The organism is Pseudomonas sp. TWR2-1-1 (assembly GCF_049897045.1).
Lineage (GTDB): Bacteria > Pseudomonadota > Gammaproteobacteria > Pseudomonadales > Pseudomonadaceae > Aquipseudomonas > Aquipseudomonas versuta.
This window is the reverse complement of record NZ_JAFCVM010000008.1, coordinates 110,252-224,331: the sequence shown is the minus strand read 5'-3', so window position 1 is coordinate 224,331 and position 114,080 is coordinate 110,252. Positions and strand designations below refer to the sequence as shown.

Genomic DNA, 114,080 nt, shown 5'->3' with positions numbered 1-114,080 from the left:
CCCAACTCGCGCAATTCGCTCAAGGCTTGCCGGGCCTCTGGCTTGACGCTGTCTGCGAGTAACAACCACCCCAGGAACCGGCCGTCCATCGACAAGCCGGCAATCGGCCCGTCGTGCTCGGGTATCGGGGTCGTGGGGATATCCAATTGGGTGAATAACTCGGGACGCCCCAACGCTGCCTCACCCTGCTCCGTCTGGGCGACAACGCCCAACCCCTGACGCTCACGAACGTCCGTCAGGGCAAGCATCTGCTCGTGACCCACCAGCCCGGCCAGGGCACGGCTCACCGGATGACTGCTGGCCGCTCCCAGACTGGCGGCCAGTTGCAGAAGAGGCTGGTGCTCTGTGGATTCAGATTCAACGGCTTGCAAGCGCAAGGTGCCATACGTCAGGGTTCCGGTTTTATCCACAACCAGCGACGTGAGATCGGCCAGCTCTTCCAGAAATGCCGAGCTGCGGATCAGGATGCCGTGACGCGCCGCCACCGCAATCCCGGCAATTGCCGTTGCCGGTGCCGACAACACCAAGGCGCAGGGGCAGGCCGCGACCAACACGGCGAGCATCGCTTGCGCATCGTTGGTGATAAACCAGGTGACCGCGGCGATCATCAACACCAGCACCATGTAGCCGCCCGCATAGCGTTCCAGCAACCGGGTGATGGGCGGTTTGGCGCGTTCGGCGTTTTGCATCAGGGCTATCACTTTACCCAGCGTCGACTCATCGCCAGTGCGCGTGACCTCAACCCGCAGCAAACCATCCAGGTTGATCGCGCCACCAAAAATCGGCATGCCGACACTCACCTCCAGCGGGACTGATTCACCGGTAATCGAGGCCGTGTCGAGGCTGGCCTGGCCTGACAGGACTACCCCGTCGGCGGGTACCCGATCGCCGGCCCGAACTTCAACTTGATCGCCGCGCTTGAGGGTGGCGTTGTCGACTTCCAGCAAACTGCCGTCCGCCTGAAACAGACGCGCCTGGCTGCGGGTCAGTTGGCCCAATGCATGAATCGCTTCTTGCGAGCCGATCACGCTGCGCTCTTCGAGCACATGGCCAAAAATCATGATGATCGGCAACAGCGCCGCAGTCAGCAAATCGCCGGTGGCCCATGCACCGAGCATCGCCAGTGCAATCAGCTGATCGGTGATCCCGTGCAGACTCGGATAGCGCAGGCTGTACCACGCCGAGCGCATGACCGGCACCGCAACCAGCAGCGATGCAAACCCCAGCAGCAACTGACTGGTGCCCACTTGCAATGGCATGAACCAGCGCCAGACCAGACCCAGGCCCAACAACCCCAGCGCCAGCATGGCCAGGGTGAGCTGGCGGGCGGCGCTGCGTTGTTCAGCGCTGGTCAGCATACCGACGGCAGGCTGTGTGGCAGAGGTAGTCATTGTCCGGCTCCCTGAATAATCAGACGGGCATCATCTTTCGGGTCAACGCTGGTGACAGAACCCGCCTGCCCCAGAATTTTCGGCAAGCGTTCGCGGTACAGGCGTAACAGCAAACCCGGATCACTCCCGGCCTGTTGCACCTTGGCCAGACTGGCAATGGTCGACGTGTCGGCCTGCGCCTTGGCCAAACGCTCACTGGCTTGAGCCTGGGCTTGCTCGACAGTGCGGTCGGCTTGTTGGGTCGCGGCCTGGGTGAGTTTCGCAGCATCGTTGTGTGCATTGGCCACGGCCTTTTCAGCTTGTTGGCTGGCCGTCAGCACTGCGTTGAATGCATTCACCGCGGGGCCCGGCAAACTGGATTGCACATCAACGCGCACCACTTCGAGCCCCAGCCCCTGCCCGGTTGCACTCAATGCCGCGAGCTGTTGATTGATGCCCTGGACCAGATCACCGCGCAAACGCTCGCGTCTTTCTGCGGCCTGGCTGTCACTGCCGATCAGCTCGGGACGCGCTACCAGAATGGTGTCCAGATCTCGCGCCGCCGTAAGGGCGACCGCGCTGCGTGTCACCAATCGATCCAGCGCCGGCAAAACGTGTTCGCCCTGCAGCACGAACGCATAGGGTTGCGTGACGTTGTAAAACACCCGCACATCCAGTTGCACAACACCTGCGTCACCGGTCAATAAATAGCCGGAACCGGCCAGTGCATCATTAATCGGCGTGGCAAACGAGGCCACGCGATCGGCCTGCAGCGCCACATCCGAGCGCAGCAGATTTTCAATGCGGCGCTCGCTCACCCGATCAGCCGCAGGCACGATGACTACCTGCTCGAATGGCCTTGGCCACGCCAGCAGCAACCCGGCATTTTGAATCCGGTCCAGCGCGCCCATGCGTAAGACCACCGCGCGGTTTTGCGGATCAATCTGGCGGATGTTGGAGGTGCCCCACGCTATCGCCGCAAAAATGGTCACTGCGTACAGCCCTAAAAAAGCCAGGCGCCCGGCCTGCTGCCACGGGCTACTGACACCTTTGATCTCATCAGGCACCTGGCTCATGGCGTGGATCCAGCCTTGGCATCCAGGGTTGGCGGGCCATCCACCAGCACCCGGAAGGGAGCGGCGTCGGTACGTAAAATTATTTTCGTGCCCGGATTAACCATGGTTCCCAGGGTATCGAGCGAGCGCAGCAGGTTGTAGAGCTGCGGCGAGCTGGCGTAAGCCTGGCCATAAATCTGTGCAGCTTCGACCCGCGACTGCGCCTCGATGCCTGCAGCTTTGACGCTGGCATCCGCTTGCAGAATGCGTGCATCACGCTCGGCGGCGGAACGAATTTGCGCCGCTTCACGTTTACCAACCGCGGTGCGTTCAGTGGCAATGGTTTCGCGTTCAGCGCGCATCCGGTCAACTGTGGCGGTAAGCGTGACCGAAGGCAACGTCAGTCGCTCAACGCCCACCTGGAGCACACGAACCCCGTAGGTACTGAGCAATTGCTGTTCGATTTGCTGGCGCAACTGAGCTTCAAAATCAGCGATTTTGACTTTGCCGGCATCGGTGTTTACCAGGCTTGAGAGATCAAAACTGGCGGCTGTGGTTTCCAGTGCCGAGCCTACAAACGTGCGGATTTGCCGGGCAGCTTCGTCCGGCTGATTCTGCACCGCACGCATAAAGCGCTGCACGTTCTCGGTGTCGGGTTGCACCTGCCAGGCCACATAGGCCTGCACAATAATGCGCAGGCCATCGCGGGTGCCGACATCTTGTAAGCCGCTGGAGGTAGTGCGCAGACGCAAATCCACCGGCACGCTGATTTCAAACGGCGCCGGCCAGCGCCAGCCGAGTCCGGGTTCCAGCAGCACTCGCGCCGGGTTACCAAAGCGGGTAATAACGGTCGCCTCGCCAGAACGCACTTGCACCAGGCTCGCCGCAGCAATGGCAAACAGCACCAGCAAGGTCGCCCAGCCCATGCGCCGCCATGGGAACGGACCCGCCTCATGGGCGTCGCCATGATGGTGATGGCCGTGGTGTGAGCAGCCGTGATGATGGCCGCTGTGATCGTGTTGCTCGGGGGTATGTGACTGACTCAAAAGAGGGCTCCTTACTGAACAGCTTTACGCGGCGCGACGGGATCGGCCGGCAGCGTGAAAGAACGCAGATCGAGGGTCGGCGCGCTGCTGCCCCCAAGGCGATGGTCGAGGATCAGCAACTTGGCGTTGTTCATGCCCATGCTCAGCTGGCTCAAATACTGCTCAAGGACAAATGCATGTCCGGCATGGGCGTAGGCTTTTTGTTCGGCGCCAAAGCGCAGCTCGGCAGTCTGCGCGGCGCCGTTCACTTCCCGGGCTGTGGCATGGGCCTGATCCAGAGCTGCGCTGGCGAGCATTTGCGCCACGTTGCTTTGCTCGCTGGCCGCCCCGCGCTCGCGGGCAATCAGAGCCTGCGCGCTGATCTGCGCTGCCTGTACGGCGTGATAGGCGTTGGCGGCACCGGCCGGGGGGTGAATGGCTTCAACCACGGTGGCAAGAATTTCCACCCCGCTGTCCAGGCTATCCAGGTCCTTTTGCACGGCGTGTCCGATGTCATCGGCCAGCCCTGTACGTTGCTCGCCGAGCACGCCATCCAGGGTGCGCGAGGCAAAGTCATGCACCAGAATTCGACTGGCAGTACTGCGTATCAAGGTCGGCACATCGTTGCTGTGATAGGTCGCAGCAATCGCCGCCTGATCGCTCAAGCCGATGCGATAGACAAAGCGCACATCCATGTTGACGATCTGAAAGCCTTGCTTATCGCCGCTGTCGCTGGCGATGACCTGAGACTTGTCATTGATATGGGTGGCGTCCCACAAGCGGTTGGCCGTGATTGGCGGCGAACCGTCTGCGGGGGTCAGCACAGGCTCGGCACCCGATTCGGTACCGGTGGCCAGTTCATGCACCACCCCGTTTTCCACCGCCAGCACCCGGCCCAGTGGCCAGGGCAGACCGGCATGCAGGCCCGGCCCCAGTACTTCAACCGGCTTACCGAAACGTTCATAGATGCCGCGCCCCTGCAGGGGGATTTCATTAACGCCGCTAAGCACCCAGCCGACGGCAACCACAACAGCCAGCACAGGAAAGAATGCTTTGCGCATGTAGGTAAACGCCCAGATCTGGCGCAGATCGATGCCAAACCGGTTGTGCAATTCATGCTGCAAGGCCAGCAATGGCTGTGGCGGCCAGCGCAGCATGCCCGCAATGAAGCTTTGCGCAATCATGCGTGGTTCAAGCTTGTCGCGTCGTGGGCTGAACAACGCTGCAATTGCCCGCAACATCAGTTCAATCGCCACCGCCGCAGGCAGCAGACCGATCAACGCCGCGAGTCGGGCCGGCCACAGGGCATCTGCACTGCTGAACACCAGACACAACGCACTGAGTAACAAAGTGATGATCGGCACACGCACCAGCGGCGCCAAAGACTGGGCTTCGGGCCATTGCGCGGCTTGTTGCTGTGCCAGGTAGCGTTCCAGCACCAACAGTGCAAATGCCAACAGCACCGCACAGCCCGCCGCGATGCTGCCCCAAGTCCCCAACGCAACACCCGGCAACGCCAGGTTCCAGGTGTGTAGCACACTCCACCATGCCAACCCGCCAACGCCTGCCAGCCACAGTGCGGGCGCGCCGATGCTGACTATCAAGCGATACGACTCGGTACTCAGGCGCCGGCAAAAGCGCTCATACGCACTCAACTGTTCGTCGGGTTGAGCCTCAATTGCCACGGGTGGCGATGGGTTTAGCGCTGCATTACGCCAACTGGCGACCCAGTACGCGGACTGCGCACCTGCCGCCAGTACCAGCAACGCTGCCGCATTGTTATTGAGCAATACCGGCCATATAGACTCGGAAGAGAATAGGCTGATAAAGAAGGCCAAGGCCCACGCCATCAGCGCTAAAGCCGCCAGTGCGACCCCTGACTGGAAAAGCTGGCGGGCCTGAGTACGAGCGCTTTGAAAACGCGACAAAGACTCAAGGCCGCCCTCCTCGGCATCTAAATCGACACGCATGGAAGCTCCATTATTTGAAATATCTAGTTACGATATAACAAAATAAGTGAAACTTCTGTCGGTGGAGCGCGATCTTCATCTTTCTATAAAGACCGCGCGTTCCTTCACTGCGGGTGTGCGATCAACTGCCTGGCCAGTGCCTCAAACGCCGGGATGGTGACCGGATCGTTCGCCGCATTGCTGGCAACCGGATTGGAGGCATAGCGCACGATCACCATCTCGGCTTTGGGATCGATATAAATCCGCTGGCCGTAAACGCCACGCGCCATAAAGGCGCCGTCCTGGTTGTGCGTAACCCACCACATGTTGCGATAACTGCCGCCCTTGAGCAGGTCATAACCGCCCTTGGCAAAGGCGGCCTTGTCGCCACCAGCACGGATATCATCGACAACGGCTTTAGGCACAATCTGCTGGCCCAGGTACTGGCCATCATTGCGGATCATCTCGCCAAATCGCGCCAGATCACGCAGGCCGGTGTTCAACCCGCCACCAGCGAAAGGGGTCCCGATGGAGTCAACGGTGAAGTAGGCATCCTGTTCAGCACCTATACGCTGCCAGATTCTTTCCGACAGCAGTTGCGCAACATTACGCCCAGTAACCCGGGCAATCACCCAACCCAACACATCGGTATTCACGGTTTTATAAGCAAAGGCTTCGCCGTGTTCACCCAGTGGTTTGACGGTCAGCAAATACTCCATGTAAGTGCGCGGACCGGTGTAGTCCTTGGGTTTTGGCAACGGGCTGCCCGCTGCCGAGTGTTGCCAGACTTCGGCATTCGGGTCGGCATAGTCTTCGCTGTATTTGAGCCCGGTGGTCATGTCCAGCACCTGGCGCAAAGTGGCGTTGCCAAAGGCAGATGAGGCCAGTTCGGGCACATAGTCGGCGACTTTTTTATTGGCATCCAGAGTGCCCTCGGCCACCAGCATGGCGCCCATGGTCCCGACGACGGACTTGGTGACCGACATTGCACCGTGCTGGCCTTGCGGGTCGAGCACCCCGAAGTAACGCTCATAGACCACTTGCCCACGATGCAGTACCACGATGCCATCGGTATAATTCGCGGCCAGGGATTGTTCCCAGGTCATCGGCTGCTTGCTGCCCAGAGGCACAAAGGTCAGCTGGTCGATATCGCTTCGTAACGCACGCGCCAGCGGCACGGGCGCACCCAGTCCACGGGATACGTTGGTGGTAGGCATCAATTGGCGGAAGTTGGAAACACTCCAGCGCATGGCCGGAAACTTGAAATAACTGCCGTCGGCAAAACGCACAATGCGATCGGGCGGTGGGGGTGCGCCGACCATCCAGCCCATGGTCTTAGGGTCGCTGGCGGCAGCATCGGGGTAGGTCGTTTTATCGGCTGCACAGGCAACGGAAGCTGCCAGGCACGAGAGTAAAAAAACCGCACCGGTGCGGGCAGGTTTCAGAAGATGTTTAAACATACATACGCCTCAGTAAAGGAACGAGACTCGGGCCAACAACAAAATTGAATGTTCCTTTTCAATTCCTGGCCACGCATCACCTTGCGTCATACCGGCTACTTTTCATAGTTTGAATCTAATGCCATCGCTGGCAAACCAGCACCGCTGATCCCGTGCGCCGCGGGCGATTTATATTTTTATTTTCCCGATCAGCGCTTCCAGTTGATGAAAGTCGCTACGAATAGTTCTTTCTTTGCACCAGATCATATCCAGGGTGAACGTCGGAAAACCTGCAGGCGGTGTCAGGACTTTTATCTGTGACGGTATATGCAACGTCGGCAATATTTTTTTCGGAATCGCGATCAATGACGGGACCGACAATAGAATGTGGACCCCGGCGTGATAAGAAGTGGCACGGGTAAATATTTTTCTGCTGCGTGACTGCTTGTGCAGCCAGTCATCCACCATGTTTTTTTCCGACAACCAAGGGGTTGGGAATACCTGCGGCGTTTCGCAAAACTCATCAATGTTCAGCGTCGTCTTCGGCTGGTGTTTTTGCACACTGGACAGACACACAAAAGAATCTTCACTGATGCTTCGATAGTCCAGAAGCGGATGTCGCCGGTGATACCCCGCACCGAATCCAAAACAAACATCCGTGTCGCCTGCCAGAACATCACTGATCGGTAAATCCTTACCCAACCGGCTCACGCTAAAGGACCAGTTAAGGCCGCACGAACGCACTAACTGCAAGAGCGCTGGCAGCATCAATATCTCGAAATACTCAGGGGCGGTGATGTTCCACTGACGGGTGGCGGTTGTCTGCGAAACGCCCTCCTTTGCGCACTGGTTGATGCACTGCACAATATTCTGCAGGTAAGGCTGCATGGCCAATACCCGTGCTGTGGGTTGCATAGAGCCTTCGCTGCTTTCAAACAACTTATCGTCGAAACAGCTGCGCAGTTTTTTCAGGCTGTAACTGATGCTCGACTGACTGACGTTGAGGATTTGCGAAACACGCTTGGCGCTACGGTTTTCAATCAACAACAAAACAATCGAAATATCCTGCATATCCAATTGTTTCAGTGCGTTGGTAAAAAGCATGTCGACTCCCTGACTGCGTTAACCACGGGCCAAAAACAACTCGACCCGCAATGCGGGTCGAGTGGGTGCTACTTATTGTCGCAGTGAAATTTATTCCACGGTGACCGATTTAGCCAGGTTACGCGGTTGATCCACGTCGGTGCCTTTGAGCACGGCGACATAGTAAGACAGCAATTGCAGCGGAATGGTGTAGAGGATCGGCGCCAGCACATCATGGATATGCGGCATGTTGATCACATGGGTGCCTTCGCCGTTGCTCATGCCAGCCTGCTCATCCGCGAACACAATCAGTTCACCGCCACGGGCGCGAACTTCTTGCAGGTTGGACTTCAGTTTTTCCAGCAGTTCGTTGTTTGGCGCAACAGTGACCACTGGCATGTCGTTATCCACAAGCGCCAGCGGGCCGTGTTTCAACTCGCCAGCTGGATAAGCTTCAGCGTGGATGTACGAAATTTCTTTCAGCTTGAGTGCACCTTCCATCGCTACCGGGAACTGAGCGCCACGGCCAAGGAACAGGGTGTGATGCTTGTCGGCAAACAGTTCTGCGACTTTTTCAATGGTCGCGTCCATCGCCAGCGCTTCACCCAAACGCGCAGGCAAGCGGCGCAGTTCTTCAACCAATTGCGCTTCGACACCGGCTTCGAGGGTGCCGCGCACCTGGCCCAAGGACAAGGTCAGCAACAACAAACCAACCAGCTGGGTGGTGAAGGCTTTGGTCGATGCCACGCCAATTTCGCGGCCAGCCTGGGTCAGCAGGGTCAGGTCAGATTCACGTACCAGCGAGCTGATGCCTACGTTACAAATTGCCAGGCTGCCGAGGAAACCCAGTTCTTTGGCATTACGCAGCGCCGCCAGGGTGTCAGCGGTTTCGCCCGATTGCGAGATCGAAACAAACAGGGTGTCCGGCTGGACCACCACTTTGCGATAACGGAACTCGCTGGCCACTTCTACCTGGCATGGAATGCCGGCCAGACTTTCGAGCCAGTAACGGGCAACCATCCCCGCGTGATAGCTGGTACCGCAGGCAACGATCTGAACATTGCGCACTTTGGCGAACAGTTCAGCGGCCTGTGGACCGAATGCCTGAACCAGTACGTGGTCCTGACCCAGGCGGTTTTCCAGGGTGCGTTGCACCACCGCTGGTTGCTCGTGAATTTCCTTGAGCATGTAGTGACGGTATTCACCTTTGTCCGCCGCTTCAGCACCATCACGGTACTGTACGGTTTCACGCTGCACGCTTTTACCGTTCACGTCCCAGATATGCACGCTGTCACGACGGATTTCGGCGATATCACCTTCTTCCAGGTACATGAAACGGTCAGTTACCTGGCGCAAAGCCAACTGATCGGAAGCCAGGAAGTTCTCGCCCAGGCCCAAACCAATCACCAATGGGCTGCCACTGCGTGCGGCAACCAGACGATCCGGCTGTTTGGCACTGATAACGGCCAGACCGTAGGCACCGTGCAGCTCTTTAACCGTAGCTTTCAAGGCTTCGGTCAGGTCGCTTTGTTCTTTGAGTTTGTGATTGAGCAGGTGGACGATCACTTCGGTGTCGGTGTCCGAGGTGAAGACGTAACCCAAACCTTTAAGCTGTTCGCGCAAGGCCTCGTGGTTTTCGATGATGCCGTTGTGGACAACGGCAAGGTCGGAACCCGAAAAATGCGGGTGAGCGTTACGCTCGCTGGGTGCACCGTGGGTGGCCCAACGGGTGTGGGCAATGCCCAGACGCCCTGCCAAGGGCTCACCGGCCAGGGCTTGTTCAAGCTCGGCCACTTTGCCGTTGCGACGCATGCGTTCCAGCGTGCCGTTGTGGGTAAAGACTGCAACACCGGCGCTGTCGTAGCCCCGGTATTCAAGACGTTTCAGGCCTTCAAGCAGAATGGCCGTGATATTGCGTTCAGCGACTGCGCCAACGATTCCACACATAAAATTCTCCTAGCTTAGGGCGGCGCATAACAGTGTTATGCCCCGGGCCTGAATCTGTTCGCGTGCCTCCATGGGCAAGCGATCATCTGTAATAAGGGTATGGACGCTGCTCCAGGGCAGTTCCAGGTTGGGTATCTTGCGGCCAATCTTGTCGGACTCGACCATCACAATCACTTCACGCGCGACCTCAGCCATGACCCGGCTCAAGCCCAACAACTCGTTAAAGGTTGTGGTTCCACGCAACAGGTCGATGCCATCAGCGCCAATAAACAATTGATCGAAATCGTATGAACGCAGCACCTGCTCAGCCACCTGGCCCTGGAAGGACTCGGAGTGAGGGTCCCAGGTGCCACCAGTCATCAGCAACACAGGTTCATGTTCGAGTTCGCTCAGGGCTCTGGCGACGTGCAACGAGTTGGTCATTACCACCAGGCCAGGTTGCTGGCCCAATTGTGGAATCATCGACGCCGTGGTGGTGCCGCTGTCGATGATGATGCGTGCGTGTTCCCGAATCAGGCCAACTGCCGCACGGGCAATGGCTTGCTTATAAAGCGAAACAGGCTGGGCAGGATCACTCACCAACTCTTGCGGCATGGTGATGGCACCGCCGTAACGACGCAGCAACAGACCGTTACTTTCGAGTGCAGCCAGATCCTTGCGAATCGTCACTTCGGAAGTTTCGAAGCGCTTGGCGAGCTCATCCACACTGACTTCACCTTGCTGCGTGAGCAAAGCCAGGATGTTGTGTCTGCGTTGAGGCGTATTGCGTTTCGACATGACGGCCTAAGTTTCGTTTCGAAAGATAACGAAAGCAATGAGACCCGATCCCGTAATCATCGTCAACAATTTTTTGCAACTTGTGGGCAGTGAATAACTCATTGAACTGGCGCATGCCGGGGCGATTGACTGACATGGACGCCGATAAAACAAAGCCTTATCCACAGGCAGTGGATAAGGCTTTTGCTAACTTGCTGATTTTAAACAGTTATACGACAACTTGTTTTACCCACAAAACACCTGCTTTGCCTTGTGGATAACTTTAAGTCAAGGCTTTGGCAGCTTTACCGGACGCTTCCAGCCATCGATATTGCGCTGGCGGGCCCGGCCAACGGCCAGTTGTTCAGCCGCGACGTTTTGATTAATGGTCGATCCGGCTGCCGTGGTTGCACCGTTCAAGATATCCACAGGTGCAACCAGCGAGTTGTTCGAACCAATAAATACGTCGGCTCCCAACACGGTCTTCCATTTGTTGGCGCCATCGTAATTGCAGGTGATGGTGCCCGCGCCAATGTTGGTGCGTGGGCCGACTTCGGCATCACCCAGGTAAGTCAGGTGACCGCACTTGGCATCTTCGCCGAGGTGGGCGTTTTTCAATTCTACAAAGTTACCCACATGGGCGCGGGCATCGAGCACGCTACCCGGACGCAAACGGGCAAAAGGACCGGCATCGCTGCCCTCACCCATCACGGCACCGTCGATATGGCTGTTGGCCTTGACCACGACCCCTTTGCGCAGGGTGCTGTCTTTGATCACACAGTTGGGACCAATCACCACATCATCTTCAATAACGACGCGACCTTCGAGAATCACGTTGATATCAATCATGACATCGCGCCCGACCGTGACTTCGCCACGCACATCAAAGCGCGCCGGATCACGCAGGGTCACACCCAACGCCATCAGGCGACGGGCTTCGCGCAGCTGGTAATGACGCTCAAGCTCCGCAAGTTGTTTGCGGTCGTTGGCGCCCTGCACTTCCATCGGGTCGTGGGCGTTTTCGGTGGCCACCACCAAACCATCAGTAACTGCCATCGCGATTACATCGGTCAGGTAGTACTCGCCCTGTGCATTGTTATTCGACAGCCGGCTCATCCAGTCAGCCAGACGCGCGGTTGGCAATGCCAGGATGCCAGTGTTGCCTTCAGTGATAGCACGTTCAGCCTCGGTGGCGTCCTTGTGCTCGACGATGGCGCAGACCTTGCCTTCGGCGTCACGCACGATGCGGCCATAGCCGGTCGGGTCAGCCAAGTTAACGGTCAGCAGACCCAGTTGCTGCGAGCCAACCTGCGTAAGCAGACGTTCCAGGGTCGGGACTTCGATCAACGGTACATCGCCGTACAGAATCAGCACGTTCTGCGCGGTCAGAAATGGCAGCGCCTGGGCTACGGCATGTCCTGTGCCCAGTTGCTTGTCCTGCAATACGAAGTTCAGATCATCAGCCGCCAGACGTTCGCGGACCAGTTCGGCACCGTGCCCGATAACAACGTGGATGCCTGTCGGCTTAAGTTGCCGGGCACTGTGGATAACATGCCCGAGCATTGAGTTGCCGGCTACGGGGTGAAGAACCTTGGGCAGGGCCGAACGCATGCGGGTGCCCTGACCTGCAGCGAGAATAACGATATCGAGAGACATGACTGGCTACCAATCCTGGGTGGTCAGCGGTTGCGACCAAAAGTAATTCGCGGAAAAAGAAAAAGGGTAGCCGAGGCTACCCTTTTTAATCAATCACACAATGAAGCAGGAGGCTTAGCCGCCGAACTTTTTGCGGATTTGCTGGACGGTGCGCAGCTGAGCTGCGGCCTCGGCCAGACGTGCAGCAGCAGATCCGTAATCGAAATCTGCGCCCTTCTCGTTCAGTGCCTTCTCGGCTGCCTTGACGGCTGCCTGAGCGGAGGCTTCATCCAGGTCGGCAGCACGTTGCACGGTGTCGGCAAGAACCTTGACCATGTTCGGCTGAACCTCGAGGTAACCACCAGAGATGTAAAACACCTCGGCTTCTCCACCCAGTTTGATCAGGCGGATCGGACCTGGCTTGAGTTCAGTGATCAGCGGAGCGTGACCCAGGGCGATACCAAGATCACCCAGGCTGCCGTGCGCAATCACCATCTCGACCTGACCGGAAAAGATTTCTCCTTCCGCACTGACGATATCGCAATGGACTGTCATCATATTAGCCATCTGATTGCCTCAACCTGATTAGCGCCCGTTACCGGGCGCCGGAATTACAGTTTCTTGGCTTTCTCGATCGCTTCTTCGATGCCGCCGACCATGTAGAACGCTTGTTCTGGCAGGTGGTCGTAGTCACCGTTGAGGATGCCTTTGAAGCCAGCAATGGTGTCTTTCAGGGAAACGTATTTACCCGAAGCGCCAGTGAAGACTTCTGCCACGAAGAACGGCTGAGACAAGAAACGCTGGATCTTACGAGCGCGGGATACCAACTGCTTGTCGACTTCCGACAGCTCGTCCATACCCAGGATCGCAATGATGTCCTTCAGTTCTTTGTAACGCTGCAACACGTACTGAACGCCGCGAGCGGTGTCGTAGTGTTCCTGGCCGATTACCATCGGGTCCAGCTGGCGCGAAGTCGAGTCGAGTGGATCGACCGCCGGGTAGATACCCAGGGATGCGATGTCACGGGACAGTACGACGGTGGCGTCCAAGTGGGCGAAGGTGGTCGCAGGCGACGGGTCAGTCAAGTCATCCGCAGGTACGTATACCGCCTGGATCGAAGTGATCGAACCGTTCTTGGTCGAAGTGATGCGCTCTTGCAGAGTACCCATCTCTTCAGCCAGAGTCGGCTGGTAACCTACTGCGGAAGGCATACGGCCCAGCAGTGCGGATACTTCAGTACCGGCCAAGGTGTAACGGTAGATGTTGTCAACGAACAACAGTACGTCGTTACCTTCGTCACGGAACTTCTCGGCCATGGTCAGGCCGGTCAGTGCTACGCGCAGACGGTTACCCGGCGGCTCGTTCATCTGACCGTAAACCAGTGCCACTTTGTCCAGAACGTTGGAGTCCTTCATCTCGTGGTAGAAGTCGTTACCCTCACGGGTACGTTCGCCCACACCAGCAAACACAGAGTAACCGCTGTGTTCCATGGCGATGTTACGGATCAGTTCCATCATGTTTACGGTTTTGCCTACACCGGCACCACCGAACAGACCAACCTTACCGCCTTTTGCAAACGGGCAGATCAGGTCGATAACCTTGATGCCGGTTTCCAGAAGGTCGTTGCCGCCGGCTTGATCAGCGAAGGACGGTGCAGGACGGTGAATGCCCCAGCGCTCTTCGGTATCAATCGGACCAGCTTCGTCGATCGGGTTGCCCAGAACGTCCATGATCCGGCCCAGAGTCGCTTTACCGACCGGTACGGAGATGGCTGCGCCAGTGTCGGTGACTTCCAGACCGCGCTTCAAGCCCTCGGTGGAACCCATCGCAATGGTACGAACCACGCCGTCGCCCAGCTGCTGCTGAACTTCCAGAGTGGTTCCGGCCGCGCTTTGTACTTTCAGCGCGTTGTAGATGCTCGGTACGTTTTCGCGTGGAAATTCCACGTCGATCACGGCGCCGATGATTTGAACGATACGTCCGCTACTCATAGCTGGATCCTCTGAATATTTGAACCGTTAAACCGCGGCAGCGCCGCCGACGATTTCCGAGATCTCTTGGGTGATCGCAGCCTGACGCGCCTTGTTGTAGATCAGCTGCAAATCGCTGATCAAATCACCGGCGTTATCAGTGGCGTTCTTCATCGCGATCATCCGCGCAGCTTGTTCAGCTGCACTGTTCTCGACCACCGCCTGGTACACCTGCGACTCCACGTAACGAACCATCAAGCCGTCTAGCAGCTCTTTGGCGTCCGGTTCGTAGAGATAGTCCCAGTGGTGCTTGAGTTCTTGATCCGGGGTCGCCACCAGTGGAATCAATTGCTCCACAGTCGGCTGTTGCGTCATGGTATTGATGAACTTGTTGGACACCACGGACAGGCGATCAATACGGCCTTCCAGGTAAGCATCCAGCATCACCTTAACGCTGCCGATCAAGTCATTGATCGACGGTTCTTCACCCAGATGGCTGATTGCAGCGACGACGTTACCGCCGAAGTTACGGAAAAAAGCCGCACCTTTGCTGCCGACCACGCACAGATCAATCTCGACGCCGTTTTCACGGTTTACCGCCATGTCCTTGACCAAAGCCTTGAACAGGTTGGTATTCAAACCACCGCACAAACCACGGTCACTGCTCACAACCACATAACCTACACGCTTAACTTCGCGGTCGATCATGAAAGGGTGGCGGTATTCCGGGTTGGCGTTGGCCAAATGCCCAATAACCTGGCGGATGCGCTCCGCATAAGGACGGCTAGCAGCCATGCGCATTTGTGCCTTGCGCATTTTGCTGACCGCCACTTTTTCCATGGCGCTGGTAATCTTTTGCGTGCTTTTGATGCTCGCAATCTTACTGCGAATCTCTTTTGCGCCTGCCATGTAACACCTATCAGGTTAGCAAGCGGGAGCCTTGCGGCTCCCGCTGCGGCTTACCAGGTTTGGGTGGCCTTGAACTTCTCGATACCGGCTTTGATGCCAGAATCGATTTCGTCATTGAAGTCACCTTTAACGTTGATCTTCGCCATAAGCTCGGCGTGATCGCGGTTGAAGTAAGCAATCAGCGCTTGTTCAAAGCTACCGATCTTGGTGATTTCGACGTCAGTCAGGAACCCACGCTCAGCGGCATACAGCGACAGCGCCATGTCAGCGATCGACATAGGTGCGTATTGCTTCTGCTTCATCAGCTCGGTAACGCGCTGACCATGCTCAAGTTGCTTACGGGTCGCTTCGTCCAGGTCAGATGCGAACTGGGCGAATGCCGCCAGTTCACGGTACTGAGCCAGAGCGGTACGGATACCACCGGACAGCTTCTTGATGATCTTGGTCTGAGCGGCACCACCCACACGGGATACCGAAACACCGGCGTTCACTGCAGGACGGATCCCGGAGTTGAACATGGCCGATTCCAGGAAGATCTGACCGTCAGTGATGGAAATCACGTTGGTCGGAACGAACGCGGAAACGTCGCCAGCCTGAGTTTCGATGATCGGCAGTGCGGTCAGGGAACCGGTTTTGCCGGTCACTGCGCCGTTGGTGAACTTCTCTACGTACTCTTCGGATACGCGGGATGCGCGCTCCAGAAGACGGGAGTGGAGATAGAACACGTCGCCCGGGTAAGCTTCACGGCCTGGTGGACGGCGCAGCAGCAGGGAAATCTGGCGGTAAGCCACTGCTTGCTTGGACAGATCGTCATAAACGATCAGTGCGTCTTCACCGCGGTCGCGGAAGTATTCGCCCATGGTGCAACCGGAGTACGGTGCCAGGAACTGCAGCGCTGCGGATTCGGAAGCACTGGCAGCAACGACGATGGTGTTAGCCAACGCGCCGTTTTCTTCCAGCTTGCGAACCACGTTGGCGATAGTCGATTGTTTCTGACCGATCGCTACGTATACACAGAAAATGCCGCTGTTCTTCTGGTTGATGATCGCGTCGATCGCCAGAGCGGTTTTACCGATCTGACGGTCACCGATGATCAGCTCACGCTGGCCACGGCCGACAGGGATCATGGCATCGACAGCCTTGTAGCCAGTCTGTACAGGCTGGTCTACCGACTTACGCCAGATCACGCCTGGAGCAACTTTCTCGACTGCATCAGTCTCGGTGTTGTTCAGCGGACCTTTGCCATCAACTGGGTTACCCAGTGCGTCGACAACGCGACCCAGCAGTTCCTTACCAACCGGAACTTCCAGGATACGGCCAGTGCACTTGGCGCTCATGCCTTCAGCCAGAGTCGTGTATGCGCCCAATACAACAGCACCTACAGAGTCTTGCTCCAGGTTGAGGGCCATGCCGAAGACGCTGCCCGGAAACTCGATCATCTCGCCGTACATTACGTCGGCCAGACCGTGAATCCGCACAATACCGTCAGATACGCTGACGATGGTGCCTTCGTTACGGGCTTGGGAGGTCACATCGAGTTTTTCGATGCGGCCCTTGATAATTTCACTTATTTCGGAAGGATTGAGTTGCTGCATTGCTCTGCTGCCCCTTCAAACTCAAGATTTCAATGCTTCGGCAAGGCTTGCGAGTTTTCCGCGAACCGAGCCATCGATAACCAGGTCGCCGGCGCGGATGATGACACCACCTATAAGGCTGGCATCCTCCGCAACTTGCAGGCGCACTTCCCGGTTGAGTCGTGCACTGAGAACCTTGGCGAGTTTGTCTTGCTGTTCTTGGTCCAATGTAAAAGCACTGGTCACTTCAACGTCTACCGACTTCTCTTGTTCGGCCTTGTACAGGTCAAACAGAGCGGCGATCTCCGGCAATAGCGGGAGACGGTCGTTTTCGGCAACGACGTGGATGAAGTTCTGCATTTTTACATCGAACTTGTCGCCGCACACGTCAATAAACGTGGCGGCCTTTTCTGCGCTCGTCAGTCGCGGGGCCTTGAGCACGCGCTGCATAGTGTCGTCTTGCGACACTGCTGCAGCCAGGCCGAGCATGGCTGACCAAGAGGCCAGTTGCTGGTGGGCCTGGGCGTGCTCGAAGGCTGCCTTAGCGTAAGGTCGGGCCAACGTGGTCAATTCTGCCATGATCGCCCTCGCTTAAATTTCAGCAGCCAGTTTATTAACCAGCTCCGCGTGCGCGTTTTGATCGATTGTGGCACCCAGGATCTTTTCAGCACCTTCAACGGCCAGGCTACCCAATTGGGCACGCAGCGCGTCTTTGACACTGTTGATTTCCTGTTCGATCTCGGCCTGAGCCTGAGCCTTCACACGGTCAGCTTCAACGCGAGCCTGTTCACGGGCTTCGTCTACGATCTGAGTACCGCGTTTCTTGGCTTGCTCAATGATTTCAGCTGCTTGAGCCTTAGCTTCGCGCAGTTGTTGACCCGCTTTATCTTGGGCCAACTCCAGGTCGCGAGCTGCTCGGTTAGCAGCGTCCAGTCCAGCCGCAATCTTCTTCTGACGTTCTTGCAATGCCGCGATGACCGGAGGCCACACGAACTTCATGCAAAACAGTACAAAAATGAAGAACGCAACGGACTGGCCAATCAGGGTTGCATTAATGTTCACGCCAACACCTCGCTCGTTCGTTGTCCATCACTCTAATCAACTCGAAAATTCGAGTGATTAGCCAGCGAGTTGACCAACGAAGGGGTTCGCGAAGGTGAAGAACAGTGCAATACCAACACCGATCATGGTTACGGCGTCGAGCAGACCGGCAACGATGAACATTTTAACTTGCAGCATTGGAACCATTTCTGGCTGACGCGCTGCGCCTTCCAGGAACTTGCCGCCCAACAGGCCGAAACCAATTGCGGTACCCAGTGCGCCCAGGCCGATCAACAGTGCAACAGCGATAGCGGTTAGACCAACTACAGTTTCCATCTTTCCTCCCGACTTTTACGTCGTATGGTTTAGGTTTTTTAGATTAAAGCGGTAAAACAAAATCATTTTGCGACGCCCACATGCCGGAACAGGAGGGCGCCAGACTCGTCGAGACGGGTCTTAGTGGTTATCTTCGTGTGCCATCGACAAGTAAACGATGGTCAACATCATGAAGATGAACGCTTGCAAGGTGATGATCAGGATGTGGAATACAGCCCACGCCCATTGCAGCACCACGCCCAGACCGCTAAGCCAAAGCAGGCCGCTGCCGAACATTACGGCGATCAGGATAAATACCAGTTCGCCAGCATACATATTGCCGAACAGACGCAGTGCCAGCGAGATTGGCTTGGCAATCAGCGTCACGAATTCGAGCAGGAAGTTCACCGGAATCAGCAGCGCTTGAATAAAGATATTCTTGCTGCCAAAAGGGTGCAGGGTCAGTTCACCGATGAAGCCGCCGATGCCCTTGATTTTGATGCTGTAGAAGATGATCAGCGCGAATACCGACAGGGCCATGCCCATGGTTGCGTTCGGATCAGTCGTCGGTACGGCACGGAACGGGAAGTGCTCATCGCCCGTGATCAAAATCGCCAACTGAGGAATCCAGTCAACCGGGATCAGGTCGATGGCGTTCATCAGGAACACCCAGACGAAAATTGTCAGTGCCAGTGGAGCGATAACTGCACTGCGACCGTGGAAACTGTCTTTCACACTGCCATCAACGAACTCTACCAGTACTTCTACGAAGTTCTGCAGAGCGCCTGGCTGACCGGAAGTTGCCTTCTTGGCCGCCATGCGGAATACGAGGATGAAGATCAGACCGACAAACAGCGACCAGCCGAGAGTATCGACATGGAACGCCCAAAAGCCCATTGATTTAGCTTCTGCAACGGTGTGAGCAAAGCCCCAGCCACCATCAGGTAGCTGCCCGAAGGTCAGGTTCTGTAAGTGGTGCTGGATATAGCCCGAAGCGGTTGTTTCTGCCATGGTTGCCTCAAACGCCCTAAGGTCTCGAAAGTGTTGTTCTCATTAGCAGGGGAGCGAACCAGCTGACCAGTTGGGTCAGCACGAAGACACCGAAAACAGCTAGCGGCGCCAATGGCTTCACACCTGCAAACGTCAGCGCGAACAGCACTGCCGTCAAAATTAATTTGCCTGCCTCACCGGCGTAAAACGACCGGACGATGGCTTGCGCTGCTCGAGCGCCGGAAAACCGGAAAGCTCTGTGAGCAAAATACACATTGGGTAGCAAAGCAATCAGGCCTCCGCAGAGTCCTGAATATCCGGCTACGACTCCATGCCATTGCCAGAGCCCCAGAGCAGCCAGCAATAAAACGACAAATTGAGCCAGTAAAACTGGAAATACCGCCAAGCGATGGAACGGCAAGCGGTTTGGCGTGCGGGTTTCCATCACAACTGCTCCTCAAAGGTCGGCTGCCAAAAGAAAAAACTTGGCATAATTTGTGCCGACAAAATGCGCGCAGAGTATAGGGGCGCTTAAGCCCCTATTCAACTGTCAGGTAGTGATTTCCGACTGCGCGCTACATAAGGAAATGTTTCAGCGGATGTGAGCAAGCACCCCTTGAAGCTCGTCAAGAGAGTTGTAACCAATTACTAACTGGCCCTTTCCCTTCTTTCCGTGGCGGATCTGCACCGCAGAGCCTAGGCGCTCGGCCAGACGCTGCTCGAGCCGGGTAATATCCGGATCAGCTTTGACCGGTTCAGCAGGCTCTTGCTTGCCACTCAACCACTGGCGAACCAGAGCTTCGGTCTGACGCACTGTCAGGCCACGTGCGACAACGTGTCGCGCCCCTTCAACCTGTTGATTTTCAGGCAAACCGAGCAATGCCCGAGCATGACCCATTTCCAGGTCGCCATGGGACAGCATGGTTTTGATCACTTCCGGCAATGAAATCAACCGTAACAAGTTAGCCACAGACACTCGGGACTTACCCACAGCGTCGGCCACTTGTTGCTGAGTCAGCTGGAACTCTTGCTGCAAACGTTGCAAGGCCACAGCTTCCTCAATCGGATTGAGGTCTTCACGCTGGATGTTTTCGATCAATGCCATCGCGATGGCAGTTTCATCCGGCACATCTTTGACCATCGCCGGGATAGTGTCTTTACCCGCTTGCTGGCTTGCGCGCCAGCGGCGCTCACCGGCAATGATCTCAAAACGCCCGCCAGCGATCGGACGCACCACGATCGGCTGCATCACGCCCTGAGACTTGATCGAACTCGCCAGTTCTTCAAGTGCCTGGGGGTCCATGTCTCGACGAGGCTGGTATTTACCGCGCTGGATCAAATCCAGAGGCAAATGTTGCAGTTCGCTTTGATCGACCTTGACCGCTTGCTCTTCCAGCGAGCTGACCGTAGGACCACTCAGGAGAGCATCCAGTCCGCGTCCGAGACCTCGTTTCTTGACGGCCATGGGATTTCCTTAAGTTGGCTGAGCAGTGCGGGAGGTACGACGTTGACGACGAACCAGCTCGCCCGCCAGGGCAAGGTAAGCAATCGCGCCACGGGAGTTCTTGTCATAGGCCAGAGCAGGCATGCCGTAGCTTGGCGCTTCTGCAAGACGAATGTTGCGCGGAATCACGGTGTCATAAAGTTGCTCACCGAAGTGTTCCTTGAGCTGGGCCGAAACATCGTTCATCAGACTCAGACGCGGATCGTACATGGTCCGCAGCAAACCTTCGATTTTCAGGTTCGGGTTTAACAGCTCAGCGATACGCTTGATGTTATCCACAAGATCGCTCAAGCCTTCGAGTGCGAAATACTCGCACTGCATGGGGATAATTACCCCATCGGCAGCAACCAGGGCGTTCAAGGTCAGCATCGACAGCGACGGCGGGCAATCAATCAGGATGTAGTCGTAGCTCTCACGAACCGGCGCTAACGCAGTACGCAGACGGCTTTCTTTCATCTGCATTTCGAGCAGCACGACCTCTGCCGCAGTCAGATCGCGGTTAGCCGGCAACAGCTGGTAACCACCGTGCTCGGAGTAGTGCATGGCTTCGGCCAGATCACACTCACCGATCAACAGGTCGTAAACCGAATTCTCGAGACCATGTTTATCCACACCGCTACCCATGGTGGCGTTGCCCTGTGGATCGAGGTCGATCAGCAGCACGCGGCGCTTGGTCGCGACCAGCGATGCTGCGAGGTTGATACAGGTGGTGGTTTTACCCACACCACCCTTTTGGTTCGCTATTGCGAATACCTTAGCCATTCTTGCTTGCGTTCCCAATCATGCCGTGCGGCGCAGTATCAGCAGATGGCGTTGGCCTTGGCAACCCGGAACGGTCAAGGCGTGTTCGCCATCGAGACGAAAATCAGACGGCAATGCTACCAGCTCATCAGCCGGATGAACGCCCTTCATTGCCAACCAGCGCGTTTCGCTGTCACCAAGGTGACGCGTCCAGTTGCTGAAGTTTTCCATACTGCTGAAAGCCCTGGACACAATTCCAGTGAACGGCTGGGCAGGCTGGAACTCTTCGACACGACTGTGGATAACTTGCAGGTTATCCAGCTTGAGCTCGAGTTTGACCTGAGTCAGGAAGCGGGTTTTTTTGCCGTTGCTGTCCAGGCAGGTCACTTGAGACCCGGGAAACAGGATTGCCAAGGGAATCCCCGGCATGCCGCCGCCACTACCAACGTCCAGCCAGCGGCCGTCTTCGATGAAAGGCATCACGCTCAGACTGTCGAGCAAATGGCGTGAAACCATTTCGTCCGGGTTACGCACAGCCGTAAGGTTGTAGGCCTTGTTCCATTTGATCAACAGGGCGAGATAAGCCAGCAACTGCTGGTGCTGGCCCTCGGTCAGCGTGACGCCCAGCTGGCGTGCGCCTGTGGATAACTCTTCAGCGTGTTGTGCGGTAACCAGCGAACTCAAGCGTTTTGCTCCAACTTGCGGCCAGCGCCGCGTTTTTTCAGGTGAATCATCAACAGGGAAATCGCTGCGGGTGTCACACCGGGAATGCGCGAAGCCTGGCCCAGCGTCTCGGGACGCGTAGCACCCAGCTTGCTCTGGATCTCTTTCGACAGCCCGGAAATGTTCGTGTAATCGATATCCACAGGCAGCTTGGTATTTTCACTGGCCCGCAGACGGGCAATCTCATCCTGCTGACGATCGATGTAACCGGCGTACTTGGTCTTGATTTCAACCTGCTCGGCGACCAGGGGATCGGTTGCGCCCTGCCCGGTCACTTCGATCAGGCCGACGTAGTCAATTTCAGGACGGGTCAGCAGGTTCAGCAAATTGTATTCATGGGTCAAAGGCGTACCAAACCGGGCTGCAATGGCATCACCCTGCTCAGTACCCGGGCGAACCCAGGTGCTTTTCAAGCGTTGTTCTTCCTGCTCGATGCTTTCGCGCTTGGTGCAAAACGCCGCCCAGCGAGCGTCATCAACCAGTCCAAGCTCGCGCCCTTTTTCGGTCAGACGCATATCGGCGTTGTCTTCGCGCAGGATCAGGCGGTATTCGGCACGGGAGGTAAACATCCGGTACGGTTCTTGAGTTCCCAATGTAATCAGGTCGTCAACCAGCACTCCGATGTAGGCCTCGTCGCGACGCGGGCACCAGCTGTCTTTGCCCTGTGCAAGCAATGCGGCGTTGGCACCAGCGAGCAAACCTTGCGCCCCGGCTTCTTCGTAACCCGTTGTGCCGTTGATTTGTCCTGCAAAGAACAAACCGCCGATCACCTTGGTTTCGAGGCTGTACTTCAGGTCGCGCGGATCGAAATAGTCATATTCGATGGCATAGCCCGGACGCACGATGTGGGCGTTTTCCATGCCACGGATCGACTGCACGATCTGGATCTGTACATCGAATGGCAAGGAAGTGGAAATCCCGTTCGGATACAACTCGTGAGTCGTCAAACCTTCCGGTTCGATAAAGACCTGATGGCTTTCCTTGTCGGCAAAGCGATGGATCTTGTCTTCGATGGATGGGCAGTAGCGCGGACCAATGCCTTCAATCACACCCGAATACATGGGTGAGCGATCAAGGTTGGCCGCAATGATTTCGTGGGTGCGGGCGTTGGTATGGGTAATCCAGCAACTGACTTGTGCCGGATGCTGTTGTTTGTTCCCCATGAACGACATCACTGGAATCGGGGTATCACCCGGTTGTTCGGTCATTACCGAAAAATCTACCGAGCGGCCATCGATACGTGGAGGAGTGCCGGTTTTCAGGCGACCTACCCGTAGCGGCAGTTCACGCAGGCGCTGTGCCAGGGCGATCGAAGGGGGATCACCGGCCCGGCCGCCTGAATAGTTCTGCATTCCGATGTGGATAAGTCCACCGAGGAAAGTACCTGTGGTCAAAACCACGGCATCGGCCATGAAACGCAGGCCCATCTGGGTCACTACGCCACGTACCTGATCCTGTTCAACGATCAGGTCATCAGCCGCTTGTTGAAATATCCACAGGTTGGGCTGGTTTTCCAGAATTTCACGTACTGCAGCCTTGTAGAGGATGCGGTCAGCCTGTGCACGGGTTGCGCGCACTGCCGGGCCTTTGCGGCCATTGAGTACGCGGAACTGGATACCGCCTTTATCGGTGGCAATAGCCATCGCGCCGCCCAGGGCATCGATCTCTTTGACCAGATGGCTTTTACCAATCCCGCCAATTGCAGGATTGCAGCTCATTTGCCCGAGGGTTTCCACGTTGTGGGTCAACAGCAGGGTTTTTACGCCCATGCGTGCTGAAGCAAGTGCAGCCTCGGTTCCGGCGTGACCGCCGCCGATGACGATCACTGCAAAACGGGAAGGGAAATTCACCACGCACCTCGTGCCTGTTTCTAGGGGATTTTGGATAGACCGCAAAGTATAGGGACTTCGCCCTTCTTAAAGAACCCTTTGCACAAAATTTAACCAGCTGTGGATAAGGCAAGATAGATAAATAAATAGAGAAGAAATTTATAAAGCTTTGTTTTTATGTTTATTACTACTGAGCGAACTATCTGTGGATAGAATGCTACAGACCTTTAAAACCGTACTGTACAGAGATTCAAAAATCTGTGGTTAGGTGCCAATGAGGGGTTTGGATAAGTGCTTTAAGCTTGTGGATAAAGGTGTGCCTTATCCACAGGGGTAGTTATATCCAGTTTTAAGGACTACTTACCCACTGAGCTAAGGGGTAGTTATGCACAAGGCTTATTCCGTTGATTCAGCAGTTTTGAACCAATAAACAGGCAGCCGAAAGGCGCTTGAATGACTATTTCAGCAAGCGGCCTGACGATCGGTAGGTATGAAAAGCGAAAAAGACTGAAATCAAATACATCAGACAGAGGTGTTCAGCCAGCCTGAGGCCGAGGCCTCGAGCCTGTGGGTAATTCTAATTGCGTGTAAAAAAGCTTCGTCGTGGGAAGTGACGATTAACGTCCCACGGTACTGCTTCAGCATCGACTCAAGCGCCTCTATGGAAGGCAGGTCGAGATGATTGGCCGGTTCATCAAGCAATAAAAGCTGTGGGGGCCGCTGTGCATAAAACACGCAGGCCATCGCAGCCTTCAACCGTTCACCGCCGCTGAGTTGTGCACAAGGCTGGTTAATCCGTTCAGCGTTCAGACCTAATTGCGCCAGCCGGGTGCGTAACTCACCGTCGGCAAGCTCCCGGTTCAGAGCGCGCAACTGTTCAAGCACTGACATCCCTGGCTGTAAAAATGTCAGATGCTGGTCGAGATAAGCCGCCGTCACGCAGGTACGAGCCACGCCTGATATCACTGGAAGCTGACCAGCCAATACTTTGAGCAAGGTTGACTTGCCGCAACCGTTTGGCCCCACAAGTGCGATTCGCTGGCCACGCATCAGGTTGAGATTGACCAACCGCAGATGCTTAGCACCTTGTGGCAAGCGAGCATCTACCAACTCCGCTATTTGCACCGGAGCGCTCAGGCTGGCCGCAGGTGGATACACAAAAACGGCTTGCTGTTGCTCCACCTGACGCGCAGCCAGGCGAATCTGCGTTGACAATGCCTGGCGTGCAGCGTCTTGCTGTAGTCGTAACTTGCCACTGCTGCTCTGGCTGCGTTCCTTTTGCCGATCCAGCAGGATCTTCGCCTGGTTGCTGCCACTGGCCTGTTGCTTGCCCCGGGCTTGCCTGCGCTCAAGGCGCTCCCTTTGCTCACGCAGGGCATGCTCTTCGCGCTTACGCTCAACCTTGGCCGATGCCAGTTGCTGCAGTGCAGACTGTTGTTGCTGGTCTTTGGCCTGTGCATAAAACGAAAAATTGCCGCCATAACTGGTCAGTCCCAGGGAGGACAGTTCAACGATGCGCTCCATATGCTCCAGCAATTCGCGGTCATGGCTGATCACCAGCAACCCGTTGGGCCACTGCTGCAGTTGTTCATGCAATACAAGTCGGTGCTGGCGATCCAGGTGATTGGAGGGCTCGTCCAGTATCAGCAAATCGGCTGCGGACAAAAAAGCGCCCATCAAGGCAACGCGCATCGCTTCGCCACCACTGAGCGCCGAAGCGGGTGTTGAAGGGGTCAGATGCGCGAGGTCGTTTTGGGCTAGCTGGTCGAGCAATTGCTGACGGATGTTCCACTGATCGCCTACACAGTCGAAGTCCGATTGCGTAGTACTGCCCTGCTCGATGCGCTCAAGGGCGCAAAGAATGGGTCGCACGCCTGCCAGGTCGGCAACTGTCAGCTCAGGCTCAAGACTGATTTGCTGCGCCAGGTAATACACGGATCCATTGCGCTGACAGCGACCTGAGGAAGGCAGTATGTTCCCGGCGATCAGACGCGCCAGAACACTTTTTCCTGCCCCATTGCGCCCGATCAGGCCTGTGCGGCGCTGGTCGAGAAGCAAGTCAAGGTCAGAAAACAGCGGGCTACCGTCGGGTAGCTGATAAGAAACGCTTTCAAGCGTCACATAGGTAACGTGAGTCATATGCACTCCAAAGATGCCCAGAACTGCCCCTGCTGTGAGGGGAATAAGAACTGGCCGCAAGAATCGCGGCGGCATCAATGACGCATTGGACTAATACCTCTGTGGGAATGTGGTGGGTGAAACTATACCGAAAACTGTAGGAGCGAGCTCTTAACTGCTCGTGAGCAAGCTCGATCCTACAGAAATCTGGGCTATTTGCCGATGCAGAAACTGGAGAAAATCCGCCCCAACAAGTCATCCGAGCTGAATGCCCCGGTAATCTCACCGAGCGAATGCTGAGCCTGGCGCAAATCTTCCGCAAGCAATTCCCCGGCCCCCGCCAGGGTCAGCTGTGCCCTGCCGTGCTCAAGGGCATCACTTGCATGGCGCAACGCTTCCAGGTGACGACGGCGCGCGCTGAAGCTGCTCTCAGAGGTCTGCTCGTAGCCCATGCAGGCCTTGAGATGATCGCGCAGCAACTCAAGACCATCACCTGCATCCGTGGATCGTGCGCTCAAGCTGATGGTCACGTGGCCATCTGCACTGACCTCCAGGCGAATATCTTCTCCGGTGAGGTCTGCCTTGTTGCGGATCAAGGTCACTTTGGCCGGGTCCGGACGCTGCTCCAAAAACTCGGGCCATAAAGCAAACGGGTCATCGGCCTCAGGCGCAGTCGCATCCACAACCAGCAAAACCCGGTCAGCTTCGCCAATGGCCTTCAGCGCTCGTTGTACACCGATTTTTTCGACCTGATCGTCGGTGTCGCGCAGACCTGCAGTGTCTACCACGTGCAACGGCATGCCATCGATGTGGATATGTTCACGCAATACGTCACGGGTGGTGCCGGCGATTTCGGTCACAATGGCGGCTTCGCGTCCGGCGAGCGCGTTAAGCAAGCTTGATTTCCCCGCATTGGGCCGGCCGGCAATTACCACGGTCATGCCATCTCGCAGCAGTGCGCCCTGACCTGCTTCACGCATCACGGTGGATAACTCTTCACGAACCTTGTCGAGCATCCCCAGCACGTGGCCATCGGCCAGAAAGTCGATTTCCTCTTCCGGAAAATCGATGGCTGCTTCGACGTAGATACGCAAACCGATCAGTTGTTCGGTCAAGTTATGCACACGTTGCGAGAAAGCGCCCTGCAAAGAACGCAAAGCATTGCGCGCAGCCTGTGCAGAACTGGCTTCGATAAGGTCGGCAATGGCTTCGGCCTGGGCCAGATCGAGCTTGTCATTCAAAAATGCGCGCTCGCTGAACTCGCCCGGGCGTGCCAGGCGGCATCCCAGTTGAATACAGCGTTGCAGCAACATATCGAGAACGATGGGCCCGCCGTGACCTTGCAGTTCCAGTACGTCTTCGCCGGTAAAAGAGTTAGGGCCCGGGAAGTACAGGGCGATGCCTTCATCGAGCACCTCACGGTTTTCCCCGTAAAACGGGCCGTAGTGGGCGTAGCGCGGCTTCAATTCGCGCTCGCTGAATGCTTTGGCTGCGAGGCTTGCGAGCGGGCCGGAGATACGCACGATCCCCACACCACCTCGGCCTTGGGCTGTTGCCACAGCGGCAATGGTTTCAGCAGGAATACTCATAAAACTGGCCTCAAAACAAAAGTGATGGATAGCAAAACGCCCCACTAGGGGGCGTTTTGAGTGGTGCTCACCAGAGTAAGTTACTCGGCTGCTTTTTTGGTAGCAGCTTCAACCTTACGCGTGATGTACCACTGCTGAGCGATGGACAGGCAGTTGTTCACAACCCAGTACAGCACCAGACCAGCCGGGAACCACAGGAAGAAGAAGGTGAAGATGATTGGCATCAGCTTCATCACCTTGGCCTGCATCGGATCCGGAGGAGTCGGGTTCAGACGCTGCTGGATGAACATGGTTGCGCCCATGATGATCGGCAGAATAAAGAACGGGTCCTTGATCGACAGGTCGGTAATCCAGAGCATGAACGGCGCCTGGCGCATTTCAACACTTTCCAGAAGTACCCAGTACAAGGACAGGAAGACCGGCATCTGCACCAGGATCGGCAAGCAGCCGCCCAGTGGATTGATCTTCTCTTTCTTGTACAGCTCCATCATGGCTTGCGACATTTTCTGGCGATCATCACCGAACTGCTCTTTCAGAGCGGCCAGTTTTGGTGCCACAGCGCGCATGCGAGCCATCGACTTGTAGCTGGCGGCCGACAGAGGGAAGAAGATCCCTTTGATCAGCATGGTCAGGAAAATGATCGACCAGCCCCAGTTACCTACCAGGCTGTGGATATGTTGCAGCAGCCAGAAGATAGGCTGGGCAATGAACCACAGGATGCCGTAGTCGACAGTCAGTTCCAGGCCTGGGGATAACTCTTTGAGTACACCCTGGCTTTTCGGACCGGCGTACAACGTAGCGCTGGTTTCAGCAGTTTTGCCCGGCTCAACGGTCAACGTTGGGCCAGTGAAACCGATGATGTAGTTGCCCTGGCTGTCTTTGCGGGTTTGAACAACGTTGGAATCGCCTTTCTGAGGGATCCACGCAGTTACAAAGTAGTGTTGCAGCCATGCAACCCAGCCACCTTGAACGGTTTCTTTCAGCTGGCCCTTGTCGATATCTTTCATCGACACTTTTTTGTACGGCTCAGAACTTGTCCACAGGGCGGCGCCCAGGTAAGTCGCAGTGCCGGTGGCGGTGCTGGAAGAAGGATCGGAGCTGTTGTCGCGTTTCAATTGCGCGAACAGGTTGCCGTTCCACGGCTTGGCGCTCTCGTTATCAATCAAATAGCTGACTTGAACATCGTACAGGCCACGCTTGAGCGTGAAGCGTTTGATGTAGTTGATCCCGTTTTCGCTGAATTTCAGGTCAACGACCAACTGATCCTGGCCTGGAGCCAGTTCATAAGTCTTTTTATCTGTGCTGAAAACCGGGCGACCAGCAGCGCGGGCATCCGGTCCATCAACACCAGTCAGGCCGCTTTGGGCCAAATAGGTGCGTTCGTTGCCGTTATCGAACAGCTGGAACGGAACATCCGGGTGGTCCTGGCGACGTGGATAAAGCGGCAGACGCAACTGGGCAATGTCGCCACCCTGTGGATCAATCGCAATGTCCAGAACATCCGTTTTTATGTGGATGAGGTCTTTGCTTGCAGCCACCGGTGTTTCAGCCACAGTGCTGGTTTCGCCATTGGCGGTTGGTACATCGGCACTATTGGAAGCGTTGTTACCTGAAGCCGTGTCGGGCAAAGCCGGCGCGGTTGTGCTGCTGGCGGCAACATTCTGAGTCGGCAGTGCAGCTTGACCGTAGTCCTGGTTCCATTTCAGGACCATAACGTAGGACACGACTGCTAGAGCGACGATCAGGATCGTGCGTTTAATATCCATGATTACTCGGCCATCGAAGAAGAACGGGAGGTAGGGATAGGTGGAACCGGGTCGTAACCACCGGGATTCCACGGGTGACAGCGACCTAAACGACGAAAGGTCAGCCAGCCGCCGCGAAGAACGCCATGATTTTCGATGGCTTCCAACGCGTAGCAGGAACAACTGGGGTAGAAACGGCAGTGGCTGGCCATCAAAGGACTAATGGCATAACGATAAAACTGGATCGGAACGAGCACCAGTTTACGCATCAGGACTGCCTACCCCTACAGTTTCGGTTTTAACCGCTGGAACTGGCGCGTTACGGGCCAGACGCTTCCAGAGTTTGCCGAAATGCTGAATCAATTCGGGGTTCTCTACGTCACCCAAACCTTTGCGCGCGACGATAACGATATCCCAACCAACCAGTAAATCCTGGTGGAGACGAAACGATTCACGCATCAAACGCTTAAGGCGATTGCGCTCAACGGAGAGCTTTACGCTCTTTTTACCGATCACTAACCCCAAACGGGGGTGATCGAGATCGTTGCTACGCGCAAGGAGCAGGAGATTTTTCCCCGGAACCTTGCCGGTGGGGGAGTCAAAGACTGCCTTGAAATGTCGGGGAGTGAGTAACCGCTTTTCCCGACTGAAGTCCTGACTCACCACCATTGTCTGATTATCAAACTGCCAGACGTGCACGGCCTTTGGCGCGGCGACGCGACAGGACTGCACGGCCGTTTTTGGTTGCCATGCGAGCACGGAAACCGTGAGTGCGGGCGCGTTTGATAGTGCTTGGTTGGAAAGTACGTTTCATGTCGTGCTACCTGGTTCGTCCACAACGGGCCGGAATGGCCCCCGTTTTAAGAGACCGGCGATTCTAGAGAAAGCAAGCCGATAGGTCAATTTCCAACCAACGTTTACTGCTAAATAGATGTTTGCCCTTTTGCACAGCCGTTTCATCAGCCAACTATAAAAATAAAGAAACGAAGTATTTAAAGCTCTTTTATAAAGCTTATTAAACTTAGGGAAGCCATCTTCTGTGGATAACTCATTGCAGCCCAGATAGATCAATGCTTTCAGAGGATGACAACACTGTCGAGAAGCCGTGCTCTGCCTGTGCTGCACCCTCGGATAAGCTGTGTACGAAAGGGCTATTTATCCACAGGCCAGTTATGCACAGAGTTTAGCCCCCACTTGTGCAACGAGCTTAGGCCCGCTTATCCACAGACCTTATGCACATACCATTTGTCGCTTTGTTCACAGCAAAAAGACGAATCTCTCCTTATAGGCAGGCAACCTACATGTGGATAAGTGGACGAGTGCTCGCTACAATGGCGCCTGTTTTTGCCTCACCGGCTTTCAACTTAGGGGATATCCGTGTCAGTGGAACTTTGGCAGCAGTGCGTAGAACTTTTGCGCGATGAGCTGCCTGCCCAGCAATTCAACACCTGGATCCGTCCACTACAGGTCGAAGCCGAAGGCGACGAGTTGCGCGTGTATGCACCCAACCGCTTTGTTCTCGACTGGGTCAACGAGAAGTATCTGAGCCGTTTGCTCGAACTGTTGAATGAGCACAGCAATGGCATGGCGCCAGCGCTGTCCTTATTAATAGGCAGCAAACGCAGTTCAGCACCTCGTGCTGCACCCAATGCGCCACTGGCGGCCTCGGCTTCGCAACAAGCCTCGGCCCCGGCAAGCGCACCGGCTGCTTCTGCTCCTGTACAGGCGCCCAACCCCAAGCAGGCGGCTCAAGCAAGCGAAGAGCCTTCGCGTGCCAGTTTCGACCCGATGGCAGGCGCGAGTTCGCAACAGGCACCTGTACGAGCCGAGCAGCGTACGGTTCAGGTTGAAGGCGCGCTCAAGCACACCAGCTACCTGAACCGCACCTTTACCTTCGAAAACTTCGTAGAAGGCAAGTCCAACCAACTGGCCCGCGCTGCTGCGTGGCAAGTAGCGGATAATCCCAAGCACGGTTACAACCCGCTCTTCCTTTATGGCGGTGTTGGTCTGGGTAAGACTCACTTGATGCACGCGGTGGGTAACCACCTATTAAAGAAGAACCCGAATGCCAAGGTCGTGTACCTGCATTCCGAGCGTTTTGTAGCCGACATGGTCAAGGCCTTGCAGCTCAACGCAATCAACGAGTTCAAGCGCTTCTACCGTTCGGTAGACGCCTTGCTGATCGATGATATTCAGTTCTTCGCGCGCAAGGAGCGGTCTCAGGAAGAGTTCTTCCACACCTTCAACGCCCTGCTTGAAGGCGGTCAGCAAGTCATCCTGACCAGTGACCGTTATCCGAAAGAAATTGAAGGTCTTGAAGAGCGTCTCAAATCACGCTTCGGCTGGGGCCTGACCGTTGCTGTCGAACCGCCGGAGCTTGAGACCCGGGTCGCGATCCTGATGAAGAAGGCTGATCAGGCCAAGGTCGATCTGCCTCACGATGCTGCGTTCTTCATTGCCCAGCGTATCCGCTCCAACGTGCGTGAGCTCGAAGGTGCGCTCAAGCGTGTCATCGCTCACTCGCACTTTATGGGACGTGACATCACCATCGAGCTGATTCGCGAATCCCTTAAAGACTTGCTGGCGCTACAGGACAAACTCGTCTCTGTGGATAACATCCAGCGCACAGTGGCCGAGTACTACAAGATCAAAATTTCGGACCTGCTGTCCAAGCGCCGTTCGCGCTCGGTGGCACGACCACGCCAGGTCGCCATGGCACTGTCCAAAGAACTGACCAACCACAGCCTGCCGGAAATCGGCGACGTGTTTGGTGGTCGCGACCACACCACGGTCTTGCACGCATGCCGCAAGATCAACGAACTCAAGGAATCCGACGCGGACATCCGCGAGGACTACAAGAACCTGCTGCGAACTCTGACAACCTGATGACACCAGCGCAGCTTATTAAGGCAAGGGACTAGACCATGCATTTCACCATTCAACGCGAAGCCCTGTTGAAACCCCTGCAACTGGTCGCAGGCGTTGTTGAACGCCGCCAGACCTTGCCGGTATTGTCCAACGTGCTGTTGGTTGTCGATGGCCAGCAACTGTCGCTGACCGGTACCGACCTTGAAGTCGAACTGGTAGGTCGGGTACAGCTTGAAGAGCCGGCTGAGCCAGGCGAAATCACCGTACCTGCGCGCAAGCTGATGGATATCTGCAAAAGCTTGCCTAACGATGCCCTGATCGACATCAAGCTTGACGATAACAAGCTGGTGGTCAAGGCCGGACGCAGCCGCTTTACCCTGTCCACTTTGCCTGCCAACGACTTCCCGACAGTGGAAGAGGGCCCGGGTTCGCTGACCTGCAACTTGCAGCAAAGCAAACTTCGCCGCCTGATCGAGCGCACCAGCTTCGCCATGGCCCAGCAGGACGTGCGTTACTACCTCAATGGCATGCTGCTGGAAGTATCGGCCGGAATCATCCGTGCCGTGGCTACTGACGGTCACCGTCTGGCCATGTGCTCGATGAAAGCCGATATCGGCCAGCCGGACCGCCACCAGGTCATCGTACCGCGCAAGGGTATTCTTGAACTGGCGCGTCTGCTGACTGAGCCAGAGGGTGAAGTCAGCATCGTTCTGGGTGCTCACCACATTCGTGCCACCACCGGCGAATTCACCTTCACTTCCAAGCTGGTAGACGGCAAGTTCCCGGACTACGAGCGTGTTCTGCCTAAAGGCGGCGACAAGTTCGTGATTGGTGATCGTCAGGCCTTGCGTGAAGCGTTCAGTCGTACTGCGATTCTGTCCAACGAGAAGTACCGTGGTATCCGTCTGCAACTGGCCAATGGCCAGCTTAAAATCCAGGCCAACAACCCGGAGCAGGAAGAAGCGGAAGAAGAAGTGGGTGTTGAATACAACGGCGGCTCGCTCGAAATCGGCTTTAACGTGAGCTATCTGCTGGACGTACTGGGTGTGATGACCACTGAACAAGTGCGTCTGATCCTCTCCGACTCCAACAGCAGCGCCCTGGTGCAAGAGTCGGACAACGATGACTCTGCCTACGTTGTTATGCCGATGCGTCTGTAACTTATGCACAGCCCAAGCTAGATGTCCCTCAGTCGTGTCACAGTCACCGCGGTGCGTAACCTGCATCCGGTGACCTTCTCCCCTTCCCCCCGCATCAATATCCTGTACGGCGCCAACGGCAGCGGAAAAACCAGCGTGCTTGAAGCCATCCACTTGCTGGGGCTGGCGCGTTCGTTTCGAAGCGTGCGGCTCAACCCGGTGATTGCGCATGAGCAGCAGAGCTGTACAGTTTTTGGTCAGGTCGAACTGGCTGAGGGCGGACACAGTGCGCTGGGCATCTCGCGGGACCGGCAAGGGGAGTTCCAAATTCGGATCGACGGCCAGAATGCGCGCAGTGCCGCGCAGCTGGCTGAAATCCTGCCGTTGCAATTGATCAACCCGGATAGCTTCCGCTTGCTGGAAGGCGCCCCAAAGATCCGCAGGCAGTTCCTCGATTGGGGCGTGTTCCATGTGGAACCGCGCTTCATGTCGACCTGGCAGCGGCTACAGAAGGCCCTGCGGCAGCGGAACTCATGGCTGCGGCATGGTACACTCGACGCCGTTTCACAAGCGGCCTGGGACCGGGAGCTGTGCCTGGCCAGTGCCGAAATTGATGAATACCGCCGCGCCTATATCAAAGCCTTGAAACCAGTCTTTGAGCAGACCTTGAGCGAGTTGCTGCAACTCGAAGGGTTAACGCTGAGCTATTACCGTGGTTGGGACAAAGACCGTGAGCTGAGTAGCGTACTCGCCGCATCTGTCCACCGGGACCAGCAAATGGGTCATACCCAGGCCGGACCACAACGTGCTGACTTGCGCCTTAAGCTGGGCTCAAACAACGCGGCAGAGATCCTGTCGCGGGGGCAGCAGAAGTTAGTGGTCTGCGCATTGCGCATTGCTCAGGGGCACTTGGTTAGTCAGGCCCGACGCGGCCAATGTATTTATCTGGTGGATGATTTGCCGTCCGAACTGGACGAGCAGCATCGCAACGCACTGTGTCGCTTGCTGGAAGACTTACGCTGCCAGGTGTTTATCACCTGTGTAGATCACGAATTATTGAGGGAAGGCTGGCAGACGGAAACGCCAGTTGCCCTGTTCCACGTGGAACAGGGCTGTATCACCCAGACCCACGACCATCGGGAGTGAAGGCATTGAGCGAAGAAAACACGTACGACTCAACGAGCATTAAAGTGCTGAAAGGCCTTGATGCCGTACGCAAACGTCCCGGTATGTACATTGGTGACACCGACGATGGCAGCGGTCTGCACCACATGGTGTTCGAAGTAGTCGACAACTCCATCGACGAAGCGCTGGCTGGCCATTGCGACGACATCACCATCACTATCCACCCGGATGAATCGATCACCGTGCGCGATAACGGCCGCGGCATTCCGGTGGACGTGCATAAAGAAGAAGGCGTTTCCGCAGCAGAGGTCATCATGACCGTGCTGCACGCTGGTGGTAAGTTCGATGACAACTCCTACAAAGTATCCGGCGGACTGCACGGTGTAGGTGTTTCTGTTGTGAACGCCCTTTCCGAGTTGCTGGTGCTGACCGTGCGTCGCAGCGGCAAGATCTGGGAACAGACCTACGTTCACGGCGTTCCTCAAGCTCCGATGGCTATCGTCGGCGAGAGCGAAACCACCGGTACCCAGATCCATTTCAAACCGTCTGATCAAACCTTCAAGAATATCCACTTCAGCTGGGACATCCTGGCCAAGCGGATTCGTGAGCTGTCCTTCCTGAACTCCGGTGTCGGCATCGTCCTTAAGGATGAGCGCAGCGGTAAAGAAGAGCTGTTCAAATATGAAGGCGGTCTGCGTGCATTCGTTGACTACCTGAACACCAACAAGACTCCGGTCAACCAGGTGTTCCACTTCAATGTTCAACGTGAAGACGGCATCGGCGTAGAAATTGCCCTGCAGTGGAACGACAGCTTCAACGAGAACCTGTTGTGCTTCACCAACAACATTCCGCAGCGTGATGGCGGTACGCACCTGGTGGGCTTCCGCTCTGCCCTGACGCGTAACCTCAACACCTACATCGAAGCTGAAGGCCTGGCCAAAAAGCACAAAGTCGCCACCACCGGTGATGACGCACGTGAAGGCCTGACCGCGATCATCTCGGTGAAAGTGCCGGATCCGAAGTTCAGCTCCCAGACCAAAGACAAGCTGGTTTCTTCCGAAGTGAAGACCGCTGTTGAACAGGAAATGGGCCGCTTCTTCTCTGACTTCCTGCTGGAAAACCCGAACGAAGCCAAGTTGATTGTCGGCAAGATGATCGACGCGGCACGTGCTCGTGAAGCGGCGCGTAAAGCCCGTGAAATGACCCGCCGTAAAGGCGCGCTGGATATCGCAGGCTTGCCGGGCAAACTGGCCGACTGCCAGGAAAAAGACCCGGCGCTGTCCGAACTGTACCTCGTGGAAGGTGACTCTGCTGGCGGCTCCGCCAAGCAGGGACGTAACCGCCGTACCCAAGCGATCCTGCCGTTGAAGGGCAAGATCCTTAACGTTGAGAAAGCGCGCTTCGACAAGATGATCTCTTCGCAAGAAGTGGGCACCTTGATCACTGCTCTGGGTTGCGGCATTGGTCGCGACGAGTACAACATCGAAAAGCTGCGTTATCACAACATCATCATCATGACCGATGCTGACGTCGACGGTTCTCACATCCGCACCCTGCTGCTGACCTTCTTCTTCCGTCAGCTGCCTGAACTGATCGAACGTGGCTATATCTACATCGCTCAGCCGCCTTTGTACAAAGTGAAAAAGGGCAAGCAAGAGCAATACATCAAAGACGACGATGCCATGGAAGAGTACATGACACAGTCGGCTCTTGAAGACGCAAGCCTGCACCTGAACGAAGAGGCCCCGGGGATCTCCGGTGAGGCCCTGGAGCGTCTGGTACACGACTTCCGTATGGTAATGAAGACGCTCAAGCGTTTGTCGCGCCTGTACCCACAGGAGCTGACCGAGCACTTCATCTACCTGCCGGCCGTTACCCTTGAGCAGTTGGGCGACCACGCTGCCATGCAAGAGTGGATGGCCAAATACGAAGCCCGCCTGCGTCTGGTAGAGAAGTCGGGTCTGGTCTACAAGGCCAGCCTGCGCGAAGACCGTGAACGTAATGTCTGGTTGCCGGAGATCGAACTGATCTCCCACGGCCACTCGACCTTCATCACCTTCAACCGTGACTTCTTCGGCAGCAACGATTACAAAACCGTTGTGACCCTGGGCGCTCAATTGAGCACCTTGCTGGACGAAGGTGCGTACATCCAGCGTGGCGAGCGCAAAAAAGCCGTGACCGAGTTCAAGGAAGCACTGGACTGGTTGATGGCTGAAAGCACCAAGCGTCACACCATCCAGCGCTACAAAGGTCTGGGTGAAATGAACCCGGATCAGCTCTGGGAAACCACGATGGACCCAAGCGTGCGCCGCATGCTGAAAGTCACCATCGAAGACGCGGTCGGCGCCGACCAGATCTTCAATACCTTGATGGGCGACGCCGTTGAACCGCGCCGTGAATTCATCGAGAGCAACGCTCTGGCAGTGTCCAACCTGGACTTCTGATGGTGTAGTGAGCAGCACAAAAAAAAGCCAACGCTTAGCGTTGGCTTTTTTTATGGGCAAAACATCCTGTGGCGCCAATAACAGTCCATGCTCAGTGACACACAATTGCAGCAAACATACCCACTACCCGCTTCCTTACAGAGTTGTGCACCGTGTACCGGGTGCTGATCCAGTAGCTGCGTTGCACCGACTTTTACGGGTCATGCAGTTGGGGGCGCGCAATACCCGCCCCGGCACTTTTGAGGGGACTGTGCAAAAACGCACAAGCCATGGGCGAAATCACGCGTTTCAAACTCGGCATTAATCAATACGATGGGGCAGGACAAGAACAATAAAAAGGTGATGCATGACATCAGCCAGCAAGGTGTACGACTTTATCGTTGTGGGCGCCGGACCTGCGGGTTCAGTGCTGGCGAATAGGCTGTCTGCCGACCCCCGTCACAGCGTGCTCCTGCTCGAAGCGGGTGGGCAGGATAACTATCCATGGATCCACATCCCCGTGGGCTACCTCTATTGCATTGGTAACCCGCGTACCGACTGGTGCTTCAAAACCGAGGCTCAGGCCGGTTTGCAAGGCCGCAGCCTGAGTTATCCCCGGGGCAAGGTGCTGGGGGGCAGTTCGTCGATCAACGGCATGATCTATATGCGTGGCCAGGCCGGTGATTACGACAGTTGGGCCGAGCTGGGTAATCCGGGCTGGGCCTGGAAAGACGTATTGCCTCTGTTCAAACGCAGTGAAAAACACTTTGCCGGCAACTCGGATTTGCACGGTGCTGACGGAGAGTGGCGGGTCGAACAACAGCGTTATTCATGGCCGATTCTGGATGCGTTCCGTGAAGCGGCAGCCCAAAGCGGTATTGCCACGGTTGGCGATTTCAACAGCGGCGATAATCAGGGCTGTGGATACTTTCAGGTCAACCAGCGGGCCGGTGTGCGCTGGAATGCTTCCAAGGCTTTTTTACGTCCAGTGCTCAAACGCCCTAATTTGACCGTATTGACCGATGTTCAGGTCGACAAGGTACTGCTCGATAATGGCCGCGCCACTCAGGTCATCGCCCGCAGGCAAGGAATCGAACAGGCCTTTGCCGCGCGCCGCGAGATTATCCTGTGTGCTGGCTCCATTGGCTCTCCAGGCATCTTGCAGCGCTCGGGCATCGGCCCTCGCCCGCTGCTGGAAAGCCTGGGGATAACTGTGCAGCACGAGCTGCCCGGGGTGGGCGGTAACCTGCAAGATCATCTGCAATTGCGCCTGATCTTCAAACTGACCAAGGCACGCACCCTAAACCAGGTGGCCAATAGCCTGTGGGGCAAGCTCGGCATGGGCCTGCGATACGCTTACGACCGCAGTGGTCCATTGGCCATGGCGCCGAGCCAGTTGGGAGCTTTCGTCAAATCCGATCCGGCTCAACCTTCGGCCAACCTGCAATACCACGTGCAGCCGCTCTCCCTAGAACGCTTTGGCGAGCCATTGCACACCTTCCCTGCTTTCACCGCCTCGGTCTGCAATCTGCGCCCCAAAAGCCGTGGCCGGGTCGATATTCGCTCGGCTAACCCGGACGACGCGCCGCTGATCGACCCCAACTATCTGAGCCACCCCGATGATTTAAAAGTCGCGGCAGATGCCATTCGCATGACCCGCAGCATCGTGGCCAGCCCTGCCCTGCAGGTTTTTTCACCAGAGGAATACCTCCCGGGCAAGGCGTTGCAAACTGAGCAAGAGCTGTATGAGGCTGCCGCGCGCATCGGTACCACGATCTTTCACCCGGTAGGTACCTGCCGTATGGGGCAGGACTCGGACGCTGTGGTCGATGCCCAATTGCGAGTACATGGGGTGTCTGGATTAAGGGTGGCAGATGCGTCGATCATGCCTCGTATCGTTTCAGGTAATACCTGCTCGCCAACCTTGATGATTGGTGAAAAGGCCGCGCAGTTGATTCTTGCAGGGCCTGTTCACACACGAGAAACAGAAAACAACCGCACACAAGCAGCACCGGTCGCCTGAATGCGATCGTGGTTTCGGACGCAGTCATCCGTAACCGACAGTGGACAACAACAATAATCACTGTGGCCCACCCATAGGGCCGAGGACATTGCACATGTCAGACTCAATTGCACAACAGGCTGTTTCTGCCAAGGGAACAACCGGCCGTGAAGAACGAAAGATCATTTTTGCGTCATCCCTCGGGACGGTTTTCGAGTGGTATGACTTTTTCTTGTATGGCGCTTTGGCGACCGTTCTCAGCAAGCAGTTCTTTGCCGGAGTCAACGACACCACCGCGTTCATCTTTGCCTTGATGGCCTTCGCTGCCGGTTTTTTGGTGAGACCATTCGGAGCACTGGTATTTGGCCGGTTGGGCGACATGATCGGGCGTAAATACACCTTCCTCATGACCATCATTCTGATGGGTTTATCAACCTTTGCCGTGGGGCTGCTACCCACTTACACCAGCATCGGGATTGCCGCGCCGATCATGCTCGTGCTGTTACGCATGCTCCAGGGGCTGGCGCTGGGCGGTGAATACGGTGGCGCGGCGACCTATGTGGCGGAGCACGCCGCGCCCGGCAAGCGCGGTTTCAACACCAGCTGGATTCAATCCACGGCCACGTTGGGGTTGTTGCTGTCGTTGGTGGTGGTACTGAGCTGCCGCTATCTGACCGGTGACCAGTTTGAAGTCTGGGGCTGGCGCCTGCCGTTCCTGCTGTCCATCGTGCTGCTGGGCATCTCGACCTGGATTCGCATGAGCATGCATGAGTCGCCGGCGTTCGTGAAAATGAAGGCCGAAGGCAAAACCAGTAAATCGCCGATCCGTGAGTCGTTCGGTAAGTGGGAAAACCTCAAGATCGTGCTGATTGCGCTGTTCGGTATCAACGCCGGCCAGGCCGTGACCTTCTATACAGCGCAGTTCTATGTCCTGTTCTTCCTGACCCAGATGCTCAAGATGGACCCGGCCCAGGCCAACATGTTGCTCATCATCAGTGTGGTGATTGGCGCTCCGTTCTTTATCTTCTTCGGCTGGCTCTCGGACCGTGTAGGCCGCAAGCCAATCCTGATGCTCGGGTTGTTGCTGGCTACGGTGCTGTACTTCCCGCTGTTCAAGGGCCTGAGCCACTATGCCAACCCGCAAATCGATGCCGCCAGCCGTCAGTCGCCAATTGTGGTAATGGCTGACCCTGCGACCTGTACCTTCCAGTTCGACCCTGTGGGCAAAGCGCGGTTTGACAGCCCGTGTGACAAGGTCAAGACCTTCCTGGTCAAGCAAGGCTTGCCTTACAGCTCGCAGGCCGCTGCGCCCGGCACTGATGTGCAGGTGTCGGTAGGTGACAAACAGATCAAAGGCTTTGATGAAGCGGCCATGCGCGGCGCTATCAGCGAAGCGGGTTACCCCGCCAAGGCTGACCCGAGTGCGGTCAACCAGCCGATGGTGGTGCTGATGATGGTCCTGCTGACACTCATCGCAACCATGACCTACGGCCCACTGGCTGCGGTGATGGTTGAACTGTTTCCGACCCGGATCCGCTACACCTCCATGTCTCTGCCGTATCACATTGGCAATGGCTGGTTCGGCGGGTTTTTGCCCACCGTATCCTTTGCGCTGGTGGTCTACACCGGGGATATCTTCTACGGGCTGTGGTATCCGGTCGTGATCACCGGGGTCAGCCTGGTGGTAGGCATGCTCTGCCTGAAGGAAACCCGAAACGTGGATATCGACAAGATATAAACGGCGATTACCCTGTAGGAGCAGCCGGTCGACGCCCGATTGCTCCTACACAGGACAGGTATTTTTCAGGCACAAAAAAACCGGCTAATCAGCCGGTTTTTTTAGTGCCTTGAAAAACTTATGCACGTTTTTCATAAAAAAGTCATACCTTGAAATAAGCATATAAATCATCAAGTTACGGCTGTTTTATGAAAGAAATACAAAACTTGTGCACAAGTTATCCACAATTTGACTGGTCTGCTGCGGCTTCAATCGGCGCTGCCACAGGTGGCAGTGAACCCATTTCACGCTGAGTCTTCTCGTTCCAGGCCTGTACCCGGTCATTGAGCTCTGCAATCGCCCGTGGACCCGTGCCATTGGCGTACATCGGTTCGCCAATCACCAGCTCAATGGTGCCGGCTTTTTTCGCCCAGCCCGTCTTGGGCCAGTATTTGCCGGCATTGTGGGCAATCGGTAATACCGGCAAATCGGCGTTTACGGCCAGCGCGGTACCGCCTCGGGAAAACTTGCCCACCTGGCCGAATGGCACGCGGGTGCCTTCCGGAAAGATCAGCACCCAAATGTTGTCCTTGAGCAGCTCATCACCCTTCTTGGCGATGTGCTTGAGCGCAGCCTTGGGGTTGTCGCGGTCAATGGCGATCGGGCGCAGCATGGCCATGGCCCAGCCAAAGAACGGTACATACAGCAGCTCGCGCTTGAGTACCTGACTCAACGGCTGAAAGTAGGCCGAGAGAAAAAACGTTTCCCAGGTACTTTGATGGTTGGCCAGGATCACACAAGGTCGTTGCGGGATGTTTTCAGCACCCTTCACGTCCACGTGGATGTTAAGAAACACCCGGGTCAGCCACAGCGCACAGCGGCACCAGTACACGTTAATGAACCGGTAGCGCGCGCGGAACGGCAGGAACGGGGCGACAAAAAAGCTCAGTGAGCACCACAGCAGAGCGCTGGTGCCCAGCAGCAGGTAAAAGAAGAAGGTTCTGATGGCCTGCAGTATCGACATAGCGACTTTTACCATTGCGGATAAAGCACCGCTTAACCGGCCTGCACTCAAGTGCAGACGAATGTTTGAGGGGGCTTTATTTGTGGATAAGTTCTGCGGCAACTGCCGCCAGATCGTCAAATATTAGGGTATTGACCGGTAACTGTTTGGCCAAAGTAAGCAGGCCTTTTCCGGTCTTTACCAAAACTGGCTGAGAATCGACGGCTTGCGCGGCCTGCAAGTCACCCAAACTGTCGCCGACAAACCAACATTCGGCCAAATCAGCACCGTAATGCCCGGCAATGGTGTGCAACATGCCCGGTTTTGGCTTGCGGCAAGCGCAACCTTCGTCGGGGCCGTGAGGGCAATAAACAATGATGCCGACCTCACCACCCTGCTCGGTCACAAGCGCCCGTAAACGCTCATGCATGGCCTCCAGAGTAGCCACATCGTAGTAGCCGCGGGCAATGCCGGACTGGTTGGTCGCGACTGCGACGGTCCAGCCGGCCTTGCTCAACTGCGCAATGGCCTCGATCGCGCCGGGGAGCGGAATCCACTCCTCGACAGACTTGATGTAAGCGTCGGAGTCGTAATTGATCACTCCGTCCCGATCGAGAATCAGCAGTTTCAACAGCAAACCCCTTAGCCCAGCAGCGAAATATCGGCAACGCCGAGGAACAGACCGCGCAAGCGCGCCAGCAGTGCATAGCGGTTAGCCCGCACGCTCGGGTCTTCAGCGTTGACCATCACCGCTTCAAAGAACGCATCCACAGGCTCACGCAACGATGCCAGACGTGTCAGCGCTTCGTTGTACTGGCGAGCAGCAGCCATTGGCTGAACGGCTTCGTCTGCCTTCTGGATGGCCGAGAACAGCGAGAACTCATTGGCATTATCGAAATAACGGGCTTCGACATGGGTCGACACCGTGCCTTCAATTTTGCTCAGCAAGTTGGATACGCGCTTGTTCACTGCGGCGAGGGCGGCGGCTTCCGGCAATTGACGGAAGGCCTGAACGGCTTGCACACGCTGGTCGAAATCCAGCGCCGAGGTCGGGTTTAGCGCACGCACCGACAGGTACGTGGCGACATCCACGCCTTCGTCTTCATAACGCGCACGCAGGCGGTCGAAGATGAATTCCAGCACTTGATCTGCCAGACCGGCCGGCTTGATCTTGGCGCCGAAGGCGCTGACAGCGAAGCTCACGGCTTCGGTCAGGTCGAGGTCGAGTTTCTTGTCGATCAGGATCCGCAAGATACCCAGCGCTGCGCGACGCAGTGCATACGGGTCTTTGCTGCCGGTAGGGAGCATTCCGATGCCGAAAATACCCACCAGGGTGTCGAGCTTGTCAGCGATGGCCACTGCAGCGCCGGTCAGGGTACCCGGCAACTCTGCGCCAGCACCGCGTGGCATGTACTGTTCGTTCAATGCCAGGGCGACATCTTGCGGCTCGCCATCGTTGAGGGCGTAGTAGTAACCGGCAATGCCTTGCATCTCCGGGAACTCGCCGACCATTTCAGTGGCCAGGTCGCACTTGGACAGCAGGCCGGCACGGGCGGCACGCTGGGCATCGCCACCAATGCGTGGAGCAATGAACGCTGCCAGCTTGGAAACCCGTACAGCTTTGTCGTAAACGCTGCCCAGTTGCGCCTGGAACACCACGTTTTGCAGACGCAGGTTGAAGCTTTCCAGGGTCTGCTTCTTGTCTTGCTTGAAGAAAAACTCAGCGTCGGTCAGGCGTGGGCGAACCACTTTCTCGTTACCCGAGACGATCTGCTGTGGGTCTTTGCTCTCGATGTTGGCCACAGTAATGAAACGCGGCAGCAACTTGCCATCAACGTCCAGCAGGCAGAAATACTTCTGGTTGTCCTGCATGGTGGTGATCAGGGCTTCTTGCGGCACATCCAGGAAGCGCTCTTCGAAGGAGCACACCAGCGGCACCGGCCATTCAACCAGCGCGGTCACTTCGTCGAGCAGGGATGGCGGCACGATTGCAGTGCCTTCCTGCATGGTTGCCAGCTCGGCCACACGCTTGGAAATCAGCTCGCGACGCTCGTTGAAGTCTGCCAGCACGTAGGCTTTGCGCAAGTCTTCGAGGTAGTTGGCCGGAGCGCTGATGCGCACATTTTCCGGGTGGTGGAAGCGGTGACCACGGGAGTCGCGACCTGATTTCTGAGCCAGGATGGTGCAGTCGATGACTTCATCGCCCAGCAACATCACCAGCCATTGGGTCGGACGCACGAACTCGACCTTGCGGGCACCCCAGCGCATGCGCTTGGGGATTGGCAGGTCGTTCAGCGAGTCTTCAACGATGGTCGGCAGCAGGCTGGCAGTCGGTTTGCCGACGATCACCTGGCTGAAACGCAGTTTTGGACCGCTCTGATCGATTTCGCTCAGCTCAACGCCACATTTCTTGGCAAAACCAAGGGCTGCCTGAGTCGGGTTGCCTTCAGCATCGAAGGCGGCCTGGCGCGGCGGGCCATCGATGTTGATGCTGCGATCCGGTTGCTGGGTTTCGAGCTGGGTCAGCAGGACGGCCAGACGACGCGGCGCGGCGTAAACTTTTTTTGCGCTGAATTTCAAACCTGCGGTTTGCAGGCCTTTTTCAATCCCGGCCAGAAATGCTTCGGCCAGGGTATTCAGGGCTTTTGGCGGCAGTTCTTCAGTGCCCAGTTCAACCAGAAAATCTTGAGCACTCATTGTGCAGCCTCCAACTTAGCCAACACTTCATCACGCAAATCAGGGGGTGCCATCGGGAAGCCCAGCTTGGCGCGAGCTTCGAGATACGCCTGAGCCACCGAGCGGGCCAGGGTCCGCACACGCAAGATGTACTGCTGCCGTGCAGTCACCGAAATGGCCCGGCGCGCATCCAGCAGGTTGAACGTGTGAGATGCCTTGAGCACCATCTCGTAGCTTGGCAGCGGCAGCGGTTGATCGAGTTCGATCAGGCGCTTGGCTTCGCTTTCATAGAAATCGAACAGCTCGAACAGTTTGTCGACGTTGGCGTGTTCGAAGTTGTAAGTCGATTGTTCGACTTCGTTCTGGTGGAACACGTCGCCGTAGGTCACCTTGCCGAACGGACCGTCAGTCCATACCAGGTCGTAGACCGAATCCACGCCCTGCAGGTACATCGCCAGACGCTCAAGGCCGTAGGTGATTTCGCCGGTTACCGGGTAGCACTCAATGCCGCCTACTTGCTGGAAGTAGGTGAACTGCGTGACTTCCATACCGTTGAGCCAGATTTCCCAGCCCAGACCCCAGGCGCCCAGTGTCGGCGATTCCCAGTTGTCTTCCACGAAACGGATGTCGTGCACCAGCGGATCCAGGCCGATGTGCTTCAGCGAGCCCAGGTACAGCTCCTGAAAGTTAGGCGGATTGGGCTTGAGAACTACCTGGAACTGGTAGTAATGCTGCAGACGGTTCGGGTTTTCGCCGTAGCGGCCGTCAGTCGGGCGACGACTGGGCTGCACATAAGCGGCGTTCCAGGTTTCCGGGCCCAGAGAGCGCAGAAACGTGGCGGTATGGAATGTGCCGGCGCCCACTTCCATATCGTAGGGCTGAAGCACCACACAACCTTGCTCGGCCCAGTATTGCTGGAGGGCGAGGATCAAGTCTTGGAAGGTACGCACTGCTGGCGTAGGCTGGCTCACAAATTCACCTGTTTCTTGGGCTGCGATTTAAAGAGCGGGAGTATACCCGATTCGGTCGCGCCTCCACCCCTTGGAGCCTATATGCCACGTTGTTTCTGGTGTCCAGAAGACCCGCTGTATGCGGCGTACCACGATCAAGAGTGGGGCGTGCCGTTGCGCGATGCGCATGGGCTGTTCGAGTTGTTATTGCTCGAAGGGTTCCAGGCCGGTTTGTCCTGGATCACTGTTCTGCGTAAACGCGAGCATTATCGCAAGGTCATGTTCGGCTTTGATGTGCAGCGGCTGGCAGCCATGACTGACGCCGAAATCGAGACGTTGATGCTCGATCCGGGGATCATCCGCAACCGCCTGAAGATCACCGGGGCAAGGCGTAATGCCCGGGCCTGGCTGGCGCTGGATAACCCGGTCGAATATTTGTGGTCGTTTGTGGGGGGCAAACCCAGGATCAACCACTTCACTGAACGCCACGAGTTTCCGGCCGTTACTCCGCAGGCAGAAGCCATGAGCAAAGGCTTGAAAAAAGCCGGCTTCACGTTCGTCGGACCGACCATTTGTTATGCCTTCATGCAGGCCAGTGGCATGGTGATGGATCACGCCACCCATTGCGACCGCTACGCTGAGCTGGCGAACGCCGGTTAGAATGCTGCCCGATACAGACCTGTAGGAGCGAGCTTGCTCGCGAGCCTTTGAAACCGCTCGCGAGCAAGCTCGCTCCTACAGAAAACGTTTTTTTAAAGAGAAAGCCCTGTGGAAAAGTTTAAAGGCGCCTTGCTGGTCGGGGCTCTACGGTTATTCGCCATGCTCCCGTGGAGCGCGGTTCAACGTGTCGGTTCTGCCATCGGCTGGCTGATGTGGAAACTGCCCAATCGCTCGCGCGACGTGGTGCGCATCAATCTGGCCAAATGCTTCCCCGAGATGGACCCGGTGGCCCGGGAGCAACTGGTGGGCCAAAGCCTCAAGGACATCGGTAAAAGCCTGACCGAGAGTGCCTGTGCATGGATTTGGCCGGCCCAGCGCTCGATTGATCTGGTACGTGAAGTCGAGGGTCTGGACGTGCTCAAGGAGGCCCTTGCCTCAGGTAAAGGCGTGGTCGGCATCACCAGTCACCTGGGCAACTGGGAAGTGCTCAACCACTTCTATTGCAGCCAGTGCAAACCGATCATTTTTTACCGCCCGCCCAAGCTCAAGGCGGTTGACGAACTGTTGCGCAAACAGCGCGTACAGCTGGGCAACCGCGTGGCGGCGTCGACCAAAGAAGGCATTTTGAGTGTCATCAAGGAAGTGCGCAAAGGTGGCCAGGTAGGCATTCCGGCCGACCCGGAGCCAGCCGAGTCGGCGGGTATTTTTGTGCCGTTTCTGGGCACCATGGCCCTGACCAGCAAGTTCGTGCCGAACATGCTGGCGGGTGGCAAGGCGGTGGGCGTATTCCTGCATGCATTGCGCCTGCCGGACGGTTCGGGCTTCAAGGTGATTCTGGAAGCGGCCCCCGAGGCCATGTACAGCACCGACACTGAAACGTCATGCGCAGCTATGAGCAAGGTAGTGGAAAAGTATGTGCGGGCTTATCCGAGCCAGTACATGTGGAGCATGAAACGCTTCAAAAAGCGTCCGCCAGGCGAGGCGCGCTGGTACTAGGGCGTTAGACCGCTGTATCTGTAGGAGCGAGCTTGCTCGCGAGCTGTGCGAAGGGCTCGCGAGCAAGCTCGCTCCTACGCAGATCAGTGGTGTTAAAGCTGTTTATCCAGCTTCTTCACAAACACGGTCATTTCTTTCTCGGCCTGTTTGTCACCATGGCCCCGGGCTGCCGCAAGCCCCTGTTCCCACGCCGTGCGCGCAGCATCGCGATCCCCCGCCGCCAGATGCGCCTTGCCCAGTAACTTCCAGGCTGCGGAATACTTGGGGTCGAACGCTACACAGCGCTGCAAATGCTCCGCCGCCCTGAGGTTATCCCCAAGGTCCAGATACCCCTTGCCCAGGCCGAAGCGCAGCAGAGAGTTATCCACACCCTTGGCCAGCATTTTTTCCAGTGATTCGAGCATCTCTGACTCCTTAGAAAAAACTCAGGCCCACGTGGAACAGTTTCTCCACGTCGCGGATATGCTTTTTATCCACAAGGAACAAAATCACGTGGTCCCCGGCGTTGATCACAGTGGCGTCGTGGGCAATCAGCACTTCTTCGTCGCGAATGATCGCGCCAATGGTGGTGCCCGGCGGCAGATGGATTTCTCCGATCCGGCGACCGATCACTTTGCTCGACTTCGAATCGCCGTGGGCAATCGCTTCGATGGCTTCCGCCGCACCCCGGCGCAATGAATGCACGCTGACAATGTCGCCCCGACGCACGTGGGCCAGCAAGGTACCGATGGTCGCCAGCTGCGGGCTGATGGCGATGTCGATTTCGCCCCCCTGGATCAAGTCCACATAGGCCGGGTTGTTGATGATGGTCATCACCTTCTTCGCGCCCAGGCGCTTGGCCAGCAGCGAGGACATGATGTTGGCCTCGTCATCGTTGGTCAGGGCCAGGAACAGGTCGGCATCCGCGATGTTCTCTTCAAGCATCAAGTCGCGGTCCGAGGCACTGCCCTGCAGGACCACGGTGCTGTCCAGGTTGTCCGACAGATAGCGGCAGCGTGCCGGATTCATTTCGATGATCTTGACCTGATAACGGCTTTCAATGGCCTCGGCCAGGCGCTCGCCGATCTGCCCGCCACCGGCGATGACAATGCGTTTATAGCTTTCATCGAGGCGGCGCATTTCGCTCATCACTGCCCGAATGTTGGCCTTGGCGGCGATGAAAAACACTTCATCGTCAGCTTCAATCACCGTATCGCCACGCGGAGTAATCGGCCTGTCACGTCGGAAAATGGCGGCTACCCGCGTATCCACATTCGGCATGTGCTCGCGTAGCTGGCGCAACTGCTGACCGATCAGAGGGCCGCCGTAGTAGGCCTTGACCGCCACCAGCTGGGCTTTGCCTTCGGCAAAATCGATAACCTGCAAAGCGCCGGGGTGTTCGATCAGACGCTTGATGTAGTTGGTGACCACTTGTTCGGGGCTGATCAACACGTCTACCGGGATCGCATCGTTATCGAACAGCTCGCCGCCGCGTGTCAGATAAGCCGCTTCACGCACGCGGGCTATTTTGGTCGGGGTGTGAAACAGGGTGTAGGCCACCTGGCACGCCACCATGTTGGTTTCGTCACTGTTGGTCACCGCCACCAGCATGTCAGCATCATCGGCACCGGCCTGACGTAGCACATTGGGCAGCGAGGCGCGGCCTTGCACAGTGCGAATGTCGAGACGATCGCCCAGGTCGCGCAGGCGGTCGCCGTCGGTGTCGACCACGGTAATGTCGTTGGCTTCGCTGGCCAGGTGCTCGGCCAGCGAGCCGCCGACCTGACCTGCGCCGAGGATGATGATTTTCATGCCGTCAGTCCCTTGTCGATTAGCCGCGGGCGGCTGCGATCTTGATCAATTTGGCGTAATAGAAGCCATCGTGTCCGCCTTCCTGGGCCAGTAACTGGCGCCCGTGGGGCTGCTTGATGCCGAACTGGCCGGCGATATCCAGCTCGCGGGCACCCGGTGTACGGGCGAGGAACGCCTCGATCACTTCGGTATTCTCGGTCGGCAACGTCGAGCAGGTGGCGTAGAGCAAGATGCCACCGACTTCCAGGGTTGGCCACATCGCGTCCAGCAATTCGCCTTGCAGCGTGGCGAGTGCGCCAATGTCGTCCGGCTGGCGGGTCAGCTTGATGTCCGGGTGACGACGAATCACCCCGGTCGCCGAGCACGGCGCATCGAGCAGAATGCGCTGGAAAGGCTTGCCGTCCCACCACGTGGCGGTGTCACGGCCATCGGCTGCAATCAGTTCGGCGCTCAGGCCCAGGCGCTCAAGGTTTTCGCGTACCCGTACCAGGCGTTTGGCTTCCAGATCGACCGCCACCACGCCGGCCAGTTTCGGCTCGACCTCAAGAATGTGGCAGGTCTTGCCGCCCGGGGCGCAACAGGCATCGAGCACCCGTTGGCCCGGCGCCAGGTCCAGCAGGTCGGCGGCCAGTTGCGCGGCTTCGTCCTGCACGCTGATCCAGCCTTCGGCAAAGCCCGGAAGATTGCGCACATCGCAGGGTTCAGCCAGCACGATGCCGTCCTGGCTGAATACGCAGGGCCGGGCTTCGATACCGCTCTCGACCAGCAGTTGCAGGTAGGCATCGCGGGTTTTATGGCGACGGTTGACCCGCAGAATCATCGGCGGATGAGCATTGTTGGCGGCGCAGATGGCTTCCCATTGTTCTGGCCAGAACGCTTTCAGGGATTTTTGCAGCCAGCGCGGGTGCGCGGTGCGCACTACCGGGTCGTGTTCCAGCTCGACCAGCAAGGCTTCGCTCTCGCGCTGTGCATTACGCAGCACCGCGTTGAGCAGGGCTTTGGCCCAGGGTTTTTTCAGCTTGTCAGCGCAGCCCACGGTTTCGCCAATGGCGGCGTGGGCCGGAATGCGGGTGTACAGCAGCTGATACAGACCCACCAGCAGCAACGCCTCGACATCAGCGTCGGCGGCCTTGAACGGTTTTTGCAGCAGCTTGTTGGCCAGCGCCGACAAACGTGGCTGCCAACGGGCGGTACCGAATGCCAGATCCTGGGTCAGGCCGCGATCACGTGCCTCAACCTTGTCCAGTTGCAGAGGCAACGAGCTGTTGAGCGATGCTTTGCCGTTCAGGACTGCAGTCAGTGCCTTGGCGGCGGCCAGACGAGGATTCATTGCGCGTTTTCCGTTTGACCGAGGGTGATGCCGACGGCGAATTTCTCACGGCGACTGTTGAAAAAATCGCTGAAGTTCAGCGCTTTGCCGCCGGGCAATTGCAGACGTGTCAGACACAACGCGCCCTCCCCGCAACCGACAATCAGGCCGTCTTTGCTGGCCGCAAGGATCTGCCCCGGGGCGCCTTGTGCGTCAGCAACAGTAGCGGCCAGCACTTTGAGTGCTTCGCCATTGAGGGTGCTGTGGCAAATCGGCCAGGGGTTGAAGGCACGAACCAGACGCTCAAGCTCAACCGCCGGGCGGTTCCAGTCGATGCGCGCTTCATCTTTATTCAGCTTGTGGGCGTAGGTGGCCAGGCTGTCGTCCTGCACTTCACCTTGTAGCGTGCCTGCCGCCAGGCCTGCAATCGCTTCAATTACCGCTGGCGGGCCGAGCTCGGCCAGACGGTCGTGCAGGCTGCCACCGGTGTCTTCGCCGGTGATCGGGGTCACGGCCTTGAGCAGCATCGGGCCGGTATCCAGACCCGCCTCCATGCGCATCACGGTCACGCCGCTTTCGCTATCGCCCGCCTCGATGGCGCGTTGAATCGGCGCGGCGCCGCGCCAGCGTGGCAACAAGGAAGCATGGCTGTTGATGCAACCCAGACGAGGAATATCCAGCACCACTTGCGGCAGGATCAGGCCGTATGCGACCACCACCAGCAAGTCGGGTTTGAGTGCAGCGAGATCGGCTTGTGCCTCGGGAGCACGCAGCGTGGGCGGCTGCATGACGACGATATTGTGTTCCAGCGCCAGCTGCTTGACCGGGCTTGGCATCAGCTTTTGCCCGCGCCCGGCCGGGCGATCCGGCTGGGTGTAGACCGCGACGATCTCGTAAGGGCTGTCGAGCAGCGCCTTAAGGTGTTCCGCGGCGAATTCCGGGGTGCCGGCAAAGACGATGCGCAGTGGCTCAGTCATGAATTACTCACTTGGAATGGGGGGGCAGGCAATTGCTACATTGCGTAGCAGCGGTCGAGTGACGCGAGGCAGCGTCCGGCTGCGCAGCAGTCGCAAACCATGGCACTCGGTGCTTCAGATTAACCGCGAGGGCCGTTTTACGAGGACTGCGTCCTCGAACGCAGCCTCGCGGAGCTCGACAGCTGCTACGCAGTAATAACGCCCTTAAAAATTGATCAAGCGTTCTGGCGGTGCAGTTTTTCCAGCTTCTTCTTGATCCGGTCACGCTTGAGCGTAGACAGATAATCGACGAACAGCTTGCCATTGAGGTGGTCGCATTCGTGCTGGATACACACGGCCAACAGGCCTTCGGCGATCATTTCGAAAGGTTTGCCGTCACGGTCCAGCGCCTTGATTTTTACGCGCTGGGGACGGTCAACGTTTTCGTAGTAGCCCGGTACCGAGAGGCAGCCTTCCTGATACTGGCCCATCTCATCGGTGAGCATTTCAATCTCGGGGTTGATCAACACCAGAGGTTCGCTGCGGTCTTCGCTCAGGTCCATGACGACGATGCGTTTATGCACGTTGACCTGAGTCGCGGCCAGACCAATGCCCGGCGCCTCGTACATGGTTTCAAACATGTCATCGATCAACTGACGGACTTCGTCGTCCACAACCGCCACGGGTTTGGCGATGGTGCGCAGACGCGAGTCTGGGAATTCGAGGATGTTTAAAATAGCCATAAGTTTGATTGATGCACTGTGTGAAAGATTCAAAAACGGTTGTCAGGTGGTCCTGAGGACTTCGGGCAACCTGTGCAAAACGTCTCCTTCAGAGAGAGCCCGCTCGGGCTCTGGCGTTTCACGCGAACGCACATAATAAAGGGATTCAGCAACGGATGAAACGACTAGCTGCCGGGCTGCCCGTGACAAGTCCGGGTCGCGGGGTGTCGCAGTTTGAAACCTATGTCCGCAGCCTCGGCCAGGCACTTGGCTAAGATTGGGTTTGTACACGTAATTTCAAGGGCCAAGCAGCCGCTCAGTCCGGCCTTTTGCAGGATTCTCCCAACAACTTGTCAACAGACTTATCCACAGGTTGTGCCCTTCTTGAAGGCGCTGAAACAGATCAAGGATGATCCCATGCCGCTGTCTGAAATATCCCCTGCAGAACTGGAAGCCCGCCTGCGTCTGCATCTATTGCCCGAGGTCGGGCCCCGGCGTTATTACACCCTGCTCAGTGCGTTCGGTTCGGCCAGCTCGGCGCTTGCTGCTCCCGCCAGTGCATGGTGCGCACTGGGGCTGCCGGCAGCCTGCGCCCAGGCCAGGCGCAGCCCGCCAGTCCGTGAGGGTGCCAGCGCTGCATTGCGCTGGCTTGAGGGCTCCAGCCACCATGTGTTGCTACATGGCCAGCCGGATTACCCGGCGTTATTGGCTGAGCTGGGCGATGCCCCGCCCTTGCTATTCGTGGCGGGAGACCCCTCCATTCTGGAAAAGCCGCAGTTGGCGATGGTCGGCAGCCGACGGGCCTCAAGGCCGGCTCTGGACACCGCCGCTGCCTTTTCCCGTTGCCTGGCCGGGGCCGGATTTGTGATAACCAGCGGGCTGGCAGTGGGTATCGATGGCGCGGCACATGAGGCGGCGCTGGGCATTGGCGGGCAGACCGTGGGTGTGCTTGGCACCGGTCTGCAAAAACTTTATCCACAGCGCCATCGTGCTCTGGCCGAGGCAATGATCGCCAGCGGCAGTGCAGTGGTTTCGGAGTTTCCTCTGGACGCCGGGCCGCAACCGGCCAACTTCCCGCGGCGCAACAGAATCATCAGCGGATTGTCACTGGGCGTCCTGGTGGTCGAGGCCAGCGTTGCCAGCGGTTCGCTGATCACCGCCCGGCTGGCTGCCGAACAGGGGCGCGAGGTCTACGCGATACCGGGCTCCATTCACCATCCGGGCTCACGAGGGTGTCATCAACTGATTCGTGATGGCGCCACGCTGGTTGAAACCGTCGAGCACATTCTTGAAGGTCTGCGTGGCTGGCGCTCGATGCCGGTATCCACAGCAGAACTGTTTACGCCAAGTTGTCATCCGTTAGTGCAATTGTTGCAGGCAGCGCCTCATACCAGCGAAGCCCTGGTCAGCGCCAGCGGTTGGGACCTGCCCCGACTATTGGCCGCGCTGACCGAACTGGAGCTGGAGGGGCATGTGGTGCTGGAGGGGGGGCGTTGGTTTGCTCGCGCCAGCTAAGTACACTGCGCACAGCACATATACGGAGACATTCAATGATCAGCACCTGGCGCGTCCAGCAAGCGGCAAGAGCCATTCGCGCAGGCGCGGTGATTGCCTATCCAACCGAAGCTGTATGGGGTTTGGGGTGTGACCCGTGGGACGAAGAAGCGGTAGAGCGTTTGCTGGCGATCAAGTCGCGACCTGTGGATAAAGGCCTGATTCTGGTGGCCGACAATATTCATCAGTTCGACTTTCTGTTCGAAGACTTCCCGCAGACATGGCTCGACCGCATGGCAAGTACCTGGCCGGGGCCCAATACCTGGCTGGTACCGCATCAAGGCTTGTTGCCGCAATGGATCACCGGTGTTCATGACACTGTGGCCCTGCGTGTGAGCGATCATCCGCAGGTGCGCGAATTGTGTTCGCTGGTGGGCCCGATTGTTTCGACATCGGCCAACCCGGCAGGATTGCCTGCAGCGCGCACGCGGCTGAAGGTTGAGCAGTACTTTCGCGGGCAGATCGACTACGTACTGGGCGGCAATCTGGGCGGGCGGAAAAATCCGAGCCTGATCCGTGATTTGGCGACCGGCAAGGTAGTACGCCCGTCCTGATAAACCTGTATCTGTACCTTTATCTGTACCTGTAGGAGCGAGCTTGCTCGCGAGCTCTGGGCGATTTCAAGGAGAAGCTCGCTCCTACAAAGGGGGGCTCGCTCCTACAGGAGTTGGGGGGGTATCAAGGCACCAGAATCGTTGATCCGGTCGTGCGGCGTGCCGACAACTCGGTCTGTGCTTTGGCCGCGTCACTCAGCGCAATACGCTGGCTGATGTCGATCCTGATTTTGCCGCTGCGGATCATCTCGAACAGCTCATCGGCCATCGCTTGCAGTTTTTCAGGGCTGTTGGCGTAGCTCGCCAGGGTTGGACGGGTCACGTAGAGCGAGCCCTTCTGCGACAAGATCCCCAGGTTCACCCCGGTCACCGCGCCCGACGCATTGCCAAAACTGACCATCAGGCCGCGTGGCGCCAGGCAATCGAGTGAGGTAAGCCAGGTGTCTTTGCCTACACCGTCGTACACCACTGGGCACTTTTTGCCGTCGGTCAGTTCCAGTACCCGGCTGGCCACGTCTTCATGGCTGTAGTCGATGGTTTCCCATGCGCCCAGGGCTTTGGCGTGAGCGGCTTTTTGCGCCGAGCTGACCGTGCCGATCAGCTTCACACCCAGTGCTTTTGCCCATTGGCAGGCAATTGAGCCAACGCCACCGGCGGCTGCGTGGAACAAAATGGTTTCACCGCTTTTGAGTTCGTACGTCTGGCGCAGCAAGTACTGGGTCGTCAGCCCTTTGAGCATTACCCCCGCGGCTTGCTCAAACGAAATGTCGTCGGGCAGCTTCACCACATTCGCAGCAGGCAATACATGCAAGTCGCTGTACGCGCCCAACGGGCCGGTGCCGTATGCCACACGATCGCCGACTTTAACGTTGCGCACTTCACTGCCGACCGCATCGACAATGCCTGCACCTTCATTGCCCAGCCCGGATGGCAGTTCAGGCAGCGGGTACAAGCCGCTTCTGTAGTAGGTATCAATGAACTTCAGGCCGATGGCATGGTTGTGCACGCGCACTTGCTGCGGGCCCGGCTCGGCGGGCTGGTAGTCGACATACTCAAGTACTTCCGGTCCGCCGTGGTTCCGAAACTGGATACGCTTAGCCATCTGCACTGTCCTTGCTCAATTGACGAGGCCACTATCCAACGCTTAAGCGTGACCTTCGTCAACTGCGGTGAAGCAGGGTGCGGTGTTATGCTAGCGGCCCTTTGCCGCCGGCCCCGCTCTGAACGAAGTGCCGCGTCGCTTTGCCCGATTTAAGGTGATGTCATGACTACTCGCACCGAGGCTGTAAAAGCCTATCTGCTCGACCTTCAAGACCGCATTTGCAACGCACTGCAAACTGAAGACGGCGCCAGCCAGTTCGTCGAAGACGCCTGGGAGCGCCCGGCAGGCGGCGGTGGTCGCACCCGTGTGATAGAAAACGGCAGCCTGATTGAAAAAGGCGGGGTTAACTTTTCCCACGTGTTCGGCAGCGGCTTGCCACCGTCTGCCAGCGCCCATCGCCCGGAGCTGGCAGGGCGTGGCTTTGAAGCGCTTGGCGTGTCGCTGGTGATCCATCCGCACAATCCGCATGTGCCGACCTCCCACGCCAACGTGCGCTTTTTCATTGCGGAAAAAGACGGCGAAGAGCCGGTGTGGTGGTTTGGCGGCGGCTTCGACCTCACCCCTTACTACGCCGTTGAAGAAGACTGCGTGCACTGGCACCGGGTGGCGGAGCAGGCCTGCGCACCGTTTGGCGCAGACGTGTACCCGCGCTATAAAGCCTGGTGCGACACCTACTTTCACATCAAGCATCGCAACGAGCCCCGGGGTATTGGCGGCCTGTTTTTTGATGACCTGAACCAGTGGGATTTCGACACCTGCTTCGCCTTTATCCGTGCCATCGGCGACGCCTACATCGATGCCTACCTGCCGATTGTCCAGCGCCGTAAAGCCGACGAATACACCGCCAAACAGCGTGAATTTCAGGAATTTCGCCGTGGTCGCTACGTCGAGTTCAACCTGGTCTATGACCGTGGCACCCTGTTCGGCCTGCAATCAGGCGGCCGTACCGAGTCGATCCTGATGTCGCTGCCGCCGCAAGTGCGCTGGGGTTACGACTGGAAAGCCGAGCCGGGCAGCGAAGAAGCACGCCTGACAGAGTACTTTCTGCAAGATCGTGACTGGCTGGCACTACCCGAGGAACGTATCTGATGGACCGTTATGTCGTTATCGGTAACCCGATTGCCCACAGCAAATCTCCGGTACTGCACCGTCTGTTTGCCGAGCAGACTGCCCAGTCCATGCAGTACGACACCCTGCTGGCGCCGCTGGATGATTTTGCTGGCTGCGCTTCGGCGTTTTTCCAGCAGGGACGCGGTGCCAACGTCACAGTGCCCTTCAAGGAAGACGCCTATCGTCTGGCCAACAGCCTTACGCCGCGAGCGCAAAGGGCTGGCGCGGTAAACACCTTGAGCAAACTGGCTGATGGTACGTTGCTGGGTGACAACACTGACGGCGCGGGCCTGGTCCGTGATTTGACCGTAAATGCGGGTTTCAGCCTCAAGGGCAAGCGCATCCTGGTGCTGGGTGCGGGCGGCGCAGTACGCGGTGCCCTGGAACCGTTACTGGCCGAAAAGCCGGCATCGGTCACCATTGCCAATCGCACGGTAGAAAAAGCAGAAGTACTGGCCGAACTGTTCAGCGATCTGGGGCCGGTGGCCGCCAGCGGTTTTGACTGGTTGCGCGAGCCGGTCGACCTGATCATCAACGCCACCTCGGCCAGTCTGGCCGGTGAGTTGCCGCCCATTGCCAGCAGCCTGATCGAGCCGGGCAAAACCCTGTGTTACGACATGATGTACGGCAAGCAGCAGACGCCGTTTTGCGCGTGGGCGATCGAACACGGTGCGGGTCAGGTCATGGACGGTCTGGGGATGCTGGCCGAGCAGGCCGGCGAAGCGTTCTTCCTGTGGCGCGGTGTGCGCCCGGATACGGCGCCGGCACTGGCTGAACTGCGCCGGTTACTGGCGCTGTAACCGGCGCCCAATCCTGTAGGAGCGAGCTTGCTCGCGAGCTCTTCGCTGCGGGTTCAAAAGCTCGCTCCTACAGGGGTACAGGTTTATCCCTCAAAAGAAATCGGGCAGTGGTCCGGCCCTTCGAGTTTTTTCAGTTCCTCCACCACCTGCGGCCTCGCCCGACGCAAGGTCAGGCTACGGCCCAGGCCGCGCAAGCGCCGCGCTTCCTGGTGGAGCATTTCCACCCCCGAGTAATCGATGAAGTTGATGTGCTGCGCATCGATCACCACCCGCGTGCCCTGGGTGCGTTGCAGGCGCACTTGCAGGTAATGGCTGGCGCCGAAAAAAATCGAGCCGCCGACCCGCAAGATCTCCTCGTCGCCATCGCGCCACTGTTGAATGCGCGGACGTGAGGTGCGTTTGAGGTAGAAAAACAGTGAGGCCAGGACCCCTGCATAAATTGCCGTTTGCAGCTCCAGCAGCAGGGTTGCGACGCATGTCAGCGCCATCACCACGAACTCGGCACGACTGACCCGCCACAGCGCGCGAATGCCTCGCGTGTCTACCAGCCCCCAGCAGATCAGCAAGATGCTGCCGGCCATCGCCGGGATCGGAATGTGCGCGATCAGCCTGGAACCCGCTACCGCAAACAACGTCACCCACAGCGCCGAAAACACCCCGGCCAGTGGCGAACTGGCGCCGCCTTCATAGCTCAGGCCCGAGCGGGTGAAGGACCCTGACGACAGGTAACCCGAGAACAACGAACCCACCACGTTGGACAAACCTTGTGCCCGGCTTTCCTGATTGGCGTCGAGCATTTGCTGCGAACGTGTCGCCAGCGAACGGGCGATCGACAAGCTGGTGACCAGCCCCAGCATGCCCACCGCCACGGCACTCGGCAGCAGGCGCAGGATCGTATCGACATCCAGGGGCAAGGGGCTCAAAGGCGGTAGACGGCCGACGAACGATTGCACCAGTTCGACGTGACCAAATACCTGCGGCAGCAGCCAGACCGCCAGGCTGGCGATCACCAGCGTCAGGAGCAAGGTCGGCCAGCGCGGCACCCACAGCTTGAGCACGATGCCCAGCACCAGGGTGGCCAAACCCAGCCCCAGTGAAGCGGGATCAAATTGGCGAACATGGGCGATCAGGGTTAACAGGCTATCCAGGGCCGTGGCCTTGCTCGATAAATGCAGGCCCAGCACGTTTGGCAGCTGGCCCAGTGCAATCACGATGGCCGCGCCCAGGGTGAAGCCCACCACCACTGAGTGCGAGACAAAATTGGCCAGCGCGCCAAATTTCAACATTCCCAGCAGCCACTGAAAAATCCCTGCCAGAAACGTCAGCAACAGAATCAGGCTGATGTAGTCCTGCGTGCCGGGTACCGCCAGCGGGCTGACGCTGGCATACAGCACAATGGAAATAGCCGCCGTCGGGCCGCAGATCAAATGCCACGAAGAGCCCCACAGGCACGCGATGATCACCGGCACAATCGCGGCATAGAGCCCGTATTCCGGCGGCAGGCCTGCGATCAGTGCGTAGGCGATGGATTGCGGTAACGCGAGAATGGCCCCGCTCAGGCCCACCAGTGCATCGCGGCTGACGCTGGCGCGGGTTTGCTTGGGCAGCCAGCTTAGAAATGGCAGCAGGTGGGTGTACTTTGGCCAGGCCATGGGGCTCTCGTCGGGTTAAACAGATTCTTTGCAGGAGCGAGCTTGCCTCGCGATGGTTGTTAACGATAACGCATTGTTTGATAACGAGGCGTCCTCAAGGCTATCGCGAGGCAAGCTCGCTCCTGCGGATCAAGGTTCGGATCGCGCGTCGTTTTAGCTGCCGACCTGTGGATAACGTGCCTTGCGCTCAAGGTCATCGAGGTCGATGTGGTTGCGCATGTATTGTTGGCTGGCGTCGACCCAGGGCTGATGATCCCAGCTGGTCCGCTTGCCGGTGGCCAGTGACTGGGTCACCAGGCGGCGCCGGCGCTGGCTGGCAAGCACTTGCTGGTGAATCGTCGGGATGTCCCATTTGGCCCGGGCCTGGGCTAAAAAGTCATTGAACAGTGCCTGATGATCGGGGGACTGGCTCAGCTCTTCGCGTTCACGCGGGTCGTTGTGCAAATTAAACAGCAGGCACGGGTCGTCTTCGCTGTAGATAAATTTGTAGGCGCCCCGGCGAATCATCATCAGCGGGCTGATCGTGCCTTCGGCCATGTACTCGCCAAACACTTCGTCATGCCCGCCTTCGCCCCGCAGGTGCGAGACCAGCGAGCGTCCGTCCAGGTCCAGCCCGGCCTCTAACGTGCCGCCCGCCAGTTCGACAAACGTCGGCAGCAGATCGGCAGTGGAGACCGCCGCGCCAACCCGGGCCGGTTCGAACTGCCCCGGTGCGTACACCAGCAACGGCACCCGGGCGGCCATGTCGAACCAGTGCATTTTGTACCAAAGCCCGCGCTCGCCCAGCATGTCGCCGTGATCGCCGGAAAACACAATCACGGTGTCATCGGCCAGCCCGGTGTCTTCGAGGGTTTGCAGCAGTTTGCCGATATTGTCGTCGATGTAGCTGCAGGCGCCGAAATAGGCATGCCGAGCGTCGCGAATCTTATCCACAGGCAGCGGTTTGTCCCACAGGTCATAAGCCTTGAGCAGACGTTGCGAATGCGGGTCGAGGCTGTCCTGGGGCGGGGTCTCGGGCAGCGGGATATCCTCGTCGCAGTACATGTCCCAATACGGTTTGGGGATGGTGTACGGGTCGTGCGGGTGGGTCATGGAGACTGTCAGGCAAAACGGCCGGTCACCGTCTTCGCGAATATGGTCGAACAAGTATTGTTGGGCCTTGAACACCACCTCTTCGTCGAAATCCAGTTGATTGGTGCGCACGCAGGGCCCGGCTTGCAGCACCGAGGCCATGTTGTGATACCAGCTGGGGCGAGCATCGGGCTCATCCCAATTGACCGACCAGCCGTAGTCGGCGGGGTAAATATCACTGGTCAGGCGTTCTTCAAAGCCATGCAGCTGGTCGGGCCCGCAAAAGTGCATCTTGCCTGCCAGCGCGGTGCGATACCCCATGCGGCGCAGGTAGTGCGCATAAGTCGGCACATCACCGGGCAAATCAGCCGCATTGTCGTAGGCGCCGATCTTGCTCGGGAGCTGGCCGCTGACCAGGGTAAAGCGCGATGGCGCACACAGCGGGCTATTGCAGTACGCGGCGTCAAACACGACGCCCTGCGCTGCCAGGCGGCTCAGGTTCGGCAGTTTTATCGGGGACGGGCCGTAGATCGGCAACAGCGGGGCGGCCATTTGATCGGCCATGATGAACAGAATATTTTTACGTGACATGAGGGCGGCCTTTCATGATGAAAATTTATGCGAAAGTACTGGCTGTCAGCATGAAGACCTTGAAACACGTGGTAAAACCCATGCACCGCAATGACTAGGATAAGCACAGCTAATGTATAAAGCGTTGGGCGATATATCCCTGGACCTGTTGCGCACCTTTGAGGCGGCCGCCCGCCACCGCAGTTTCACCGCGGCGGCGCTGGAGCTGGGGACGACCCAGCCTGCCATCAGCCAGCAACTTAAACGGCTTGAGTCGCGTCTGGGGATACGCCTGTTTGACCGTATTTATCGCGGCATCGCACTGACCGAGGCCGGGCTTGGCCTGTTCTTGCAAGTACAAGCGGGTTTGCAGCAAATAGACGCCGGTTTGCAGGCGTTAAGCGCACAACCGGCCCGTGAAGTGCTGCAAGTTGCCACCGATTTTGCCTTTGCCGCCTACTGGTTGATGCCTCGCCTGCCGCGATTTCATGCGGCGTATCCGCAAATCGATGTAAGCCTGCTAACCCGTGAGCGCAGCCACGATGCCCTGCAGGGCGATATCGATGTGGGGGTCCTGTTTGGTCAAGGGCGTTTCAGCCAGGGTGAATCCCAATGGCTATTCAACGAAGAAGTGTTCCCGGTATGTAGCCCGCACTTGCTGGCCGGGCAGACGTTGCCTTTATCGGCCCGGGCCCTGGGTGACTTTGCGTTGCTGCAGTTACGTGGCGAACATGCCCGCCAGTGGTTTGACTGGTACCGACTGTTTGACGCTCTCAAGCTCGGCCCGCCCCCGGCGCCCGGCCAGCTGCGATTCGACAACTACACCTTGCTGATCCAGGCCGCGATTGCCGGGCAAGGCATGGCCATAGGCTGGAAGCACCTTGTGGATAACTTGCTGGAGCAAGGGGTGCTGTGCCGGCCTTTTGCCGAATCCGCGCAATCGACCTGGGGCTATTACGCAGTCATGCCTCAGCGCAAACGCCGTAACCGGCTGGCCCGGGTCTTCGTCGACTGGATGCTGTCCGAGCAGAATGCAGAGCGATAACCCCATTCATTTCCTGCAGGAGAATCTTTATGCAACGCATCAAGGGTTATCACGCCCACGTATATTTCGACGCTACGACCCTCGTGCAGGCGCGGGCCCTGTGCGAAGAGGCCGCGCAGCTGTTCGGCGTGACCATGGGCCGGGTTCACGAGCGCCCCGTCGGCCCGCACCCGGACTGGAGTTGCCAGCTGGCGTTCGGGCCCGAGCTGATCGGCGTCGTGCTGCCCTGGTTAGCATTGAACCGGCACGGCCTGGTGGTTTTTTTGCATCCCGATACCGGTCATGACTTGCTGGACCACACCGATCATGCGATCTGGATGGGGGCGATAAGGCCACTGAATCTGGCTGTTTTTTGATCAATTGCAAGGCTGTGAAAAAAAACTTCGGGTTTTTTTCACTCCGGCCAATACCTGCCATTCCTGATGACCGGCAAACCCCTGATAGCCCCACGCTATAACGGCTGAACGATGGTCATGGCCATGTGTCATACCTGTCCATGAGCTAACGTATGACACGTAAAGCCGAGGGTAGCGATTAGTTCTAAAAGACCATCCATGTTTAACTTGAACGGTTATTCAAGTTAAACCGGTGGTCCGCTGCCCGCTCACAACAGGAGGCTTACCTTTGCCGAACGCGCTCTTTTTGCTCTCGTTTTACCTCTACAAGGTGCACATCCAATGAGTGCTCCAGTGACGTCAGAGACGTCTCAAATCCGCATGAACCCGCCGGTGTTTTACTTCGCTGCCGCGTTTATTCTGATCTTCGGCCTAGTAGTCATTGCCATGCCCCAGGCCGCCGGTGAATGGCTGCTGGCGGCGCAAAACTGGGCGGCCAATACGGTCGGCTGGTACTACATGCTCGCCATGACCCTGTACCTGATCTTTGTGGTCACCACCGCGCTGTCCGGCTACGGCAAGATCAAGCTCGGTGCCGATCATGACGAGCCCGAGTTCAGTTACCTGTCCTGGGCGGGCATGCTCTTCGCCGCCGGGATCAGCATCACGCTATTTTTCTTCTGTGTGTCCGAACCCCTGACCCATATGCTGGCTCCGCCCCAAGGCCCGGCCGGTGGTGAAGAGGCTGCGCGTCAGGCCATGCAGTTACTGTTTTTGCACTGGGGCCTGCATGGCTGGGGTGTTTTCGCCTTTGTCGGCATGGCGCTGGCGTACTTTGCCTATCGTCACAACCTGCCGCTGGCGCTGCGTTCGGCGCTGTACCCGCTGATCGGTAAACGTATCAACGGGCCCATCGGCTACGCCGTGGATGGCTTCGGCATTATCGCCACCGTGTTTGGCCTGGGGGCCGACATGGGGTTTGGGGTGTTGCACCTCAACAGTGGCCTCGACTACCTGTTTGGCTTGCCGCACACCCAGTGGGTGCAGGTAGGCTTGATCACCCTGATGATGGGGGCCGCGATTCTGGTGGCCATTGCCGGCGTCGACAAGGGTGTGCGGGTGATGTCCGACATCAACATGCTGCTGGCCTGTGCGCTGCTGCTGTTTGTATTGTTCGCCGGCCCTACCCAGCATTTGCTCAACACTCTGGTGCAGAACATCGGTGACTATCTGGGGGCTCTGCCGACCAAGAGTTTCGACGTCTATGCCTATGACAAGCCGAGCGACTGGCTGGGCGGCTGGACCGTGTTCTATTGGGCCTGGTGGATCGCATGGTCGCCGTTTGTGGGCCTGTTCATTGCGCGTATTTCCCGTGGCCGTACCATTCGCGAGTTCGTGTTCGGCGTGCTGCTGATCCCGTTGGGCTTTACCCTGGCGTGGATGTCGATCTTCGGTAACAGCGCCATCGACCAGGTGCTCAATCACGGCATGGTTGCCCTTGGCCAGTCGGCCATCGACGATCCGTCGCGCACGCTGTACCTGCTGCTTGAGACTTACCCCTGGAGCAAAACCGTGATCGCCGTGACGGTGTTCATCAGTTTTGTGTTCTTCGTGACCTCGGCCGACTCCGGCACCGTGGTGCTCTCTACCCTGTCGGCGCGTGGCAACAACGCCGACGAAGACGGCCCGAAATGGCTGCGGGTGTTCTGGGGTGCGATGACGGCCCTGGTGACCAGCGCGCTGTTGTTCTCGGGCAGTATTGACGCGCTGAAGTCCGCGGTGGTGCTCACCTCGTTACCGTTCTCGCTGATTCTGCTGCTGATGATGTGGGGCCTGCACAAGGCGTTCTACCTCGAGTCGCAGAAGCAAATCGCGCAGATGCATTCCCTGGCGCCGGTGTCGCACGGGCGTCGTGGCGGCTGGCGTCAACGCCTGAGCCAGGCTGTGCACTTCCCGTCCCGTGACGAGGTGTACCGCTTTATGGACACCACCGTGCGCCCGGCGATTGAAGAAGTGAGTGCGGTGTTCCGGGAAAAAGGCCTTAACGTCGTGACCCAGCCGGACCCGGCCAATGACAACGTGAGCCTTGAAATCGGCCATGGTGAGGAACACCCGTTCATCTACCAGGTGCAGATGCGTGGCTACTTCACACCGTCATTCGCCCGGGGTGGTTTTGGCAAGAAAGAGCAGCTGCGCAACCGCCGCTACTACCGTGCCGAAGTGCACCTGAGTGAAGGCAGCCAGGACTATGACCTGACCGGCTACACCAAGGAGCAAATCATCAACGACATCCTCGACCAGTACGAGCGCCATATGCAGTTCTTGCACCTGGTGCGCTGATTCGGGCAACGGTTTGATGCCATCGCGAGCAAGCTCGCTCCTGCAGGGTTGCACAATCCCTGCAGGAGCGAGCTTGCTCGTAATGTGCCTTTAAACCAGGCCGCCATTGGCCCGCAGTACTTGCCCGTTTACCCACTCCGCCGCCGGACTCACCAGAAACGAGATGATTCTGGCGATGTCTTCGGGTTGCCCCAATCGTTCTAGGGGCGGCATTTTGGCGAAGCTCTGGATCTGCTCTTCAGTCTTGCCCTGCATGAACAATTGCGTCGCCACCGGCCCCGGTGCCACGGCGTTCACGGTGATTTGCCGACCCCGCAACTCTTTGGCAAACACTTGGGTCAGCGATTCAACTGCTGCCTTGCTGGCGATATAGATCGCATACCCCGGCAAATTCATGCCTACCGTGCTGCTGGAAAAATTGATGATGCGCCCGCCGCTGTTCAGCCGGGTGGCCGCTTCGCGCAGGGTGTTGAAGGTGCCCCGGGTGTTGATGTTGAAGGTCTGCTCGTACAGCTCATCGCTGTGTTGCGCCAGCGGCAACACCTTGAGCACGCCAGCGTTGTTGATCAGTACGTCGATTTTGCCCAGCTGTTCTTCAGCTTCATCGAACAGCCGCGCGACGTCCGCGGCACTGGCCACATCGGCCTGTACGGCAATCGCCTGATGCCCCGCCCTGTGCAGTTCATCAACCAACGCTGAGGCTTCATCGGCACTGTTGGCGTAATTGATCACGACAGCAAATCCTTCGCCGGCCAGTTGTCTGGCAATCACGGCTCCGATGCCCCGGGATGCGCCCGTGATCAGGGCGACTTTTGGCAGAGAAGTACTCATGGCAACACTCCATATGGCTAGCTGCACATCTGTGTTTATGCAGATAAAGGGGGGTGAATTCGATACCGGTATTCGGAAATTCCCGACAATCTTCCAGGCCTCTTGTAGGAGCGAGCTCTTCGTTGCTGCGTTGAAAAGCTCGCGAGCAAGCTCGCTCCTACAGGGGGTGTGCGATCTCCACATCAACAGGCGAAGCAGCCGATGCCTGTCCACAAGGGACATCGCCCTAAGAGGGCATCAGGCATGGGCTGGCGGCGCGTCCTTGCTTTCCTTGATCTTGTACCAGGCCACGTACAGCGCGGGCAGGAACAACAGCGTGAGCAAGGTGGCGGAGATGATGCCGCCGATCATGGCGTAGGCCATGGGGCCCCAGAACACATCACGTGCAATCGGAATCATGCCCAGGCTGGCCGCTGCCGCCGTCAGCAGAATCGGCCGTCGCCGGTGTTGAGTGGCTTGCATGACCGCGTGCCAGGGGTCGAAGCCATCGCGTTCGTACTGGTCGATCTGGGTCACCAGAATCACCGAGTTACGCACGATGATGCCCACCAGGGCGAGAATCCCCAGGATCGCCACAAAGCCCATTGGCGTGCCGGTCGGCACCAGCGCCAGCACCACACCGATCAGCCCCAGTGGCGCCACACTCACCACCAGGAACATCTTCTGCACGCTTTGCAGCTGGATCATCAGGAAGGTGGCCATCAAAAACAGCATCAACGGCACCACTTTGGCGATCGGGCCCTGGGCCTTGGCGCTTTGTTCAACCGTGCCGCCGGTTTGCAGGGTGTAGCCCTGCGGCAGGCTGTCAGCGAACTTGTCGACTTGCGGTTTGAGCTTGGCCACCAGATCGGTCGGCTGCATCGAACCGCGTACCGAGGCCTTGAGGGTCAGGGTGGGGATCCGGTCGCGGCTCCAGATCAGCGGTTGTTCCAGCTCGTAGCGCACAGTGGCAAAGGCCAGTAACGGAATCGAGGTGCCGCTGGGGGTGGTGATTTGCAGGTTCAGCAGGGTCTCCGGGCTGCCACGCTCGCTGCCGACGGCACGGCCGACGATGTTGATCAGGTAGATGTCGTCCTTGACCTGGCTGACGGCTGCACCGCTGACGATGCTGTTCATCACCTTGGCCACGTCTTCGGATGACAGCCCGAACTGGCGGGCCTTGTCCTGGGCGATGTCGATGCGCAGTACCTTGCCCGGTTCGTTCCAGTTGAAGATGGTTTCGCCGACGTTGGGGTTGGCATCCAGTACCGAGGCCAGATCCAGTGAGTATTTGCGCACCAGATCGATGTTCTTGCCACTGACCCGATATTGCAGCGGCTGGCCCACCGGCGGCCCCAGTTCCAGGGTGTGCACAAAGCTGCCGACCCCTACGTACTCTTCACGCAGACGTTTGTTGAGGCGTTCCATCAAGGCATCCCGGCTCTCAAGCCCGGCGCTGACGATCACCAGCTGGGCGTAGAACGGGTTTTGCAGTTGCTGGTCCAGCGGCAGGTAGAAACGAATCGCGCCTTCGCCGATGTATGAACTCCAGCGCACGATATCCGGGTCGCCCTTGAGCGACTCTTCAAAACGTTGGGTGACCTTGAGGGTTTCCTGAATCGAAGCGTTTTGCGGCAGGTTCAGGTCCACCAGGATTTCGGGGCGGTCGGATGCCGGGAAGAACTGGTTCTGCACCAGCCCCATGCCGAAAATCGCCAGCACAAACATCAGCACGGTGACGCCGATGGTCATCCAGCGATGGCGCATGCACCACAGCAGGCCGTTATCGAAGGTCCGGGCCAGACGTCCGGGCTCCTCGGACTTGGGTTTGACCTTGGCGCTGAGGATATGCACCCCCAGCACCGGCGCAAACAGCACCGCCACCACCCACGACACCAGCATCGCCACGGCAATCACCGCGAACAGGGTGAAGGTGTATTCCCCTGCCGAGCTGTTGTTGAGGCCGATGGGCACGAAGCCTGCCACCGTCACCAGAGTACCGGTGAGCATCGGGAAGGCCGTGGAGTGGTAGGCAAAGGTCGCGGCCTGCTCCTTGGTCTCCCCCAGCTCGAGCCGCGTGATCATCATTTCCACCGTGATCATCGCGTCGTCCACCAGCAGGCCCAGGGCGATAATCAGCGCACCCAGGGATACCCGCTGCATGGCAATGCCGGTGAATTCCATGAACACAAAGACCAGCGCCAGCACCAGCGGGATCGAGATCGCCACCACCAGGCCCGCACGCAGCCCCAGGCTGAGGAAACTCACCGCCAGCACGATCACCACTGCCTCAAACAGCGCGCTGGTGAAACCGCCCACGGCCACCTCGACCACCTGCGCCTGGTCGGACACCATGTGTACGCCCACACCCACCGGCAGTTCGGCCGTGAGGTCGTCGATGCGTTGCTGCAGCTGTTTGCCGAACTCTTGAATGTTGCCGCCGTCGATCATGGCAATCGCCAGGCCGATGGCAGGCTTGCCGTTGTAATGGAACATGGGCGCGGACGGGTCGACGTAACCGCGGCTGATTTCGGCGATATCGGCCAGCCGGTAGAAGCGGTCGTTGACCCGCAGGTTCACCGCTTCCAGGTCTTCGACACTGTGGAACTGCCCCGAAGTACGAACCGACATGCGCTCGGGCCCGGCTTCAATGACCCCGGCCGGGGTCACGGCGTTTTGCGCCTGCAGGCTTTCCAGCACGTGCTGTTGGTCGAGGCCCAGGGCCGCCAGTTTGCGGGTCGAAAAGTTCAGGTAGAAGGTTTCATCCTGCTCGCCGATGGTCATGACCTTGCCGCGGTTGGGCACATCGCGAATCCCGGTGCGGACCTGCTCCACGTAGTCGCGCAGCTGGCGCATGGTGAAGCCGTCGCCGGTAAAGGCGAAAATGGTGCCGTACACATCCCCGAACTCGTCGTCGAACCCGGGGCCTTGAATGCCCTGGGGGAAATCGCCGCGAATGTCGCCGATCTTTTTGCGCACTTCATACCAGATATGGGGAATGGCATCGGCCTTGGTGGTGTCCTTGAGGAACACAAAGACCGTGGACTCGCCGGGTCGGGTATAGCTTTGCACGTAGTCCAGCGAGTCCAGCTCTTCGAGCTTTTTCTCGATGCGGTCAGTGATTTGCAGCCGGGTTTCATCGACGGTGGCGCCGGGCCACCGGGTCTGGATGACCATGGTTTTGATCGCGAAGGACGGATCTTCCGCGCGGCCCAGGTTCATGTACGAAAAGATTCCGGCGACCACCGCCATAAACATCAAATACCAGACAAATGACTGATGCTTCAGAGCCCACTCGGACAGGTTGAACTTCCCATTCATTGCGAGCTTTCCTTATCAAGTCTGACTTTTTGCCCGGGGGTGAGGCTGTTGACGCCGGCGCTGACCACGTAATCGCCGCCCTTCAACCCGCCGGCGAGCAACACCGTTTGCCCATCACGGCGCAGCACGTTGACGTCGTGCGGGCTTACGGTTTTGGCGTGCGGGTCGATGATCCAGACGCGGCTGTGGCCGTCGGTTTCCTGCAAGGCGGTAAGCGGTAATTCGAAGTGCTCGGCAATTGGGCTGCTGACGGTCACGCTGACAGAGCTGCCGAGGCGAAAGGCTGCCGGGGTCTGGTCCAGGGTCAGCCGGGTGCGCCGGGTACGGGTGGCGCTGTCGGCCTGGGGCGCGATTTCGCGAATGTGGGCGGTGGTGTTGACGTTCGGGTCGAGCTGGCCGGCGACGAGAAACTCAATGCCTTTGGGCAGCGCCTCGGCCAGAGGCCCGGGCAGATCGATCACCGCCTCTTTGATTTCAGGACGCGCCAGGGTAACCACCTCCTCGCCGATGCTCACCACTTGCCCGGCCTCGGCCTTCCACTGGGTGATCACGGCGTCATGATCGGCACGCAGGTCGCAGTAGCTGAGCTGATCCCGGGCCTGATTCACCGCGGCCACGGCTTGTTGCATCGAGGCCGCGGTGGTTTTGAGGTTGGCCTGTGCCGTGTCCAGTTGCGCCTGGGCTCCGACGCCCCGGTTGAACAGTTCTTGCTGGCGACGGGCGGTGGCCTGGGCATTGATCAGTTGCGCCTGCACCTTGGCCAGATCGCCCTGGGCCGAGCGCAGCTGGTTTTGCTGATCGGTGGGGTCGAGGTTGGCCAGGATGTCTCCCTTCCTGACGACTGCGCCCACGTCGTAATAGCGGCGCACGATACGGCCCGGCACGCGAAAGCCCAGAGTGCTTTCGTAGCGTGCTTCGATGTTGCCGGCAAAGCGCCCCAACTGGTCTGCAAGCTGGGGCTGGACCACGATGTACAAGGCCGGACGAACGGGCTCGGGCGGTTTTTTTTCAGAGCAGCCCAGCAACAGGGCGGCGGTCAACGGCAGGATCCCCAGGCGGTACAGGCTTGGCCGGTTCATAGTTGGGTCCCCTGAGCCGGGGTGGGTGCAACTTCAACCTTCATCCCGGGGTGCAGCAATTGTCCGCCTGCGACCACGACTTTTTCTCCATCTTTGAGGCCTTTGCTGACGATCACGCTGCCGGTCAGGTAGCGCCCGACCTGGACCCGTTGCAAGCGCACATTATTTTGCTCGTCGGCGATCCACACCGCGGGCTCGCTGACGTCCTTGGTCAGGGCTGACCAGGGCAGTTCGATGCTGGGGCTGGCAGGCGGGGTCAGGTTAACGCTGACAATCGAGCCCAGATCCATGCCTTTTGGCAACGCATCCAGTTGCACCTTGATCTGCAGGGTGCCGCTTTGTGCCGACACGGTGGGGGTGATCTCGCGGATCTGGCCGTTAACCTTGATCGCCGGATTGCTCAGCAGCGTGACTTGCACGGTAGGGTCTTTGGGCGGCTCGATGAACAGAGACTCATACACGTTGAAGACCGCGTCGCGTGCACCGTCGCGGGCCAGGGTGAAAATCGGCATGGTGGCCTGCACCACTTGCCCGACTTCGGCCTGGCGCGCGGTAATGATCCCCGGTGCCTCGGCGTGCAGCTGGCTGTAGCTCAGTTGCTCGCGGGCGTTGGCCAGCTGCGCCTGTGCGGCCGCCAGGGCACTTTGCGCGCTGAGCTGCGCGGCATTGGCAGAGTCGTATTCACTTTGGCTGGTGTAGCCTTTTGGCAGCAGCTTTTGCTGACGAACAAACGCGGCTCGGGTTTGCACCACCTGGGCCTGTTGTGCGTTGACGCTGGCCTGCGCCGTTTCAACCTGGATTTTCAGGTCTTTGGGGTCGAGGCTGGCCAGCACCTGACTGGGCAGAATGTGATCACCGACATCGACCTTGCGCTCGATGATCTTGCCGCCGACCCGGAATGAAAGCTGGGTTTCGACGCGGGCCTGGATATCACCGCTGAGCTGGATCGGCGGGGCAAACTCGCGGGTGCTGACCTGCTGTACATATACCCGTGGGGCCAGAGGCTCTTTGGGCCCCTCTTTGCCGCAAGCGGTCAGAAGTACCAAAAGGCTCAAGCCCAAAACAGCCTTGTTTCGTGGACCAGCCATGCAAGCTCCTTTGCGTGATGCTGTTTTACATCCGGATACGACAGACAGCGTAGAACAGGGTTCAGGGTCTGTGGGACTCTATGTGCCGCCTGCTTGCCCATTGTGGGAGCCGACTGCAGCCATTTCATCGAGGTCACCCATGCTCACCACCCTGGCGGTGGCCAACTACCGCTCCATCAACCATTTGGTGGTGCCCCTGGCCAGACTTAATCTGATTACCGGCCCCAATGGTAGTGGCAAATCGAATCTTTACCGTGCCTTGCGTTTATTGGCCGAAACCGCCCGGGGCGGGGTGATCAATGCCGTAGCCCGTGAGGGTGGTCTGGAATCAACGTTCTGGGCCGGGCCAGAGGTGATTTCACGGCGCATGCAACTCGGCGAGGCCGATATCAACAGCAGCGTCCCCGGGGGAGTGAAGCGCTTGCGCCTGGGCTTCGCCGCCGATGACTTCAGCTATGCAATCGCCATGGGTCTACCACCGACCGATGAGACGTCGTTGTTCAACCTCGACCCACAAATCAAACACGAGAGTATTTGGTCGGGGCCGTTTTATCGCCCGGCCAGCGAACTGGTCGAGCGCAAAGGCCCGATGATCCGCGCCCGTAATGGCCGCCGCTGGGAGGTGCTGGTGCAACACACGCCGGTCTTCGACAGCCTGTTTGATCAGGTCGGCAGTTTGCATGCCTCGCCGGAAGTCTTGCAGCTGCGTGAGTCCATTCGTGGCTGGCGGTTTTATGATCACTTTCGCACCGACCCCGAGTCGCCAGTGCGCCAGCCCCAACTGGGCACCCGCACCCCGGTGCTGCATCACGACGGGCGTGACCTTGCTGCGGCATTGCAAACCATCATTGAGATCGGTGACCCCCAAGCGCTGCACTCGGCAATCAGCGATGCCTTTCCCGGTGCGCGGTTGAACATAAAATTTGTGCCCGGCGGGCGGTTTGCCATCGAGTTCTACCAAGAGGGCCTGTTACGGCCGCTGTCGGCCGCCGAGCTGTCAGACGGAACCTTGCGCTACCTGCTGCTGATCGCCGCCCTGCTCACCCCGCGCCCGCCCACCATGATGGTGCTGAACGAGCCCGAGACCAGCCTGCACCCCGATCTGCTGCCGGCCCTGGCGCGATTGATCATTGGTGCTTCGCAACAGTCGCAAGTCTGGGTGGTGTCCCACGCCCGGCGACTGATCGCAGCGTTGCAGCAGGATCTGGAATGCAACTGCATCGTGCTGGAAAAAAACCTCGGCCAGACGGCGGTGGTTGGCCAGCGAATGCTGGATCAGCCCGCCTGGCATTGGGCGGACAAATAAAAAACGCCGACGCTTTAAAAGCCGTCGGCGTTTTCAGTGGGGCGAGCGCTGGTTAGAACGCAGGGACTACCGCACCTTTGTATTTCTGTTCAATGAACGCTTTCACTTCAGGGCTGGTCAGGGCTTTGGCCAGCTTCTGGATGGCGTCGCTGTTCTTGTTGTCAGGACGGGCTACCAGGAAGTTCACGTACGGTGAATCGGAGCCCTCAATGACCAGTGCGTCGGTAGCCGGGTTCAGGCCCGCTTCCAGCGCGTAGTTGGTGTTGATCATGTCCAGGTCAACCTGGTCCAGCACCCGTGGCAGCAGCGCCGATTCAAGCTCTTTGAACTTGAAGTTGTGCGGGTTCTTGGCGATGTCTTTGGGGGTGGACACAGCATTGGTCGGGTCTTTGAGTTCGATCAGACCGGCCTTCTGCAGCAGGATCAGGGCACGGCCACTGTTGCTGCCTTCGTTCGGGATGGCGATGGTTGCGCCGTCTTTCAGCTCGGACAGGTTTTTGATTTTTTTCGAGTAGCCGCCGAACGGTTCAACGTGAACACCGATTACGGTTACCAGATTGGTGCCTTTACCTTTGTTGAAGCTTTCAAGGTACGGCAGGGTCTGGAAGTAGTTGGCATCCAGGTGCTTCTCGGCGACCTGCACGTTCGGTTGCACATAATCGGTGAACACTTTGATTTCCAGATCCACGCCTTCTTTGGCCAGGGTCGGTTTAATCAGCTCAAGGATTTCGGCGTGGGGTACCGGGGTTGCGGCAACCACCAGTTTCTCGCCAGCCTGTGCCAGGCCTGCAGTCAAAGCAGCCGCCAATGCGGTAAACAACAGAACCTTTTTCATGCAATGCCCTTAAGTGTGTGACCGTTCGGATGACGGTTTTTATGTGAAGACGCAACGGACAATACCGAGTTTCTTTATTCCCGAACAATAATATTTATTCAGCTTCTTATGCCATTTAGTTCGCTTGTGCGTGTTGCGGCAAACCTGTAGTCGCTGACGAGCAGCGCGAGGCTGCGATCGGTGGCGCAGCCAGCGCAAAATCAGGTATCGCGGTGCTTCAGGTAAACCGGGAGCGTTGGATTTACGATCGCTACGCAATCGATCGCAGCCTCGCTGCGCTCCTCAGCTGCTACAGATCGCGGCAAACCTGTACGGTGCGCAGCCAGCGCAAAATCAGGTATCGCGGTGCTTCAGGTAAACCGGGAGCGCGGGGTTTACGATCGCTACGCAATTACAGTAACTGTTTGAGGGCTGCCAGCTCCTGGGCCGTTGCGCCTTTGATAAACCGCTCAATCTGGCTCAGCGTGTCGGGCAGGTTCAAATGCTCGGGCTGGATCTCTTCCCCGGTACTGACCAGCAGCGCAAAGTGGATCACGTTCTCCAGCTCCCGGGTGTTGCCCGGCCAGCTGTGGCGCTCCAGCACACGTTGCGCGCTGTCGCTGATAAATGGCACGGGCAGGTTCAAACGCTGGCTGTATATGCCCAAAAAATATTCGGCCAGCGACAAGATATCCCCGGGCCGTTCGCGCAAGGCCGGCAAATCCAGGCGGCCTTCGCTGAGGTAGTGATACAGCCGTTCGTGGAACTTGCCGGCACTCACCGCCTGCGCCAGATCAATGCTGGTGGCCGCCACCAGCCGCACGTCGACCGGGCTCGGTTGGTGGGCGCCCACGCGAGTGACTTCGTGGGTTTCCAGGGCTGCCAGCAGCTTGACTTGAATGGCCAGCGGCAAGTCGCCGATTTCGTCCAGATACAACGTCCCGCCATTGGCCGAGCCGAACCATCCGGCACGGCTGCTGGCCGAGCTGTTGTGCGCACCCGGGGCGTAACCGAACAACTCTGCGTCGGCATAGGTGGGGCTGATTGCCCCGCAGTTCACCGATACGAACAGCCCGGTGCGATCACTGGCGCGGTGGATGTGGCGGGCGAGCAACTCCTTGCCGCTGCCGGTTTCGCCACGAATCAGTACCGGCAACGCGCGCGGTGCCAGCTGTTCAAGGTCGTTGCGAAGCTGACGCGAGCGCGGATCAACGAATACCAGCGCTTTGGCGCGAATGCTCAGTGGGCTTTTTTCAGCGTCGGGAAAGGTCAGCAGCGGCTGACCAAAGGTTTCATGCAGGCTCATGGCTGGCTCCCGCCCGCCGCCGATGGGTGGGCGCGGGCGTTACAAAAAATTCATGCGCGGCGCAGGGCGCCTTGCTCGATGCGGGTTTGCAGGCGATACAAAAAGGCGAACCCCTGTTCCCAGCGCTGGTGACCGGATTTGACGTTGATATGCCCGGCTCCGCTGATGATCCCGATCTTGGCACCCCACTGGCGGGCGAACTCCATGGCCCGGGGCGCGCTGACTGCAGAATCGTTATCGGAGCTGACAATCTGGCTTGGAAACGGCAACGGCTGGTCTGGAATCGGTGCAAAGTTACGTAAGGCCGGGGCGCAAGCCGGGCGTTCGACATCGGCCGGGGCCACCAGCAAGGCGCCTCGCACCTGGTTCAGCAAGCTGGACGGGGCGCGCTCGGCCCAGTGCGCAACCGTGATGCATCCCAGGCTATGGGCAATCAGAATCACCGGGGTGCTGTCGGCGGCAATTGCTTCGGCCAGGGCTGCGATCCAGTCTTCACGACGCGGTGTCAGCCAGTCGTCCTGCTCCACCCGGGTACTGTTCGGTAAGCTGTTTTGCCAGTGGGTTTGCCAATGATCGTCGGACGAACCTTGCCAGCCCGGCACTATCAAATAGCGTATCGATTCGTTGCCCATGGGTGTGCGTCTCCAGCGGTATGTGTGTTACCGAGTCAGTATAGGGACGGTTTTTAGATTCGCTAAGGAATAAGAAGCTATTTATTAATAACCAAAAAATCATTTCTGGCTGTGCGCTAAACTCAGCGCATCGTCCACTCCAAGAGCTGCCGCCATGAAAAGCCTGGTCGACCACCTAAGCCAATACGCCGCCTACCACCGTGACCCGCGCAATATCGTCAGCCATTTCATCGGTATCCCGTTGATCGTGATGGCTGTTGCGGTGTTGTTGTCGCGGCCGCAGTGGGCAGGCGTTTCGCCCGCCATGCTGGTGATGCTGGCCAGCGCTGTGTTTTATCTGCGCCTTGAGCGGCGACTGGGGCTGTTGATGACACTGTTATTGGGCCTGGCCGTATGGTTCGGGCACACCCTGGCGGCGCTGAGTACGGGGGCGTGGCTGGGCTGGGGAGTCGGCTTGTTTGTTGTCGGCTGGGCGATTCAGTTTGTCGGGCATTACTACGAAGGGCGCAAACCGGCGTTTATCGATGACGTGACCGGGCTGATCGTGGGGCCGCTGTTTGTGGTGGTGGAGCTGGCCTTTTTGCTGGGTTGGCGCGGGGATTTGCAGCGCGAGATCGAGGCGCGGCAGGTCTGATTTTGTGGGAGCCAGCTTGCTGGCGATGGCTGCATCGCTGGCAAGCCAGCTCCCACAGACTTTAGTCAGCTTTTGAACGCCTGATGCAGCTGTGCCAGCGTCTCAAAGTGGTATTTGGGCGCGAACGAGTTCAGCTCTTCAAAACTGCCAAAGCCATAGCCCACGGCTGCCGCGTCCATCCCGTTGTCGCGGGCACCGATCAGGTCGTGCTTGCGGTCGCCGATCATCAGGGTCTGCGCCGGGTCCAGCCCTTGTTCCTGCATCAAATGGGCAATCAGCTCGACCTTGTTGGTGCGGGTGCCGTCCAGTTCGCTGCCGTAGATCACCTTGAAGTGTTTGGCGAAATCAAAATGCCGGGCGATTTCCCGCGCATAGACGTGGGGTTTGGACGTCGCGATAAACAGCTGGCGCCCCTGTCCTTGCAGCTCTTCCAGCAGCTGTGGCACGCCGTCGAAGACGTGATTTTCATACAGGCCGGTCACCGCAAAACGCTCGCGGTAGAAGCCCATTGCTTCCCACGCCTGCGCCTCGTCAAAGCCATAGGTGGCCATGAACTGTTGCAGCAAGGGCGGGCCGATAAAGTGTTCGAGGCTGGTCAGGTCGGGTTCATCAATCCCCATTTTGCTCAGGCCAAACTGGATCGAGCGGGTGATGCCCTCACGCGGGTCCGTCAGGGTGCCGTCGAGGTCGAACAAAACGTTTTGGTAGTGCATGCAGGGCTCCAAAATAGTGAGCTTAAACTGGCAGGTCGTAGCCTTCGGCCAAGTGCTGGTCTTTGAGTTTTACGTAGTTGCCGGCGCTGTAGGTGAAGAAGGCCTGCTCTTTTTCATTCAGCGCGCGTACTTGCCTGACCGGGCTGCCGACATACAGAAAGCCGCTGGCAAGACGCTTGCCGGGGGGGACTAGACTGCCTGCGCCGACGATCACCTGGTCTTCAATGACGGCGCCGTCCATGACGATGCTGCCCATGCCGATCAGAATGCGGCTGCCCACGGTACAGCCATGCAACATGACTTTGTGGGCGATGGTGACGTCATCGCCGATCAACAGCGGGAAACCGTCCGGATTAAAGGGCCCGGCGTGGGTGATGTGCAGCACGCAGCCGTCCTGCACGCTGGTTCGCGCGCCGATGCGGATGCGGTGCATGTCACCGCGGATGACGGTCAGCGGCCAGACAGAACTGTCGGCGCCAATCTCGACATCGCCGATCACTACCGCCGAACGATCGACAAAGGCGCGCTCGCCCAAAGTCGGTGTGTGCTGCTGGAACGGACGAATGGACACAAATAGCTTCCTTCTTTAGCAGTGATAGCGGGGCTGATTGCTGCGCAGTGCGGCGATTGTAATTAAGATGGCTCGATGTTTCCCCAGCTAAGGTGCTTAACGTGAGCGAGAACAACCCTCTTTTGCAGCCCTACGACCTGCCGCCGTTCTCGGCGATCCGTCCTGAGCACGTACAGCCGGCCATCGAGCAGATCCTCGCCGACAACCGCGCCGGCATTAAAAAAATCCTCGCCGACCAGGGTCAGAAGCCGACCTGGGCCGGCCTGGTATTGGCGATGGATGAGTTGAACGACAGGCTGGGCGCCGCCTGGAGCCCGGTCAGCCACCTGAATGCGGTGTGCAACAGTGCCGAGCTGCGCGAAGCCTACGAGGCCTGTTTGCCTGCATTGAGCGCCTATTCGACCGAGATGGGCCAGAACCGCGAGCTGTTCCAGGCCTTCGAAGCCCTGGCCCATAGCCCGCAAGTCGCCGATTTCGATCAGGCACAAAAAACCATTCTCGAGCACTCGCTGCGTGATTTCCGTCTGTCGGGCATTGATCTGCCGCCAGCCGAGCAAAAGCGCTACGCCGAAGTGCAGAGCAAGCTGTCGGAACTTGGCAGCAAGTTTTCCAACCAGCTGCTGGATGCGACCCAGGCCTGGACCAAGCACATCACCGACGAAGCTGCACTGGCGGGCCTGACTGAGTCGGCCAAGGCGCAAATGGCGGCAGCCGCACAGGCCAAAGGCCTTGATGGCTGGCTGATCAGCCTGGAGTTCCCGAGCTACTTCCCGGTCATGACCTACGCCGAAGACCGCGCCCTGCGCGAAGAAGTCTACGCCGCGTACTGCACCCGCGCCTCGGACCAGGGCCCGAATGCCGGCAAGTTCGACAACGGTCCGGTGATGGAAGAAATCCTCGACCTGCGTCAGGAACTGGCCGGGCTCCTGGGTTTTGCCAGCTTTGCCGAGCTGAGCCTGGCCACCAAAATGGCTGAAACCCCGGATCAGGTACTGACCTTCCTGCGCGACCTTGCCAAGCGCAGCAAACCCTTTGCTGCCCGCGACCTGGAGCAGCTGCAAGCCTACGCTGCCGAGCAGGGCTGCCCGGAGCTGAAAAGCTGGGACAGCGGGTTCTATGGTGAGAAGTTGCGTGAGCAGCGTTACAGCGTGTCCCAGGAAGCGCTGCGGGTTTACTTCCCGATCGACAAGGTACTGGGCGGCCTGTTTGCCATTGTGCAGAAGCTGTACGGCATCGAAATTGCTGAAATCAAGGGCTTTGACACCTGGCACCCGGACGTTCGCCTGTTCGAAATCAAGGAAAACGGCCAGCACATCGGGCGTTTCTTCTTTGACCTCTATGCCCGCGCCAACAAGCGTGGCGGCGCATGGATGGACGGCGCCCGTGATCGTCGCCGCACCGCTGCCGGCACCCTGCAAAACCCGGTGGCCAATCTGGTGTGCAACTTCACCCCGGCAGTTGCGGGCAAGCCTGCGCTGCTGACCCACGATGAAGTCACCACCCTGTTCCACGAGTTCGGCCACGGCCTGCACCACATGCTGACCGAGATCGAACATGCGGGCGTATCCGGCATCAACGGCGTGGCGTGGGATGCGGTCGAGCTGCCGAGCCAGTTCATGGAGAACTGGTGCTGGGAGCCTGAAGGCCTGGCGCTGATTTCCGGTCACTACGAAACCGCTGAAGCCCTGCCCAAGGACCTGCTGGACAAGATGCTCGCGGCCAAGAACTTCCAGTCCGGGCTGATGATGGTTCGTCAGCTGGAATTCTCGCTGTTCGACTTCGAACTGCACGCCACCCACGGCGATGGCCGCAGCGTGGCGCAGGTGCTGGACGGCATCCGCGACGAGGTCTCGGTCATGCGTCCACCGGCCTACAACCGCTTCCCGAACAGCTTCGCGCATATCTTTGCCGGCGGTTACGCGGCGGGTTATTACAGCTACAAATGGGCTGAAGTGTTGTCGGCGGATGCGTTCTCGCGCTTTGAAGAAGAAGGCGTGTTCAACCCGCACACCGGCAAGGCTTTCCGTCAGGCCATTCTGGCCCGGGGCGGTTCGCTGGCACCGATGGAGTTGTTCAAGGACTTCCGTGGCCGTGAGCCTTCGATTGACGCGTTGCTGCGTCACAGCGGTCTGACCGAGGACGCGGCAGCATGAGTGATGCACCGGTGAACGTGACCAAAAAACGCTTTATCGCCGGGGCTGTCTGCCCGGCGTGCAGCGAGCCTGACAAGTTGATGATGTGGAACGAAGATGAAGTGCCGCACCGCGAATGCGTGGCCTGCGGTTACTCGGACACGTTGAATGAACAAGGCCTGTCGGTGCCCAAGGAATTGGGCACGCGGGTGAATGTTTCAGCCCTGAAAAAAGCCCCGGACCCCAAGGTTCAGGCGGTACAGTTTTTTCCGAATCCTAAGCTGAAAAAACCGCAATAAAAAACCCGCAGGAGCGAGCAAGCTCGCTCCTGCGGGTGTTGGTGGTTAGCCCTTCTGCCATACCTTCGGCTTGAAGAACAACGTCTGGCCACGGGCCAGATCGGTCAGGCTGTCGTGGTCCTTGACCACTTCAACTTCGATCAGCTCGCTTTGCCCCTCAACCTTCAACGTCACCCGGGTGGTCGCACCCAACGGGCGAATGTCGCGTACCTCGGCGCCATGATGGTCTTCGAGTTCGTGACGCGACAGCGACACTTCGTGCGGACGGAACAGCAGGTGCTGGTCTTCACCGATGTGCAGACGGTTGGAGTCGCCCAGGAAGTGGTACACGAAGTCGCTGGCCGGGTTTTCGTAAACGTCGCCCGGTGAGCCGATCTGTTCGATCACGCCCTTGTTCATGACCACGATACGGTCGGCGACTTCCATCGCTTCTTCCTGGTCGTGGGTCACGAATACCGAAGTCAGGTTGATGTCTTCGTGCAGGCGCGCCAACCAGCGGCGCAGCTCTTTACGGACCTTGGCATCAAGCGCGCCGAACGGTTCGTCCAGCAACAGCACCTTGGGTTCCACCGCCAGGGCGCGGGCCAGGGCGATACGCTGGCGCTGACCGCCGGACAACTGCTCCGGGTACCGGTCGGACAACCAGTCCAGTTGCACCATGTTCAGCAGTTCGTGGACTTTTTCGGCGATGCGGGTTTCGCTCGGGCGTTCTTTTTTCGGCTTCATGCGCAGGCCGAAGGCGACGTTGTCGAACACCGTCATGTGGCGGAACAAGGCGTAATGCTGGAACACGAAACCGACGTTGCGATCGCGCACATCGTGGCCGGAGACATCTTCACCGTGGAACACGATGCTGCCTTCGTCCGGGGTTTCCAGGCCGGCGATGATGCGCAGCAAGGTGGTTTTGCCGCAGCCGGAAGGGCCGAGCAAGGCCACCAGTTCGCCGCTATGGATGTCCAGATTGATGCTGTTCAGGGCCTTGAAGGCATTGAAGTTCTTGCTGACGTTACGGACTTCGATCGACATGGTTTATTCCTCCGCGGCGCTGGCGCGCAGGCGGTTAATACGGGATTCGCTCCACTGCTTGAGCAGCAGGATGAAGAGCGCCAGGATCAGCAACAGGGTGGCCACAGCGAAGGCGGCAACGTGGTTGTACTCGTTGTAGAGGATCTCGACGTGCAGCGGCAGGGTGTTGGTCACCCCGCGAATGTGCCCGGATACCACCGACACCGCGCCAAACTCGCCCATCGCCCGTGCAGTACACAGCACCACACCGTAGATCAGGCCCCATTTGATATTGGGCACGGTCACATGCCAGAACATCTGCCAGCCATTGGCGCCCAGCAGGCGTGCGGCTTCTTCCTCTTGAGTGCCCTGCTCCTGCATCAGCGGGATCAGCTCACGGGCCACGAAGGGCACGGTGACGAAGATGGTCGCCAGCACGATACCGGGCAGCGCGAAGACGATCTGGATGTCGTGGTCTTGCAGCCATGGGCCGAAGAAGCCCTGGGCGCCGAACATCAGCACGTAGACCAGACCGGCGATGACCGGTGATACCGAGAACGGCAGGTCAATCAGGGTGACCAGAATGCTTTTGCCGCGGAAGCTGTATTTGCTCACGCACCAGGCCGCGCTGACGCCGAATACCACGTTCAGCGGTACCGAAATCACCACGGCAATGATGGTCAGCTTGAGGGCTGACAGGGCGTCGGGTTCGAGGATGGCGTCGAGGAACGTGCCGACTCCCATTTTCAAACCCTGGGACACCACGATCAGCAGTGGCAGCAACAGGAACAGGGTGAAAAACAGCCAGCCGAAGCCGATCAGCAGGCGTCGCGACAGCGGGCTGCCACGGCGGGCGGCGTTGGCTACGGATGAGGCGCTCAGTGTTGAGTTGGACATGGTCAGGCCTCCTTCACGGTTTTTCGATGCGCCGCTGGATCAAGTTGATCACCAGCAGCAAAATGAAGGAAACCACCAGCATCATTACGCCAATGGCAGTGGCGCCGGTGTAGTCGTATTGATCCAGCTTGACCATGATCAGCAACGGCAGGATTTCAGTTTTGAACGGCATGTTGCCGGCGATGAAAATCACCGAGCCGTACTCACCGACGCCGCGGGCGAAGGCCAGGGCGAAACCGGTCAACCAGGCGGGCAACAAGGCCGGCACCAGAATGTAGCGGAACACTTGCAGCGGCTTGGCGCCCAGGCAGGCGGCGGCTTCTTCGATTTCACGCGGGATGTCCGCCAGCACGGGCTGCACGGTGCGGACCACAAACGGCAGGGTGACGAAGGTCAGTGCCAGGGTGATACCCATCGGGGTGTAGGCGATTTTGAAGCCCAGGTCGGCGGCGAACTGGCCGATCCAGCCATTGGGGGCATACAGCGCGGTCAGTGCAATGCCCGCCACTGCGGTCGGCAAGGCAAATGGCAGGTCGATCATGGCATCGATGATCTTGCGTCCGGGGAAGGTATAACGCACCAGCACCCAGGCCAGTACGGTACCGATCACGCCGTTGATAATGGCGGCAAAAAAGGCGGTACCAAAGCTCAGCTGCAGTGCAGCCAGTACTCTTGGGGCGGTGATGATGGCCCAGAACTGGTCCCAGGTCAGTTGGGCGGCATGTACAAACATCGCCGCCAGAGGAATAAGCACGATGAGGCTGAGGTACACCAAGGTGTAACCCAGCGTCAGCCCGAAGCCGGGTATGACGGGGGAGATACGACGCGACATAAAAGTCCTTGGTTAACGCACGAAGCCCGCAACCAATTGCGGGCTTGATGTTCTAGCTTTTAAGCGAGGCTAAATGCCCCGCTCCCACAGGTTATTGCGCCTGGTAGATCTGGTCGAACACGCCACCGTCATTGAAAAATTTCGGCTGCGCAGTTTTCCAGCCGCCGAAGTCTTTGTCGATAGTCACAAGATCCAGTTTCGGAAACTGCGCTGCGTATTTGGCCGCGACTTTTTCGTCACGGGGACGGTAGAAGTTCTTCGCGGCTATTTCTTGACCCGCCGGGCTGTACAGGTGCTCGAGGTACGCTTTGGCGATCTCGGCGTTGCCTTTTTTGTCTGCGTTTTTGTCGACTACGGCCACTGGCGGTTCGGCCAGAATCGACAATGACGGTACGACGATGTCGAATTTGTCGGCGCCGCCGTCTTCTTTCAGGGCCAGGAAGGCTTCGTTTTCCCACGCCAACAGCACGTCACCCTGACCGTTGTTGACGAACGTGATGGTCGAGCCGCGTGCGCCGGTATCCAGAACCGGTACGTGCTTGAACAGTGTTTTGAGGTATTGCTTGGCTTTTTCCTCGTCGCCACCGTTGGCTTTAAGGCCATACGCGTAGGCAGCCAGGAAGTTCCAGCGTGCGCCGCCGCTGGTTTTAGGGTTTGGGGTAATCACCGAAACGCCGTCTTTGGTCAGGTCGTTCCAGTCCTTGATCCCTTTAGGGTTGCCCTTGCGCACCAGGAACACGATGGTCGAGGTGTACGGGGTGCTGGCGTCCGGCAGGCGGGTTTGCCAGTTTTCCGGTAGCGAGCCCTTGTTGAGTTTGGCGATTTCGTCGATGTCACCGGCCAGGGCCAGGGTTACGACGTCAGCGCGCAGGCCGTCGATTACGCCACGTGCCTGTTTGCCCGAGCCACCGTGGGATTGTTGGATTTTGACGTTGTCGCCAGGATGGGCGGCTTTCCAGAAATTGGTGAATTCAGCGTTGTAATCCTGGTACAGCTCACGGGTCGGGTCGTAGGAAACGTTGAGCAGTTCGTAATCTTTGGCTACAGCGGAGCCAGCAAAAATGGCACTGGCCAGCGCGGCCAAAGCGTAACGGCGTAGGGACATAGGTGAGGCTCCAAAGCTTACATTTTTAGTTTTTATAAACGCACTCAGGCGAGTGCGCGTCTAACGATTCAGTTATTTTTCTGACCGGGGTTCTGCAAACGGAATTTCTCTTTACGTTCGATTTGAACCACTTGAGCGTTGTGCACCGTGATTTCCACAGCACCAAAGCGCAGGTCTCGAAGCGCGCTCTGGATTTCCCGCAGAATGGTGGCTTCGTCCTGACCGTCAACGCTACGCAGAGATGCGCTCATGGTGTGCTCCTGAAAGATGGAATGCCGATAGGGATGTTGGCGTGAGGGCAATAGTAGTGAGGCGGGGATATTCTTAAAAATACTATTTAAGAATGCTTATATAACTGAAAAGTCATTTCCCCCGGAATGCCCCAAATAATTGCAGGCGCGAGCAGGTGGGTTCTTGCAGAGACTGGATTTGCCCGGGCGCAAATGGCGACCCGGACTACACTCCCAGAGCCTCGCCTGCGCGTCGACGCGGGGCAGGTGCGACACGCTGCTTTATAAAGGTGGGAACTATCACTGGACAGCCAGCGAGAGTGCGATCACCTTAGAGCCGAAGTCGTCTTTTCCTGCATAGTCTGGAGTCCTTATGTCGTTTACCCCTGAGTTGGTTGCCGAACTGGAAGTCCTCGCACAATTTAGTCTGGACAGTTCCCAGGAGGGTTTGAAAGTCCATCAAACCGCGGATAAAACGCTGGTTGCCGCTGCCAAGCGTCTTCATGAAAAAGATCTGATTACTCAGCCCGATGGTGGCTACCTCACGAGCCTGGGACGTGATGCAGTTGAAAATGTGCAAACACTGTTGACGATTCTGACCACCAAGCCTTTTGTAGCCGTACCCATAGCAGAACTTGCCTGAAGCCACGCCGCGCCCTCGGGATCAGGAAGATTCATGATTCCGCGGGCACACTGCTAACCCGCGTAAAAAATCTGACGTCAATAAACGTATTCGCCTAAGCCTTTCTTCTGGCTGGCTGTAAACTCCCTTCTTGTGCTCCCCCTCCTCTTTCTCACCTAGCGAGCCGGTTCGAGTGTGAAATGACGCGCCATCCTGAAATGCATTACGCCGTCTATGAGGGAGTCGACCGACAGACTCTCAATCGATTGCGTGGGCGATTCATGGCCGTCAATCAAGGACGGCTGGCACGTGCGATGGAGGGTCTGGCACCTCGTCAGCAGTCTTTATTAAGCCTGTTGCCACTGTTCTTTCACGTGAACCACCCATTGATGCCCGGCTATGTGACGGATTGCACCCCCGCCGGAGTGTCAGGCTATGAGCCCGATGTATCCACGCTCGCCATTGCACGGCATCTGGTTGGCGATTTCTCTTTCAAGCCCTGTTCACAACAACCACAGTCCATTCACGGGCTATTTTTGATGGGCAGCCTGGGCACACTGGCCCAAACCGATCAAAGCGATATGGATGTCTGGATTTGTCATGATCCGTATCTGGGCGAGCCTGCGTTGCAGGCATTGCGCAGTAAATGCCGCCGCCTGGAGTTGTGGGCGGCGAGCCAGGGCAGCGAAGCGCACTTCTATTTGATCGACGCGCAACGATTTGCCCGGGGTGAACGTGATGTTCAGCTGTACCCGGGCAATAGCTGCACGACGCAGCACAATTTGTTGCTCGATGAGTTTTATCGCACCGCCATCTGGCTAGCAGGGCGCACGCCGCTGTGGTGGTGGGTGCCGGTCAATGAAGAAGCCCGGCACGATGAATTTGCCCGTGCGTTGTTAAATAAAGGCTTGATAGGTGCCGGCGAGGTCATTGATCTGGGGCACCTGGCGCACATTCCGTCCGGCGAATTTCTGGGCGCCGGGCTATGGCAATTGTTCAAGGGTATTGATTCGCCCTACAAGTCGCTGCTCAAACTGTTGCTGATTGAGGTGTATGCCAGCGAGCACCCGCAAGTGCACTGCCTGAGCCTGGGGTTCAAGCAAGCGGTGTACGCCGATCAGTTGAATCTCGATGAGCTGGACCCTTATGTCGTGGTGTACCGGCGCATCGAACATTACCTGAAAGCCTGTGGTGACCTGCGCCGCCTGGAGCTGGTGCGGCGCAGTCTGTACCTGAAGGTTAATTGCAACCTTACTGGCAGCGCCGCTCAGCGGGGGGTGCCGTGGCAGCGCCAGTTGCTTGAGCGCCTGACTAAAGAGTGGGGCTGGGATGAGTGCCTGTTGGCGTCGCTCGACAATCGCTCGCAGTGGCAGGTCGAGCAGGCCTGCCATGAGCGTCTGGCGCTGGCTCGAGAACTGAGTGTCAGTTATCGGTTTCTGAGCCGCTTCGCCTGTATTGAGCAAGCAGCCGTGATGTAACGCAGCAGGGTAGCGCCGCCAGGCCTAGCGCCACCCAACGTTGTATCAGGATGCTTAAGCGTTAAAGTCGGCAGGGGCTTTTGGCTGGTATTCCACTTCGAGCAGTTCGAGCTTGAGGGTTTTGCCACCCGGCGCCGGCCAGTTTATGTGCTGACCCACTTGTAGCCCCAGCAGAGCGCTGCCGACGGGGGCCAGAATCGAAATTTTGCCTTCGTCAGCGTTGGCGTCCTTGGGGTAAACCAGGGTCAGTCGGTAATCCTTGCCACTGCTTTCTTCGCGGCAATGCACACGCGAGTTCATGGTCACAACACCTGCAGGCACTTCTTCGTGGCCGACGATGGTTTCGGCGCGATCGAGTTCAGCTTGCAAAGCCTCAATGCCAGGCGTTGTATCCGGCAGGCTGTCGATGAGTTGCTCAAGACGTTGAACGTCCAGGCGGGTGAGGATGAGTGGGGTTGGGGTGCTCATGACCTGGCAGACTCCTTTTTTCTGCACAAAAAAGCAAAACCCCGCCGGAAAATGGCGGGGTTTTGACGAACCTCGTTAGTGCGAGGCGAACCCCGACACTACCACAGCAAAATAAATACACAAGCCAGCGACAACGATGCGGATCAGTGGCCTGGCATGCGGCGTTGCCGGGCCTGTTCGCAAATTACCCTACGCCGCTGGTCGTCTGCCGAGCGCCACTCGCGAATATCTTCAACGTGACGAAAGCAGCCCAGACAAACTTTGTGTTCATCCAGCCGGCAAGTGCTGATACATGGAGACGGCACTGCCGGACTGATATTGCTGTACAGGGGTTTAGCGGGTTTAGCGGGTTTAGCAGGAGCAGTCACAATCAGATCTCTTCAAATTCCAGCTCGGCGCCTGCGTGTTCCTTTGTCAGGCGCTGGACCATTTCGCTGAGTAACTCGTCGCTTTTATCGCACTTCCACGAACTGCGCTTTTCATCGTAGTCAAAGTGGAATCCGCCATTGGGAGCGGCGAGCCAGAGCTGAAGCGCGGGTGCCTGGCGGCTGAAGATCAGGGCTTTGCCATTCTCAAACTTGACCGTCAGGATTCCGGCGGAATTTTCTACATCTACGTCCAGATCACAGTCGCCGAAGATGTCTTCCAGATTTTCCTGGGTGGCATCGACCAGATCGTGAAAACGGGCTTCAGTCAAACTCATGGTGGAACCTCGTAATGTCTAGTCATGCTCGGAACTCGCAAGATACGGGCGCTCCAGGCCGATTGCAAACCCTAAGACAGTGCCTGGCCAGCGACCACTGATTATCCGCACAGGCGCCCCTGCTCGAGCTGTCTGCTGCATAGGCAAGCTGGTAGGTGCTCGGTATACTCGGGCGCAATTAATGCTTTTCAAAGGATTTCGCCATGAAGCGCCTGATCTCTTCTATTGCTGCGCTCGTCGCGGTCGCCTGCCTTGTTTCTGCCTGTGGTCAAAAAGGTCCGCTGTATCTGCCCGATGACAGTCAAAACCCCGCCGACCAGGCGAAATCGTCGCAATCGCAAGCGCACAAGCACCAATAAGGGAACACCATGGACGCTTTTAACTATCGGGACGGCGAGCTGTTCGCCGAAGGTGTTGCGCTGACGGCCATTGCCGAGCGCTTTGGCACTCCGACCTACGTTTATTCCCGGGCGCACATCGAGGCGCAATACAACGCTTTTGCCGATGCACTGGACGGCATGCCGCACCTGGTGTGCTTTGCGGTCAAGGCCAACTCCAACCTGGGTGTGCTCAATGTCCTGGCGCGTCTGGGCGCCGGTTTCGACATCGTGTCCCGTGGTGAGCTTGAGCGTGTACTGGCCGCTGGCGGCTCGGCAGACAAGATCGTGTTTTCCGGTGTCGGCAAGACCCGCGACGACATGCGTCGCGCCCTCGAAGTGGGCGTTCACTGTTTCAACGTCGAATCCACCGACGAGCTGGAGCGCCTGCAAGTGGTGGCCGCCGAGCTGGGCGTTCGTGCGCCGATTTCGCTGCGGGTCAACCCGGACGTCGATGCGGGCACGCACCCGTATATCTCCACGGGCCTCAAGGAAAACAAGTTCGGCATCGCCATTGCCGATGCCGAAGATGTGTACATCCGTGCCGCCCAGTTGCCGAACCTCGAAGTGGTGGGTGTCGATTGCCATATCGGTTCGCAACTGACCACCCTCGAACCTTTCATCGATGCCCTCGACCGCCTGCTGGCGCTGGTTGATCGCCTGGGCGATTGCGGCATCTATCTGCGTCACATCGACCTCGGTGGTGGCCTGGGCGTGCGTTACCGCGATGAAGAGCCGCCGCTGGCCGGTGATTACATCAAGGCCGTGCGCGAGCGCATCGACGGTCGTGACCTGGCGCTGGTATTTGAGCCGGGCCGGTTTATTGTGGCCAACGCGGGCGTGCTCTTGACTCAGGTTGAGTACCTCAAGCACACCGAGCACAAAGACTTTGCCATCGTCGATGCGGCCATGAACGACCTGATTCGCCCGGCGCTGTACCAGGCCTGGATGGACGTGACAGCGGTTCGCCCGCGTGACACTCAGGCCCGTGCTTACGACATCGTGGGGCCGATCTGCGAAACCGGCGACTTCCTGGCCAAAGATCGCCAGCTGGCGTTGGCCGAGGGTGATTTGCTGGCGGTGCATTCAGCCGGCGCATACGGTTTTGTAATGAGCTCGAACTACAACACCCGTGGTCGCGCCGCCGAGATTCTGGTGGATGGTGATCAGGCGTTTGAAGTTCGCCGCCGCGAGACTGTAGCCGAGTTGTTTGCCGGCGAAAGCCTGCTGCCGGAGTAATCCCATGTTGCTGCGTTTTACTAAAATGCACGGCCTGGGCAATGACTTCATGGTTCTCGACCTGGTCAGCCAGCACGCGCATATTTTGCCCAAGCATGCCAAGCAATGGGGTGACCGGCACACCGGCGTCGGTTTCGATCAACTGTTGCTAGTTGAAGCACCCAGCAATCCGGAGGTGGACTTCCGCTATCGGATCTTCAACGCCGACGGCTCCGAAGTTGAGCAGTGCGGCAACGGTGCGCGCTGCTTCGCGCGCTTTGTGCTCGACAAGCGTTTGACCACCAAGCGCCAGTTCAAGGTCGAAACCAAAGGCGGCATCATCGAACTGAATGTGCGCAGCGATGGGCAGATCAGTGTTGACATGGGCCCACCGCGGCTGGTCCCGGAAGAGATTCCGTTCATTGCTGACGCCCAGGCGTTGAGCTACGAACTGGATGTCGACGGCCAGCGTGTTGACGTGGCAGCCGTCTCGATGGGCAACCCGCATGCGGTGCTGCGCGTCGACGATATCAATGCTGCACCGGTGCATGAACTGGGGCCAAAAATTGAACATCACCCGCGCTTTCCGGCGCGGGTCAATGTCGGCTTTTTGCACGTGATAGATCGCCAGCGCGGGCAACTGCGGGTCTGGGAGCGTGGTGCCGGGGAAACCCAGGCCTGCGGTACCGGTGCCTGTGCCGCGGCCGTAGCGGCGATCAGTCAGGGCTGGATGGACTCGCCGTTGATTCTGGATTTGCCCGGCGGACGCCTGTCCATCGAGTGGGCAGGTCCAGGCCATTCGGTGATCATGACCGGCCCGGCGATGCGTGTTTACGAAGGACAAGTCCGTTTATGAGTGAGCGCAAACGATGACCGACAAGCCACAGACTTCAGATCTCGAACTGCCTGCTCAAACCCCGGAGGCGGCGACGGTTGCAACCTATCTGCAAGCCCACCCGGACTTCTTCAGCCAGCGTGAGGAGTTGCTGCTCTCGCTGCGTATTCCTCACCAGCGCGGCGATACGATTTCGCTGGTAGAGCGTCAGTTGGAGCTGTTGCGTGGCCGTAATATCGAGATGCGTCATCGTTTGTCGCAGTTAATGGACGTCGCCCGCGACAATGACCGGCTGTTCGAAAAAACCCGTCGGCTGAACCTTGCGTTGATGGATGCCACCAGCCTTGAAGAGCTGGTGATTGCAGTCGAAGACAGCTTGCGTCAGGACTTTCAGGTGCCCTTCGTCAGCCTGGTGCTGTTTGGCGACAACCCCATGCCCGTTGGCCGTTGGGTCAGCAGCGCAGATGCTCAGCGTGCCCTGGGCGGCCTGCTGACTGAAGGCAAAGCCGTCAGTGGCAGCTTGCGCGAACACGAGCTGGACTTCTTGTTTGGCGAAGAACAGCGCAAACAGATTGGTTCGACCGCCCTGGTGGCGCTCAATCATCTGGGGTTGCATGGCGTGCTGGCTATCGCCAGCCGCGATCCGCAGCACTACAAAAGTTCGGTAGGCACGCTGTTTCTGAGCTATATCGCTGAAGTATTGGGCCGGGTATTGCCGCGCTTTACCAACGCCCTGCGTTCGGTACGTTAGTCATGGAGCGACAACTGGATGCTTACTGCACTCACCTGCGCAGTGAGCGTCAGGTGTCGCCCCATACGCTTGAAGCCTACCGCCGTGACCTGAACAAGGTGCTGGCGTTTTGCAGCAAAGAATCAATTGCCACCTGGACCGCGCTGGATATCCAGCGCCTGCGCCAGTTGGTGTCGCGCCTGCATCAGCAAGGCCAGTCTTCACGCAGCATTGCCCGCTTGTTGTCGGCCGTGCGCGGGCTGTATCACTATCTGAATCGCGAAGGCCTGTGCGATCACGACCCGGCCAATGGCCTGGCGCCACCTAAAGGTGAGCGTCGCCTGCCCAAAACCCTCGACACCGACCGCGCTCTGCAATTACTTGAGGGCGGGGTTGAAGAGGATTTTTTGGCCCTGCGCGATCAGGCCATCCTGGAGCTTTTTTATTCGTCGGGGCTGCGCCTGTCAGAACTGACCGGGCTCAACCTGGATCAGCTCGACATGGCAGACGGTCTGGTAGAAGTACTCGGCAAGGGCAGCAAGACCCGCGTGCTGCCGGTGGGCAAAAAGGCCCGTGAAGCTTTGCAGGCGTGGCTGGCACTACGGGCGCTGGCCAACCCGGAGGATGATGCGGTGTTCGTCAGTCAGCGCGGCAGACGTCTTGGACCGCGTGCCATCCAGTTGCGGGTCAAGGCCGCCGGCGAGCGCGAATTGGGACAAAACCTGCATCCGCACATGTTGCGTCACTCATTTGCCAGCCATTTGCTGGAATCCTCTCAGGACTTGCGCGCCGTGCAAGAGTTGCTCGGGCATGCCGACATCAAAACCACTCAAATCTATACCCATCTGGATTTCCAGCATCTGGCAACGGTCTATGACAGCGCCCATCCCCGGGCCAAACGCAGTAAGGGCAGTGAATGACGATTGAGTTGATTACCTTCGACCTCGACGACACCCTGTGGGATACCGCGCCGGTGATTGTCAGTGCTGAAACCGTGTTGCGCGAATGGCTGATTGCCAATGCACCAAAAGTGGGCGCGCTGGATGCTTCGGCATTTCAGGCGCTACGCCAGCAGGTGTTGAACGACGAGCCGCAATTGCGCCACCGGATCAGTGCACTGCGCCGGCGGGTGTTATTCCATGCCCTGCAGGGCGCCGGTTACATGAATGCTGCAACGCTGGCTGACGAGGCGTTTGAGGTGTTCATCGACGCTCGGCATGCCCTGCAGCTGTTCCCGCAGGCAGAGCCGGCACTGATCGCACTGGCCCTGGATTACGACCTGGGCGTGGTGACCAATGGCAACGCCGATGTGCGGCGCATCGGCCTGGGGCATCACTTCAAGTTTGTGCTGTGCGCCGAAGATATCGGTATTGCCAAGCCGGATGCGCGCCTGTTCCACGAGGCATTGGTGCGTGGAGGCAATATCTCGCCTGCGGCGGCTGTGCATGTGGGCGATCACCCGGGTGATGATATTGCCGGAGCCCAGCAGGCGGGCATGCGCGCGATCTGGTTCAACCCGGGTGGCAAGCATTGGGAGGGCGACAAGGCGCCGGATGCCGAGATCGGCTGCTTGAGCGAGTTGCCGGCCGTGTTGAAACACTTATAACCCTGCGTGTCGTAACTCGTTTTGTAGCCGCTGACGAGGCACGGATGCCACCCACAAAAAAACCCGCAGCGACGGCGGGTTTTTTCTTCAAGTCGAGAACCAATCCTTAGATAGGACGGCTGCCGTACTTGTTGTCAGGCTTCTTGGGTGGGTCTGCCACCACGTTGGCCTCAACTTCCTGCACCTTGCCACCTTTGGACAAAAACTCTTCCATGGCGCGGGCCAGAGCATCACGCTCTTTGTTTTTGGCTTCTACACTCGGCAGGTCATCAACCGACACTGCAGCCTTGGATTTGCCTTTGGCTGCAGGAACCGGGACATCATCGCCACCATCGTCGTCTGCAACGTCTTCGGCTGCCGCTTCCAGGCCTTCCTCGGTTTCGTCCTCGTCACCTACTTCGAGGTCATCATTTTCCAGATCGTCGTCGCTCATGTTCTACCCCATGACTTACTTAAAGCAGATTAGTTATATAGACCAGATGCGACAAATGTCGACCGCCGCCGGTGAAAAAGTAGCCTTGGGTAAACCTCAGCTCACGCCTCGTCACTGATTAAAATGATGAGGACTTTACGAGCACAGCAACAATTGCGGCACTCGCCCAAATAAACACCTTGCCGTATGCCCGGTGCCAGTTGATCCGCGGTGTTGGCTGGATTAACCGGCAGCCCGGCCCTGGGGCCTTGAAAGCGTCTGGAGGTCATCCTCGCCTTCGTCTTGCCAGGACACAGTTCTGTGCCCTTCGGCGCGCATTCTAGCGCGATGGAAAAAAAAGCAAAGCAGCTAATAGTCGAGTTTTGATGTAAGTGATCATCCTACAAATAATTGCTGAACTGATCTCAGGACATGGGAGCAGAAAAAGTCACCCGGTTGCTGTGAGTCGCGCCACACTCCAGACAAAAAAATACCCGGCAAGCCGGGTATTTTTCTAACCGCTGGTTACAGGTTGTAGCCCCGCTCGTTGTGCTGTGCCAGGTCCAGGCCAACAGCCTCTTCCTCATCAGCCACTCGCAGGCCCATCACGGCATCCAGCACTTTGAGAATGACGAAGGTCACAATCGCGGTGTAGATCACGGTGAAGGCAACGCCTTTGCACTGAATCCAGACTTGAGCGGCGATATCTGTCACGGTGCCGAAACCACCCAGTGCCGGAGCCGCGAACACACCGGTAAGAATGGCGCCGACGATGCCGCCGATACCGTGTACGCCGAATGCATCCAGCGAATCGTCATAGCCCAGTTTGCGCTTGAGGCTGGTGGCGCAGAAGAAACAGATCACGCCCGCAGACAAGCCAATCACGATCGAGCCCATCGGGCCAACGGTGCCAGCAGCCGGGGTGATGGCAACCAGACCGGCTACCACGCCCGAGGCGATCCCCAGTGCGCTTGGCTTGCCATGGGTGACCCACTCGGCAAACATCCAGCCCAGCGCTGCTGCAGCGGTTGCAATCTGGGTGACCAGCATCGCCATGCCGGCGGTGCCGTTGGCGGCTGCTGCCGAGCCTGCGTTAAAGCCGAACCAGCCGATCCACAGCATCGCGGCGCCCACCAGGGTGTAACCCAGGTTGTGCGGAGCCATCGGGGTGCTCGGGTAGCCTTTGCGTTTGCCGAGCACAATGCACGCAACCAAGCCTGCAATACCGGCGTTGATATGCACCACGGTACCGCCTGCGAAATCGAGTACGCCCCAGTCCCACAGCAGGCCGCCGTTACCGCTCCACACCATGTGGGCAATGGGTGCATAGACCAGGGTGAACCACACGCCCATGAAAATCAGCATGGCCGAGAACTTCATGCGCTCAGCAAAGGCGCCGACGATCAGAGCCGGAGTGATGATGGCAAAGGTCATCTGGAAGGTGATGAACACGGCTTCCGGGAACAGTGCGGTCGATGACGTCAGGCTGGCCGGTGTCACGCCCGCCAGGAACGCTTTGGAAAACCCGCCGATGAACGAGTTGAAGTTAGTGACGCCCTGCTCCATGCCAGTGGTATCGAACGTGATGCTGTAGCCATAAATGACCCACAGAATGCTGATCAGACCGGTGATGGCGAAGCACTGCATCATGACTGAAAGAATATTTTTGGAGCGCACCATACCGCCGTAAAACAGCGCCAGGCCGGGGATGGTCATAAACAGCACCAAAGCCGTTGCAGTCAGCATCCAGGCGGTGTCGCCGGAATTGAGGACTGGAGCAGCTACTTCGTCTGCCGCCATGGCCAGGCCAGGCATTACGACGGACAGCAGGGCTCCGAGCCCTGCGATTTTACGCAGAGTCATAGTGTTTTCTCCTGGGGCGTTGGGGTATGGCGGCTTAGATTGCGTCGGTATCGGTTTCGCCGGTACGGATGCGAATAGCCTGTTCCAGATTGACCACAAAAATCTTGCCGTCACCGATCTTGCCGGTGTTGGCAGCCTTGGTTATCGCCTCGATAACCCGGTCAAGATCTTTGTCGTCGATGGCGACATCAATCTTCACCTTTGGCAGAAAATCGACCACATATTCCGCGCCGCGATACAGCTCGGTGTGACCTTTCTGCCGGCCGAAGCCTTTGACTTCAGTAACGGTAATGCCCTGCACGCCGATCTCAGACAGCGATTCGCGCACGTCGTCTAACTTGAACGGCTTGATAATGGCGGTGACTAGCTTCATGAAACTTCTCCCGAAATGGTGGACTTGCCCCAGGAAAACAAACCCGGCTCAAGTCTAAGCGCAGTGTCTGGCTTTGTAACGCATCGTCAGCCTTCTTCAGGTTGCTCAACGTGTATCAGTCGCCGGTGACGAAAGCTTCCCCTGAACCACCTGCCGCACTGCCTTAGTGATAGCTACTGCATCAGTGCCTGAGTCACAGGCAACTAAGCAGAAACCTTGCCATGTCTCGAAATGCCTGTAATTACAGGTGCTTATTGATAGTTGATGGCTTTTTGCCGGATGGAGTAGATATTTTATGCACGTAAACGGTGCGTGCCCTGGGTGCGGGATGCCCGAAAGCGTGCGCAGGGCGTTGAAGAGGGAGCCCCGGCCCTGCGTGATACACTCGCCACCACCCGTTTTTCAGGACCTTACCCATGCTCGCGCCCAAAGACCTCCTCGATGCCCTGAGTGGCCAGGCTTCCCGTTTGTTCAGCGGCGAGACCGCGCTGCCGCGCAATGAAATCGAAAGCCAGTTCAAAGCCTTGCTGCAGAGTGGCTTCAGCAAGCTGGACCTGGTGAGCCGCGAGGAATTCGACAGTCAAATGGTCGTTCTGGCCCGTACCCGCGCCCGTCTCGAAAGCCTCGAAGCCAAAGTGGCCGAACTGGAAGCCAAATTGCTGCCGCCCACCGAGTAACGCTCAAAGGCGGTGCGTTTACCCCTATGCACAAGGACGTTTTTTTTATGTTGGTGATGAATCGGCTGGTTCCCGAGATGATTGTCTCGGACCTTGCCCGCAGCTTGCGTTTTTACTGCGAGGTGCTTGGCTTTCGGATCGAGTATCAAAGGCCTGAACATCACTTTGCGTTTTTGTCATTTCACGGCAGTCAGCTGATGCTGGAGCAGGACGACCTTGAAGAGTCGTCCTGGCGCGTCGGGCCACTGGAGGCGCCGTTTGGAAGAGGCATGAACCTGTCGATCAAATGCCCCGACGTCCAGGGGCTGGTCGCCCGTTTCGAAACCGCAGGGCACATATTGCGCAAACCCCTTGAAGAGCGCTGGTACCGCAGCAACGACGTGCTGTTCGGTGAGCGCAACTGTTTGCTGCTCGACCCCGACGGTTACCTGCTGCGCTTTGCCGAAGACCTGGGAACAAAAGCACTGTAACCGGGCGGATCGCTGAGCAATCCTCTAGCGCCTCGTGCCCCGTCAGCGGCTTCTGACTGCGCCAACACATCCGGTATCCATTCGCGCCCTGACGCTAACGCCCTATTGCCGCAGGATGCGGTTTTTGCGAGCTCAAGGAGTGAGTCATGTCGCTGGCCATCGTTTACAGCCGTGCTCAAACAGGCGTCGAGGCGCCGGCCGTCACGGTCGAAGCGCATCTGGCCAATGGATTGCCGGCCCTGACGCTGGTCGGGCTGCCCGAAACCGCGGTCAGGGAAAGCAAGGACCGGGTACGCAGCGCGATTCTTAATTCCGGGTTTGATTTCCCGGCGCGGCGTATCACGCTCAATCTGGCGCCCGCCGACCTGCCCAAGGACGGCGGGCGCTTTGACCTGGCCATTGCCCTGGGCATCCTGGCCGCCAGCGGGCAAATTCCCGCTGCGGTGCTGACGCACGTTGAGTGTCTGGGGGAGCTGGCCTTGTCGGGCGCCATCAGGTCGGTTCAGGGCGTGTTGCCTGCTGCCTTGGCTGCACGGGCGGCGGGCCGGGCGCTGGTGGTGCCACTGGCCAATGCAGAGGAAGCCTGTCTGGCCTCCGGGCTGACGGTGATCGCGGTTGAGCACTTGTTACAGGCAGTGGCACATTTCGCAGGTCGTATGGTGATTGAGCCTTATGCCGCCAGCGGCTTGTTGCGCGTAAACATGCCTTATCCGGACTTGAGCGATGTACAAGGCCAGCTCTCGGCTAAACGGGCGTTATTGATCGCCGCCGCAGGCAGCCACAATTTATTGTTCACCGGGCCGCCCGGCACCGGCAAAACCCTGCTGGCCAGTCGTCTCCCGGGTTTATTGCCGCCACTCAACGAGCAAGAGGCGCTGGAGGTGGCGGCCATCCAGTCGGTAGCCAGCCATGTGCCCTTGAGTTGTTGGCCGCAGCGCCCGTTTCGTCAGCCGCACCATTCGGCTTCTGGCCCGGCACTGGTGGGCGGTGGCTCTAAACCGCAGCCAGGGGAGATTACTCTGGCCCACCACGGGGTGCTGTTTCTCGATGAGTTGCCCGAGTTCGACCGCAAAGTGCTGGAGGTGCTCAGAGAGCCGATGGAGTCGGGTTTTATCGTGATCGCCCGGGCCCGTGATCGAATGCGCTTTCCGGCGCGCTTCCAGCTGGTTGCCGCGATGAACCCCTGCCCCTGTGGATATCTGGGCGAGGCCACGGGCCGTTGTCGCTGCACCCCGGAGCAAATTCAGCGGTACCGCAACAAACTCTCCGGCCCCTTGCTTGATCGCATCGACCTGCATCTGACAGTGGCCCGGGAAACCACCTCACTCAACCCCGCGCTTGCCTGTGGCGCCAGCACTGCCAGCGCCGCTGCTTCAGTGGCTGGTGCCCGTGAACGGCAGTTGCAGCGTCAGGGGTGTGCCAATGCCTTTCTGGATCTTCCCGGTGTGCGTACTCAGTGCAGGTTGAGTGACGTGGATAGCACCTGGCTGGAGACCGCCTGTGAGCGCATGACCTTGTCCCTGCGGGCCGCCCACCGGTTGCTGAAAGTGGCGCGCACACTGGCGGATCTGGAGCAAGCGCAGTGCATAGAGCGCAAGCACCTGGCAGAGGCGTTGCAGTATCGGCCGGTCAGTGGGTAGCGGGCTTCACGCCATTCGCTTGACCAGTGGCAGTTCCATGGCAGCCACTTCGTGTTGCAGAAAGTCGCTAAGGCGCTTCAACCGTTCGCCGCCGGGTCGGGTTTTTGGCCAGACCAGGTAGTAGTTTTCGCCACTGGCCACAGCGGTCCGAAAGGGCAGGCTTAAACGGTTTTGAGCGACGTCTTCGGCGACCATCAGCAGGTCGCCCATCGAGATGCCGTAGCCGCGGGCGGCGGCGATCATGCCCAGCTCCAGGGTGTCGAAGACTTGCCCGCCCTTGAGTGACACTTGCCCGCTCAGGCCCATGCAGTCGAGCCAGCGGCGCCAGTCGCGACGGTCGGGCGTCGGGTGCAGCAGCTCGGTGCCTGCCAGCCGCCTGGCATCCCATGGCTGGTCGTCCTGCAAATTGGGGGCGCCGACTGGAATCAGCATCTCCGGGAACAGCAGCGTGGCCTCCCAATCGGGTGGAAAGTGGCCATTGCCCAGAAGCACTGCGCAGTCGAACGGTTCCTGATTGAAGTCAACGTGATCGATGTCCATCCACGCACTGGTCAGTTGCACTTCGTTGCCCGGCTGCAACTGGCGAAAACGACTCAGGCGGGCCAGCAGCCAGCGCATGGTCAGGGTCGAGGGTGCCTTCATGCGCAAGATGTCATCTTCGGCGCGCAAGGTAATACAGGCCCGCTCCAGTGCACTGAAACCTTCGCGAACACCGGGCAACAGCAGGCGCGCGGATTCAGTGAGTTGCAGGTTGCGACCGCTGCGCTGGAACAAGCGGCAGGCAAAATGCTCTTCGAGGGTTTTGATATGCCGGCTCACCGCACTTTGGGTAATCGACAGCTCTTCGCCCGCCCGGGTGAACGAACTATGACGGGCTGCGGCTTCAAAGGCGCGCAAGGCATAAAGCGGAGGAAGACTACGAGACATGGGCGCATATTCCGGGGCTGGAGTGGAGCAAGTCCTGATATCAGGCAGCTGCATGAGTTTTAATCATGCCATTGATCGTTTTTATCCCTTTGCTTAAAACACTCAGCGCACCGAGAATCAAGCCTTTCAATGCACCTTAAGAAATCCAGACGATGATCAAAAAGCATCCTGCACGTATCGAACTCCGGGCCATCTTGCGGCTGGCAGGGCCGCTGATTGCTTCGCAGTTGGCTCACATGCTGATGGTGCTTACCGACACGCTGATGATGGCCCGCCTGAGCCCGGAGGCTTTGGCGGGCGGGAGCCTGGGGGCGGCGAGCTACTCCTTTGTGTCGATTTTCTGCATTGGCGTGATTGCCGCCGTGGGTACCCTGGTATCGATTCGCCAGGGGGGCGGCGACATTGAAGGCGCGACCCGTCTGACCCAGGCCGGATTGTGGCTGGCCTGGGCGCTGGCGCTGGGCGGCGCGTTGATGCTGTGGAATATCAAGCCGTTGCTGTTGCTGTTTGGTCAGACGCCGACCAACGTTGAAGCCGCCGGCCAGTTTTTGCTGCTGCTGCCGTTTGCCCTGCCGGGCTATATGACGTTTATGGCATTGCGCGGATTTACCAGCGCCATGGGGCGCGCCACGCCGGTAATGGTGATCAGCCTGATCGGCACCGTCGCCAATTTCCTGCTCAATTACGCGCTGATTACCGGCATGTTCGGCCTGCCCCGGTTGGGCCTGACGGGCATCGGTCTGGTTACTGCGATCGTGGCGACCTGCATGGCCGCGGGTCTGGCCTGGCATATTCATCGGCATCCGGCCTACGACGCGTATCCGATTCGCAATGGCCTGTCGCGGATTAATCTGACCTACCTGCGTGAACTGTGGCGCCTGGGCCTGCCGATTGGCGGGACCTACGCTGTGGAGGTCGGGTTGTTTGCCTTTGCAGCACTGTGCATGGGCACCATGGGCAGCACTCAACTGGCAGCCCACCAGATTGCCCTGCAAATTGTGTCCGCGGCGTTCATGGTCCCGGCCGGGTTGTCTTATGCAATCACCATGCGTATCGGTCAGCATTATGGCGGTGGCGATTTGCTCCGTGCGCGCTTGGCGGGCCGGGTCGGGATCGGCTGCGGCGCGGTGATCATGCTCGGTTTTTCAGTGGTGTTCTGGTTCTGGCCGAGCCAGTTGATTGGTCTGTTTCTGGATTACAACGATCCGGCGTTCCGCCCGGTGTTCGAGCTGGCGATCAGCCTGCTGGCGGTCGCGGCATGGTTTGAGCTGTTCGATGGGGTGCAAACCATTGCGATGGGCGCTATCCGCGGGCTCAAGGATGCCAGAACCACCTTCCTTGTCGGCCTGTTTTGCTACTGGGCCATTGGTGCGCCGATGGCCTGGCTGCTGGCATTCACGTTTGGCTGGGGCCCGACTGGCGTGTGGTGGGGCCTGGCATTGGGCCTGGCTTGTTCGTCGGTAAGCCTGACGCTGGCGTTCGAGTGGAAGATGCGGCGCATGTTAAAGCGTGAGAGCAAGGTGTCGAAAATGGCCGAGATGGCATGTTGAACCTGCAGAAGCGAGCGTGTCTGTAGGAGCGAGCTTGCTCGCGTGCAAGCTCGCTCCTACAGGTGAAGGCTAGATAACCTGCGGCATCTTTTGCTGCTCGCCCAGGGTTAAAAATTCCACCAGATCTGCCAGCGGCAGCGGCCTGCTGATGAAGTAGCCCTGTACCTGATCACAGCCAAAATCGCGCAGTAATGACAGTTGCTCAGGGGTTTCGACGCCTTCGGCAACCACTTCCAGTTTCAGGTTGTGGGCCAGATTGATCATCGCGTGGACCAGCTTGCGGTTCTCTTCACGGTCTTCCATACCGCCTACAAAGCTTTTGTCGATTTTCAGCAGCGCAATCGGCAGGCTGTTTAGGTGCACGAACGATGAGAACCCGGTGCCGAAGTCGTCCAGCGAGAAGCGTACCCCCAGCCTTCCCAGAGCATCCATGGTCTGTTTCACCAGGTCACTGCGGCGCATGACCGCCGTTTCGGTCAGTTCGAATTCCAGCCACTGGGCTTCAACCCCGCGCTCGGTGATCAGCCGACTGAGCGTCGACAGCAGCTGGCTGTCCTGGAATTGCCGGAACGACAGGTTGACCGCCATGTGCAGCGCCTGCAGGCCGCGTTCGCGCAAGGCCTGCATATCGCGCAGGGCCCGGGAAATCACCCAGTAACCCAGCGGCACGATCAGTCCGCTTTGCTCGGCCAATGGCACGAATTCGTTGGGTGCGAGCAAGCCGCGCTCGGTGTGGCGCCAGCGTACCAGTGCTTCGAGCCCGACAATGTTGCCCGTACCCAGATCCAGGCGCGGCTGGTAGTGCAGTTCCAGTTCGTCACGGCGCAACGCCCGGCGCAGCTCGCTTTCGAGGTCGGCCAGGCTGCGGGCACTACGATTGATGCGCTCGTCGAACACGTGGAAGGTGCAGCCCTGGGTGCTTTTGGCCTGCTGCATGGCGATGTGTGCGTGCCACATTAATGGATCGGCCCCGGCGTTGGCCCGCGCATGGGCAATGCCAAGGCTGCAACCGATCAGCAAGCTTTCACCGTCGATCCAGTAGGGCTCGCCCATGACTTCGGTGATACGTTCGGCGATCCATTCGGCCCGCTCGGGTGCGCGGCGGGTGTCGATCAGCAGGGCAAATTCATCGCTGCCCAGCCTGGCAATCTGATCGCCAGCTTCGAGCTGGCTTTTGAGGCGTGCCACGACTTGCAGGATCAGACGGTCACCGGCCTGATGCCCGAGGGCATCGTTAGCGTGACGAAAATTGTCGAGGTCCAGGTGCCCGAGGGCAATGCCGCGCCCGTCACTTTCGGCCAGTCGCACTGCCAGCAGGGTCTGGAACCCCTGTCGGTTGGCGATGCCGGTTAGCGGGTCTTCTTCGGCCAGCCGCAACAAGGTGTGCTCAAGCACACCGCGTTCGCGCACATGGCGCAAACAGCGTCGCAGAACATCGGTGTTCAGGCTTGCCCTGATCAACCAGTCGCTGACCCCTTGGGGCGCAGCCTCTGGCTCGCTGTCCAGCAACAAAATGGTGGACAGGCGGCATCGACCCGGCGCGGGCTGCAGCGCCGGGGTGGTCAGCAGCAGCGCATTGCGGTCGTTTTCGAACAGGTAGCTGACAGACTCCCAGCCCGGCGCGCATATCAGTACGACCGTATTTCCCATGGGCGCCAGACACTCGCGTACTAGCGCAGCCCAAGAGGGCTCCTCGGCCAGTAACAGCAAACGCAAGGGTTCAACATGCTTAGACAAGCTAGCTCCCTAGACTCTGCATAAATTCAGGCGATGGGCATTATGACGTGCCATTGGCACATGGCAAATGATACCTGTTCTCAAATGCGCGAGGTCGGTACATACCAAACGGTAGACCAAAACACTTGGGTATCCTGCGGCAAAGTAACAAAAGCGGCAAATTTAGATAGAGTGCCACGTCACACTGTCGCACAGAGGCAGCAATATCTGCTCAGCCTGTTAAAATGCCTGCCCTTTTTGCACACGACCCCTATTTTCGTCATGTCCCGACTCAATCCCCGGCAGCAAGAAGCCGTGAGCTACGTCGGCGGCCCTCTTTTGGTGCTCGCCGGCGCAGGCTCCGGCAAAACCAGCGTGATTACCCGCAAAATCGCGCACCTGATTCAGAACTGCGGCATCCGTGCCCAGTACATCGTCGCCATGACTTTTACCAATAAAGCCGCGCGCGAGATGAAAGAGCGGGTGGGCACCTTGCTCAAGAAGGGCGAGGGCCGCGGCCTGACGGTGTGTACGTTCCATAATCTGGGGCTCAACATCATCCGCAAGGAGCATGCACGGCTGGGCTACAAGCCGGGTTTCTCGATCTTTGACGAGGCCGATGTCAAAGCGTTGATGACCGACATCATGCAAAAGGAATACTCGGGCGACGACGGGGTCGACGAGATCAAGAACATGATCGGCTCGTGGAAAAACGATCTGATCCTGCCGCCCCAGGCGCTGGAAAACGCCCGCAACCCCAAGGAGCAGACGGCGGCCATTGTCTACACCCACTACCAGCGAACGCTTAAAGCCTACAACGCAGTGGACTTTGACGACCTGATTCTGCTGCCGGTAAAGCTCTTCGAAGAGCACGCCGACATTCGGGAAAAGTGGCAGAACAAAGTCCGCTACCTGCTGGTGGACGAATACCAGGACACCAACGCCAGCCAGTATTTGCTGGTGAAGTACCTGATCGGTACGCGTAATCAGTTCACTGTGGTGGGCGACGATGACCAGTCGATCTACGCCTGGCGCGGTGCCCGCCCGGAAAACCTGATGTTGCTCAAGGACGACTATCCGTCCCTGAAAGTGGTGATGCTGGAGCAAAACTATCGCTCCACCAGCCGGATTCTGCGCTGCGCCAACGTACTGATCTCCAACAACCCCCACGCGTTCGAGAAGCAACTGTGGAGTGAGATGGGTCATGGCGACGAAGTCCGGGTCATCCGCTGCCGCAATGAAGACGCCGAAGCCGAGCGCGTGGCAGTCGAAATTCTGACCCTGCATTTGCGCACCGATCGGCCCTACAGCGATTTTGCGATCCTGTATCGCGGCAACTATCAGGCAAAACTGATCGAGCTGAAGCTGCAGCATCATCAGATCCCATACCGCTTGTCAGGCGGTAACAGCTTCTTCGGGCGTCAGGAAGTGAAAGACCTGATGGCCTACTTTCGGCTGATCGTGAACCCGGACGACGACAACGCCTTCCTGCGGGTGATCAACGTCCCACGTCGCGAAATCGGCTCGACCACCCTCGAAAAGCTGGGCAACTACGCCACCGAGCGCAAAATCTCGATGTATGCGGCCACTGACGAGATAGGTCTGGGTGAGCATCTGGATGCCCGCTTTACCGACCGTCTGGCGCGGTTCAAGCGCTTTATGGACCGTGTTCGCCAGCAATGTTCGGGAGAAGACCCGATTGCGGCGCTGCGCAGCATGATCATGGACATCGACTATGAGAACTGGCTGCGCACCAACAGCTCAAGCGACAAAGCCGCTGACTATCGTATGTCTAACGTCTGGTTCCTGGTCGAGGCGTTGAAAAACACCCTTGAGAAAGACGAAGACGGTGCCATGACTATCGAGGAAGCCATCGGCAAGCTGGTGTTGCGAGACATGCTCGAACGCCAGCAAGAAGAGGAAGACGGTGCCGAGGGCGTGCAAATGATGACGCTGCACGCCTCCAAAGGTCTGGAGTTCCCTTACGTGTTCATCATGGGCATGGAAGAAGAAATTCTGCCGCACCGCTCCAGCATAGAAGCCGACACCATTGAAGAAGAGCGCCGGCTGGCCTACGTGGGCATTACCCGTGCCCGTGAGACCCTGGCGTTTACCTTTGCGGCAAAGCGCAAGCAGTACGGCGAAATCATCGATTGTGCGCCTAGCCGCTTCCTTGATGAGTTGCCGCCGGACGACCTGGCCTGGGAAGGCAACGACGACACCCCCACCGAAGTCAAAGCGGTTCGCGGAAATACGGCATTGGCCGATATACGCGCCATGCTAAAACGCTAAAATCGACTATTTTTTACTCTACCTTCAGCGCATAAGCGCTATTTGAGGACGTTACGTTGGAAGCACTGCACAAGAAAATTCGCGAAGAAGGCATCGTGCTTTCCGATCAGGTTTTGAAGGTCGACGCCTTCTTGAACCATCAGATTGATCCGTACCTGATGAAGCAGATTGGCGATGAATTCGCGCGTTTGTTCAAGGATGCGGGCATCACCAAGATCGTCACCATCGAAGCATCGGGCATAGCCCCTGCGGTGATGACGGGCCTGAACCTGGGTGTGCCGGTGATTTTCGCGCGCAAGCACCAGTCACTGACCCTGACGGAAAACCTGCTGTCGGCCACGGTGTATTCGTTCACCAAGCAAACCGAAAGCACCGTGGCGATTTCCCCGCGTCACCTGACCAGCACTGATCGGGTACTGGTTATCGATGACTTCCTGGCCAACGGCAAAGCTTCGCAGGCGCTGATTTCGATCATCAAGCAGGCGGGCGCCACAGTTGCCGGTTTGGGTATCGTGATCGAGAAGTCGTTCCAGGGCGGTCGTGCCGAACTGGACGCGCAAGGTTATCGCGTTGAGTCGCTGGCACGGGTCAAATCCCTGGCTGACGGCAAAGTCACCTTTATCGACTGACACCGCCTCCCTGCAGGAGCGAGCTTGTCTGTAGGAGCGAGCTTGCTCGCGAGATCTTCGTTGCTGCGTTGGAACAGCTCGCGAGCAAGCTCGCTCCTACAGGTGACAGGTATCAGTTGTTGGTCTTTGCGGTTGCCTGCAACCCCGCCAGCAGCAGACGTTGATACAGCTCTTCGCGCAGCCCCTCGGGCTTTTCAAGCCCCATGCGTGCGAGGTGTTCGGGGAAGGCTTGTGCAGAAGGTGCGTCCAGCGTGGCTTTGCCCAGTTCATAGATCTGCGTGAGTTTGAATTTGCTCTTGAGCCAGTTCAGTGCCCGCAGCAGGTCTTGCTCCTGGGCACTGAAATCGCTGCCCAGCGGGTACTCCGGGAATAAGTGCGGATGGCGCGCGGCAATCGCTTGCAAGCGCTCGGGGCTGTTGTCGGCAAAGCGCGGGTCGAGGCAAAAGTCCTTGGGCAATTTGCCGACTTGCTGCGCCTGCTCGATCAGTTCGGCCTGGAAGCGCGAGTCGGTGATGCAAAGCATCGCCTCGATGACGTGGCGATCGGTCTTGCCGCGCAGGTCAGCGATGCCATATTCGGTTATCACGATGTCGCGTAAATGGCGCGGTATGGTGCAGTGGCCGTATTCCCAGACGATGTTGGAACTCACGTCGCCACCCGATTCGCGCCAGCTGCGCAGGATGATCACCGATCGTGCGTCATGCAGCGCATGGCCCTGGGCAACGAAGTTGTACTGGCCGCCGACCCCGCTGAGCACTCGTCCGTCTTCCAGCTGATCGGCGACGGCGGAGCCGAGCAAGGTGGCGGTGAAAGCGCTGTTCACAAAGCGCGCATCGCGCCGCTGCAGACGCTTCAGGTCTTCATGACCATACAGCTCGTTAATGTAGCTGATGGCCGTCATGTTGAATTCAGAGCGTTTGCTCAGCGTCAGCTCCCGCAGGCGCTGGTAAAAGCTCGCCGGGCCCAGGATAAAACCACCGTGAACGCTGATGCCATCGGTGTGCAGGCTTTCGTCGAGGGTGCCTGCATTGGCCTGCGTCTGACGCTCGACATCCGGGTACACCTTGCGCCGCACAATACCTGCGTCCGCCAACACCATCAGCCCGTGCACAAACATCTCGCTACAGCCGTACAGCCCCCGGGCGAACGGCTCGACCCCGCCTTCGCGTTCAATCAGCGAGCGCCATGGGGTTACATCGATATCGCCGAGCAAGGCCCGGTAGCCGTCGTTGTCGCTCTGGCGCGCGAGCAAGGCGGCGCTCAGCGCATCGCCCATCGAGCCAATGCCAATCTGTAGCGTGCCGCCATCACGGACCAGGGTGCTGGCGTGCAGGCCGATAAAATGGTCTTGCAGGCTCACCGGCATATTGGGGGTAGAAAACAGCGTGGTGCGCTCATCGTCGTCGATCAGCAGGTCAAAATCTTCGATGTCGAGAACAGAGTCGCCGGGCATGTAGGGCAGGTCGCTGTGCACGTGGCCCAATATCAGAACGGTTTCGCCTGCAGCCCGGCGCCTGGCGATCATGGGCAGTAAATCGAGGGTGACATCCGGGTTGCAGCTCAGACTCAGGCGACGGGCATCCTGCGGGTCGCGGGCGACCAGTTGCGCCACTAGATTCAAGCCATTGGCGTTGATATCGCGGGCGGCGTGGCTGTAGTTGCTGCTGACGTAATCCTGTTGTGCCGCCGGGCTATTGAGCAGACTGCCCGGCTGCATAAAGAACTGCTCGACGTGAATGTTGCCCGGCAAAGTGTTGCGATGCAGGTCGGCCAGGTAATCGAGCTCGATATAGTCGCCAAACACCCGTTCAACAAAGGGTTCGAGAAAGCGGCGCTGCAACCCGTCGCCCAGTGGCGGGCGGCCAAGGCTCAGTGCGGTGTAGATCGTCAGGCGCCGTTCGGGCAGCAGTTTGATCCGCTGATACAGCGCGTTGACGAAACGATTGGCCTTGCCCAGACCCAGCGGTAAACCGAGGTGAATATGCATCGGTAAACGTGCGAGCACATCATCGACTGCGCGCTCGATCGAACAGGACTGCACCATCTGACCCTCCAAGACCATCCGTGTATAGAGATGTGACAGAGAGTGACCGGTGTTGGTTGCAAAGAGCAAGGAGCGGCAAAGGGCTGGTGCTTTAAATGCCAGGCATAAAAAAGCCGCCCATCAGCGGCTTTTTTTCTGAAGATCGGCTTATTTCAAACCGGACATCTTCTCGATGGCGCCTTTCAATTCTTCGTCGGAACATGTCATGCACGTGCCTTTGGGCGGCATGGCATTGATCCCGGTGATGGCCTTGGCCAGGATGCCGTCAAGGCCGCCCTGGTGATCGGCACGTTCTTTCCAGGCTGCGGTGTCACCAATTTTCGGTGCACCCAACAAACCTGTGCCGTGGCACGCGTTGCAGTGCTTGGCGATGATGTCGTCGGGGCTCTGGGCTGCGCCACCACCAGTGGAAGCAACGACATCCATCCCTTTGCATTCTTCGCCCTGAACACAGACTTTGCCTACAGGCTCAAGACGTTTTGCGATGTCATCGTTGGTCGACGCTTGAGCGTTGACTGCCCAAAGGGCCAATACAGTTGCTGGTACGGCCAGCATTTTCATAATTAGGTTCACGCGTACACCCTCAATGGTGGCTATTCACGCCCACAACCACGGTTTCGCGGGCGGCAAAAGTATAACGGTTAGCCCGCCACTCTGAAACAACCCTAAAGTCAAAGGGGGATTAGAGGTGGCGAAATGCTGCTTCGGATGCCTCTGCCCGTAAGCAGGGCGCCTCTTTTCTTAGAAATTCGCCGGGGTGGCTGCGCTGATTAGTCGCGCTGCAACGTCGAACGGATTACGGAAACGGTGCGGCTTGGAGCTTTCGAAATAGTAGCTGTCCCCTGCTTCAAGCACGAAGGTCTCAAGACCTACGGTCAATTCCAGGCGCCCTTCAACCAGGATTCCGGTTTCTTCGCCTTCATGGGTCAGCATTTCGTCCCCGGTATCGGCGCCCGGTGGATAGATTTCGTTAAGGAAGGCGATGGCCCGGCTCGGATGCGCCTTGCCCACCAGTTTCATGGTCACGGCACCATCTGAGATGTCGATCAGTTCATTGGCTTTGTAGACAATTTGCGTCGGATTTTCCTGAAGAATCTCTTCGGAAAAGAATTCGACCATGGACATTGGAATGCCACTCAGCACTTTTCTCAGGGAGCTTATTGAAGGGCTCACGCTGTTTTTTTCGATCATCGAAATAGTGCTGTTAGTGACGCCCGCACGCTTGGCGAGTTCACGCTGTGACAGGCCTTTAAGTTTGCGGATGGATTGCAGTCGTTCACCGACGTCCAATGCGGGAGCCTCCTAGGGGTCAGGTTCAGGTCGAGAAGCCGCCATCATGGCGATAGCGTTCAGTATTTACAACACTTCGGCTTCAAACCTTTACGCCCAATTGTCCCCGCATATTGGGTACAACCCATCAGCTCCCGGAATAGAGGCGTGGTACTCGTTTCAGGTTGCAAAAAATCTGGTAAGGAATGGTCTCGGCTTTGGCCGCCACCTCGCTGGCCAGAATGTTTTTGCCCCACAACTCGACGGGCGAACCGAGGCCGGCTTGCGGCACATCGGTGAGGTCAATGCACAGCATGTCCATCGACACTCGCCCCAGTAACCGGGTGCGTACGCCGGCCACCAGGACCGGGGTGCCGGTGGGTGCCTGACGCGGGTAGCCATCGGCATAACCCATGGCCACCACGCCGATGCGCATCGGTCTGGTTGTGATGAACCTGGCGCCGTAGCCCACAGGTTCGCCTGCCGGCAACTCGCGTACGCAAATGACCTTGGACTCCAGGGTCATCACCGGCTGCAGGCGTGAGGCGTGGGGGTGGGCTTCTTCAAACGGGGTTGCCCCGTACAGCATGAGCCCCGGGCGTACCCAGTCGCTTGGGGTTGTCGGCCAGCCAAGGATCGACGGCGAGTTGCGCAGGCTGACCTCGGCAGACAAGTCCGCGCGGGCAGACTGGAACACGGCCAACTGCTCTTCACTGCGGATGCAGTCCAGTTCATCGGCGCGGGCGAAGTGGCTCATCAGCACGATTTTCGCCACTTTGCCGCTGGCTTGAAGGCGCTGGTAGGCCACTTTGTAATCACTTGGGTGCAGACCGACGCGGTGCATGCCGCTGTCGAGTTTTAACCACACCTGAATCGGTTTGGCGAATGCGGCCTGCTCGATCGCGTCGAGTTGCCACAGCGAATGCACCACACACCAGAAGTCGTTCTCGACGATCAGCGGCAGTTCATCGGCTTCAAAAAAACCTTCAAGCAGCAGGACCGGGGCGCGAATACCGGCGGCCCGCAGTTCCAGTGCTTCTTCGATGCAGGCAACTGCAAAGCCATCGGCTTCAGCCTCCAGGGCCCGGGCGCAACGAACGGCACCGTGGCCGTAGGCATCGGCCTTGATCACGGCGAGGGCTTTGGCCCCCGTTACTTCACGGGCCAGTTGGTAGTTATGACGCAGGGCTTGAAGGTCGATCAGGGCACGGGCTGGACGCATGGCGGCGGGCTTCTAACGGCTGTTGAATAAAAAACCGGCGCCAACCTGTGGCTTGACCACACGCGGCACCGGAAGAGGGACTTTTATGACATCAAGGGTGTTATGGCAGGGCCGCGATAACGGACAGTTCCACCAGAATTTCCGGTTCGCACAGCTTGGCTTCGACCGTTGCGCGTGCAGGCTGTACGCCTTTAGGCAGCCACTGGTCCCAAACACTGTTCATGCCGGCAAAGTCGGCGTCGATGTCTTTGAGATAGATGGTGACCGACAGGATGTGGCTTTTGTCGGTGCCGGCCAGGTCCAGCAGGTGCTCGATATTCTTCAGGGTTTCGCGAGTTTGCTGCTCGACCCCGGCGTTCATGTCATTGCCGACTTGCCCGGACAGGTAAACAGTACCGTTGTGAGCCACGATCTGGCTCATGCGTTCATTGGTGAGCTGGCGCTGGATTGCCATGTTTAGCAGTCTCCTGGTGGTTTCCGTAACGGGAAATATCAAGGCCTTCGGCGCTGATCTGTGGGGTCTTTTTGGCCATCACGTCAGCGAGGAAGCGACCGGAGCCGCAGGCCATGGTCCAGCCGAGTGTGCCATGACCGGTATTCAGGAACAGGTTTTTAAATGGCGTTGCGCCCACGATCGGCGTGCCATCCGGTGTGGTCGGGCGCAGGCCGGTCCAGAAACTTGCCTGGCTCAAATCGCCGCCACGAGGATAAAGATCATTGACGATCATCTCCAGGGTTTCGCGTCGACGAGGATTGAGCGACAGGTCAAAACCGGCAATCTCGGCCATGCCGCCGACGCGGATACGGTTGTCGAAACGGGTGATGGCAACCTTGTAGGTCTCATCCAGAATGGTCGAGGTTGGCGCCATGGCCGGATCGGTGATCGGGATGGTCAGCGAGTAGCCTTTGAGCGGGTAAACCGGAGCCTTGATGCCCAGCGGTTTAAGCATTTGTGGTGAGTAGCTGCCCAGGGCCAGTACGTAGCGGTCAGCGGTTTCGAGCTTGCCGTCGATCATCACGCCATTGATGCGATCGCCCGCGTAGTCCAGGTGCTGTATATCCTGGCCGAAGCGGAACTCAACACCCAGGTTTTTGGCCATTTCTGCCAGGCGGGTGGTGAACATCTGACAGTCACCAGTCTGGTCATTCGGCAGGCGCAGGGCGCCGGCCAGAATGTCAGTGACGCCGGCCAGTGCCGGCTCAACCCGGGCGATACCCGCGCGGTCGAGCAGCTCGTAAGGCACACCGGACTCCTTGAGTACGGCGATATCTTTGGCTGCGCCGTCCAGTTGAGCCTGGGTACGGAACAATTGAGTGGTACCGAGGTTGCGGGCCTCGTAGGCAATACCGGTTTCGGCGCGCAGTTCATCGAGGCAGTCGCGGCTGTACTCGGACAGGCGCACCATGCGCTCCTTGTTCACCGCGTAGCGGCTGGCGGTGCAGTTGCGCAGCATCTGCGCCATCCACAGGTACTGGTCGATATTGGTGGTGGCCTTGATCGCCAGGGGCGCGTGGCGCTCCAGCAACCATTTGATCGCCTTGAGCGGAACGCCCGGCGCGGCCCATGGCGAGGCATAGCCCGGGGAGACCTGGCCGGCGTTGGCAAAGCTGGTTTCCATCGCAACGGCTGGCTGACGGTCTACGACAACTACATCGAAACCGGCTCGGGCCAGATAATAGGCGCTGGCAGTACCAATAACGCCGCCACCCAATACCATAACTCGCATATTTATTTCCCTCATCGCGGCCAGCCGCAGACGTTTATTGTTCAAAGCGAAGATGAGCGCAGTATAAGAAGCATTTGCCAGTGGATTTCACTGTATAAAAAGCTATATTTGGCGACAATTCTCGGTCAAAACGCTTTTTACAAAGGAGAATCTCCTATGCGTACAAATCATCAGACAAAGCGTGAACTGGACAAGATCGATCGCAACATTTTGCGCATCCTGCAGGCCGATGGCCGGATCTCGTTTACCGAGCTTGGAGAGAAGGTAGGGCTGTCGACCACGCCCTGTACCGAGCGGGTACGCAGGCTGGAACGCGAAGGGATCATCATGGGCTACAACGCCCGGCTCAACCCGCAGCATTTGCAGGGCAGTTTGCTGGTGTTTGTCGAAATCAGCCTCGACTACAAGTCAGGGGATACTTTTGAAGAATTCCGCCGTGCAGTGCTGAAGCTGCCCCATGTACTGGAGTGCCATCTGGTCTCGGGGGACTTCGACTATCTGGTCAAGGCGCGGATCAGCGAGATGGCCTCTTACCGCAAACTGCTGGGCGATATCTTGCTCAAACTGCCCCACGTACGTGAGTCCAAGAGCTATATCGTGATGGAGGAAGTGAAAGAGAGCCTGAATTTGCCGATCCCGGATTGACCCCGTGACCTGTAGGAGCGAGCTTTTAACCGCTCGCGAGCAAGCTCGTTCCTACAGAGGCCGGGAGGTTCTAGACCAGCACCTGGCGCGTACTGGCGATGTATTCATGTACCAGCTTCTCGGCCGAGGGATGGATCATTTCCACAGGGCGGCGGCCATTGGGGCACGGCAAGGTCGGGGTAGTGCCGAACAGACGGCAGATCAGCGGGCGCTCTTCATACACGGTGCAGCCATTGGGGCCCAGGTGTACGCAGTTCAGCTCGTCCATGGCCGCCTCTTGCTCGGCCGAGGTCTTGCGCGGCAGGCGGGCCATTTCTTCAGATGAGGTGGTCACAGGCCCGCAGCAGTCATGGCAGCCCGGAACGCATTCGAACGAGGGGATTTGCTGCCTGAGAAAGCGAATTTTGTGACTGTTGCAGCTCATCTAAGGCTTACCGGATTTGAAAAGGCCACTGAGTCTGCCCGAAAAGCCTCAGTCTAGACAGGGCCGTCGGGCTGTTCTTGCCCCGCGGGAATGGCCGGGCTTATGCTCCGTCAAATTTTTCTAACATGAATAATCAGGATTAAGCACATGAGCGCCCCGGATCAGCGCAGCCAGCACACCGCTTCTTATTACGCCGCCAGCAGTCTGCCGCAGCCCGATCATCCGGTGCTGCAAGGTGAGCATGTGGCTGATGTGTGCGTGGTGGGCGGCGGCTTTTCCGGCCTGAACACAGCGCTGGAGCTGGCCGAGCGTGGCATGAGCGTGATTGTGCTCGAAGCGCACAAGATCGGCTGGGGCGCCAGCGGGCGCAATGGCGGGCAACTGATTCGCGGCGTCGGCCACGGGCTTGAGCAGTTTGAAGGGATCATCGGCAAAGACGGTGTGCGGCAAATGAAGTTGATGGGCCTTGAGGCGGTAGAAATCGTCCGCCAGCGGGTCGAGCGCTACAACATTGCCTGCGACCTGACCTGGGGTTATTGCGACCTGGCCAACAAGCCTCGCGACCTGGAAGGTTTTGCCGAAGAAGCCGAAGAATTGCGCGGCTTGGGATATCGCCACGAAACCCGTTTGCTGCAAGCCAATGAAGTGCGCAGTGTGGTCGGCTCGGACCGATATGTCGGTGGCCTGGTCGACATGGGCTCGGGTCATTTGCACCCGCTTAACCTGGCGCTGGGTGAAGCCGCTGCCGCGGCGCAATTGGGCGTGAAACTGTTCGAAAACAGCGCGGTAACCCGGATCGATTACGGCCCTGAAGTGCGGGTGCATACGGCTCAGGGATCGGTGCGGGCCAAGAGTCTGGTGCTGGGCTGTAATGCCTATCTCAAGGATCTCAACCCGCAACTTAGTGGCAAAGTCCTGCCTGCGGGCAGTTACATCATTGCGACCGAGCCCTTGAGTGAAGCCCAGGCCCACGCTTTGCTGCCGCAAAACATGGCGGTATGCGATCAGCGTGTGGCGCTGGATTACTACCGGCTTTCGGCGGACCGGCGTTTGCTGTTTGGTGGGGCCTGCCATTACTCAGGCCGCGACCCGCAGGACATTGGCGCTTACATGCGGCCGAAGATGCTCGACGTGTTCCCGCATCTGGCCAGTGTAAAAATCGATTACCAATGGGGCGGGATGATTGGCATAGGCGCCAACCGCTTGCCGCAGATCGGTCGTCTGCCGGACCAGCCCAACGTGTATTTCGCCCAGGCGTATTCGGGTCATGGGGTGAATGCCACACACCTGGCCGGCAAGCTGCTGGCCGAGGCCATTAGCGGCCAGCAAAGCCACGGTTTTGACCTGTTCGCCAAAGTCCCGCACATCACCTTTCCGGGCGGCAAGTACCTGCGTTCGCCGTTGCTGGCGCTGGGCATGTTGTGGCATCGGCTCAAAGAGCTGGGTTAACCCATCTCCCTGCAGGAGCAAGCTCGCTCCTGCAGGTTCGGTCAAGAGCGCCAGAACGGTTTACAGCCTTCGCGCCGGGCCAGCTCCGGGTTCAAACCCACGTCCAGTAACTGCTGTGCATCCAGCCTGAGCAATGCCCGGCGGGTACGTGAACGGTGAAAGAACAGGCCCCAGCGGCTTAATCCGGCAGGTGAGCTGACGACCTGGAAAGATTCGTGCTCTGCCTGTAATTGCGGGCCGTGTAACGTCAGACGCACATCGCTCAAACCATTCATCAGGCAGCTCCTTTTGACTCAATTGCTATGAGTCAGCATGATGGCCTTGCGCTTAAAACCATGACAGATTCAGCAAACTGTTTTTATATGCATACAGATTCGCCTTTTTAGACGCTGAATCCCCGGTTTATGCCCCATCTGTACTGGTCACTCTTTCGAGAATCCTGCCATGACCCTTTATGTCAATCTTGCCGAGCTGCTCGGTACGCGCATCGAACAGGGCTTTTATCGCCCCGGTGACCGCTTGCCTTCGGTGCGGGCATTAAGCGCCGAACACGGTGTGAGCCTGAGCACGGTGCAGCAGGCGTACAGGTTGCTGGAGGATAACGGCCTGGCGTCGCCCCGGCCCAAGTCCGGGTACTTTGTGCCCATGGAGCGCGAATTGCCGGCCTTGCCGGGCATGGGCAAACCCGCCCAGCGGCCTGTGGAAATTTCCCAGTGGGAGCAGGTGCTGGAACTGGTGCGTTCGGTGCCGCAAAAGGATGTGATACAGCTGGGGCGCGGGATGCCGGACGTTACGACGCCGACCATCAAGCCGCTGTTGCGCAGCCTGGCGCAAATCAGCCGCCGCCTGGACTTGCCCGGCCTGTATTACGACAACGTTTACGGCGTGCTGGCCCTGCGCGAGCAACTGGCGCGCCTGCTGCTCGATTCGGGCTGTCAGTTGAGCCCCGACGAGCTGGTGATTACCACCGGCTGCCATGAAGCCCTGTCGTGCAGCATTCGGGCAGTGTGCGAGCCGGGCGACATTGTGGCGGTCGACTCACCGAGTTTTCACGGCGCGATGCAAACCCTCAAGGGGCTGGGCATGAAGGCGCTGGAGATCCCCACCGACCCGCTGACCGGCATCAGTCTGGATGCGCTGGAGCTGGCGCTGGAGCAGTGGCCGATCAAGGCCATACAGCTCACCCCCAGTTGCAACAATCCGCTGGGCTACATCATGCCCGAGGCGCGAAAACGGGCATTGGTGACACTGGCACAGCGCTTTGATGTGGCCATTATCGAAGACGATGTCTATGGCGAGCTGGCCTACACCTACCCTCGCCCGCGCACGATCAAGTCGTTTGACGATGATGGTCGGGTTTTGTTGTGCAGCTCGTTTTCCAAGACGCTGGCACCCGGCCTGCGGGTCGGCTGGGTCGCGCCGGGGCGATATCTGGAGCGGGTGCTGCACATGAAGTACATCTCCACCGGCTCCACCGCGCCGCAGCCGCAGCTGGCCGTTGCCGACTTTTTGAAAAACGGCCATTTCGAGCCGCATCTGCGCAAAATGCGCATGCAATATCAGCGCAACCGCGATTTGATGCTGGGTTGGATCAGCCGCTACTTTCCGCCCGGCACCCGCGCCAGCCGGCCTCAGGGCAGCTTTATGCTGTGGCTTGAACTGCCGGAGGGGTTTGATAGCTTGCGTCTCAATCGCGCGTTGCTTGAGCAGGGGGTGCAGATCGCGGTGGGCAGTATTTTTTCGGCTTCGGGCAAATACCGTAATTGCTTGCGCATGAACTACGCTGCCAAGCCAACGCTGCAGGTTGAAGAGGCCGTGCGCAAGGTCGGTGAAGCGGCCAGCAAATTGTTGGCCAGTGCAGCCGCTCACGCGGTCAGTTGAACGGGGCGCCCCACGTTGAAATCACTCTGCATGTTGTTTTTCGCGCTGTTGCTGGGAGGCTGTAGCACTTTGGACGCACCTCGAGAGCCGAGTCAGGCTACACCAGCCATTGATTCATCCTTTGGCCGTTCGATCATGGCTCAGGCCGCGCCCTACCAGGGGCGCTCGGGGTTTCGTTTATTGCCCAACAGCGGCGAAGCGTTCCGGGCCCGGGCAGAGCTGATCCGCAATGCGCAAAGCAGCCTGGACCTGCAGTACTACATCGTTCACGACGGGCTGAGC

106 protein-coding genes and 1 pseudogene (2 of these 107 running past the window's edge) are annotated in these 114,080 nt (G+C 58.3%); 37 read left to right on the top strand and 70 right to left on the bottom strand.

The features are described from left to right. From ACP7BO_RS20110 to rpmH, 28 genes are all read right to left on the bottom strand, one after another. Positions 1-1,391 carry the 5' portion of a cation-translocating P-type ATPase gene (locus ACP7BO_RS20110; protein WP_426212303.1) on the bottom strand. 523 nt of this gene lie to the left of the window's left edge, so 1,391 of the gene's 1,914 nt are visible here — the first part of the coding sequence; the start codon lies at positions 1,389-1,391; its stop codon lies off the left edge, out of view. After that, entirely contained in the window at positions 1,388-2,446 is a 1,059-nt protein-coding gene (gene hflK, locus ACP7BO_RS20105) for a protease modulator HflK (protein WP_397455303.1), read from the bottom strand. Before hflK (ACP7BO_RS20105) ends, ACP7BO_RS20110 begins: the two co-directional genes overlap by 4 nt. Next, positions 2,443-3,471: a protease modulator HflC gene (hflC, locus tag ACP7BO_RS20100; RefSeq protein ID WP_397455304.1), complete on the bottom strand. Its 1,029-nt coding sequence runs from the start codon at positions 3,469-3,471 to the stop codon at positions 2,443-2,445. Before hflC ends, hflK (ACP7BO_RS20105) begins: the two co-directional genes overlap by 4 nt. Positions 3,472-3,482: 11 nt before the next feature. After that, positions 3,483-5,420 carry a protease modulator HflK gene (gene hflK / locus ACP7BO_RS20095; RefSeq protein WP_426212300.1) on the bottom strand — a complete coding sequence of 646 codons (1,938 nt, stop codon included), beginning with the start codon at positions 5,418-5,420 and terminating at the stop codon, positions 3,483-3,485. A gap of 104 nt (positions 5,421-5,524) precedes the next feature. Beyond that, a complete protein-coding gene (locus tag ACP7BO_RS20090; protein WP_426212298.1) occupies positions 5,525-6,859 on the bottom strand; it encodes a serine hydrolase domain-containing protein in 1,335 nt (444 codons plus the stop codon). Between the two features lie 168 nt (positions 6,860-7,027). Beyond that, positions 7,028-7,942 (bottom strand): LysR substrate-binding domain-containing protein, encoded by a 915-nt coding sequence (locus ACP7BO_RS20085; protein WP_426212296.1) that lies wholly within the window; start codon positions 7,940-7,942, stop codon positions 7,028-7,030. A gap of 90 nt (positions 7,943-8,032) precedes the next feature. Next, entirely contained in the window at positions 8,033-9,868 is a 1,836-nt protein-coding gene (glmS, locus tag ACP7BO_RS20080) for a glutamine--fructose-6-phosphate transaminase (isomerizing) (RefSeq protein WP_073509892.1), read from the bottom strand. A 9-nt stretch (positions 9,869-9,877) separates the two neighbouring features. Beyond that, positions 9,878-10,645, bottom strand: coding sequence for a DeoR/GlpR family DNA-binding transcription regulator (locus tag ACP7BO_RS20075; RefSeq protein WP_060696336.1), 768 nt, complete (start codon positions 10,643-10,645; stop codon positions 9,878-9,880). Between the two features lie 267 nt (positions 10,646-10,912). Then, positions 10,913-12,280, bottom strand: coding sequence for a bifunctional UDP-N-acetylglucosamine diphosphorylase/glucosamine-1-phosphate N-acetyltransferase GlmU (glmU, locus tag ACP7BO_RS20070; RefSeq protein WP_426212294.1), 1,368 nt, complete (start codon positions 12,278-12,280; stop codon positions 10,913-10,915). Between the two features lie 114 nt (positions 12,281-12,394). After that, a complete protein-coding gene (locus ACP7BO_RS20065) occupies positions 12,395-12,814 on the bottom strand; it encodes a F0F1 ATP synthase subunit epsilon (protein WP_060696338.1) in 420 nt (139 codons plus the stop codon). Positions 12,815-12,870: 56 nt separating this feature from the next. Beyond that, entirely contained in the window at positions 12,871-14,250 is a 1,380-nt protein-coding gene (gene atpD, locus ACP7BO_RS20060) for a F0F1 ATP synthase subunit beta (RefSeq protein WP_003438005.1), read from the bottom strand. A gap of 27 nt (positions 14,251-14,277) precedes the next feature. Continuing rightward, on the bottom strand, positions 14,278-15,138 hold the full coding sequence (gene atpG, locus ACP7BO_RS20055) for a F0F1 ATP synthase subunit gamma (RefSeq protein ID WP_003438003.1): 861 nt from the start codon (positions 15,136-15,138) through the stop codon (positions 14,278-14,280). Positions 15,139-15,188: 50 nt separating this feature from the next. Further along, on the bottom strand, positions 15,189-16,733 hold the full coding sequence (gene atpA, locus ACP7BO_RS20050) for a F0F1 ATP synthase subunit alpha (RefSeq protein WP_003438001.1): 1,545 nt from the start codon (positions 16,731-16,733) through the stop codon (positions 15,189-15,191). A gap of 21 nt (positions 16,734-16,754) precedes the next feature. After that, the gene (locus ACP7BO_RS20045) at positions 16,755-17,291 is read right to left on the bottom strand and encodes a F0F1 ATP synthase subunit delta (protein WP_060696339.1); all 537 of its coding nucleotides are present in this window, start codon (positions 17,289-17,291) and stop codon (positions 16,755-16,757) included. A 12-nt stretch (positions 17,292-17,303) separates the two neighbouring features. Next, the gene (locus tag ACP7BO_RS20040; protein ID WP_060696340.1) at positions 17,304-17,774 is read right to left on the bottom strand and encodes a F0F1 ATP synthase subunit B; all 471 of its coding nucleotides are present in this window, start codon (positions 17,772-17,774) and stop codon (positions 17,304-17,306) included. 57 nt (positions 17,775-17,831) lie between these two features. Beyond that, positions 17,832-18,089: a F0F1 ATP synthase subunit C gene (gene atpE, locus ACP7BO_RS20035; RefSeq protein ID WP_002555987.1), complete on the bottom strand. Its 258-nt coding sequence runs from the start codon at positions 18,087-18,089 to the stop codon at positions 17,832-17,834. A gap of 120 nt (positions 18,090-18,209) precedes the next feature. Then, entirely contained in the window at positions 18,210-19,079 is an 870-nt protein-coding gene (atpB, locus tag ACP7BO_RS20030; protein ID WP_073509894.1) for a F0F1 ATP synthase subunit A, read from the bottom strand. A 16-nt stretch (positions 19,080-19,095) separates the two neighbouring features. After that, complete coding sequence (locus tag ACP7BO_RS20025; RefSeq protein WP_003437994.1) at positions 19,096-19,503, bottom strand: F0F1 ATP synthase subunit I; 408 nt, start codon at positions 19,501-19,503, stop codon at positions 19,096-19,098. A 147-nt stretch (positions 19,504-19,650) separates the two neighbouring features. After that, positions 19,651-20,523 carry a ParB/RepB/Spo0J family partition protein gene (locus tag ACP7BO_RS20020; RefSeq protein WP_060696342.1) on the bottom strand — a complete coding sequence of 291 codons (873 nt, stop codon included), beginning with the start codon at positions 20,521-20,523 and terminating at the stop codon, positions 19,651-19,653. 9 nt (positions 20,524-20,532) lie between these two features. Next, the gene (locus tag ACP7BO_RS20015) at positions 20,533-21,324 is read right to left on the bottom strand and encodes a ParA family protein (protein WP_003437990.1); all 792 of its coding nucleotides are present in this window, start codon (positions 21,322-21,324) and stop codon (positions 20,533-20,535) included. Positions 21,325-21,342: 18 nt separating this feature from the next. Then, entirely contained in the window at positions 21,343-21,987 is a 645-nt protein-coding gene (gene rsmG / locus ACP7BO_RS20010; RefSeq protein WP_397455313.1) for a 16S rRNA (guanine(527)-N(7))-methyltransferase RsmG, read from the bottom strand. Continuing rightward, entirely contained in the window at positions 21,984-23,876 is a 1,893-nt protein-coding gene (gene mnmG / locus ACP7BO_RS20005) for a tRNA uridine-5-carboxymethylaminomethyl(34) synthesis enzyme MnmG (protein ID WP_426212288.1), read from the bottom strand. The genes rsmG and mnmG overlap by 4 nt, the downstream gene beginning before the upstream one ends. A 501-nt stretch (positions 23,877-24,377) precedes the next feature. Further along, on the bottom strand, positions 24,378-25,994 hold the full coding sequence (locus ACP7BO_RS20000) for an ABC-F family ATP-binding cassette domain-containing protein (protein WP_426212285.1): 1,617 nt from the start codon (positions 25,992-25,994) through the stop codon (positions 24,378-24,380). 191 nt (positions 25,995-26,185) lie between these two features. After that, a complete protein-coding gene (mnmE, locus tag ACP7BO_RS19995; RefSeq protein WP_060696345.1) occupies positions 26,186-27,562 on the bottom strand; it encodes a tRNA uridine-5-carboxymethylaminomethyl(34) synthesis GTPase MnmE in 1,377 nt (458 codons plus the stop codon). 80 nt (positions 27,563-27,642) lie between these two features. Further along, positions 27,643-29,328 carry a membrane protein insertase YidC gene (gene yidC, locus ACP7BO_RS19990; RefSeq protein ID WP_060696346.1) on the bottom strand — a complete coding sequence of 562 codons (1,686 nt, stop codon included), beginning with the start codon at positions 29,326-29,328 and terminating at the stop codon, positions 27,643-27,645. Positions 29,329-29,330: 2 nt separating this feature from the next. Next, positions 29,331-29,576 (bottom strand): membrane protein insertion efficiency factor YidD, encoded by a 246-nt coding sequence (yidD, locus tag ACP7BO_RS19985; protein ID WP_003437980.1) that lies wholly within the window; start codon positions 29,574-29,576, stop codon positions 29,331-29,333. Continuing rightward, on the bottom strand, positions 29,569-29,970 hold the full coding sequence (gene rnpA / locus ACP7BO_RS19980; protein ID WP_029612709.1) for a ribonuclease P protein component: 402 nt from the start codon (positions 29,968-29,970) through the stop codon (positions 29,569-29,571). The genes yidD and rnpA overlap by 8 nt, the downstream gene beginning before the upstream one ends. A 16-nt stretch (positions 29,971-29,986) precedes the next feature. Further along, complete coding sequence (rpmH, locus tag ACP7BO_RS19975; RefSeq protein WP_003213577.1) at positions 29,987-30,121, bottom strand: 50S ribosomal protein L34; 135 nt, start codon at positions 30,119-30,121, stop codon at positions 29,987-29,989. Positions 30,122-30,684: 563 nt separating this feature from the next. Between rpmH and dnaA the strand changes: the two genes are divergently transcribed. From dnaA to ACP7BO_RS19945, 6 genes are all read left to right on the top strand, one after another. After that, complete coding sequence (gene dnaA / locus ACP7BO_RS19970) at positions 30,685-32,193, top strand: chromosomal replication initiator protein DnaA (RefSeq protein ID WP_397455317.1); 1,509 nt, start codon at positions 30,685-30,687, stop codon at positions 32,191-32,193. 38 nt (positions 32,194-32,231) lie between these two features. After that, the gene (dnaN, locus tag ACP7BO_RS19965; RefSeq protein ID WP_426212281.1) at positions 32,232-33,335 is read left to right on the top strand and encodes a DNA polymerase III subunit beta; all 1,104 of its coding nucleotides are present in this window, start codon (positions 32,232-32,234) and stop codon (positions 33,333-33,335) included. A 21-nt stretch (positions 33,336-33,356) separates the two neighbouring features. Then, entirely contained in the window at positions 33,357-34,460 is a 1,104-nt protein-coding gene (recF, locus tag ACP7BO_RS19960; protein WP_060696349.1) for a DNA replication/repair protein RecF, read from the top strand. Positions 34,461-34,465: 5 nt separating this feature from the next. Further along, positions 34,466-36,883 carry a DNA topoisomerase (ATP-hydrolyzing) subunit B gene (gyrB, locus tag ACP7BO_RS19955; RefSeq protein WP_060696350.1) on the top strand — a complete coding sequence of 806 codons (2,418 nt, stop codon included), beginning with the start codon at positions 34,466-34,468 and terminating at the stop codon, positions 36,881-36,883. A 346-nt stretch (positions 36,884-37,229) separates the two neighbouring features. Continuing rightward, on the top strand, positions 37,230-38,885 hold the full coding sequence (locus ACP7BO_RS19950) for a GMC family oxidoreductase (protein ID WP_397455319.1): 1,656 nt from the start codon (positions 37,230-37,232) through the stop codon (positions 38,883-38,885). Between the two features lie 94 nt (positions 38,886-38,979). Continuing rightward, positions 38,980-40,602 (top strand): MFS transporter, encoded by a 1,623-nt coding sequence (locus ACP7BO_RS19945; RefSeq protein WP_060696352.1) that lies wholly within the window; start codon positions 38,980-38,982, stop codon positions 40,600-40,602. 217 nt (positions 40,603-40,819) lie between these two features. On the opposite strand, the gene ACP7BO_RS19940 is transcribed toward ACP7BO_RS19945, so the two are convergent. The 4 genes from ACP7BO_RS19940 to glyQ form a co-directional block, all read right to left on the bottom strand. After that, positions 40,820-41,605, bottom strand: a complete 786-nt coding sequence (locus ACP7BO_RS19940; RefSeq protein ID WP_397455320.1) for a lysophospholipid acyltransferase family protein — start codon at positions 41,603-41,605, stop codon at positions 40,820-40,822. Positions 41,606-41,681: 76 nt separating this feature from the next. Further along, positions 41,682-42,221: a D-glycero-beta-D-manno-heptose 1,7-bisphosphate 7-phosphatase gene (gmhB, locus tag ACP7BO_RS19935; RefSeq protein WP_426212277.1), complete on the bottom strand. Its 540-nt coding sequence runs from the start codon at positions 42,219-42,221 to the stop codon at positions 41,682-41,684. A 5-nt stretch (positions 42,222-42,226) separates the two neighbouring features. After that, positions 42,227-44,281: a glycine--tRNA ligase subunit beta gene (gene glyS, locus ACP7BO_RS19930; protein ID WP_426212275.1), complete on the bottom strand. Its 2,055-nt coding sequence runs from the start codon at positions 44,279-44,281 to the stop codon at positions 42,227-42,229. Then, entirely contained in the window at positions 44,278-45,231 is a 954-nt protein-coding gene (glyQ, locus tag ACP7BO_RS19925) for a glycine--tRNA ligase subunit alpha (protein WP_003437964.1), read from the bottom strand. The genes glyS and glyQ overlap by 4 nt, the downstream gene beginning before the upstream one ends. Positions 45,232-45,312: 81 nt before the next feature. Here glyQ and ACP7BO_RS19920 point away from each other — a divergent pair, with 81 nt between their 5' ends. Beyond that, entirely contained in the window at positions 45,313-45,870 is a 558-nt protein-coding gene (locus tag ACP7BO_RS19920; protein ID WP_426212273.1) for a DNA-3-methyladenine glycosylase I, read from the top strand. Positions 45,871-45,978: 108 nt separating this feature from the next. Next, the gene (locus ACP7BO_RS19915; RefSeq protein WP_397455324.1) at positions 45,979-46,866 is read left to right on the top strand and encodes a lysophospholipid acyltransferase; all 888 of its coding nucleotides are present in this window, start codon (positions 45,979-45,981) and stop codon (positions 46,864-46,866) included. 92 nt (positions 46,867-46,958) lie between these two features. On the opposite strand, the gene ACP7BO_RS19910 is transcribed toward ACP7BO_RS19915, so the two are convergent. The 5 genes from ACP7BO_RS19910 to def form a co-directional block, all read right to left on the bottom strand. Beyond that, positions 46,959-47,270 (bottom strand): tetratricopeptide repeat protein, encoded by a 312-nt coding sequence (locus ACP7BO_RS19910; protein WP_426212271.1) that lies wholly within the window; start codon positions 47,268-47,270, stop codon positions 46,959-46,961. Positions 47,271-47,280: 10 nt separating this feature from the next. Further along, the gene (trkA, locus tag ACP7BO_RS19905; protein ID WP_060696359.1) at positions 47,281-48,657 is read right to left on the bottom strand and encodes a Trk system potassium transporter TrkA; all 1,377 of its coding nucleotides are present in this window, start codon (positions 48,655-48,657) and stop codon (positions 47,281-47,283) included. 19 nt (positions 48,658-48,676) lie between these two features. Further along, entirely contained in the window at positions 48,677-49,987 is a 1,311-nt protein-coding gene (rsmB, locus tag ACP7BO_RS19900; RefSeq protein ID WP_397455326.1) for a 16S rRNA (cytosine(967)-C(5))-methyltransferase RsmB, read from the bottom strand. Then, positions 49,984-50,943 (bottom strand): methionyl-tRNA formyltransferase, encoded by a 960-nt coding sequence (gene fmt, locus ACP7BO_RS19895; RefSeq protein ID WP_426212269.1) that lies wholly within the window; start codon positions 50,941-50,943, stop codon positions 49,984-49,986. The genes rsmB and fmt overlap by 4 nt, the downstream gene beginning before the upstream one ends. 215 nt (positions 50,944-51,158) lie before the next feature. Then, positions 51,159-51,665: a peptide deformylase gene (gene def / locus ACP7BO_RS19890; protein ID WP_060696362.1), complete on the bottom strand. Its 507-nt coding sequence runs from the start codon at positions 51,663-51,665 to the stop codon at positions 51,159-51,161. A 396-nt stretch (positions 51,666-52,061) separates the two neighbouring features. Between def and dprA the strand changes: the two genes are divergently transcribed. After that, the gene (dprA, locus tag ACP7BO_RS19885; RefSeq protein WP_426212267.1) at positions 52,062-53,159 is read left to right on the top strand and encodes a DNA-processing protein DprA; all 1,098 of its coding nucleotides are present in this window, start codon (positions 52,062-52,064) and stop codon (positions 53,157-53,159) included. A 35-nt stretch (positions 53,160-53,194) separates the two neighbouring features. After that, positions 53,195-53,752, top strand: coding sequence for an L-threonylcarbamoyladenylate synthase (locus ACP7BO_RS19880; protein ID WP_060696364.1), 558 nt, complete (start codon positions 53,195-53,197; stop codon positions 53,750-53,752). Between the two features lie 124 nt (positions 53,753-53,876). On the opposite strand, the gene ACP7BO_RS19875 is transcribed toward ACP7BO_RS19880, so the two are convergent. After that, complete coding sequence (locus ACP7BO_RS19875) at positions 53,877-54,854, bottom strand: NADPH:quinone reductase (protein ID WP_426212264.1); 978 nt, start codon at positions 54,852-54,854, stop codon at positions 53,877-53,879. Between the two features lie 162 nt (positions 54,855-55,016). Here ACP7BO_RS19875 and hemF point away from each other — a divergent pair, with 162 nt between their 5' ends. Together hemF and aroE are read left to right on the top strand one after the other, a co-directional pair. Next, positions 55,017-55,943, top strand: coding sequence for an oxygen-dependent coproporphyrinogen oxidase (gene hemF / locus ACP7BO_RS19870; protein ID WP_397455329.1), 927 nt, complete (start codon positions 55,017-55,019; stop codon positions 55,941-55,943). Continuing rightward, positions 55,943-56,764 (top strand): shikimate dehydrogenase, encoded by an 822-nt coding sequence (gene aroE / locus ACP7BO_RS19865; RefSeq protein ID WP_397455330.1) that lies wholly within the window; start codon positions 55,943-55,945, stop codon positions 56,762-56,764. The genes hemF and aroE overlap by 1 nt, the downstream gene beginning before the upstream one ends. 83 nt (positions 56,765-56,847) lie before the next feature. Here the strand turns inward: aroE and ACP7BO_RS19860 are convergent, their stop codons facing one another. Then, positions 56,848-58,416, bottom strand: a complete 1,569-nt coding sequence (locus tag ACP7BO_RS19860; RefSeq protein WP_073509953.1) for a SulP family inorganic anion transporter — start codon at positions 58,414-58,416, stop codon at positions 56,848-56,850. A 153-nt stretch (positions 58,417-58,569) separates the two neighbouring features. Next, on the bottom strand, positions 58,570-60,078 hold the full coding sequence (gene betC, locus ACP7BO_RS19855) for a choline-sulfatase (RefSeq protein ID WP_426212261.1): 1,509 nt from the start codon (positions 60,076-60,078) through the stop codon (positions 58,570-58,572). 112 nt (positions 60,079-60,190) lie between these two features. Here betC and ACP7BO_RS19850 point away from each other — a divergent pair, with 112 nt between their 5' ends. From ACP7BO_RS19850 to betT, 3 genes are all read left to right on the top strand, one after another. Continuing rightward, entirely contained in the window at positions 60,191-61,102 is a 912-nt protein-coding gene (locus tag ACP7BO_RS19850; RefSeq protein WP_397455333.1) for a choline sulfate utilization transcriptional regulator, read from the top strand. Positions 61,103-61,131: 29 nt separating this feature from the next. Next, entirely contained in the window at positions 61,132-61,458 is a 327-nt protein-coding gene (locus tag ACP7BO_RS19845; protein WP_060696370.1) for a DOPA 4,5-dioxygenase family protein, read from the top strand. A gap of 321 nt (positions 61,459-61,779) precedes the next feature. After that, positions 61,780-63,777 carry a choline transporter BetT gene (gene betT, locus ACP7BO_RS19840; RefSeq protein WP_426212258.1) on the top strand — a complete coding sequence of 666 codons (1,998 nt, stop codon included), beginning with the start codon at positions 61,780-61,782 and terminating at the stop codon, positions 63,775-63,777. Positions 63,778-63,867: 90 nt separating this feature from the next. Here the strand turns inward: betT and ACP7BO_RS19835 are convergent, their stop codons facing one another. From ACP7BO_RS19835 to ACP7BO_RS19820, 4 genes are all read right to left on the bottom strand, one after another. Next, complete coding sequence (locus tag ACP7BO_RS19835) at positions 63,868-64,608, bottom strand: SDR family oxidoreductase (protein WP_060696372.1); 741 nt, start codon at positions 64,606-64,608, stop codon at positions 63,868-63,870. Between the two features lie 237 nt (positions 64,609-64,845). Beyond that, complete coding sequence (locus ACP7BO_RS19830) at positions 64,846-67,908, bottom strand: efflux RND transporter permease subunit (RefSeq protein ID WP_397455334.1); 3,063 nt, start codon at positions 67,906-67,908, stop codon at positions 64,846-64,848. Continuing rightward, positions 67,905-68,987: an efflux RND transporter periplasmic adaptor subunit gene (locus ACP7BO_RS19825; protein WP_426212255.1), complete on the bottom strand. Its 1,083-nt coding sequence runs from the start codon at positions 68,985-68,987 to the stop codon at positions 67,905-67,907. The genes ACP7BO_RS19830 and ACP7BO_RS19825 overlap by 4 nt, the downstream gene beginning before the upstream one ends. Then, positions 68,984-70,075, bottom strand: a complete 1,092-nt coding sequence (locus ACP7BO_RS19820; protein WP_060696375.1) for an efflux RND transporter periplasmic adaptor subunit — start codon at positions 70,073-70,075, stop codon at positions 68,984-68,986. Before ACP7BO_RS19820 ends, ACP7BO_RS19825 begins: the two co-directional genes overlap by 4 nt. 139 nt (positions 70,076-70,214) lie before the next feature. On the opposite strand from ACP7BO_RS19820, the gene ACP7BO_RS19815 reads away from it, so the two are divergent. Continuing rightward, a complete protein-coding gene (locus ACP7BO_RS19815; RefSeq protein ID WP_426212252.1) occupies positions 70,215-71,381 on the top strand; it encodes an AAA family ATPase in 1,167 nt (388 codons plus the stop codon). 52 nt (positions 71,382-71,433) lie between these two features. Here ACP7BO_RS19815 and ACP7BO_RS19810 read toward each other — a convergent pair whose 3' ends face one another. From ACP7BO_RS19810 to ACP7BO_RS19800, 3 genes are all read right to left on the bottom strand, one after another. Next, positions 71,434-72,216: a MetQ/NlpA family ABC transporter substrate-binding protein gene (locus ACP7BO_RS19810; protein WP_060696377.1), complete on the bottom strand. Its 783-nt coding sequence runs from the start codon at positions 72,214-72,216 to the stop codon at positions 71,434-71,436. Between the two features lie 391 nt (positions 72,217-72,607). Beyond that, on the bottom strand, positions 72,608-73,501 hold the full coding sequence (locus ACP7BO_RS19805) for a sigma 54-interacting transcriptional regulator (RefSeq protein WP_426212249.1): 894 nt from the start codon (positions 73,499-73,501) through the stop codon (positions 72,608-72,610). A gap of 50 nt (positions 73,502-73,551) precedes the next feature. Continuing rightward, positions 73,552-74,133: an alpha/beta hydrolase gene (locus ACP7BO_RS19800; RefSeq protein WP_397455340.1), complete on the bottom strand. Its 582-nt coding sequence runs from the start codon at positions 74,131-74,133 to the stop codon at positions 73,552-73,554. Between the two features lie 154 nt (positions 74,134-74,287). On the opposite strand from ACP7BO_RS19800, the gene ACP7BO_RS19795 reads away from it, so the two are divergent. Next, a complete protein-coding gene (locus ACP7BO_RS19795) occupies positions 74,288-74,767 on the top strand; it encodes a DUF962 domain-containing protein (protein ID WP_397455341.1) in 480 nt (159 codons plus the stop codon). A gap of 65 nt (positions 74,768-74,832) precedes the next feature. Here the strand turns inward: ACP7BO_RS19795 and ACP7BO_RS19790 are convergent, their stop codons facing one another. Both ACP7BO_RS19790 and ACP7BO_RS19785 read right to left on the bottom strand, forming a co-directional pair. After that, a complete protein-coding gene (locus ACP7BO_RS19790) occupies positions 74,833-75,480 on the bottom strand; it encodes an HAD family hydrolase (protein ID WP_426212246.1) in 648 nt (215 codons plus the stop codon). A gap of 22 nt (positions 75,481-75,502) precedes the next feature. Next, positions 75,503-76,051, bottom strand: coding sequence for a gamma carbonic anhydrase family protein (locus ACP7BO_RS19785; RefSeq protein ID WP_426212244.1), 549 nt, complete (start codon positions 76,049-76,051; stop codon positions 75,503-75,505). A 101-nt stretch (positions 76,052-76,152) separates the two neighbouring features. On the opposite strand from ACP7BO_RS19785, the gene prlC reads away from it, so the two are divergent. Then, positions 76,153-78,204, top strand: a complete 2,052-nt coding sequence (gene prlC / locus ACP7BO_RS19780) for an oligopeptidase A (protein ID WP_426212242.1) — start codon at positions 76,153-76,155, stop codon at positions 78,202-78,204. Beyond that, on the top strand, positions 78,201-78,482 hold the full coding sequence (locus tag ACP7BO_RS19775; protein WP_060696385.1) for a YheV family putative zinc ribbon protein: 282 nt from the start codon (positions 78,201-78,203) through the stop codon (positions 78,480-78,482). The genes prlC and ACP7BO_RS19775 overlap by 4 nt, the downstream gene beginning before the upstream one ends. Positions 78,483-78,527: 45 nt before the next feature. On the opposite strand, the gene ACP7BO_RS19770 is transcribed toward ACP7BO_RS19775, so the two are convergent. From ACP7BO_RS19770 to oscA, 5 genes are all read right to left on the bottom strand, one after another. Beyond that, entirely contained in the window at positions 78,528-79,508 is a 981-nt protein-coding gene (locus ACP7BO_RS19770; protein WP_397455346.1) for a sulfate/molybdate ABC transporter ATP-binding protein, read from the bottom strand. A 3-nt stretch (positions 79,509-79,511) separates the two neighbouring features. After that, positions 79,512-80,384 (bottom strand): sulfate ABC transporter permease subunit CysW, encoded by an 873-nt coding sequence (cysW, locus tag ACP7BO_RS19765; protein WP_060696387.1) that lies wholly within the window; start codon positions 80,382-80,384, stop codon positions 79,512-79,514. A gap of 13 nt (positions 80,385-80,397) precedes the next feature. Further along, positions 80,398-81,216: a sulfate ABC transporter permease subunit CysT gene (gene cysT, locus ACP7BO_RS19760; RefSeq protein ID WP_426212239.1), complete on the bottom strand. Its 819-nt coding sequence runs from the start codon at positions 81,214-81,216 to the stop codon at positions 80,398-80,400. A gap of 91 nt (positions 81,217-81,307) precedes the next feature. Next, positions 81,308-82,321, bottom strand: a complete 1,014-nt coding sequence (locus ACP7BO_RS19755; RefSeq protein ID WP_397455348.1) for a sulfate ABC transporter substrate-binding protein — start codon at positions 82,319-82,321, stop codon at positions 81,308-81,310. Between the two features lie 68 nt (positions 82,322-82,389). Continuing rightward, positions 82,390-82,572, bottom strand: coding sequence for a sulfur starvation response protein OscA (gene oscA, locus ACP7BO_RS19750; protein WP_055104802.1), 183 nt, complete (start codon positions 82,570-82,572; stop codon positions 82,390-82,392). Positions 82,573-82,924: 352 nt separating this feature from the next. Between oscA and ACP7BO_RS19745 the strand changes: the two genes are divergently transcribed. Beyond that, positions 82,925-83,194, top strand: coding sequence for a TIGR02647 family protein (locus tag ACP7BO_RS19745; RefSeq protein WP_060696390.1), 270 nt, complete (start codon positions 82,925-82,927; stop codon positions 83,192-83,194). Between the two features lie 179 nt (positions 83,195-83,373). After that, positions 83,374-84,642: pseudogene (locus tag ACP7BO_RS19740) on the top strand (class I adenylate cyclase); the annotation flags it as partial. A 63-nt stretch (positions 84,643-84,705) separates the two neighbouring features. Here the strand turns inward: ACP7BO_RS19740 and rnk are convergent. The 3 genes from rnk to cyaY all read right to left on the bottom strand — a co-directional run bounded on the left by rnk (position 84,706) and on the right by cyaY (position 85,822). Next, on the bottom strand, positions 84,706-85,119 hold the full coding sequence (gene rnk / locus ACP7BO_RS19735; protein ID WP_073509940.1) for a nucleoside diphosphate kinase regulator: 414 nt from the start codon (positions 85,117-85,119) through the stop codon (positions 84,706-84,708). 143 nt (positions 85,120-85,262) lie between these two features. Then, entirely contained in the window at positions 85,263-85,487 is a 225-nt protein-coding gene (locus ACP7BO_RS19730) for a DUF1289 domain-containing protein (protein ID WP_426212236.1), read from the bottom strand. 2 nt (positions 85,488-85,489) lie between these two features. Further along, positions 85,490-85,822, bottom strand: coding sequence for an iron donor protein CyaY (cyaY, locus tag ACP7BO_RS19725; RefSeq protein ID WP_073509939.1), 333 nt, complete (start codon positions 85,820-85,822; stop codon positions 85,490-85,492). Between the two features lie 203 nt (positions 85,823-86,025). Here cyaY and lptM point away from each other — a divergent pair, with 203 nt between their 5' ends. The 6 genes from lptM to ACP7BO_RS19695 are packed head-to-tail and all read left to right on the top strand — an operon-like array spanning position 86,026 to position 90,588. Next, complete coding sequence (gene lptM / locus ACP7BO_RS19720) at positions 86,026-86,181, top strand: LPS translocon maturation chaperone LptM (protein WP_073509938.1); 156 nt, start codon at positions 86,026-86,028, stop codon at positions 86,179-86,181. A gap of 9 nt (positions 86,182-86,190) precedes the next feature. Beyond that, on the top strand, positions 86,191-87,438 hold the full coding sequence (gene lysA / locus ACP7BO_RS19715; RefSeq protein WP_060696393.1) for a diaminopimelate decarboxylase: 1,248 nt from the start codon (positions 86,191-86,193) through the stop codon (positions 87,436-87,438). Between the two features lie 4 nt (positions 87,439-87,442). After that, positions 87,443-88,273, top strand: coding sequence for a diaminopimelate epimerase (dapF, locus tag ACP7BO_RS19710; RefSeq protein WP_060696394.1), 831 nt, complete (start codon positions 87,443-87,445; stop codon positions 88,271-88,273). A gap of 13 nt (positions 88,274-88,286) precedes the next feature. Next, positions 88,287-89,003 (top strand): DUF484 family protein, encoded by a 717-nt coding sequence (locus ACP7BO_RS19705; RefSeq protein ID WP_397455350.1) that lies wholly within the window; start codon positions 88,287-88,289, stop codon positions 89,001-89,003. Between the two features lie 2 nt (positions 89,004-89,005). Then, positions 89,006-89,902: a tyrosine recombinase XerC gene (gene xerC / locus ACP7BO_RS19700; RefSeq protein ID WP_426212231.1), complete on the top strand. Its 897-nt coding sequence runs from the start codon at positions 89,006-89,008 to the stop codon at positions 89,900-89,902. After that, complete coding sequence (locus tag ACP7BO_RS19695; protein WP_397455353.1) at positions 89,899-90,588, top strand: HAD family hydrolase; 690 nt, start codon at positions 89,899-89,901, stop codon at positions 90,586-90,588. Before xerC ends, ACP7BO_RS19695 begins: the two co-directional genes overlap by 4 nt. 106 nt (positions 90,589-90,694) lie before the next feature. On the opposite strand, the gene sutA is transcribed toward ACP7BO_RS19695, so the two are convergent. From sutA to glnK, 3 genes are all read right to left on the bottom strand, one after another. Next, entirely contained in the window at positions 90,695-91,021 is a 327-nt protein-coding gene (gene sutA / locus ACP7BO_RS19690) for a transcriptional regulator SutA (protein ID WP_060696398.1), read from the bottom strand. 504 nt (positions 91,022-91,525) lie between these two features. Next, positions 91,526-92,863 carry an ammonium transporter gene (locus ACP7BO_RS19685; protein WP_060696399.1) on the bottom strand — a complete coding sequence of 446 codons (1,338 nt, stop codon included), beginning with the start codon at positions 92,861-92,863 and terminating at the stop codon, positions 91,526-91,528. A gap of 34 nt (positions 92,864-92,897) precedes the next feature. Further along, the gene (glnK, locus tag ACP7BO_RS19680) at positions 92,898-93,236 is read right to left on the bottom strand and encodes a P-II family nitrogen regulator (protein ID WP_002555808.1); all 339 of its coding nucleotides are present in this window, start codon (positions 93,234-93,236) and stop codon (positions 92,898-92,900) included. Positions 93,237-93,652: 416 nt separating this feature from the next. On the opposite strand from glnK, the gene ACP7BO_RS19675 reads away from it, so the two are divergent. The 3 genes from ACP7BO_RS19675 to ACP7BO_RS19665 all read left to right on the top strand — a co-directional run bounded on the left by ACP7BO_RS19675 (position 93,653) and on the right by ACP7BO_RS19665 (position 96,023). Next, positions 93,653-93,913, top strand: coding sequence for an accessory factor UbiK family protein (locus tag ACP7BO_RS19675; RefSeq protein WP_426212227.1), 261 nt, complete (start codon positions 93,653-93,655; stop codon positions 93,911-93,913). A 47-nt stretch (positions 93,914-93,960) separates the two neighbouring features. Beyond that, positions 93,961-94,383, top strand: coding sequence for a bleomycin resistance protein (locus ACP7BO_RS19670; RefSeq protein WP_426212225.1), 423 nt, complete (start codon positions 93,961-93,963; stop codon positions 94,381-94,383). Between the two features lie 146 nt (positions 94,384-94,529). Then, a complete protein-coding gene (locus ACP7BO_RS19665; RefSeq protein ID WP_426212223.1) occupies positions 94,530-96,023 on the top strand; it encodes a YifB family Mg chelatase-like AAA ATPase in 1,494 nt (497 codons plus the stop codon). A gap of 6 nt (positions 96,024-96,029) precedes the next feature. Here the strand turns inward: ACP7BO_RS19665 and ACP7BO_RS19660 are convergent, their stop codons facing one another. Further along, positions 96,030-96,950 (bottom strand): LysR substrate-binding domain-containing protein, encoded by a 921-nt coding sequence (locus ACP7BO_RS19660; RefSeq protein ID WP_397455358.1) that lies wholly within the window; start codon positions 96,948-96,950, stop codon positions 96,030-96,032. 152 nt (positions 96,951-97,102) lie between these two features. On the opposite strand from ACP7BO_RS19660, the gene ACP7BO_RS19655 reads away from it, so the two are divergent. Continuing rightward, entirely contained in the window at positions 97,103-98,500 is a 1,398-nt protein-coding gene (locus ACP7BO_RS19655; protein ID WP_060696404.1) for a NorM family multidrug efflux MATE transporter, read from the top strand. Between the two features lie 69 nt (positions 98,501-98,569). Here ACP7BO_RS19655 and ACP7BO_RS19650 read toward each other — a convergent pair whose 3' ends face one another. Further along, a complete protein-coding gene (locus tag ACP7BO_RS19650; RefSeq protein ID WP_426212220.1) occupies positions 98,570-100,237 on the bottom strand; it encodes a putative bifunctional diguanylate cyclase/phosphodiesterase in 1,668 nt (555 codons plus the stop codon). 261 nt (positions 100,238-100,498) lie between these two features. Between ACP7BO_RS19650 and rep the strand changes: the two genes are divergently transcribed. Together rep and ACP7BO_RS19640 are read left to right on the top strand one after the other, a co-directional pair. Next, the gene (gene rep / locus ACP7BO_RS19645; RefSeq protein WP_060696406.1) at positions 100,499-102,508 is read left to right on the top strand and encodes a DNA helicase Rep; all 2,010 of its coding nucleotides are present in this window, start codon (positions 100,499-100,501) and stop codon (positions 102,506-102,508) included. 56 nt (positions 102,509-102,564) lie between these two features. Further along, positions 102,565-103,137 carry a xanthine phosphoribosyltransferase gene (locus ACP7BO_RS19640; RefSeq protein ID WP_003437854.1) on the top strand — a complete coding sequence of 191 codons (573 nt, stop codon included), beginning with the start codon at positions 102,565-102,567 and terminating at the stop codon, positions 103,135-103,137. Between the two features lie 112 nt (positions 103,138-103,249). Here the strand turns inward: ACP7BO_RS19640 and ACP7BO_RS19635 are convergent, their stop codons facing one another. From ACP7BO_RS19635 to dadA, 6 genes are all read right to left on the bottom strand, one after another. Then, positions 103,250-105,181 carry an acetyl-CoA hydrolase/transferase C-terminal domain-containing protein gene (locus tag ACP7BO_RS19635; RefSeq protein WP_426212217.1) on the bottom strand — a complete coding sequence of 644 codons (1,932 nt, stop codon included), beginning with the start codon at positions 105,179-105,181 and terminating at the stop codon, positions 103,250-103,252. A 147-nt stretch (positions 105,182-105,328) separates the two neighbouring features. Beyond that, a complete protein-coding gene (locus tag ACP7BO_RS19630; protein ID WP_397457343.1) occupies positions 105,329-105,742 on the bottom strand; it encodes a c-type cytochrome in 414 nt (137 codons plus the stop codon). A gap of 180 nt (positions 105,743-105,922) precedes the next feature. Beyond that, positions 105,923-106,471 (bottom strand): cupin domain-containing protein, encoded by a 549-nt coding sequence (locus tag ACP7BO_RS19625; RefSeq protein WP_016782677.1) that lies wholly within the window; start codon positions 106,469-106,471, stop codon positions 105,923-105,925. Positions 106,472-106,598: 127 nt separating this feature from the next. Next, positions 106,599-107,672 carry an alanine racemase gene (alr, locus tag ACP7BO_RS19620; protein ID WP_426212215.1) on the bottom strand — a complete coding sequence of 358 codons (1,074 nt, stop codon included), beginning with the start codon at positions 107,670-107,672 and terminating at the stop codon, positions 106,599-106,601. 100 nt (positions 107,673-107,772) lie between these two features. Then, entirely contained in the window at positions 107,773-108,126 is a 354-nt protein-coding gene (locus tag ACP7BO_RS19615; RefSeq protein WP_397455364.1) for a RidA family protein, read from the bottom strand. Continuing rightward, positions 108,098-109,399, bottom strand: coding sequence for a D-amino acid dehydrogenase (gene dadA, locus ACP7BO_RS19610; RefSeq protein WP_060696412.1), 1,302 nt, complete (start codon positions 109,397-109,399; stop codon positions 108,098-108,100). Before dadA ends, ACP7BO_RS19615 begins: the two co-directional genes overlap by 29 nt. 156 nt (positions 109,400-109,555) lie before the next feature. On the opposite strand from dadA, the gene ACP7BO_RS19605 reads away from it, so the two are divergent. Beyond that, positions 109,556-110,044: an Lrp/AsnC ligand binding domain-containing protein gene (locus ACP7BO_RS19605; RefSeq protein WP_003437842.1), complete on the top strand. Its 489-nt coding sequence runs from the start codon at positions 109,556-109,558 to the stop codon at positions 110,042-110,044. A 70-nt stretch (positions 110,045-110,114) separates the two neighbouring features. Here ACP7BO_RS19605 and ACP7BO_RS19600 read toward each other — a convergent pair whose 3' ends face one another. Next, positions 110,115-110,468: a YkgJ family cysteine cluster protein gene (locus ACP7BO_RS19600; RefSeq protein WP_426212211.1), complete on the bottom strand. Its 354-nt coding sequence runs from the start codon at positions 110,466-110,468 to the stop codon at positions 110,115-110,117. Between the two features lie 147 nt (positions 110,469-110,615). On the opposite strand from ACP7BO_RS19600, the gene ACP7BO_RS19595 reads away from it, so the two are divergent. Continuing rightward, a complete protein-coding gene (locus ACP7BO_RS19595) occupies positions 110,616-111,917 on the top strand; it encodes an NAD(P)/FAD-dependent oxidoreductase (RefSeq protein WP_426212209.1) in 1,302 nt (433 codons plus the stop codon). A gap of 41 nt (positions 111,918-111,958) precedes the next feature. Here ACP7BO_RS19595 and ACP7BO_RS19590 read toward each other — a convergent pair whose 3' ends face one another. Continuing rightward, positions 111,959-112,192, bottom strand: coding sequence for a DUF1127 domain-containing protein (locus ACP7BO_RS19590; protein WP_397455367.1), 234 nt, complete (start codon positions 112,190-112,192; stop codon positions 111,959-111,961). A 169-nt stretch (positions 112,193-112,361) separates the two neighbouring features. Here ACP7BO_RS19590 and ACP7BO_RS19585 point away from each other — a divergent pair, with 169 nt between their 5' ends. Both ACP7BO_RS19585 and ACP7BO_RS19580 read left to right on the top strand, forming a co-directional pair. Continuing rightward, on the top strand, positions 112,362-113,798 hold the full coding sequence (locus ACP7BO_RS19585; RefSeq protein WP_426212206.1) for a PLP-dependent aminotransferase family protein: 1,437 nt from the start codon (positions 112,362-112,364) through the stop codon (positions 113,796-113,798). 30 nt (positions 113,799-113,828) lie between these two features. Next, on the top strand, positions 113,829-114,080 hold the 5' portion of the coding sequence (locus ACP7BO_RS19580) for a phospholipase D-like domain-containing protein (protein WP_426212204.1). 1,284 nt of this gene lie beyond the right edge of the window; only the first 252 of its 1,536 coding nucleotides appear in the window; its start codon is at positions 113,829-113,831; its stop codon lies off the right edge, out of view.

Bases quoted from the DNA above. Each gene is read 5' to 3' on its own strand.
- hflK (WP_397455303.1), bottom strand. From the start codon at position 2,446: ATGAGCCAGGTGCCTGATGAGATCAAAGGTGTCAGTAGCCCGTGGCAG.
- hflK (WP_426212300.1), bottom strand. From the start codon at position 5,420: ATGCGTGTCGATTTAGATGCCGAGGAGGGCGGCCTTGAGTCTTTGTCG.
- ACP7BO_RS20090 (WP_426212298.1), bottom strand. From the start codon at position 6,859: ATGTTTAAACATCTTCTGAAACCTGCCCGCACCGGTGCGGTTTTTTTA.
- ACP7BO_RS20085 (WP_426212296.1), bottom strand. From the start codon at position 7,942: ATGCTTTTTACCAACGCACTGAAACAATTGGATATGCAGGATATTTCG.
- glmS (WP_073509892.1), bottom strand. From the start codon at position 9,868: ATGTGTGGAATCGTTGGCGCAGTCGCTGAACGCAATATCACGGCCATT.
- ACP7BO_RS20075 (WP_060696336.1), bottom strand. From the start codon at position 10,645: ATGTCGAAACGCAATACGCCTCAACGCAGACACAACATCCTGGCTTTG.
- glmU (WP_426212294.1), bottom strand. From the start codon at position 12,280: ATGTCTCTCGATATCGTTATTCTCGCTGCAGGTCAGGGCACCCGCATG.
- ACP7BO_RS20065 (WP_060696338.1), bottom strand. From the start codon at position 12,814: ATGACAGTCCATTGCGATATCGTCAGTGCGGAAGGAGAAATCTTTTCC.
- atpD (WP_003438005.1), bottom strand. From the start codon at position 14,250: ATGAGTAGCGGACGTATCGTTCAAATCATCGGCGCCGTGATCGACGTG.
- atpG (WP_003438003.1), bottom strand. From the start codon at position 15,138: ATGGCAGGCGCAAAAGAGATTCGCAGTAAGATTGCGAGCATCAAAAGC.
- atpA (WP_003438001.1), bottom strand. From the start codon at position 16,733: ATGCAGCAACTCAATCCTTCCGAAATAAGTGAAATTATCAAGGGCCGC.
- ACP7BO_RS20045 (WP_060696339.1), bottom strand. From the start codon at position 17,291: ATGGCAGAATTGACCACGTTGGCCCGACCTTACGCTAAGGCAGCCTTC.
- atpE (WP_002555987.1), bottom strand. From the start codon at position 18,089: ATGGAAACTGTAGTTGGTCTAACCGCTATCGCTGTTGCACTGTTGATC.
- atpB (WP_073509894.1), bottom strand. From the start codon at position 19,079: ATGGCAGAAACAACCGCTTCGGGCTATATCCAGCACCACTTACAGAAC.
- ACP7BO_RS20025 (WP_003437994.1), bottom strand. From the start codon at position 19,503: ATGGAAACCCGCACGCCAAACCGCTTGCCGTTCCATCGCTTGGCGGTA.
- ACP7BO_RS20020 (WP_060696342.1), bottom strand. From the start codon at position 20,523: ATGGCCGTCAAGAAACGAGGTCTCGGACGCGGACTGGATGCTCTCCTG.
- ACP7BO_RS20015 (WP_003437990.1), bottom strand. From the start codon at position 21,324: ATGGCTAAGGTATTCGCAATAGCGAACCAAAAGGGTGGTGTGGGTAAA.
- ACP7BO_RS20000 (WP_426212285.1), bottom strand. From the start codon at position 25,994: ATGACTCACGTTACCTATGTGACGCTTGAAAGCGTTTCTTATCAGCTA.
- mnmE (WP_060696345.1), bottom strand. From the start codon at position 27,562: ATGAGTATTCCTGCTGAAACCATTGCCGCTGTGGCAACAGCCCAAGGC.
- yidC (WP_060696346.1), bottom strand. From the start codon at position 29,328: ATGGATATTAAACGCACGATCCTGATCGTCGCTCTAGCAGTCGTGTCC.
- yidD (WP_003437980.1), bottom strand. From the start codon at position 29,576: ATGCGTAAACTGGTGCTCGTTCCGATCCAGTTTTATCGTTATGCCATT.
- rpmH (WP_003213577.1), bottom strand. From the start codon at position 30,121: ATGAAACGTACTTTCCAACCAAGCACTATCAAACGCGCCCGCACTCAC.
- dnaN (WP_426212281.1), top strand. From the start codon at position 32,232: ATGCATTTCACCATTCAACGCGAAGCCCTGTTGAAACCCCTGCAACTG.
- recF (WP_060696349.1), top strand. From the start codon at position 33,357: ATGTCCCTCAGTCGTGTCACAGTCACCGCGGTGCGTAACCTGCATCCG.
- ACP7BO_RS19950 (WP_397455319.1), top strand. From the start codon at position 37,230: ATGACATCAGCCAGCAAGGTGTACGACTTTATCGTTGTGGGCGCCGGA.
- ACP7BO_RS19945 (WP_060696352.1), top strand. From the start codon at position 38,980: ATGTCAGACTCAATTGCACAACAGGCTGTTTCTGCCAAGGGAACAACC.
- ACP7BO_RS19940 (WP_397455320.1), bottom strand. From the start codon at position 41,605: ATGTCGATACTGCAGGCCATCAGAACCTTCTTCTTTTACCTGCTGCTG.
- glyS (WP_426212275.1), bottom strand. From the start codon at position 44,281: ATGAGTGCTCAAGATTTTCTGGTTGAACTGGGCACTGAAGAACTGCCG.
- ACP7BO_RS19920 (WP_426212273.1), top strand. From the start codon at position 45,313: ATGCCACGTTGTTTCTGGTGTCCAGAAGACCCGCTGTATGCGGCGTAC.
- ACP7BO_RS19910 (WP_426212271.1), bottom strand. From the start codon at position 47,270: ATGCTCGAATCACTGGAAAAAATGCTGGCCAAGGGTGTGGATAACTCT.
- trkA (WP_060696359.1), bottom strand. From the start codon at position 48,657: ATGAAAATCATCATCCTCGGCGCAGGTCAGGTCGGCGGCTCGCTGGCC.
- rsmB (WP_397455326.1), bottom strand. From the start codon at position 49,987: ATGAATCCTCGTCTGGCCGCCGCCAAGGCACTGACTGCAGTCCTGAAC.
- fmt (WP_426212269.1), bottom strand. From the start codon at position 50,943: ATGACTGAGCCACTGCGCATCGTCTTTGCCGGCACCCCGGAATTCGCC.
- def (WP_060696362.1), bottom strand. From the start codon at position 51,665: ATGGCTATTTTAAACATCCTCGAATTCCCAGACTCGCGTCTGCGCACC.
- dprA (WP_426212267.1), top strand. From the start codon at position 52,062: ATGCCGCTGTCTGAAATATCCCCTGCAGAACTGGAAGCCCGCCTGCGT.
- ACP7BO_RS19880 (WP_060696364.1), top strand. From the start codon at position 53,195: ATGATCAGCACCTGGCGCGTCCAGCAAGCGGCAAGAGCCATTCGCGCA.
- ACP7BO_RS19875 (WP_426212264.1), bottom strand. From the start codon at position 54,854: ATGGCTAAGCGTATCCAGTTTCGGAACCACGGCGGACCGGAAGTACTT.
- hemF (WP_397455329.1), top strand. From the start codon at position 55,017: ATGACTACTCGCACCGAGGCTGTAAAAGCCTATCTGCTCGACCTTCAA.
- aroE (WP_397455330.1), top strand. From the start codon at position 55,943: ATGGACCGTTATGTCGTTATCGGTAACCCGATTGCCCACAGCAAATCT.
- ACP7BO_RS19860 (WP_073509953.1), bottom strand. From the start codon at position 58,416: ATGGCCTGGCCAAAGTACACCCACCTGCTGCCATTTCTAAGCTGGCTG.
- betC (WP_426212261.1), bottom strand. From the start codon at position 60,078: ATGTCACGTAAAAATATTCTGTTCATCATGGCCGATCAAATGGCCGCC.
- ACP7BO_RS19850 (WP_397455333.1), top strand. From the start codon at position 60,191: ATGTATAAAGCGTTGGGCGATATATCCCTGGACCTGTTGCGCACCTTT.
- ACP7BO_RS19845 (WP_060696370.1), top strand. From the start codon at position 61,132: ATGCAACGCATCAAGGGTTATCACGCCCACGTATATTTCGACGCTACG.
- betT (WP_426212258.1), top strand. From the start codon at position 61,780: ATGAGTGCTCCAGTGACGTCAGAGACGTCTCAAATCCGCATGAACCCG.
- ACP7BO_RS19835 (WP_060696372.1), bottom strand. From the start codon at position 64,608: ATGAGTACTTCTCTGCCAAAAGTCGCCCTGATCACGGGCGCATCCCGG.
- ACP7BO_RS19830 (WP_397455334.1), bottom strand. From the start codon at position 67,908: ATGAATGGGAAGTTCAACCTGTCCGAGTGGGCTCTGAAGCATCAGTCA.
- ACP7BO_RS19825 (WP_426212255.1), bottom strand. From the start codon at position 68,987: ATGAACCGGCCAAGCCTGTACCGCCTGGGGATCCTGCCGTTGACCGCC.
- ACP7BO_RS19820 (WP_060696375.1), bottom strand. From the start codon at position 70,075: ATGGCTGGTCCACGAAACAAGGCTGTTTTGGGCTTGAGCCTTTTGGTA.
- ACP7BO_RS19815 (WP_426212252.1), top strand. From the start codon at position 70,215: ATGCTCACCACCCTGGCGGTGGCCAACTACCGCTCCATCAACCATTTG.
- ACP7BO_RS19810 (WP_060696377.1), bottom strand. From the start codon at position 72,216: ATGAAAAAGGTTCTGTTGTTTACCGCATTGGCGGCTGCTTTGACTGCA.
- ACP7BO_RS19805 (WP_426212249.1), bottom strand. From the start codon at position 73,501: ATGAGCCTGCATGAAACCTTTGGTCAGCCGCTGCTGACCTTTCCCGAC.
- ACP7BO_RS19800 (WP_397455340.1), bottom strand. From the start codon at position 74,133: ATGGGCAACGAATCGATACGCTATTTGATAGTGCCGGGCTGGCAAGGT.
- ACP7BO_RS19795 (WP_397455341.1), top strand. From the start codon at position 74,288: ATGAAAAGCCTGGTCGACCACCTAAGCCAATACGCCGCCTACCACCGT.
- ACP7BO_RS19790 (WP_426212246.1), bottom strand. From the start codon at position 75,480: ATGCACTACCAAAACGTTTTGTTCGACCTCGACGGCACCCTGACGGAC.
- ACP7BO_RS19775 (WP_060696385.1), top strand. From the start codon at position 78,201: ATGAGTGATGCACCGGTGAACGTGACCAAAAAACGCTTTATCGCCGGG.
- ACP7BO_RS19770 (WP_397455346.1), bottom strand. From the start codon at position 79,508: ATGTCGATCGAAGTCCGTAACGTCAGCAAGAACTTCAATGCCTTCAAG.
- cysW (WP_060696387.1), bottom strand. From the start codon at position 80,384: ATGTCCAACTCAACACTGAGCGCCTCATCCGTAGCCAACGCCGCCCGC.
- cysT (WP_426212239.1), bottom strand. From the start codon at position 81,216: ATGTCGCGTCGTATCTCCCCCGTCATACCCGGCTTCGGGCTGACGCTG.
- ACP7BO_RS19755 (WP_397455348.1), bottom strand. From the start codon at position 82,321: ATGTCCCTACGCCGTTACGCTTTGGCCGCGCTGGCCAGTGCCATTTTT.
- oscA (WP_055104802.1), bottom strand. From the start codon at position 82,572: ATGAGCGCATCTCTGCGTAGCGTTGACGGTCAGGACGAAGCCACCATT.
- ACP7BO_RS19745 (WP_060696390.1), top strand. From the start codon at position 82,925: ATGTCGTTTACCCCTGAGTTGGTTGCCGAACTGGAAGTCCTCGCACAA.
- rnk (WP_073509940.1), bottom strand. From the start codon at position 85,119: ATGAGCACCCCAACCCCACTCATCCTCACCCGCCTGGACGTTCAACGT.
- cyaY (WP_073509939.1), bottom strand. From the start codon at position 85,822: ATGAGTTTGACTGAAGCCCGTTTTCACGATCTGGTCGATGCCACCCAG.
- lptM (WP_073509938.1), top strand. From the start codon at position 86,026: ATGAAGCGCCTGATCTCTTCTATTGCTGCGCTCGTCGCGGTCGCCTGC.
- lysA (WP_060696393.1), top strand. From the start codon at position 86,191: ATGGACGCTTTTAACTATCGGGACGGCGAGCTGTTCGCCGAAGGTGTT.
- dapF (WP_060696394.1), top strand. From the start codon at position 87,443: ATGTTGCTGCGTTTTACTAAAATGCACGGCCTGGGCAATGACTTCATG.
- ACP7BO_RS19705 (WP_397455350.1), top strand. From the start codon at position 88,287: ATGACCGACAAGCCACAGACTTCAGATCTCGAACTGCCTGCTCAAACC.
- xerC (WP_426212231.1), top strand. From the start codon at position 89,006: ATGGAGCGACAACTGGATGCTTACTGCACTCACCTGCGCAGTGAGCGT.
- ACP7BO_RS19695 (WP_397455353.1), top strand. From the start codon at position 89,899: ATGACGATTGAGTTGATTACCTTCGACCTCGACGACACCCTGTGGGAT.
- sutA (WP_060696398.1), bottom strand. From the start codon at position 91,021: ATGAGCGACGACGATCTGGAAAATGATGACCTCGAAGTAGGTGACGAG.
- ACP7BO_RS19685 (WP_060696399.1), bottom strand. From the start codon at position 92,863: ATGACTCTGCGTAAAATCGCAGGGCTCGGAGCCCTGCTGTCCGTCGTA.
- glnK (WP_002555808.1), bottom strand. From the start codon at position 93,236: ATGAAGCTAGTCACCGCCATTATCAAGCCGTTCAAGTTAGACGACGTG.
- ACP7BO_RS19675 (WP_426212227.1), top strand. From the start codon at position 93,653: ATGCTCGCGCCCAAAGACCTCCTCGATGCCCTGAGTGGCCAGGCTTCC.
- ACP7BO_RS19670 (WP_426212225.1), top strand. From the start codon at position 93,961: ATGTTGGTGATGAATCGGCTGGTTCCCGAGATGATTGTCTCGGACCTT.
- ACP7BO_RS19665 (WP_426212223.1), top strand. From the start codon at position 94,530: ATGTCGCTGGCCATCGTTTACAGCCGTGCTCAAACAGGCGTCGAGGCG.
- ACP7BO_RS19660 (WP_397455358.1), bottom strand. From the start codon at position 96,950: ATGTCTCGTAGTCTTCCTCCGCTTTATGCCTTGCGCGCCTTTGAAGCC.
- ACP7BO_RS19655 (WP_060696404.1), top strand. From the start codon at position 97,103: ATGATCAAAAAGCATCCTGCACGTATCGAACTCCGGGCCATCTTGCGG.
- rep (WP_060696406.1), top strand. From the start codon at position 100,499: ATGTCCCGACTCAATCCCCGGCAGCAAGAAGCCGTGAGCTACGTCGGC.
- ACP7BO_RS19635 (WP_426212217.1), bottom strand. From the start codon at position 105,181: ATGGTGCAGTCCTGTTCGATCGAGCGCGCAGTCGATGATGTGCTCGCA.
- ACP7BO_RS19630 (WP_397457343.1), bottom strand. From the start codon at position 105,742: ATGAAAATGCTGGCCGTACCAGCAACTGTATTGGCCCTTTGGGCAGTC.
- alr (WP_426212215.1), bottom strand. From the start codon at position 107,672: ATGCGTCCAGCCCGTGCCCTGATCGACCTTCAAGCCCTGCGTCATAAC.
- ACP7BO_RS19615 (WP_397455364.1), bottom strand. From the start codon at position 108,126: ATGGCAATCCAGCGCCAGCTCACCAATGAACGCATGAGCCAGATCGTG.
- dadA (WP_060696412.1), bottom strand. From the start codon at position 109,399: ATGCGAGTTATGGTATTGGGTGGCGGCGTTATTGGTACTGCCAGCGCC.
- ACP7BO_RS19605 (WP_003437842.1), top strand. From the start codon at position 109,556: ATGCGTACAAATCATCAGACAAAGCGTGAACTGGACAAGATCGATCGC.
- ACP7BO_RS19600 (WP_426212211.1), bottom strand. From the start codon at position 110,468: ATGAGCTGCAACAGTCACAAAATTCGCTTTCTCAGGCAGCAAATCCCC.
- ACP7BO_RS19595 (WP_426212209.1), top strand. From the start codon at position 110,616: ATGAGCGCCCCGGATCAGCGCAGCCAGCACACCGCTTCTTATTACGCC.
- ACP7BO_RS19590 (WP_397455367.1), bottom strand. From the start codon at position 112,192: ATGAATGGTTTGAGCGATGTGCGTCTGACGTTACACGGCCCGCAATTA.
- ACP7BO_RS19585 (WP_426212206.1), top strand. From the start codon at position 112,362: ATGACCCTTTATGTCAATCTTGCCGAGCTGCTCGGTACGCGCATCGAA.